The sequence below is a fragment of the Rhizobium sp. C4 genome, assembly GCF_021026315.1.
Classification (GTDB): Bacteria; Pseudomonadota; Alphaproteobacteria; order Rhizobiales; family Rhizobiaceae; genus Ensifer_A.
This window is the reverse complement of record NZ_JAJNCX010000001.1, coordinates 621,794-720,630: the sequence shown is the minus strand read 5'-3', so window position 1 is coordinate 720,630 and position 98,837 is coordinate 621,794. Positions and strand designations below refer to the sequence as shown.

Genomic DNA, 98,837 nt, shown 5'->3' with positions numbered 1-98,837 from the left:
CGCCACCCTGCGGCATCAGAGCATCTACAAAACTGAACTGACCTTCCCGACGAACTGACATCCCACCGCCTCCAGCCGCTGCAGAACCAGTGAATCATATCAGTGGAATTTTGCAACGGTCCCCTTGTGGGGGAGATGGCGGCAGCCAGAGGGGGACTTTTCTCCCCTGCAGAACACCCCGAAAGGACCCCTGATGCGCATCCCCTTCCTCACGCCCCGCGCCACGCCCGCCGAGACCAAATCCTCCCCGCTCACGACCCTCTTCGCGCTCGCCACATCCGGCCCGGCGCATTGGTCGCAGCGCTCCTACCCGTCGCTCGCCCGCGAGGGCTTCATGCGCAATCCGGTCGCCTATCGCGCGGTGCGGATGATTGCGGAAGCGGCGGCCTCGGTGCCGTGGATCGTCTCGGATGGCGGGGCGGAGGATCATGCGCTGAAGGGCCTGCTGGTCCGGCCCAATCCCCGCCAGGGCGGGGCGGAGTTCATGGAGGCGCTTTACGGGCATCTGCTGCTCTCCGGCAATGCCTTCATCGAGCCGGTCGAGATCGGCGGGACCCTGCGCGAACTGCATCTGCTTCGCCCCGACCGCATCCGCGTCATCGAGGGATCGGATGGCTGGCCGAGCTCCTATGAATATCGCGTCGGCGGTGCGGTCCGGCGCTTCTCGGTCGAGGCCGACCCGGGGCTGTTGCATCTCAGGCTCTTTCATCCGCTCGACGATCACATGGGCTTTGCCCCGCTGGAGGCCGCGGCCAAGGCGCTCGACCTTTCCAATGCGGCCGCAAGCTGGAACAAGGCGCTGCTCGACAATTCGGCCCGCCCCTCCGGCGCGCTCGTCTATCAGCCGAAGGACGGCGGCAATCTCTCCTCTGCGCAATATGAGCGGCTGAAGGCGGAGCTGGCGGAAGGCTATTCCGGCCCGGCGCGGGCCGGCCGACCCATGCTGCTCGAAGGCGGGCTCGATTGGAAGTCGATGGGGCTGAGCCCCCGCGAGATGGATTTCGCCGAGGCGAAGAATGGGGCGGCGCGCGACATCGCACTCGCCTTCGGCGTGCCGCCCATGCTGATCGGCATTCCCGGCGACAACACCTATGCCAACTATGCCGAAGCGAACCGCGCCTTCTGGCGCCTCACCATCCTGCCGCTGATCTTCCGCACGGCGGAGGCGATGACCGGCTGGCTTTCGGGCCTCTATCCGGCGCTCAAGCTGGGCTTCGATCTTGACCAGGTGGCGGGACTGTCCGCCGAACGGGGGGAACTTTGGGCGCGGGTGGGGGCGGCGGATTTCCTGAGCGACACGGAAAAGCGGCAGGCGGTGGGCTGGGAAGGGTAGGTCGACCGGGTGGCAGAGCCTGTTTCGTGCGGTGCTCCACCGTCAGAATTGGCCGAAGCGCCGAATATTGGTGGCTATTGCAGGCCATGTCTGCGCAAGGTGAGCCTTAAGGAGAAAAACCATGCGTTTCACCATGCTCACTCTGCTGGCTTTTGCCGCGGCGCAGGCCGCCAACGCGCAGGCCTCGCAGGCTCCGGACGGCGCCACCGAAATCGTCCTCTCCCCGTCAACGCTTTCCGGAGAAGTCTCGGGCGTGACCCTGCCGGACAAGCGCCTGACCTATTTCGTCCGGGCGCCGTCGCATCGCGAAATGACGATCAAGGTCGCCGCGGACAATGGTCCCTGCGGCTTCGAGATGCAGCGCAGTTCCTCCTCCGGCTTCCAGTCCGACATGGGCCGGTTTCCAGATACGCGGATCTTCACCGCGCAGGAGAATGAAACCTTCACCTTCTCCTTCTTCCAGACACGCACGGGCTACATGGAGCAGAAGGGCTGCACCTTCACGCTCTCGGTGAACTGAAGCCGCCCTCACATCACCGTCTTCTTGAACTTCCCCATCAGATAGGGGCCGGATAGAACCGGCTCGTACTTGCTCGCTTCGCCCGCCGCCAGGCAGGACGGCAGCGTTGCGATCTCGGCATGCCAGTCCGGCTGGTGGAAGAAGGCGATCGACTGACGACGCTTCAGGCCGCCCTGTTCCGCCGGAATATTCACGACGCGATGCAGGGTGGAGACCCAGCGGTCGTTCGTCCAGCGCGCCATGAGGTCACCGATATTGATGACGAAGGCACCGTCGACCGGCGGGATTTCGCGCCATGCGCCCTCCGGCGTCATGATTTCGAGCCCGCGCGAGCCGGCATCGGGCAAGAGGATCGTCAGGCTCCCATAATCGGTATGGGCGCCGGCGCGCAGCTGCCCGTCCGGCGGCGCACGGTCGAGCTCGGGATAGTTCAGCGCGCGCATGGCGCTGATAGGGTTCTTGAGGCACGGATCGAAGAAATGCGTGTCGAGCTTCAGCGCCTCGGCAAAGGCGCGCATGATGCGCTTCGCCAGATCCGTCATCGCGGTGAAATAGGCCTCCCAGGCGGCGCGGAATTCATCCTGTCCCGCCGGCCAGATATTGTCGGCAAAGCAGAAGGAAAGAGCATCCTTGTCCACCATGCCCTCCGGCGTGGAGAGCGGCCCGGCATTGAAGCTCTCCTTCAGGTCGGGCGGTGAATCGACGCCGCGCGACTTCGCCAGCGCCTCGACGCCGGGGCCGAGATAGCCATAGGGATAGCCCGCATAGGGCGGGGCGGCTTGATGTTTGGTGTCCGGCGCGAGATCGAAAAAGGCGCGGGCCCGGGCGCTGAGATTGGCAATCACCTGCGGCGCAACGCCATGACCGGAAATTGCCAGAAAGCCGGTCTCGCGGCAGATGCGGTCGAGCTCGCGGGCAAGGGCCGCGCGGGTCTCGCCAGAGGCTGCCTCAAAGGCGGCAAGGTCGAAAATGGCGAAATCGGATGCGGATGAACTGGGCACGGCTGCTGCTCCTTCTGGACCGGGTGAATGTTTCGCCTTTTCCGTTTCGTGTCCAGAGCGCATTGCGTGTCATGCCGCAGAAAATCGCATCATGTCTTGCGAATTCGCAAAGTCTTATCAAGGACTTGTTGCGTCGCGCGGACTCAATCCATGCACAGAAGGCGACAAGGCGGATTCTCTCTCTGAAGAGAGTTCTCCAAGCGATTCAGATGGCTGAGGGATTTGCGAGCGCCTGACTCAACGTCAAGGCGTTGCCGGTCGGCCCGGTGCAGGCTTTCACGCACCGGCGATGGTGGGGCGCGTCGTTTCGCGCCTGTCCGAAAGCCGAACCGTTTCGCAGGATCGGCCTGGACATAGTCTAGCAGCGAGGACTTAACGATGACTTATATCGCGGGCGACCCGCAGATCATGGCGGCACGCATCGCCGGATCGGTGGCGGGCGTCGCCATCTCGCTGATCTACATGCTGCCGAAGGGCAGGCAGGAGGCGGCAACGCGACTGGCCACCGGCCTCGTCGCCGGCCTTGTCTTCGGACCTGCCACCGGCCTCTACGGCGCCGAAAAACTCGGCCTCGTCGCCACGCTCTCCGCCCCCGAAATCGTCCTCTCCGGCTCCGCCGCCATCAGCCTCACGGCCTGGTGGGTGCTGGGCGCGCTGAGGCGGGTGGCGGAGCGGTGGGGAAGGTGATGCTCCTTCTTCCGTCATCCCGGCCTTGAGCCGGGATCCAGCCGCGCGATGTCCATCGCGCGAAAGGACTGCGCCTTTGAGAGTCTTCTCAGCCCGCCGACGCGGGCTGGCTGGATGCCGGGTCAAGCCCGGCATGACGGAGATCAACTGATGCCATATCACGAGGGAACCCAGATCATGCTGACCATCGACTGCGAGCGGAAATTCCTGAACCTCGAACTCAAGGGCCTCACCGCCGAAGGGCGGTTTTCGGGTTATGCGAGCCTGTTCGGCGAGCCGGATCTCGGCAAGGACGTGATCGAGCGCGGGGCGTTTTCGCGCTCGCTTTCGAGCCGGGGCGTCGCCGGCATCCGCATGCTTTTCCAGCACGATCCGGCAAGCCCGCTGGGCCGCTGGGTGACGCTGAAGGAGGATGCGCGGGGGCTCTATGTCGAGGGCCAGTTCGCGCCGGGGGTCGCGAAGGCGGACGAGGTGCGCCGGCTGATGAAATCGGGTGCGCTGGACGGGCTGTCCATCGGCTTCCAGACGGTGCGCGCCAAACGCGACGCCAGGACCGGCATCCGCCACATCCTCGAAGCCGACCTCTGGGAAATCTCCGTCGTCACCTTCCCCATGCTGCCGTCCGCCCGCGTGAGCGAGGTGAAGGAGATGAGCGACGGCGCGCTGCTGGCCGCCAAGCTGAGGCACGCGGCGGGGGTGATGCGGGGTTGATATTCAGACTATGACACTATAAACTATAGTTTATGGAGCGATAGGAGAAAGGCTTGCGCATCTTCCTCACCCGCTGGACGGCCCGTTTCATTCGTCGGGAAGGCATGGATGCAGCAAGCATCGTCGATGCGGTTGCGCGTGCGGAACGCGGGCTTGTCGATGCCGATCTCGGCGGCGGCCTGATCAAGATGCGGGTGGCGCGCAGTGGCCAAGGGCGTTCGGGCGGGTTTCGCACGATGCTCGCATTCAAAAGCGGTGATCGCGCGGTCTTTCTCTATGCCTTTGCGAAGAATGAGCGCGAGAATGTCGGCCCGGACGAATTGCAGACTTTGAGGGAACTGGCGCGGGCGTGGCTGCGCGCCGGCGATGAGGAGCTGGAGGTTGCCACGCGTGGCGGCCAACTTGAGGAATTAGACGATGGAAAGCGGACATAAGAACAGCAGGCTTGCGGAAGCCCTTGTCGAGGCCGCCGACGACATGGCGGAACTGGGCCTGCTGAGCCCGGACGAGCATCGCAAGATCACCCTGCGGCATGGCGGCGCCAAGCCCGCAGACGACGTGATCGAGCTTTCCGGCGAGGATATCCGCGCGATGCGCGAGAAGGCGAATATGAGCCAGGCCGTCTTCGCGCGTCATCTGCATCTGACGACCGGCTATGTGTCGCAGCTGGAGCGCGGCGCGAAGAAGCCGAAGGGGCCGGCGCTGGTTCTGCTCAACCTGATCCGCAGACGCGGGATCGACGCCATCACCTGACATCTCCACCCACCACCATCCCCGGCCCGCCGCCCGCGTGCCGGTTTCGCCTGAGGGGTCGCGTTTTGCGGCCCCTTTTTTGTTGCCTCAGAAAAGGGAATGCTTATGACCCACGAGACACTGACTGCCGCGCCGGAAATCAAGGCGGCGCCGGATGATGTGAATGCCGCCTTCGATACCTTCATGGAAGGTTTCGAGGCGTTCAAGGAGACGAACGACCGGCGGCTGGCCGAAATGGAGCGCAAACAGGTCGCGGATGCGCTGACCGTCGAAAAGCTCGGCCGCATCGACAAGGCGATGGACGAGCAGAAGAAGCTGCTCGACCATCTGGCGCTGAAGGGCGCGCGGCCGCCGCTCGGCCGGCCGGGTGTCTCGGCGGCGGAAGCGCTGGAGCACAAGGCGGCCTTCGAGGCCTATATCCGCCGTGGCGACGAGACCAACCTTCGCCAGATCGAGGCCAAGGCTCTCTCGACCGGTTCGAGCACCGATGGCGGCTACACGGTGCGGCCGGAACTGGATGCGGAGATCGGTCGCCGCCTGTCCATCGTCTCGCCGATCCGCGCGCTGGCGACGGTGCGGCAGGTTTCGACGGCGGTGCTGAAGAAGCCCTTCGCCACCTCCGGCATGGCGACCGGCTGGGCCGGTGAAACGGCGGCGCGTCCGCAGACGGGCAGCGCCCAGCTTGCCGAACTCGCCTTCCCGGTGATGGAGCTTTATGCCATGCCGGCGGCCACGCAATCGCTGCTGGATGACAGCGCCGTCGATATCGAGGCCTGGATCTCCTCCGAGGTCGAGATCGCCTTTGCCGAACAGGAAGGCACGGCCTTCGTCAATGGCGATGGCGTCACCCAGCCGTCGGGCTTCCTCACCGCGACCAAGGTGGCGGATGCGAGCTGGATCTGGGGCAAGCTCGGCTATGTGGCAACGGGTGTTGCGGGCGGCTTTGCCTCGTCCGGCCCGTCGGATGTGCTGATCGACACGATCTATGCGCTGAAGGCCGGCTATCGCCAGAATGCGACGGTCGTCATGAACCGCAAGACGCAGAACCAGATCCGCCGCTTCAAGGATGCCAATGGCAACTATCTCTGGCTGCCGCCGACCGGCCCCGGCCAGCCGGCCAGCCTCATGGGCTATCCGGTGGTGGAAGCCGAAGACATGCCGAATATCGGCACCGACAGCTACGCGATCGCCATCGGCGACTTCCGCGCCGGCTACCTCGTCGTCGACCGCCTGGGCGTCCGCGTGCTGCGCGATCCCTATTCCGCCAAGCCCTATGTGCTCTTCTACACGACGAAACGCGTCGGCGGCGGGGTGCAAAACTACGAGGCGATCAAGCTGGTGAAGTTCGGCACGGCGTGATTTCGGCTTGTCCTCTCCCCTTGTGGGAGAGGAAGCGATTTCAACATCTTAGCTTCAGCTAAGTGTTAGAAATCGCAGGTGAGGGGTCAGTCTCAGGCGCGACCGTTCAACACCCCTCACCAAGCTCGCCACGCCAATCGGCTTCGCCTCTCGGGTAGCGAGCTATCCTCTCCCACAGGGGGAGAGGACCGGGCTCCTTCGCCGCAAGGCAAGACCCCCTCTGGCTGCCGCCATCTCCCCCACAAGAGGGGAGACGGATGCGGCACCCGCTCCGGCCCAGTCTTGAGCAGACCCGGTGCGGCGCGGTCTCCCTCCCCCGTTTGGGGAGGGTGGGGAGGGTGGGGAGGGGGCTTTGCCCCACATTTCAACGATCCCAGTTTTTCAAGCTGACGAGGCCCACATGACCCATACCATCATCGCGCCGCCTGCGGCCGAGCCGTTGACGCTCGCGCAGGTGAAAGCACATCTGCGCCTCGATGGCAGCACCGAGGATGCGCTGCTGGCCGGCCTGATCGCCACCGCCCGTCACTATCTGGAAGCGACGACGGGGCTGGCGCTGATCACCCAGACGCTCCGCTTCTATCGCGACGACTGGCCGGAGGATGGCTTGATTCAACTTGCCATCGCTCCGCTGCAAACCGTTGAAAGCGTGACGGTTTACGATGCGTCCGGCAATCCACAGGCGGTCTCGCTCGCCGGCCACGTGCTCGACGCGGCGTCTACCCCCGCCCGCCTGTTCCTTGCCACCCAGCCGCCGACATCGCGCCCGCTCAACGGCATCGAGATCGATGTCGTGGCGGGCTTCGGCAATACGGGCGCGGAGATGCCGGATACGCTGACGCGGGCCATGCTGATGCATGTCGCGCTGATGTTCGAGCTGCGCGGCGCCGTCCCGGCCGAGATGCAGCCCGCCGCCATTCCCGCCGGCTATGACCGGCTGGTCTCGCCTTATCGCCCTGTGAGGCTCTGAACCATGAACATGACCTTTCTCGACCCCGGCCAGTTCACCGCCCGGCTCGATCTGGAGGCTGCCAGTCCGGCACCGGACGGGCAGGGCGGCGCGGTTATCGCCTGGACGGTCGCCGCCTCGCTCTGGGCCCGCATCGAGCCGACGAGCTTCGGCTTCACCGAGACGGCGGGGCAGATGCGGGGCCAGCTCACGCATCGCATCTGGATCCGCGCCCGCGAGGGCGTCACGGAAGGCATGCGCTTCCGAAAAGGTGCGCGGGTCTTCACCATCCGCGCCATCCGCGACCCGGACGAAACCGGCCGCTATCTCGTCTGTCTGTGCGAGGAGGGCGCATTATGACCGACGCGCAATCGGCCCTGTCCGCCGCAATCGTCTCGGCGCTCAACGCCAATGCCGCACTGACGGCCATCATCGGCGCCAACGCCATCCACGACCGCCTGCTCACCAAGGCCGCGATGCCCTATGTCGTGCTGCGCGAGATCACTTCCTCAGAATGGGGCGCCGACAATGACGGCGGGCTGGAACACCAGATCGCGCTCGACGCCTGGTCGTCACGGCCCGGCCACCGCGAGGCCGAGACCATGGCCGGCCTGATCCGCCAGAGCCTCGACAACGCCCAGCTGACGCTCACCGGCGGCGTGACGCTGGTCAGCCTGCTGCATGTGAAGACGCGGACGCGGCGCGAGGCGAAGACGGATGCCCATGTGGCCGAAATGGTGTTTCGGGCGGTGACGGTGGGCGGGTGATGTATTGACGTTGTTATGACGTGGCTGTATTTTTGGGATGCATGAATTCCCGATCAATGGAGCCCGCCATGGCGATTGCCCGCAAGAACGAGACGGTGACATTCCGCATGGAGCCTGCCACGCTGGAGACGATCCAGCGCGCGGCGGGGGCTGCCGGCAAATCGCTGACGGCATTCGTGACGGATGCGGCCTATGCGGCGGCGCGCAAGGAACTGCTCGATCAGCGTTTCGTGGCGCTTGAGCCTGAGGCTTTCGATGCCGTGGAGGCGCTTCTGGCCGAGCCCGCCAAGGCCAATGCGGCGCTGGAAAAGCTGTTGCAGACCAAGCGCGACTGGATCGACTGAGCCATGGTTCGCCGGCCGGCCCCGCTCGGCATTCAGCACCGGCTTGACGGTTTTGACAGCGGCAAGCCCGACCTTGATCACTATCTACGCGACATCGCCCGCGCCAACCACGAAAACGGCCTTGCCCGCAGCTTCGTCATCGCCGATGCCGACTTTACCGTGGTCGGCTATTATTCGCTGGCCGCGGCCATGATATCCCGCAATGAAGCGCCGCGTAACATCGGCGGTCATGGCAGCCCGCGCGATATCCCGGTGGCGCTTCTGGCGCGGCTTGCGGTCGATCGCCGGCATCAGGGGCGGGGGCTTGGCGCGCAACTGCTGAGAGCGGCGCTGCTGTCCGTCCTCGCCGGCGCGGAACATGTCGCCTTCCGCGCCGTCATGGTGCATGCGCTTGATGACGAGGCCACGCGCTTTTATGCCAAATATGGCTTCCGCGCCGCGAAGGGCAGCGAACGGACACTGCTTCTGCCCTTGCAGGATGTCACTTTCAATCTGAAATCATGAGAGCGCCGGCCCACTCGCTTCCGCCCGCGCCTTCAGCAGTCCCAACCCGGCCATGCTCAGGCATGTCAGGAAGGTGAGCGTCAGCGCGAGCGCGATGACGCCCTTCAGGCCGAAATTCTCCATCATGGCGGCGAAGATGACCGGGGAGAGGGCCGAGGCGATGTTTTGCGGTAGCGCCACATTGCTCGACATCGTGGCGAAGTCTTCGCGGGTGAAGAAGGATAGCGGCAGCAGCGCGCGGGCAACGGCGGCAACGCCCGACCCAGCGCCATAAAGCAGCACGAACAGCAGCGGCACGACAAAGGACGAGGCCGGGAAGGCGGCGAGCATCAGGAAGGCCCCGAACATGGCGAGGCTGGCCGCAAGGCCGGAGACGACGGGCGAGGTTCGCTCGCCGGCGATCAGATCGGCAAGCCGCGCCGAAATGCCGATGACACCGCGCAGCGATGCGAGCGTCAGCGCGAGAGCGGGTGCTGCCCCCGCCAGTTTCAGGAGTTCGATCAGCGAGGCCGAAATGCCGAAGGAGGTCAGGCTGTTGAGGCTGGAGGTGGAGGCAATCAGCAGGAAGGCATGCAATCTGCCGCGCGCATCGAGCCGGGGCAGCGGTTTCGCGCCCTCCCGCGCCGATGCGCTGAGCGCCAGGACATCGCCGCGCGCCGGCAGGGCGAAGCAATGCAGCGGCACAAGCAGGATGAGATGCGCGGCGGCGGCGATCTGCAGGCTGGCGCGCCAGCCGATGGCGCTTTCGGCATGGCTCAGGATCGGCCAGAACAGGGCCGATGACAGACCGGTGAAGATCATCAGCGTGCCGATCGTGCGCTTGGCCGCCGCCCCCTGCCGCTCGACGACGGCGGTATTGGCCGAGACCGATAACGCGCATGTGCCGCCAAGCCCGATGATGAGCCAGGCAGCGAAATAGCTCACCAGCCCTTGCGACAGCGACAGCACCGTCAGCCCCGCCGCCATCAGAACCGAACCCATGGCCATGACCCGCGACGCACCCAGGCGCACGAGAAGCCGCCCGGCACGGGGGCTTGCGAGCGCCATCACGATCATCATCGCCGTCAGCCCGCCGAAGATCGTCTCGAAGGGCAGGCCGAGATCCCGCTCCATCGCCCGCCCGAGCACCGAGGGCATGTCGAAGGTCGTGCCCCAGCCGACAAGCTGGGAGACGGCGAGAACCGCGATGAGGCGAAGCTTCGACAGCGAAGCGGGCGAGGAGGAATGGGACAAGGGAATTCCGGGAGGAAGGGACGTGTTCGAAACAACCACACTCGGCCCGGCTTGTGAACAGAATTTGACACTGAGCGAAAGGATTATCCCATGACCGCGCAAAAGGGCCGCGATCTTCTCCTGAAAGTCTTCAACACGACCTCGTCGAGCTATGTCACGGTGGCGGGCCTGCGCAGCCGCAAGCTTGCCTTCAACGCGAGCCAGGTGGACGTGACGGATGCCGAAAGCGCCGGGCGCTGGCGCGAATTGCTCGCCGGCGCCGGCGTCAACCGGGCGTCGCTTTCGGGCTCCGGTCTCTTCAAGGATGCCGCCTCCGACGAACTGGTGCGCAGCGCCTTTTTCTCGGGTGCGATCCTCAACTGGCAGGTCGTCATCCCGGATTTCGGCACGGTGACGGGACCGTTCCAGATCGCCGCACTCGAATATTCCGGCCAGTATAATGGCGAGGTCCTGTTCGATCTCTCGCTGGAATCCGCCGGCCAGCTGACCTTCGGGGCGCTGTGATGGAGCGCCTGACGAAAGGCCGCGCCAACCGCCGGCGCGGCGAGATCGAGGCCATGATCGGCGGGGAGCGCCGCGTGCTGTGTCTGACGCTCGGCGGGCTTGCCGAACTGGAAACGGCCTTCGGCGCGGAAAGCCTGCACGATCTTGCCGCCCGCTTCTCGACCGGCCGGCTGAAGGCCGCCGACATGATCCGCATCATTGGCGCGGGGCTCCGCGGCGGCGGCAATCTCCTGTCGGACGAGGATGTGGCGGAACTGGAGATCGAGGGTGGATTGGCGGGGGCGGCGCGCATCGTCGCCGAATTGCTGCTCTCGGCTTTCGGTTCGGAGGGTGAGGCGCCGTCATCGCCGGGCGCCTCACGCGGGGGCGAACGGGGTTTGGGCGAAAGCCTCACGCCCCGCCCTTGAGGGCCGCAGCGGAAGGGCCGTTGCTGCCGCCCGCCTTTCCCTGGCGCGAGGCGATCCATGCCGGCCTCTTCCTGCTGCGGCTTTCCCCGCGCGACTTCTGGGCGCTGACGCCCCTCGAATTCCACGCCATCACCGGCGGTCTGGCGCCCCGCTTCGAACTGCCGCTGAAGGACCTGATGGCGCGCTATCCCGACAGCCGAGAGGATGAACCATGACCGATCCAGCACATCCCGGCAGTCTCGACACGGCCGCCCTCGATCAGGCGATGACGCAACTGGAAGCCCGCTCGAAATCCTTTGGAGCAGCACTCTCCTCGGCGCTGAAATCGGCGAGCGTCGATGGCAAGAGCCTGGAGGATGTGCTGAAAAGCCTCGGCAATCGGCTGACCGATATTGCGCTGTCCGCCGGCATGAAGCCGCTCGAAAACCTCGTCAACAGCGCTGCCGGCAGCCTCACCTCCAGTCTGTCCACGGGCCTCTCCAGCCTGCTCGGCTTCGCCAAAGGCGGCGTGCCGGGCGCGATCCAGCCTTTCGCCGCAGGCGGCGTCGTTTCCGCGCCCACCTATTTCCCCATGGGCGGCGGCCTCGGCCTGATGGGCGAAGCCGGCTCCGAAGCCATCCTCCCCCTGAAACGCGGCCCGGATGGACGGCTTGGCGTTGCGGCGGGCGCTGGCACCGCCCCCAGCCAGACCATCGTCTTCAACGTCTCCACCCCCGACGCCGGCAGCTTCCGCAAATCGGAAGCGCAGGTTTCCGCCATGCTGACCCGGGCGACGGCAAGGGGAAGGCGAGGGGTGTGAGGCCGCGTGGAGGTGTCGGGGCGCACACATCCGCATCCTCCGTCATGCCGGACTTGATCTGGCATCCAGCGCGCGATGTCCATCGCGCGGGAGACTCATCTTACTCCCCGCGAGTCTTTTCAGCCCGCCGACGCGGGCTGGCTGGATGCCGGATCAAGTCCGGCATGACGGAAGGTAAGAATGCAGACGCTGTAAACCGAGCGTGTTGCCTTCTGCTCCACAACGCATCCTCTGTTTTGGCACTCTCCGAGAAAGGAACCCCACCCATGACCTCCTTCCATGAGGTCCGCTTTCCGCTGCGGCTGGCGCTTGGCGTCAGTGGCGGGCCGGAGCGGATGACGGATATTGTCAATCTTTCCAACGGGCGCGAGGCGCGCAATGCGCGGTGGCGCAACTCCAGACGCGCATACGATGCCGGCTCAGGCATTCGCTCGGTCGCCGATCTCTATGCCGTTCTGGCCTTCTTCGAGGCGCGGTCGGGGGAGCTTTATGGTTTTCGCTTTCGCGATCCCGTGGATCATCAGTCGAGCCCGCCGGGGCAGGTGATCGGGGCGACGGATCAGGTGATCGGCACCGGCGATGGCGTCACGGCGAGCTTCCAGCTTGTGAAAACCTATGCGGATGCCGGCGCGTCGGTCACGCGGGGGATTGCCAAGCCGGTGGCGGGTTCAGTGCGCGTGGCGGTCAATGGCGCGGAGCAGGCCGCGAGCCGCTTCACGGTCGATGCGACGACCGGGCGCGTCACCTTTGCGGCCGGCTTCATTCCGCCGTTGGGGGCCATCGTGCAGGCGGGGTTCGAATTCGACGTGCCGGTGCGCTTTGCGGTCAGCCGCATCGATATCGACCTTTCCGCCTTCAATGCCGGGCGCATCCCCACCATTCCGCTGATCGAGGTCCTGCCATGAGAGAACTTGCCCCCGCGCTGAAGGCGCATATCGAGACGGGCGCGACGACGCTCTGCCGCTGCTGGCGGGTGACGCGGCGCGATGGAACCGTGCTGGGCTTTACCGAGCATGACGCCGACCTGACGGTGGACGGCACGCGCTTCCTCGCAGCGAGCGGCTTTTCGGCGAGCGAGGCGGAGACGGCACTGGGGCTTGCCGCGCCCAATGGCGAGGTGGCCGGGGCGTTTTCGTCGGAGGCGATTTCGGATGGGGATCTGGAGCGCGGCCTTTACGATGGTGCGCGGGTCGAGGTTCTGCTGGTCAATTGGGCCGAGCCGGCGCAATTCCTGCTGGAGCATGTCCGCGAGATCGGCGAGGTGACGCGCACGGAAAACAGCTTCCGCGCCGAACTCCGTGGCCTTGCCGCTCGGCTCGACCAGCCCATGGGCCGCGTCTATGGCCGGCGCTGCGATGCGCGGCTGGGCGATGCCCGCTGCGGCCTCAGTCTCTCGGCCTTCAAGGCGATGGGCGCGATTGTCGCGGCCGATAGCTTGCAGGCGAGTGTGTCCGGGATTGCGAGCTTTGCCAGCGGCTGGTTCGGCTTCGGCGTGCTGACATTCACCAGCGGGGCACTTGCCGGCCGCGCCGTCGATATTGCCGGCCACCAAGCCGGCAATCCTGCGCGGCTCACCTTCTGGCTGCCGCTGCCGGAAGCGCCGGCGATTGGCGACACATTCGAGATCTTTGCCGGCTGCGACAAGAGTTTCGCGGCCTGCAAGGCAAAATTCGGGAATGGGCTGAATTTTCAAGGCTTTCCGCACATGCCCGGGTCTGATTTCGCCTATAGCTATGTGAGCGGCGCGACGGCGCATGACGGGTCGGTGCTGATGGGGTGATTTGTCCTCTCCCCTTGTGGGAGAGGAAGAAAAATCAGCATCTTAGCTGAAAGCTAAGTGCTAGATTTTTCAGGTGAGGGGTCTTGGTGTGACGCGGCTGTCAGTTACCCCTCACCAAGCTCGCCACGCCAATCGGCTTCGCCTCTTGGGGCGAGCTATCCTCTCCCACAAGGGGAGAGGAAAATCACCGCCCCGTCTTCTGGCGGAAGCCGAGCATGTGAAGAAGCGAAGCGCGCTCGGGCGCGGAGATCAGGAAGAAGCCGGTAAAGACCAGGCTGACAATAAGCAGTGTCTGCAACGACATGTGCGTTCCCCAAAATACAGACTCGATACTCGCTGTAACCGCGATGAAGATCTTAAGTTCCCTCTCCACTTCATCCGTTAAGATTTTTTTTACACTATTCCACCTGAACCGGACATGAACCCGATGAAAATTTCAGCGCGTGTGCTTAACGGCGCCGCCGGATGGGTCGGCACGCCCTATCGGCATCAGGCCTCGCTGAAGGGCGTCGGCTGCGATTGTCTCGGGCTCGTTCGTGGCATCTGGCGCGAGCTTTATGGCGAGGAGCCGGAAGAGCCGGGGCCTTATGCGCCTGACTGGGCCGAGCGCAGCGGCGTCGAGCGGCTGGCCGAGGCGGCGCTCAAGCATTTCGGTCCGCCGATTGCGCGCGACGACATGCAGCCGGGCGATGTCCTTCTCTTCCGCTTCCGGCCCGAGGCTGCGGCCAAGCATCTTGGCATTCTGGCCGGCGAGGGCCGCTTCATCCACGCTTACGAACAGGCCGGCGTCATCTCATCGCCGCTCGTTCCCTCCTGGGCGCGGCGCATCGCGGCCGTCCATCGTTTCCCAGATATTTGAGGTCATTGTCATGGCAACATTGCTGCTGCAGGCGGCCGGCGCTGCCCTTGGCTCCGTCTTCGGCCCGGTCGGCTCGGCCATCGGGCAGGCGGTCGGGGCGCTCGCCGGCGCCTCCATTGACCGCGCGCTGATCGGCTCCGGCTCGACCGTCACCGGCGCGCGGCTGGCCACGGCGCGCATTCCGGGCGCTGACGAGGGAACGCCGATCACCCGACTCTATGGCACGGCGCGCATCGGCGGCACGCTCTTCTGGGCGACGCGCTTCGAGGAAGAGGTGACGAGCGAACGTTCCGGCGGCAAGGCCTTTGGCGGCGGTGGCGGCGTGACGACGACGAGCTATCGCTATTTCGCCAATTTCGCCGTTGGCCTCTGCGAGGGCGAGGCGACGGCGATCCGCCGCGTCTGGGCGGACGGGCAGGCGCTCGACCTCTCGGCCGTCGAGATGCGGCTTTATCGGGGGACGGCAGACCAGCTGCCCGATCCGCTGATCGAGGCGAAGCAGGGTACCGGAAATGCGCCCGCCTATCGCAACATGGCCTATGTCGTCTTCGAGCGGCTGCCGCTCGGCGATTTCGGCAATCGCATTCCCGTTCTTCAGTTCGAGGTTGTGCGCGCGATCGGTGCTCTGGAAAAGCAGATCGAAGCCGTCACCATCATTCCGGGCGCGAGCGAGCATGGCTATGCGCCGGGACAGGTGACGGAGACGACAGGGCCGGGGGCCTCGCGCATCCTCAATCGCAATGTCAGCTATGCCACGACCGACTGGCAGGCCTCGCTCGATGAGCTGCAGGCGCTCTGCCCGAACCTGAAGCGCGTGTCGCTTGTCGTCTCCTGGTTCGGCACGGATCTGCGCGCTGACCAGTGCCGCGTCGTGCCGGGCGTCGAGGTGGCAAGCCGGACGGATGAAAGCGCGCCATGGCAGGTCTCCGGCGTTTCGCGCGGGGCCGCGCATCTGGTGACTGAGGTCAATGGTGGTCCGGCCTTTGGCGGCACGCCCAATGATGCAGCCGTGATGGCGGCGATTGCGGATCTCAAGGCGCGGGGGCTCGCGGTCACGCTCTATCCGCTGATGCTAATGGATATTCCGGCCGGCAATGCGCTTGCCGATCCCTATGGCGGAAGCCAACAGGCGGCCTATCCGTGGCGTGGGCGCATCACAGCCATGGCGGACAGGGCCGCCGCAACGCGCGCGGCGGTCAACGCCTTTTGTGGTACTGCCATGCCGGGCGATTTCGCCGTGGCGGGCGGGGCGGTGAGCTATACCGGCGCAGGCGAGGGCTATCGCCGCATGATCCTGCATTATGCGCATCTGGCAGCGCTGGCCGGTGGCGTCCATTCCTTCATTATCGGCTCGGAAATGCGCGGGCTGACGCGGCTGCGTGATCAGGCGGGTGCCTTTCCCTTTGTCGAGGCGCTGACGGCGCTGGCCGCTGATGTGCGCGGCATTGTCGGCGGCGGCGTCAAGCTCACCTATGCGGCCGACTGGAGCGAATATTCCGGCTTCCATCCTGACGATGGTTCGGGCGACCAGTTCTTCAACCTCGATCCGCTCTGGGCGAGCGCGAATATCGATGCGGTTGGCATCGACAATTATCTGCCGCTGGCAGACTGGCGCGATGATGATCTGCTCTCCGCCAATCCGGATGGCGCCAGAACCGCCGATGACCGCGACGCCATGGCCCGCGCCATCACCGGCGGCGAATATTTCGACTGGTTTTATGTAAGCGACGCCGCGCGGGCGAGCCGCACCCGCACCGCCATCACTGACGGCGTGGCCGGCAAGCCCTGGGTCTTCCGCGCCAAGGACATTGCCGGCTGGTGGTCGAACCGCCATTATGAGCGGCGCGGCGGGGCGGAGCTTTCAAGCCCGACCGGCTGGCTGCCGGGCATGAAGCCGATCTGGTTCACAGAACTCGGCTGCCCGGCGGTCGAGCGCGGCGCAAACCAGCCCAATGTCTTTCCCGATCCGAAATCGGCCGAAAGCGCGCTGCCGTATTTCTCCTCCGGTCAGCGCAGCGACGCCATGCAGCGGCGCTTTCTCGAGGCGCATTATGCGCATTGGAAGAGCGGGGCAGCACCTTCGGGCATGCTCGCCGCCAGCAATATCGCGGTCTGGACCTGGGATGCGCGTCCGATCCCCGCCTTTCCATATGACACCGCGCTCTTTGCCGATGGCGGCAACTGGCAGACGGGTCACTGGCTGAACGGGCGGCTGGGGGCAGGCACGCTCGCCGATGTTATCGCCGCGATCCTGACCGATCACGGCTTTGCCGATTTCGACGTCTCGGCGGTCTCTGGCGACCTCACCGGCTATGTGCAGGGCGATGTCGCCTCGGCCCGCACCATGATCGAGCCGTTGATGGCCGCCTTCCAGATCGATTGTCGCGAGAGCGGCGGGCGGCTCGTCTTTTCCTCCCGCGCCAAGGTCTCGAACCCGCCGCGCGTGCTCGACGTGCTGGCGGACCGCGAGGACAGGCCGCTCTGGAGCGAGACGCGGGCGCAAGAAAGCGATGTCGCGGCACAGGCGACGCTCGACTATTATGACGAGGCTGGCGACTACGAAAGCGCGGTCGCCCGCTCGCGCCGCATGGCGGCTGGCAATGATCGCGTCGCTTCCGGTGCGATCGCCGGCGTGCTGCCGGAGGTGACGGCGGCTGCGGCGGCAGAGGAAATCCTGCGCGATGCGCGGCTTGCCCGCCGGTCGTTGAAGCTCGGTGTCGCACCCTATTTGCTGGAATTGGAACCGGGCGATGCCGTGACCCTGCCGGGTCTTGCCGGCCGCTTCCGGGTTGCCCGCATCGAGGATGGCGCGGCGCGGACGATCGAAGCGGTGGAATATGCCCCGCCTGTCGGCGCGCATGCCTATCGGGAGAGCGTGACGCGGCCGGGCAGGGGCGAGAGCGCCCAGCTCTTCGCCCCGGTGCTCGCCTTCCTCGACCTGCCGAGGCTGGGGTCGAAACCGGCGGAAAGCCATGCCAGCGCCGCCGTTCTGGCGCGACCCTGGCGGATCGTGACGCTTTCTGCCGCGACCGGCACGGAAGGCTACCGCCCGCGCGCCGTTGCGACACGGCCGGCGACGATCGGAACGCTTGCCAGCGCATTGCCGCCCGGCGTTTCCGGCCGGGTCGACCGGGCCAATATCGTGGACGTGTCGCTCGCCTTCGGCAGCTTCGCCTCGGTGACGGAAGCGGAATTGCTGGCGGGTGCCAATCGCCTTGCGGTGCGGGCCGCGAACGGCGTCTTTGAAATCATCAGCTTCGAAACGGCGGAAGAGGTGGCAGCAAACCGCTGGCATCTTTCCTATCTGCTGCGCGGCCAGTTCGGCACCGTGGACGCCATGGCGGCGGGGGCGGGCGTTGGGGCCGATGTTGTCCTGCTCAATGAGGCCATCGTCTCGCTCGGGCTGGATCCCAGCGAGGCTGGTCTTTCACTGAACTGGCGGGCGGAGGCGGGTGTTTCCACCGTTGGCCCCATCGCCTTTGCCGGCGGGCGCCGGGCCGCAACGCCGCTGGCGCCGGTCCATCTGCGGGCGCAGCGCCTGGGATCTGGCGATATCCGCCTCGCCTGGACACGCTCGGGCCGGGTCGATGGCGCCAACTGGGATGCCTATGACATCCCGCTCGACGAGCCGGAAGAGCGCTATCTGCTCGACATTCTCGACGGCGGCGGAAACCGTCTGCGCAGCGCCGAGGTGACCGCACCCGCCTTCACCTATTCTGCCGCGGATGCGCTTGCCGATTTCGGCGCGCCACCCGCATCGATCCGCTACCGCGTTCGCCAGATCGGCTGGACCGTGGCATCCGGCCTCCCTGCCGAGGCCGCGCTCCCGCTGTGAGTGCGGGATCCGCGGCAACGATCCCACGCTCTGTTGTGACGCCATCCCGGACGCGAAACCGGGTCCTGTTTTCGCGAAAATTGCCCAGCCAACCGAAGGAGAAGAGCATGGAAGACATGAAGACCTGGTACCAGTCCCGCACCATCTGGGGTGCGGTCATCGCCATTTCGGCCTCGCTCGCGCATGCCGGCGGCTACAGCCTGTCTGCCACCGATCAGGGGCAGCTTGCCGACGCGGCGCTGTCGCTCGCCGGGACCGTCGGCGGGCTGATCTCGATCTGGGGGCGCATGAAGGCGACGGCCAAGGTTGCGTGAGGCTTTCGCCATATCCGATTTCGCCGCATCCCCCGCATTTCGGGGATGCGGCTCATAGTGGTTGCGCTATCTTTCAGTGATTCGGATCTCGATTTATGGGACACTCAAATGACTTTCAGCATCTTTGCCTGGACCGTATTTCCGGTCATCGTCGCCCTCGGCTGCTTTGCCTTCGTGGCCTATGATCACCAGGGGCGCAGCTCCCGGTCCGGCAAATGACAGGGCTTGCCGGTCGGTCCGTTTCCTCCTGATCACGGCCTTCCCGAAAGAGCGGGGACCGACCATCGCCTCCCGCCGTTCCTGCTTGCACGGAGCCGGTTTTTCCGCTCATGTTCATTTGTCATTCAGATGCGCATCTGTATGAATAGGCTCGATTTGAGACATCCAAGCTCATGAAAGCAATGCAATGGGATCGCATCTGATTTTGGCCGTGGCGGCCCTCGGACTTGGCATGGTGGGCGAGCCCGCCAACAAGGACCTTATCGCCGTTCGTGGCGATTGTTCGGCAGCCGCCCGCGAGGCACTGTCGGAGCATGGCGGGACGCTTCTCTCCGTCGAACCCGTTGGCAACGAATGCGTCATCACGATATTGGTGCAGAACAACGGCGAGCGGCCGAAGAAGAAGGTCGTTCACAAGCCTATGTAAGCCGGGCCATTCAACCTCGGCCGATGAAGACGATACGTAAGACGGGATTTGACGCATGCGCATATTGGTCGTGGAAGACGACGAGAACCTGAACCGGCAGCTGAGCGAATCGCTGAAAGAGGCCGGCTATGTCGTCGATCAGGCCTTTGACGGCGAGGAGGGACATTTTCTCGGTGATACCGAACCCTATGACGCCGTCGTGCTCGATATCGGCCTGCCGGAAATGGACGGCATCACGGTGCTCGAAAAATGGCGCGCTGCCGGCCGCGTCATGCCCGTTCTACTGCTCACGGCGCGCGACCGCTGGTCCGACAAGGTTGCCGGCATCGATGCGGGCGCGGACGACTATGTCGCCAAGCCTTTCCATATCGAGGAAGTGCTGGCCCGCCTTCGCGCGCTCATCCGCCGCGCCGCAGGTCATGCCTCGTCCGATCTCATCTGCGGCCCCGTCCGCCTCGACACCAAGAGCTCCAAGGCGACCGTCGATGGCGTGACGCTGAAGCTGACGAGCCACGAGTTCCGGCTTCTCTCCTATCTCATGCACCACATGGGCGAGGTCGTCTCCCGCACCGAGCTCACCGAACATCTCTACGACCAGGATTTCGACCGCGACTCGAATACGATCGAGGTCTTTGTCGGCCGCCTTCGCAAGAAGATGGGCGTCGACATGATCGAGACCGTGCGCGGCCTTGGCTACCGCATGCAGGCACCCGCCAAATGAGGCCCCGCCAATGAGGCCCAGCGCATGAGATCGGCAGCATGAGAATAGGGTTTGGCGCGCAATCACTGACGCTCCGCGTTGTCCTGTCGGTTTCGATCTGGGCAATTGCGGGTCTCGTGGTGATTGCGATTGCCATCTCGACGCTCTACCGGCGTGATGCGGAAAAGAGCTTCCGCGACCTCTTGCGCGCCCATCTCTTCAACGTCGTCAACTCCGTTTCCATCAACGAGAACAAACAGCTGGCCGGTCGTCCGGAACTGGGCGACCTGCAATTCTCGCAGCCGGGAACCGGCTGGTACTGGATTGCCGAAGGGGTCGGCCAGTACAAGACGACTCCGCTCGTCTCGCCTTCGCTGGGGGCCTCGCCGCTGCCGGAAAAATCGGTGAGCGATGCGCCCTTCGATATCCGCTTCCAGCGTTTCTACGACATCAAGGACGCGCTCGGAAACAGCCTTTCCGTGGCTGAAACGGAAGTCGAACTTGACGATCAGGGCGATATCGTCCGCTTCCGCGTCACCGGCAACAAGGCCGTGGTGGAGGCCAGCGTCGCCGCCTTCAACCGCAGCCTCTATCTGGCGCTGACCATATTCGGCGCAGGCAGCCTTCTCGCCAATGCGCTCGCCATTCTTATCGGCCTGCGCCCGCTCGACCGCGTGCGCAATGCGCTCGAAAATATCCGCGGCGGCCGGGCGGAACGGCTGGAAGGGCGCTTTCCGAACGAAATCCGGCCGCTTGCCAACGAGGTCAACGCGCTGATCGACAACAACCGCCGCATCATCGAGCGCGCGCGCATGCAGGTCGGCAATCTCGCCCATTCGCTGAAGACGCCGATTGCGGTGCTGATCAACGAAGCACAGGCGATGACCCCGTCGCATGGCGCGCTGGTGCGGCAGCAGGCCGAGGCCATGCAGTCGCAGGTGCAGTCCTATCTCAACCGCGCCCGCATCGCCGCCCAGCGCGAGACGGTTCTGGCCCGCACGGAGGCGCGCCCGGTTCTCGACCGCATCGTCCGCGTCATGCAGAAGCTCAATCGCGAGATCGAGTTCGAGATGGATGACCGGGCGCCCGGCACGGTTCTCGCCATGGAGCAGCAGGACATCGAGGAAATTCTCGGCAATCTTCTCGAAAACGCGGCCCGCTATGCCCAGTCATCAATCCGTGTCTCGCTGACCGAGCTGGATCTTCAGGACGGGCGCGACATGGCGGAACTGACCATCGAGGACGATGGTCCCGGGCTGGAACCGGACCAGATCAAGGAAGCGCTGAAGCGGGGCAGGCGGCTGGACGAAAGTCGCCCGGGCTCCGGCCTCGGGTTGTCCATCGTCAGCGAGATCGTTTCCGAGTATTCGGGACGCTTCGATTTGTCGCGCGGACCGTCCGGCGGCCTGCGCGCCTCGCTGATTCTGCCTATAGTCGCGCAGGAAAAGCCGAAACGTGGTTGATTCTGAGGCGCTTGTTCCCCATAATTAATGTGGAGGAACGACGCGGGCGAGATTTGCAAGGACGAAAGACGGGGAAATGGTGATCGGGGGTACAGCGCAGACAATGAAGCTCATGGTGACATGCGCCATGCTGGCGGCTGTCGCCATCACGTCCGGCTGCGCCACATCATCCAAGCGCTCGTCGACGCCGCTTGCCTTCGCGACCCCTCAGACCTCCTTCTCCTCCGGCGATGCCTTCGTGCGCGCTCTGGACGGTGGACTTGTCTCGCAAATTCAAGGCGCTAACCTTGGTGCCGAGGATCGCAAGCTCGCTCTGCAGGCCGAATACAAGGCGCTGGAAGACGCGCCCGGTGGCCAGCCCGTTCCGTGGTCCGGCGCAACCGGCGTCAGCGGCACGGTCGTTGCCGCAACCCCCTATCAGGTCGGCACGCAGAACTGCCGGCAATATACACAGACCGTCAGTGTCGACGGCCGTTCGCTGATTGCGCGCGGCGCTGCCTGCCGCAATCAGAACGGCACCTGGACGCCGCTCAGCTAACGGGTGACCCCGAAAACCGGGGCCGATTGTCGCAAAGCGCGATGCGCAGGCCTGAACATCACAATGAATTGATCCGGAAACCGTTTGAGCGAGGTCAAACGCCCGCGTCAAATTGCCGTGTATTGCCTTTTGTCAGTTGGAAACCCTTGGGGCTTGGGGTAATTGAGCGGCATGCTTTTCTGGATCATTGTCTCCTGCGTCACCGCGCTTCTGGCGGTCGCACTTCTCGCGCCGCTCCTGCGCCGCTCTGCAACAGCCGGCGGCGAGCACAGCCATGACGTGGAGGTCTATCGGGACCAGATGGCGGAGGTCGATCGCGACGCCGCCGCGGGCCTGATTTCCGCCGAAGAGGCCGAAAATGCCCGCGCCGAAATCGGTCGCCGCCTGCTTGTCTCCGCCGACAAGGCCAGCAAGGAAACGGGCGAAGTCGCAAGGACGGGCCGCCATCCGCTGGCCCAGGCCTTCATCATCCTTCTCCTTCCCGCCATTGGCATCGGCCTCTATCTCTATGCCGGCAGCCCCGGCGTGCCTGATGCGCCGCTTGCAGCGCGTCTCGCCAATCCCGGCAACGATGTCGCGCTGCTGCTCGCCAAGGCGGAAAATCACCTGATCCAGAACCCGGACGACGGCGCCGGCTGGGATCTCGTGGCACCCATCTATCTGCGCAACCGCCGCCCCGACGACGCGGCGAACGCCTATCGCCAGGCCATCCGCATTCGCGGCGAGAGCGCCGAACGCTTGTCCGGCCTCGGCGAATCCATCGTCGCCTCCAATCAGGGGCTGATCAGTTCCGAGGCCACGGATGCGTTCCGCAAGGCTCTGAAGCTTGACAGCAACGATGCCCGCTCCGAATTCTATCTGGCCTTCGCGCTGGAGCAGGAGGGGCGCAGCATGGAGGCGCTCGCAGCCTTCCAGGCGCTTGCCAAGTCATCGCCGCCCGATGCGCCGTGGCAGCCGGTCGTTGCCCAGCACATCGCCACGCTGCAGAAGGGGCCTGCCGAAGCCAAGCCGAACCCGGATGCGCCCGGCAATCCGACGGCTGCCGATGTGGCCGCCGCAAAGGACATGAATGCCGGCGACCGCCAGCAGATGATCGAGAACATGGTGGCGGGCCTTGATGAAAAGCTCAAAGCCAATCCGAACAATTTCGAAGGCTGGATGCGGCTCGTGCGCTCCTATGCCATGCTGAAACAGGCCGACAAGGCAGGCGATGCTCTGGCGCGCGCGCTGAAGGCGTTTCCCGCCGATGGCGAGCAGGGCAAGCAGCTTGTCGCCCTTGCCGGCGAGCTCGGCATCAAGGCCCCGGAGGCAAAGCCATGACCCGCAAACAGAAACGCCTTGCCATCATTTCCGGCGGTGTCGGCTTTATAGTGCTGGCCGTCCTGCTGATCATGTTCGCCTTCAGCCAGTCGGTCTCCTATTTCTACGTGCCGGGCGATCTGCAGAAGGCCGATGTGAAACCCGGAACCCGCATCCGCCTGGGCGGTCTCGTCAAGACCGGGTCCTGGGTGCGCGGCGAGGGGACGACCTCGACATTCGAGGTGACGGATACGCTCTCGACCGTGAAGGTGACCTATACCGGCATCCTGCCGGACCTCTTCCGCGAGGGGCAGGGCGTGGTGGCCGAAGGGGCGTTCGTTGCCGGCAATCCGGTCTTCGTGGCCGATACGGTGCTCGCCAAGCATGACGAAACCTACATGCCCAAGGATGTGGCGGACCGGCTGAAGGCGCAAGGCGTCCAGCTCAGCGGCAAGGAGACGGTCAAGTGATCATCGAATTCGGCCTTTATGCGCTCGTCCTGTCGCTTGCGACCGCGATCGTCCTGTCCGTCCTGCCGATCATCGGCGCCCGGCGCGGCGATGCCAACCTCATGGCCGTGGCGCCGGTCGCGGCGCTCGGCCAGTTCGTGCTGGTCACGATCGCCTTCGGCGTCCTCATGCACGCCCATCTGGTCTCGGATTTCTCCGTCGCCAATGTCTGGCAGAATTCGCATTCGCTGATCCCGACGCTCTACAAGGTCTCCGGCGTCTGGGGCAATCACGAAGGCTCGATGATGCTCTGGCTTCTCATCCTGTCGCTGTTCAGTGCACTCGTCGCCATCTTCGGCGGCAATCTGCCGGCGACGCTGAGGGCCAATGTGCTTGCCGTGCAGGGCTGGATTTCCGCCGCCTTCATTCTCTTCATCGTGCTGACCTCCAATCCGTTCCTGCGCATCATGCCGCCGCCGCCGGAAGGCCGCGACCTCAATCCGGTGCTGCAGGATGTCGGTCTCGCCATCCATCCGCCGCTGCTCTATCTGGGCTATGTCGGCTTCTCCGTCTGTTTCTCCTTTGCCGTTGCGGCGCTCATGGAAGGCCGCATCGATGCCGCCTGGGCGCGCTGGGTGCGGCCCTGGGCGCTCGCCGCCTGGACCTTCCTCACCGCCGGCATCGCCATGGGCTCCTACTGGGCGTATTACGAACTCGGCTGGGGCGGCTGGTGGTTCTGGGACCCGGTCGAAAACGCCTCCTTCATGCCCTGGCTTGCCGGCACGGCGCTGCTGCACTCGGCACTCGTCATGGAAAAGCGCGAAGCGCTGAAGATCTGGACCGTGCTTCTGGCGATCCTGACCTTCTCGCTCTCGCTGCTCGGCACCTTCCTCGTCCGTTCGGGCGTGCTGACCTCCGTCCACGCCTTTGCGAGCGATCCGTCGCGCGGCGTCTTCATTCTCGCCATTCTGGTGATCTTCATTGGCGGTGCCCTGACGCTGTTTGCGCTGCGCGCCGGTTCGCTGACGGCGGGCGGCCTGTTCGCGCCGGTGTCGCGGGAGGGGGCGCTCGTCCTCAACAACCTGATCCTCACCGTCTCGACCGCCACCGTGCTGATCGGCACGCTCTACCCGATGGCGCTGGAATCGCTGACGGGGGAGAAGATTTCCGTCGGCGCGCCCTTCTTCAACCTGACCTTCGGCCTGCTCATGCTGCCGCTGCTTCTGGCCGTTCCGTTCGGGCCGCTGCTCGCCTGGAAACGCGCCGATCTCCTGGGCGCGGCGCAGCGGCTCTTCTTCGCCGTCGCGGCGGGCTTCGTCATTGCAATTGCGATCTGGTATCTTGAAAATGGCGGGCCTGTCCTTGCCGTTCTCGGCATGGCGCTCGCCTTCTATCTCATGGTCGGTGCGCTCACCGATCTTTGGCTGCGTGGCGGTTTCGGCAAGGTTCCCTTCGCAACGGCGCTGCGCCGGCTTGCCGGCCTGCCGCGATCGGCCATCGGCACGGCGTTTGCCCATTTCGGTCTCGGCGTCAGCGTGCTCGGCATCATCGCCGTCAGCGCCTTCCAGACGGAAAACGTGCTGGAAATGAAGCCCGGCCAGACGGTCGAGGCCGGCGGCTATGTGCTGAAATTCGAAGGCATGCAGCGCGGCCAGGGACCGAACTTCACCGAGGATCGCGGAACGTTCAGCCTGTCGAAGGGCGGCACGTCGCTGGGCCCGATTTCCTCCTCCAAACGCGTCTACATGGCCCGCCAGATGCCGACGACCGAAGCCGGCATCCGCACCTTCGGCGCCAGCCAGTTCTACGTGGCGCTAGGCGACGTGATGCCGGATGGCGGGATCGTCGTGCGCGTCTGGTGGAAGCCCTTCATTGTCTGCATCTGGTTCGGCGCGCTGATCATGATGTTTGGTGGGTTCATCTCGCTGTCTGATCGGCGCCTGCGCGTCGGCGCGCCGTCGCGTCGCGCGAAGAAGGCCGCAGCACCCGCGCTGGAGGCCGCCGAATGATCCGCAGGCTCGCCTTCGCGCTCTTCCTCTTCCTCTCGGCGCTGCCCGCGCATGCCGTCAACCCGGACGAGGTTCTGGCCGATCCCAAGCTGGAGGCGCGGGCGCGCGAAATCTCGTCGCATCTGCGCTGCCTGGTCTGCCAGAACCAGTCGATCGATGATTCCAACGCCGAGCTCGCTCGTGACCTGCGGCTTCTGGTCCGCGAAAGGCTGAAAAGCGGCGCGTCCGACCAGCAGGTCTATGATTATCTCGTCTCCCGCTACGGCGAATTCGTGCTGCTCAAGCCGCGCCTGTCCGAACATACGCTGTTTCTGTGGGGGGCGCCGGCACTCCTCGCGCTCATCGGCGTGATGGGCCTCGGCTTCTTCGCCGCCTCCCGCAACGGCCGGCGAAAGGCCGTCGCGTTGACCGAGGAAGAAAAGGCGCGGCTGCAAGCAATTCTCAAAGAATAACTTTGCTTCACTTCTAATTTTTCTGGAACATTACCAAAAATTCATTCCTTAGCCACTTCACAGTAAGGTCTTCTGGTCTATCTCTTGTCCATCAACTGATCGGGTTCGCGACATACGAGCCCGGCAACTGAAAAGGGTGGTAGATCCAATGTCTTCTTCGAATTCCAATCGCGGCCTGTCCTACAAGACGATCCTCAAGTCGACAGCTGTTGCCGGCCTTGCCGCCGTCCTCCTTTCTTCCGGCCTGCCAGCGCGCGTGACGGGCGCCTTTGCCGAGCCGGTGCATATCGACGCGCCGCAGATGACGGGCTTCTCGACCATCGTCAAGGCCGTCTCTCCGGCCGTCGTTTCCGTCCGGGTCGAGTCGCGCGTACAGCAGGTTTCCGACGATACCAGCGGCTTCAACTTCGACTTCGGTCCCGGCCTCGACCAGCTTCCCGACAACAGCCCGCTGAAGCGCTTCTTCAAGCAGTTCGGCCAGGATGGCCAGGACGGCAAGAAGGCCCCCGGCCCGCATGCCGACAAGAAGCCCGGCGACAAGGGACCGCTTCGCCCGGTCGCACAGGGTTCCGGCTTCTTCATCTCTGAAGACGGCTACATCGTCACCAACAATCACGTCGTCTCCGACGGCAGCGCCTATGTCGTTGTCATGAACGACGGCACGGAGCTCCCCGCCAAGCTCGTCGGCACCGATCCGCGCACCGACCTTGCCGTCCTGAAGGTGGAGGGCAAGGATCGCAAGTTCACCTACGTCAAGTGGGCTGACGACGCCAAGGCGAATGTCGGCGACTGGGTCGTGGCCGTCGGCAACCCGTTCGGTCTCGGCGGCACGGTCACCGCCGGCATCATCTCGGCCATGGGCCGCGACATCAATTCCGGCCCCTATGACGACTTCATCCAGATCGATGCAGCCGTCAACCGCGGCAACTCGGGCGGCCCGACCTTCAACCTGAACGGCGAAGTGGTGGGCATCAACACCGCGATCTTCTCGCCCTCGGGCGGCAGCGTCGGCATCGCCTTCGACATCCCGGCCTCGACGGCCCAGACGGTCGTCGCCGAACTCATCAAGTCCGGCAAGATCGAACGTGGCTGGCTCGGCGTTCAGATCCAGCCTGTCTCGAAGGACATCGCCGAGTCGCTGGGCCTAGCGCAGGCCCAGGGCGCGCTGGTCATCCAGCCGCAGGAAGACAGCCCCGGCCTCAAGGCCGGCATCAAGAAGGGTGACGTCGTGACCGCGGTCAATGGCGAGCCGGTGAAGGATGCACGCGATCTGGCCAAGCGCATCGGCGCTCTCCGTCCGGGCACCAAGACCGACATCACCATCTGGCGCGACGGCAAGTCCCAGCAGCTTCAGCTGACGGTCGGCACCCTGCCGCCGGAACAGAAGATGGCCGCCAAGGAGGACAAGGGTCAGCAGGATCAGGGCGAGCAGAAGCAGACCTCGCTGGACTCGCTCGGCATCACCGTCGGCCCGACCGATGACGGCAAGGGCGTTGCAGTCCTCTCCGTCGATCCGAACTCGGCTGCAGCCGATGCCGGCATCAAGCAGGGCGACCGCATTGCCGCCGTCAACAACAAGGACGTGGCTTCCGGCAAGGAAATCACGAGCCAGCTCGACGCCGCCAAGAAGGAAGGCCGCTCCAAGGCGCTCTTCCAGGTCGAGACCGACAACGGCAGCCGCTTCGTGGCCCTGCCGACTGACAAGGGTTGATCCCGTCAGGCCTCATGAACGTGCGGCGCCGGAGAAGTCCGGCGCCGCATCGCCTCATGTCGCCATTTTCTGCTGGAGAGGCTATCATCATGCGTATGAAGATTCTGATTGTTGAAGATGACCTGGAGGCTGCGGCCTACCTCTCGAAAGCCTTCCGTGAGACGGGCATTGTTGCAGACCATGCAAGCGACGGCGAAAGCGGTCTCTTCATGGCCTCGGAGAATGCCTATGACGTGCTGGTGGTCGATCGCATGCTGCCGCGCCGCGACGGCATTTCATTGATCACCGAGCTGCGCACGCGCGGCAAGGATACACCGGTGCTGATCCTGTCCGCACTCGGTCAGGTCGACGACCGCGTCGAGGGCCTGCGCGCCGGCGGTGACGACTACCTGCCGAAGCCCTACGCCTTTTCCGAACTGCTCGCCCGTGTCGAAGTGCTCGGCCGCCGCAAGGGCGCGCCGGACAAGGACATGGTCTATCGCGTCGGTGATCTCGAGCTCGACCGGCTGGCCCACGAGGTCAGGCGCGGCGGCAAGGAAATCCTGCTGCAGCCGCGCGAATTTCGCCTGCTCGAATACCTGATGAAGAATGCCGGCCAGGTCGTCACCCGCACCATGCTGCTGGAACACGTCTGGGACTATCACTTCGATCCGCAGACCAATGTGATCGACGTTCACGTCTCGCGCCTGCGCTCGAAGATCGAGCGCGACACCGAGCGTCCGCTTCTGAAGACGGTGCGCGGCGCAGGGTATATGATCAAGGATGAAGCCTAAGCATTTCCAGGAAAAGTGCGAAGCGGTTTTCCGTCCGGAAATGCGACGACAAAGTCATGATTTCCAGGAAAAGTGCGAAGCGGTTTTCTGCCCGGAAATGCGACGACAAAGTCATGATTTCCAGGAAAAGTGAGAAGCGGTTTTCCGTCCGGAAATGCGAAAAAACAAAGAGTTCCGATGCTTCACCAGCTCCGCATCCTGATGAAGAGCACGGCAGTCCGTCTGTCGGCTCTCTACATCCTCCTCTTCGCCTTCTGCGCGGCATTCCTCGTGATCTATGTCGCGGGCATGTCGGCGAACTTCCTGCGCGAGCAGACGCAGAACGCGATTGCGCAGGAAGTGGAAGAGATCAGCCACATCTATGAAGTGGCCGGGATGAACGGCTTGGTGAAGACGCTGGAGCGTCGCTCGCGCCAGCCGGGCGCCAATCTCTATGTCATTGCTGGTCCCTCCGGCGACTTCCTTGCCGGCAATGTCGCCGCGATCCAGCCGGGCATCATGGGCGACCCGGGCTGGACGGACACGCCGTTCCGCTACGAACGCTTTGGCGACGAGAACAGGGACAAGACGAAGCTTCAGCCGCATATGGCGCTCGCCAATGTCTTCGTTCTGCCCAATGGCCTGCGCGTGCTCGTCGGCCGTGACCTTGGCGAGCCGGAGCATTTCAAGGTTCTGGTCCGTCAGGCGCTGGTCGTCGCACTCGGCGTCATGGGCATCGGTGCGCTGGTCATCTGGTTCTTCATCGGTCGCAACGCGCTCAACCGCATCGCCCGCATGTCGGATGCCAGCGCCAAGATCATGGCAGGTGACCTTTCGCAGCGCCTGCCGGTCGTCGGCTCCGGCGACGAGTTCGACCGCATGTCGGTTTCGCTGAACAGCATGCTCGGCCGCATCGAAAAGCTGAACGAGGGGCTGAAGCAGGTTTCCGACAATATCGCCCATGACCTGAAGACGCCGCTGACGCGCATCCGCAACAAGGCGACCGACGGTCTTTCACATTCGAGCAACGAGGACGAATATCGCCAGTCGCTTGAGGGCATCATCGCCGAATCCGACCAGCTGATCCGCACCTTCAACGCGCTCCTGATGATCTCCCGCGTCGAGGCCGGTTCCTCGACCGCCGAGATGAATGATATCGATCTCAGCGCGATTGCCGCCGACAGCGCCGAACTTTACGAGCCGGTGGTCGAGGAGGCCGGTCTTGCACTCAAGATGGAGATCGCGCCGGGCATCCATGTTCACGGCAATCGCGAGCTCGTGGGGCAGGCGCTTTTCAACCTGCTCGACAATGCCGTGAAATACGCCGGCGACGTCGAGGGAAGCGCGATCACCGTTTCGCTGGTCAGGCAGGGCGACAAGGCGCTGCTGACCGTTGCTGACGAAGGGCCGGGCATTCCGGCCGATCGCTATGATGATGCCGTGCAGCGCTTCGTGCGCATCGACGAGAGTCGGACAAAGCCCGGAACTGGGCTTGGCCTCTCCATGGTCGAGGCCGTGGCAGCACTCCATGGCGGCTCGCTTGAATTGGCCGCGACAAAAGACGAGACTGCGGAAAACAAGGGACTCACCGTCAGGATGCTGTTCCCGCTGAGTGCCGCCTGATCCGCCGCCCCGGCCTTCGGGCGGGGGAGGATGCGCATGACGAGGCCCGCAACGCTTGCCGATTTCCTGACGGCAAGCCCGATCGAACCACCCAGCAAGACGGCCGCCAAGGAGGCGCTGCAGGCGCTGCGCGAGGCTGCCCGCGATCAGGATCGGCTGAAGGTGCTGGCTGCATCGGAGAGCCCGCTCCGCGATTTCGCGGTCGCCGCCCTGTCGCTGTCGCCCTATCTCAGCGAAATTGCCCGCATCGATCCGTCGCTTCTGGATGCGGCACTGTTCGGCAATCTCGAGGAAACGGTGGAGGCGGAAATCCGTACCGCCCGCGACTGCTGGTCTGCCGGAGACGTGGCGGGCACCAGCGCAGAGACTGTTCTGATGAACCGCCTGCGGCTCGCCAAGCGCAAGGTCGCCTTCCTTCTCGCCTTCGCCGATCTCGCCCGCTATTTCGAGGCGCCGGAAACGACGCGCTGGCTGAGCCGCCTCGCCGAAGCAAGCCTGTCATCGGCCGTCGATTTTCTGCTGCTGTCGCTCGACGAGCAGGGCAAGCTCAAGCTCCCCCATCCGCAAAATCCCTCGCAAGGCTCGGGCCTGATCGTGCTCGGCATGGGCAAGCTCGGGGCCTCGGAGCTGAACTATTCCTCCGACATCGACGTTGTCGTGTTCTTCGAACCCGATCGCGGCATTGTCGTGGATCCGGACGAGGCGTCGGAGACCTTCGCGCGTCTTTGCCGCCGGCTTGTCCGCATCATGCAGGAGCGCACGGCCTATGGTTATGTCTTCCGCATCGACCTGCGGCTTCGCCCCGATCCGGGCTCGACGCCGCTGGCAATCCCGGTCGAGGCGGCCCTGATCTACTACGAGGGCAGGGGGCAGAACTGGGAGCGCGCCGCCTTCATCAAGGCGCGGCCCATTGCCGGCGATATCCCGGCGGGGGAAAGCTTCCTGAAGGAACTCATCCCCTTCATCTTCCGCAAATATCTCGACTATGCGGCGATTGCCGACATCCACTCGATCAAGCGGCAGATCCACCTGCACAAGGGTTTCGACGAGATCGCCGTCAAGGGCCACAACGTCAAGCTCGGGCGCGGCGGCATCCGCGAGATCGAGTTCTTCGCCCAGACCCAGCAATTGATCGCCGGCGGCCGCATGCCGGAACTGCGGTCGCGCCGGACGGACGATGCGCTGGCGGGCCTTGCCCGCGCCAACTGGATCGGCGCCGAGACGGCCGAGACGCTGACCTCGGCCTACTGGTTCCTGCGCGATGTCGAGCATCGCATCCAGATGGTGCATGACGAGCAGACGCACATCCTCCCAGACAAGGAAGCCGAGTTGAAGCGCATCGCGCTGATGATGGGGTTCCGGGACGTGAAGTCCTTTTCAACCCGTCTCGTTGCGGTTCTCCGCACCGTCGAGGACCGCTATGCCAAGCTCTTCGAGCAGGCGGCTGAGCTTTCCGGCGGTTCGGGCAATCTCGTCTTCACCGGCACGAAGGACGATCCTGATACGCTGAAGACCCTGGAAGGCCTCGGCTTCCAGCGCCCCGCCGACATCTCCCGCGTCATCCGTACCTGGCATTCCGGCCGTTATCGCGCCACCCATTCGGTCGAGGCCCGCGAGCGGCTGACCGAGATGATGCCCAAGCTGCTGGCGGCCTTTGGCGCAAGCTCGCGCGCCGACGATGCGCTGATGCATTTCGACCGCTTCATGGCGGGCCTGCCGGCCGGCATCCAGCTGTTTTCGCTCCTTGGCAACAATCCTCCGCTTCTCGATCTTCTCGTGACGATCATGGCCGCCGCTCCCCGGCTTGCCGGGATCATTGCGGCCCGTCCGCATGTCTTCGACGGCATGCTCGACCCGACGCTTCTGACGCGCATCCCCGAACGCGTCTATCTCGCCGAACGGCTGGCGCAGGGACTGTCCTCTGCCCGCCATTTCGAGGATGTGCTGGACAGCCTGCGCATCTTCGCCGCCGAGCAGCGCTTTCTGATCGGCATCCGCCTGTTGACCGGCGCCATCACCGGCGCTCGTGCCGCCCGCGCGTTTTCCGATCTCGCCGATCTCACGCTGGAGCGGGCGCTTCAGGCTGTCGAAACGGAGATTGCCGCCTCGCATGGGCGTTTCCCCGGCGGCAGTGTCGCGATTGTCGGCATGGGCAAGCTCGGCAGCCGCGAACTCACGGCTGGCTCCGATGTCGATCTGATCCTGCTCTATGACTACGACGATGCGGGTCTCGAATCGGATGGCGACAAGCCCCTCGACGCCAACCGCTATTTCGGCCGGCTGACACAAAGGCTGATTGCAGCACTCTCGGCCCCCACGGCGGAAGGCGTTCTCTACGAGGTCGACATGCGTCTGCGCCCCTCCGGCAACAAGGGGCCGGTGGCCACCCGCATCAACGCGTTTGCGCGCTACCAGCGCGAAGAGGCCTGGACCTGGGAGCACATGGCGCTGACGCGCGCGCGGCCGATTGCCGGCGACAAGAGCCTGATGCAGGAAGCCGAGGCGATCATCGCCGAAATCGTCTCCATGAAAAGAGACCGGGCAAGGATCGCCGCCGACGTTGCCGAAATGCGTGCGCTGATCGATCAGGAAAAGCCACCCTCGGGTCCCTTCGATTTCAAGCTCATCCCGGGCGGTCTGATCGACATGGAGTTCATCGCCCAGTTTCTGGCGATGATGTCAGGCGGCGGCATCGAGGCGGGAACGCCGACGGGGCAGGGTCTGGCCCGGCTTGGACGCGAAGCGATGTCCGAGGACGAGATGGACATGATCTCCTCGACGTTTGCGCTTCTCAGCGACCTCTCGCAGGTCATCCGCCTCTGCATCGATGGCGGTTTTGACCCGAAAGAGGCGCCTGGCGGACTGATCGACCTCGTCTGCCGCGTGGCGAATGCGCCCGATATCAAATTCCTGGAGGCCGACCTGAAGGCGCGCACGCGTGCCGTGCGCAAGACCTTTCACGGCTTGATGAAAGCCTCAGGCTGAGAGCTTCACCGGTTCGGCCGCATGATGGTCAGCGGCGGCGTGTGCGGTTGGCGTCGGAATGCGCAGCGAGATCGTCGTGCCGCGGCCTTCGCGCGAAAAGACGCGGATGCGGCCGCCATGGAGGGTGACGAGGGACTTGGAGATCGCAAGGCCAAGCCCCGAGCCGCCCTGGCTCTTGGCATACTGGCTCTGCACCTGCTCGAACGGCTGGCCGATCTTCTTCAAGGCGTCGCGTGGGATGCCGATGCCGGTATCGCTGATCGACAGTGTCACGGCGCCGTCGTGCCTGCGGGCCCGCAGCGATACCCTGCCGCCATGGCCGGTGAATTTAACGGCATTCGACAGGAGATTGAGCAGGACCTGCTTGATGGCGCGGCGGTCGGCCGAGAGCATCAGCCCGTCGCTCACCTCGCGATCGATATGGATCTCCTTGCATTCGGCGGTGATCGCCATGCAGCGCACGGTCTCCTCGATCAGTGGCGCCAGATCGACCGGCTCGCGCTCGATCTTGATATGGCCGGCTTCGATCTTCGACATGTCGAGAATGTCGTTGATGACGTTGAGCAGATGCCTGCCGCTGTCGAAAATGTCTTGGGCATATTCGTCGTATTTCTCCGAGCCGAGCGGGCCGAACATGTGGTTCAGCAGCATTTCGGAGAAACCCAGAATGGCGTTGAGCGGCGTGCGAAGCTCATGCGACATGTTGGCGAGGAATTCCGACTTCGCCCGGTTGGCGGCCTCGGCGCGTTCCTTTTCCGAGACATAGTTCTCGTTGGCGAGCGAAAGCTCGGCCTTCTGCTTTTCGAGGATCTTGCGCGAGGCATAGAGGTCGCCGATCGTGACCATCTGCCGGCGTTCGGACTCGCGCAGGCGCTCCTGGTGGCGCTTGAGGACGGTGATGTCCGTGCCGACCGAAACAAGGCCGCCGTCGCGGGTGCGGCGTTCGTTGATCTGCAGCCAGCGGCCGTCTGCCAGCTGGACTTCCGATGTCTGCGAACAGACGCCGCCCTGATCGGGATCGGCGACGCGGCGAACGATGACCGGCCGCGCGGCAGCGGCATTGACGGTCGCGCGCTCGGTGCCGGGCACCAGCACCTTGTCCGGCAGACCGTAGGCCTGCTGGTAGTGGCTGTTGCACATGACGAGGCGGTCGTTCTTGTCCCAGAGCACGAAGGCTTCCGAGGTCGATTCGATCGCATCGGCCAGACGCTGGTCTGCCTCGGCATAGCGCTCCGCCAGCCGATGCTGCTCGCTCACATCCATGGCGATGCCGATGAGGCGGTCGCGGCCGGCGGCTGTGCGGATCATCTGGGCGCGGGCCCGCATCCAGACATAGTGGCCGTCGGCATGGCGCATCCGGAAGACGCGGTCGACCTGCTTCGATTCACCCCGGATGATCGAGCGGGCGAGCGAATAGACGCTGCCGTCATCCGGATGCATCAGCCGCGCCGCGTCGCCGAAGCTCAGCACGGCAGCAGCGGGCGGCAGGCCCAGCATTTCATACATCGAGCGCGACCAGAACAGCGTGCGGTTCTGCATGTCGAAATCCCAAAGTCCGCAGCGACCGCGCGACAGGGCGGTTTCGACGCGCATGTTGGATTCAACGAAGACCTGGTCGGCATCGCGCGTCCGCTTCACCTGCGTGTAATAGGCAATGAGAATGACGAGAAGGATCGAGGTAATGCCGGCAAAGAGCGTGACGTTCAGCGACACCTCGTCCCGCCAGCGCTCGTCCACATCCGCCATGGAATTGGCCACCAGAATGTAGCCGGCGTCCTCGGGCAGGGCGGCAATCGCCATATAGTGATCCTGCCCGTCGAGCTCCGCATGGAACGTGCCGGCGCGATCACCGACGGCACTGGTCATGCGCGCATCCGGCGCGATCGACGAGAGCGAGCGGCCGACATAGGACGTGCCGCCCGGGGAGGCCGCAAAGATCTGGCCGGACCGCTGCACGAGGAGCACGAACCCGGCCACCGGCAGGCGCTCCTGCGGCAGGTAGCGCTTGAGGAGGGCTTCGGCCTCCGGGCGATTGGCGGAGATGAAATAGTCGGCATGCTCGGCAAGGGCGGCAGAGGCGGCGGCGACCGAGAGAATGGTCGTCTGGCGCACGGCACCTTCCAGCCGGTCTCGTTCGAGATAGATGCCCATGACACGCGAGGCGGCGACCACGATCAGGAAGGCGACGATGAGGACCGGGATCGAACGCTTCAGGATCGGCTCAAGGCGACCGCTTGTCCGGCCGGACGCGAATGGGCTCCGCCCTGTCGATCGAGCGGAGTCCCGGGACGCGAACTGTCCTGGAAGATGGAACGAATGCCGCATTGCACCCCTTCCCGGAAACTTTAAACGCAGCCGACCATCGGCCACGCTTCCCCGTTGCGCTTCCGCCATAATTCCCCGTTCCTGTGCTTGAACATCCGCCTCATGCCCGCATCGCATGAGACCGCCGGATGTCACTCGTCCCTGCCTGTTGCCGGAGCCAATTTCCGGTCTTTGATCGCAGGTGATTCGGGCCGCCGTGCCCGAAGTGATTCTAGTGAATCAAAGCTGATTCCCCTTGTCCAGAGAAAATCGTAACTCTTTTTTAACCATATGAAATCGCCCGGAATTTCGCGGCGTTCGCAGGCCTGTTTGCGGGTTGAAACTTGCGCGAATGTTGCAACGCACGCGCAAGATTCAAAACGCCCGCAAATCACTTTTTGCGGGCGTCTGATTTATGCACCGGTTTTTGTCCGTCTCACGCGTCCTGCAGCATGCGCTCCGCGATATCGCGCACATCCACCGAAAGGCTTGCAGACTGGTCGATCTTCGCCAGTGCGCGCTTGGCATGTTCGGCGCGCTGCGGCTCCAGCATGCGCCAGGAGCGCAACGAGGTCAGAAGGCGCGCCGCAAGCTGCGGATTGCGGGCATCGATGTCGAGCACCTGATCGGCAAGGAAGGCGAAACCGGCGCCATCCGCCCGGGCAAAGCCCGAAAGGTTGGAGAAGGCGTAGGTTCCAATCAGCGCGCGCACGCGGTTCGGATTGCCCGCGTTGAAGCGGGGGCTTTCCATCAGAGCCTTGACGCGATCAAGCGCATCCGGTCCCGGCGTGGTGGCCTGGATCGCGAACCACTTGTCGAGCACGAGCGGGTTGCCCTCGAAGCGGCTGGCAAAGGTCTCCAGCGCTTCGGCCGTCTCGGCGCTGTCGGGATAGTGATGCGCCAGCACCGTCAGCGCATGGCTGAGATCGGTCATGTTGTCGGCCTTGTCGAAGGCCTCGCGCGCCAGCGTCGGGTCGTTGTCGGCAAAGGACAGATAGGTCAGCGCGGTGTTGCGCAATGCGCGCTTGCCGGCGCTTGCCGCATCCGGCGTGAACGGTGCCTTCGACGACATCGTTTCAAACAGGTTTGCGAAGATCTTCCGCCCCGTCAGGCCGATCGCATTGAGGAGGCTCAGACGTGCGACGAGATTGGCGTCGGGATCGTTGTTCGAACCGATCTCGCGGGCGAGGTCGCTTTCGCTCGGCAGTGCCAGCGCCTGCGCGCGGAAGGCGGGTTCCAGGTCTTCGTCAGCCGCGGCGGCCAGCAGCGCCGCAATGAAGGCGGGATTGAAGGTCGGTGCGTCGCCGCGGCGCAGGGATTTCACCGCGCCGGTCAGTTCCGGCAGCGCCAGACTGTTCAGCGCCTGCCAGCGGGCGAAGAGATCACGATCATGCACCGCGATCTGGGCGAGGTCTTCCGAGGTCAGAGCATAGTCGACATTGATCGGCGCCGAGAAGCCGCGATTGAGCGAGAGGACCGGCCGGGCGGGAATGTTGGTAAAGGTGAAGGTCTGGCTGCGCTCTGTCAGATGCAGCACATCTTCGGTCACGTCGCCGCCGGTGACGCCATCCAGTTCCGCCTCGTTGCCGTTCGGCAGGATCAGGCCGAACTTCAGCGGGATATGCATCGGCTCCTTGCGCGCCTGGCCGGGTGTCGGCGGCACCATCTGTTCGAGCGAGACGGTGAATTCCTGGCGTTCCGCATCGAACTCGGTCGAGACGCTGACGAGCGGCGTGCCGGCCTGATGATACCACCGCGAAAACTGCGTCAGGTCGCGATCCGAAACATCCTCGAAGCATTTCACGAAATCTTCGATCGTGACGGCCTGGCCGTCGTGACGCTCGAAATAGAGGTCCATGCCCTGCTTGAACGTCTCGCGGCCAAGGATGGTCGCGATCATGCGGGTGACTTCCGAGCCCTTCTCGTAGACGGTGGACGTGTAGAAGTTGTTGATTTCCTTGTAGCGCGTCGGGCGCACGGGATGGGCAAGCGGACCTGCATCCTCCGGAAACTGCTCCGACTTCAGATGCCGCACTTCGGCAATGCGCTTGACGGCGCGCGAACGCTGGTCGGCGGAGAATTCGTGGTCGCGATAGACCGTGAGGCCTTCCTTGAGGCAGAGCTGGAACCAGTCGCGGCAGGTGATGCGGTTGCCGGTCCAGTTGTGGAAATATTCATGCGCGATGATCGCCTCGATATTGGCGAAATCGGCATCCGTTGCCGTTTCCGGATCGGCCAGAACATACTTGTCGTTGAAGATGTTGAGGCCCTTGTTCTCCATCGCCCCCATGTTGAAGTCGGAGACGGCGACGATCATGAAGATATCCAGATCGTATTCGCGGCCGAATACCTCTTCATCCCAGCGCATGGAACGCTTCAGCGCATCCATCGCATAGGCCGCGCGCGGCTCCTTGCCGTGCTCGACATAGATCTTCAGCGCCACTTCGCGGCCTGACATGGTCGTGAACGTATCCTCGACCACGCCAAGATCGCCGGCGACCAGCGCGAAGAGGTAGGACGGCTTCGGGTGCGGGTCGAACCACGAGGCGAAATGCTTGCCTTCGCCATAGCCCGCCTTGCCGATGCAATTGCCGTTCGACAGCATGACCGGGCAGGAGGCCTTGTCGGCGATAATATGAACCGTATAGACGCCGAGTGCGTCGGGGCGGTCATAGGCATAGGTGATGCGGCGGAAGCCTTCGGCCTCGCACTGCGTGCAATAGACGCCGTTGGACCGATAGAGGCCCATCAGCTGGGTGTTGTTGGCCGGGGCCAGAAACGTTTCCACGGTGATCTCGAAGGCGATTTCTTCCGGCAGGCCCTCAATCACCAGATGCTTGCCGGTCTCGTCATAGCGGTCACGCGGCAGATCAATGCCGTCCAGCAACAGCGACGTCATGATCAGCTCGTCGCCGTCCAGCACCAGCGGAGCGTCAAGCGCAGCACCAGGGCGGCGATGGAAAAGCGACCGCGCGGTGACCTTCGTCTCCAGTGGGTGCAATTCGAATGTCAGGTCGATGCGCTCAAGGATGAAGTCTGTGGGCTGGTAGTCCGCCAGGCTGAAAACCTGGCCCGTTTCAGTGCGCATGAAGTGTCCCGGGTGCTGCGGATGTTTCGGTCCCCATACATGCGTGGAAATCCGCTGATCCACGCCTGCAACGTGTCTTTCCGGCAATCGGCAAAGACGTTCCTCAGCGTATTTTTGACAGCCAATTCTGAATGATTGCTAAAGTTTGCTGCGAATTGACCAAACTGAAATGCGTTTCTTGCGCCAGAACCGCATACTCGCCGTGTTTATTGAGCGTCTTCATGGCCGGCTCCAGCTTCGCGGCATCGATGACTTCATCGTCGCTGCCGACGACAGCGAGATAGGGCGCACGAATCCGCGCGAATTCCGCGCCGTTGTTGGACGGAAGCTGCATCGATTGGACGAAGCGCCAAGTATAGTCGCTGGTGACGGAATAGCCGAGCGGTCCCTCCCAGACGGCCTCCGGAATGGCATACTGGACGGCGATTTCCCGGTCGGACCAGTGAAACCCGAGCGCATTCTGCAATTCGAGCGCCGCCACTCTTGCCTTGAGGGGGAGGGCCCAGCCGCCGAGAGCGGGCCTGTTGGCTGAAAAATCCGGCGACAGGATCGGTGCGAGCAGCAGCAGGCCATTGAGCTTGATCCGGCCCGGTGCGACCGCAAGGCGCGCCGCCACGGCAGCCCCGGCCGAATGCCCGCCGATCACGATCACGTCTCCAGGTGCAGAGGTCGCCCGGATCAGGTCGGCCAGATCATCCGTCGGCTGACCCACGTAATCGACATCGCCGCGGTGAAGCGGATTTTGGCCGTGGCCGCGCAGGTCGAAGGTGAAGACATCGGCGGTGCCGGCGCGGTAGGCGAGGCCGGTTGCGAGCGCAGTGAACTGCAGATCGTCCCAGGTTTCAGCATGGACAAGGTAGAGCTTGAGGCGGGTCTGTTCCTTGCTGCGGTAATGCCGGAAGCCGAGCAGCGACCGGTCGCGCGCCTCGAAGTTTTCGACCCGCGGGATTGCAGCACTTTCTGCGGCGGTCGGCACCGGCATGCCGATGGTTGCTGCGGCGCGCAATTCGGCGCGGTCACGGGGTCTGTTCATGGCAACAAGGCTCTGAACCACGAAGAGCGCGAAGAACGCCACCGCAATCAGTGCCAAACTGAACCAGCCGAGCGCCTTCATCAATGATTCCTCCCGAGGACTGTGGTGGCGCTTATTTTCAGTGTTCAAAATACAAGCATATTCTTTCGATTTACCCCGCGTTTTTGGCATTGCAGCCTGCCAAAACCTGCTACATTCGGGCAATCGTCATTATTCTTGTGCCAATATGGCACGTTGCCGGCCCGCTGGCTGAAAATTCCCGGAATTGAAATGCAAAGCACCGCCGCCAACCCCGTCAGGGGGATTGTGCTCAAAATCCTGTCCGTGATCGTCTTTCTTGCAATGTCGACCTGCATCAAGCTAGCAGGCGATGGTATGGCGACCGGCGAGATCACCTTCTACCGGTCGTTTTTCGCGATCTTCCCGATTCTCGGCTATCTGGCCTGGCGCGGCGAGCTGAAGACGGCGTTCAAGACCAAAAGCATCCTGGGGCAGATCACCCGCGGCTTTGTCGGCGTCGTCTCGATGACCTTCAGCTTCTACGGGCTGGTGCGCCTGCCGCTGCCCGATGCGATTGCCATCAACTATGCAATGCCGCTGTTCTCGGTGATCTTCGCGGCGATCTTCCTCAAGGAAGTGCTGCGCATCTACCGCATCACGGCAGTCATCATCGGCCTGACGGGCGTGCTGATCATCTCCTGGCCGAAACTGTCGCTGATCGAACACGCAGGCTCCTCGCAGGCAGCGCTCGGGGCCATGGCGCTGATTGGTTCGGCGATCCTTGGCGCAATCGCCATGCTGCTCGTCCGCCGCCTGGTGCAGACGGAGAAGAGCTCGACGATCGTGCTTTATTTCTCGCTGACGGCCTCGGTGTTCTCGCTCTTCTCCATCCCGCTCGGCTGGCCACCGATGACCATGGAACAGCAATTGTCGCTGGTGGTCGCCGGCTTCTGCGGCGGTCTCGCACAGATCCTGATGACGGAAAGCTATCGGTATGCCGAGGTTTCGACGATCGCGCCCTTCGAATACACGTCGATCGTGTTCGGGCTGATCGTGTCCTATTTCCTGTTCGGAGATGTGCCGGAGCCGATGATGCTGCTGGGAACCGCCATCGTGATTTCGGCTGGCGTCTTCATCATCTACCGGGAAAGCAAGCTCGGCCTCGAGCGCAAGGCCATGCGCAAGCACGTCACGCCGCAGGGCTGACGTGCGACAGTCTCAGAGGCTGCGGCCGGAAACCCGGATGCGGCGGCGCTCGGCGCGCTCGCGATAGTCGTTGGCAGCCGAAACGGCAAGCTTCACCGACTTGATCGTGCCGGCAAGGTTCTGAAGGGGATTGTAGCGCATCGTGTGCTCCTTACTTCTGGATGAAGTCGCTGAACAGCGCCATCGGCTTCGCCGGGATCGCATAGCCGCGTGCGGTCAACTGTTCGTTGGTGGCGATCTGAAAACGGCGATAGGCAGACTGGCCCGGTGTGCGGGACATCTTGCGGAGCGTTTCAAACCCTGAATGGGTGGAGCGGAAAGTAGCGTGCATGGCCTTGGTTCCTAAAGTTCGATTCCTCCCAAGACACGTCGGTAATATCGCAATGCAGCATAAATTTTGCAATGCGAAGAAACGGGAAACTGCCATGCGCGAGCCGCATGGCTTGCGACACATTGCTGTCAAATAAGGCAGGGGTTGCCCAAAATCTTAATGGAGATCAGGCGTTTGCCTGTTTCATGCGCTGCTCGAGCGCAAGCAGGTCCATCCAGGCGAGGCGCTTGCTGAGCGGCGCGGTCATCAGATCCTGTGGATGCAGCATGGCAATCGCCTCCGTCGGCGGCGATCCGATCTCGAACCACTGACCGCGCAAGGCATGGATCGCCTCGGCCGAGCCGGTGAAATAGCGTGTCGCGAAATTGCCGAGCATCACGATGAAACGCGGCTTCGTCAGTGCAATCAGCCGCATCGCAAATGGCCTGCAGATCTCGGCTTCCGCCGGTGTCGGCGGTCGCCCGCCCGGCGGGCGCCAGGGAACGGTGTGCGCCAGAGTCGTCTCGGCGATGTCGATGCCGATCGCGCCGAACATCTTCGCCAGCAGTTCCCCATGAGCACCGGAGAAGGCGACGCCTTCGCGGTCGTCCTCCGCGGATGGTGTTGCGCCAAAGATCAGGATCGGCAGCGTGCCGACCTCCGTCGGGAAGACGCTGTTGCGGGCACTGGCCTTGAGGTTGCAGCCTTCGAACGCGTCGATCGCCTGCTTCAGCTCGGCAAGGCTTGTCGCGGCTTCGGCCGCACGACGCGCCATCTCGACGGCTTCCTCGCCGGGGATTGCCACGGCCGTTGCCGAGACAGGGCGGGGGGCCGGCTTTGCCGCAGCCGGGCTCGGGCGTTGCGCCCGTTCCTGTGCAGGGGCTGCTGGTGCCGGGGCACGCATTGCCACACTCGCCGCAAATTCCGCGAAGCGATCGACCCCCTCATCTTCCAGCAGGAACTCCACCCCCGCATCCGCATGAAAATGCAGAAGCGCGGCCAGTTCTCCGGCGTTGAGGTTCGAAGCTTCGATCATGCCTCTACTTTAAAGGAAGCGTGCCGGGCAGGGAACCGCCAAACGCTCATCCACAGGCCGAACGTCACGACACCCAGTCGGCAATGTCGTCGCGTTCGCCGATCAGCGCCAGACCATGGGCAATCGACAGCAGTTCTCCACCGCCCTCGATGCGTTCGGTGCCGAAGCGGCGGCCGAACATGTTGCGCACGGCCGGCACGAAGGAGGTGCCGCCGGTGAGGAACACCGCGCCGATCTCGCTTTCCGGCATGTTCGCTTCCGCCAGCGTCTCGTCCAGCGCCTTTTCCATCAGCGCGATATCCGGCGCGATCCAGGTCTCGAAATCGGCGCGCTTCACCACGCGGTCGCCCGAGCGTCCCAGCGGTTCGAAATGGAACTCCGCCTCGTCCTGCGACGACAGCGCAAACTTCGTCTTCGAAATCGCCTGATAAAGCGGATAGCCCTCGTCATGCTCGATCAGATCGACGAAGAGTTCGAGCTGATCCGGGTCTTCCGCCTGCCGAACCAGCGACTTCAGGTCCTGGAAATCGCGCAGTGTCTTGAAGATTGACAGCTGGTTCCAGCGGCCGAAATTGGCGTAATAGTTCGACGGGATTTCCAGCCGCTTGCCGAAATTGCGAAAATATCCGCCCTTGCCGATTTGCGGGCTCACCACATTGTCGATGATGCGGAAATCGAACATGTCGCCGGCAATGCCGACGCCGCCATGGGCAATCGGCTGTGCCTTGACCTTGCCCGCCACCTTCTCGAAGCGGATGATCGAATAGTCGGTCGTGCCACCACCGAAATCGGCGACGAGGACATTGGTGTCGCGTTCGAGATTCTGGGCGAAGTAGAAGGCGGCCGCCACCGGCTCCATGACGAACTGCACATCCGGAAAGCCGAAGCGGGCAAGCGCAGTGCGGTAGCGCTCCATGGCCAGTTCCGCGTTGGCATTCATGCCGGCAAAGCGCACCGGGCGGCCGGCCACGATCCGCGTGACATCCGACGGCCAGCCGTCGCCCGAATAGGCCATCATGCGGCGGGTGAAGATTTCGAGGAGATCCTCGAAGCTGTGCCGGCGCGCGTGAACGATGGTGGACTGGAAGAGCGGGCTTGCCGCAAAGGTCTTGATCGACTGCAGGAAGCGGCATTCGCCCGGATTGTCGATGAAGCTGCGGATGGCCGCCGCTCCGGCTTCCACCTTGAGTGCGAGCCCGCCCAGATCCTTGTCCTTCATGAAGGACAGGCAGGTGCGCAGGCTTTCCGTCACCTCTGCATTGCTGGTGAAGCTCAGCGATTGGGTCGTATCGCCGGCCCTGGCGGCCAGCACGGTATTGGTCGTGCCGAAGTCGAAGCCGAGGGCGGTCATGGCAAATCCTTGTCCGGCCGCGGGGAGGGCGCAGCCTGTCGTTCAAAAGGGTGTGAAAAAGGCAGGGCGCGCCTGATCGCATGGCGACCGAGCGAAATCAAGGCGGCTGTCGTGAAGTTTTTTCGAAATTACATCCGGCGCCCGGCGACGACCGCGCCGAGACCGAGAAGGGCAACGATCGCGCCATAGAGCATCCATTGCGGCTGCGCGATCATGAAGCTGGAGGCAGGATAAGGGAAGTAACCGCTCCCCTGACCGATCCAGACAAGGCCGAAAAGAACGGCGAGAATGCCGACGCCAACAACTGCAATGCGCTTCATGACAGGTCTCCGTTCAAGGGGGCGTAAAGGTCAGATCGATTTCGCCGCGCCGCCGTCGCAGCGCACCAGCGTGCCGGTGACATAGCTGGCGGGCGCGGAGCACAGGAAGGCGCCGACGCTTGCAAATTCTTCCACCGTTCCAAGCCGCCCGGCAGGGATCGACTTGACCGAAGCCTCGCGCACCTCCTCCAGCGTCTTGCCCGTCCGCTTGGCATTCGCGCCATCCAGTTCGTCGATCCGGTCGGTATGGATGCGGCCCGGCAGCAGCAGGTTTGCCGTCACGCCGGCACCCGCAATCTCTGCCGAAAGCGTCTTGTTCCAGCCGACGAGGGCCGAGCGCAGCGTGTTGGAAAGCGCCAGATTGGCAATCGGCTCGAACACACCGGAAGAGGCGACGGTCAGCACACGCCCCCAGCCACGCGCTCTCATCTGCGGCACGATGAGGTTGGTGAGCGTAATCACGCTGACCACCATCGACTGGAAATAGGTGTTGAGATTGTCAGCCGTCAGCACCTGTTCCGCCGTTCCCGGAACCGGCCCGCCCGTGTTGTTGACGAGAATGTCGACGCCGCCAAGCAGCCGCTCTGCCTCTCCCGCAATGAAGGCCGGAAATCCGGCATCGGCAATGTCGGCGGCCACAAATTGCGCCTTGCCCTTGCCTTCCGCATTGATCGCCACGCAATTGGCCGCAAGCCTGTCGGCGCTGCGCCCGCACAGCAGGACATCCGCACCCTCGCGCGCCAGCGCAACGGCAATCCCCAGCCCAAGCCCACGCGAAGACGCCAGCACCAGAGCGCGCTTGCCGGAAATTCCCAGATCCATGATGTCTCTCCTGTTGTTGGTTCGACATATAACCCCATCGAATCGATCCGCAAAGCCGCCTTTGTGTCTCTTGCATCCCAGGACAAACCGTCTTTTTTCTTGCCAACTAATTGACGTTCACGTAAACGTAATAGGATAAATCGTTTGTAATTTCGCACATGCAAGAAATGCAAAGGATTTGGCGCATCCACGCTCGACAAGGCTCAAAGCCTTTGTCAAAAAGCCTGACCAAATTTGAACGTCAGGCCGCGCGTGGGGCGAACCAGGGCATCTGCGGCTTGCTAGAGGAGAGAGCGATGAGCGGAGAGACAGAACTTCCGGAACGCGAGTCGATGGAATTCGACGTCGTGATCGTTGGCGCAGGTCCGGCCGGTCTTTCCGCCGCGATCCGCCTGAAACAGGTCAATCCGGAGCTTTCCGTCGTTGTGCTGGAAAAGGGCGCTGAAGTCGGCGCGCATATCCTGTCCGGCGCGGTCGTCGATCCGATCGGCATCGACGCGCTGCTTCCCGGCTGGCGCGAAGAGGAGGGGCATCCCTTCAAGACCGAGGTCAAGGACGACCACTTCCTGCTGCTCGGCCCTGCCGGGTCGCTGCGCCTGCCCAACATTCTCATGCCGCCGCTGATGAACAATCACGGCAACTACATCGTCTCGCTCGGCAATGTCTGCCGCTGGCTGGCGACGAAGGCTGAAGAGCTGGGCGTCGAAATCTATCCGGGCTTTGCCGCTGCCGAAGTACTCTATAACGATGCCGGCGCCGTCATCGGCGTCGCCACCGGCGACATGGGCATCGAGAAGAATGGCGAGCCGGGGCCGAATTTCGCCCGTGGCATGGCACTGCTCGGCAAGTATGTCCTGATTTCGGAAGGCGTGCGCGGCTCCATCGCCAAGCAGCTGATCGCGAAGTTCGATCTCTCCAAGGATCGCGAGCCGCAAAAATTCGGCATCGGCATCAAGGAACTCTGGGAGGTCAAGCTCGAGAACCACAAGCAGGGCCTCGTGCAGCACTCCTTCGGCTGGCCGCTCGGCATGAAGACCGGCGGCGGTTCGTTTCTCTATCATCTCGAAGACAACCTCGTCGCCGTCGGCTTCGTGGTGCATCTCAATTACAAGAACCCGTATCTCTTCCCGTTCGAAGAGTTCCAGCGCTTCAAGACGCATCCGGCGATCCGCGGCACGTTCGAAGGCGGCAAGCGCATCTCCTATGGCGCGCGCGCGATTACCGAAGGCGGCTATCAGTCCGTGCCGAAGCTCTCCTTCCCCGGCGGCGCGCTGATCGGCTGCTCGGCGGGCTTCGTCAACGTCCCGCGCATCAAGGGCAGCCATAACGCGGTGCTGTCAGGCATCCTGGCCGGCGACAAGATCGCCGCAGCCATTGCGGCAGGCCGCGCCAATGACGAGCCGGTCGAGATCGAGAACGAATGGCGCGACACAGCGATCGGCAAGGACTTGAAGCGCGTGCGCAACGTCAAGCCGCTCTGGTCCAAGTTCGGCACCGCCATCGGCGTCGCGCTGGGTGGTTTTGACATGTGGGTCAATCAGCTCACTGGCGGCTTCTCCTTCTTCGGCACGCTGAAGCATGGCAAGACGGACGCGGCCTCGCTCGAACCCGCCTCGCAGCACAAGCCGATCGACTATCCGAAGCCGGACGGCGTGCTGACCTTCGACCGCCTGTCCTCGGTGTTCCTGTCCAACACCAACCATGAGGAAGACCAGCCGGTCCATCTCAAGGTCAAGGACATGGCGCTGCAGAAGTCATCGGAACTCGGCATCTACGCCGGCCCGTCCTCGCGCTACTGTCCGGCGGGCGTCTATGAATGGGTGGAGAAGGATGGCGAGCAGACCTACGTCATCAACGCCCAGAACTGCGTCCACTGCAAGACCTGCGATATCAAGGACCCCAACCAGAACATCAACTGGGTGCCGCCGCAGGGTGGTGAGGGGCCGGTTTATCCGAATATGTGATGAGGCTCTCCTCTCCCCTTGTGGGAGAGGAGGGTGCGTTATCTACGCGTGGTCATCATCCGCGCGGTCTTTTCCATCCGCCACGACACCGCAAAGATCCCCAGACCAATCAGCCCCAGGAACATGCCGACATAGCCGGTTGCGGGATAACCGAAGCCGAGCGTGACGACGAGGCCGCCGAGCCAGGCGCCGAGCGCATTGGCGACGTTGAAGGCGGAATGCATGGAGGCGGCGGCGAGCGCCTGGCCTTCGGCTGCGACGTCCATCAGGCGCGTCTGCACGGCCGGGCCGGGCGCGAACGTGCAGCCGGTGAGGAAGACGCAGAGGCAGAGCATGTACGGGTTGGCCGCTGTCAGGCTGAACAGCAGCATGATCGCCATGTTGAAGATCAGCATGCCGCCGATCGTGCCCATGATCGAGATGTCGGCGAGCCGCGAGCCGACGATGTTTCCGACATTCATCCCCACGCCGAAGATGCCCATGATGACGGGAATCCAGGCCGGCGACATCATCGCGACTTCCAGCGCGGTCGGCGCGACATAGCTGAACACGGCAAACATGCCGCCAAAGCCGGTCGAGGCGATCAGCAGCGTCAGCCACACCTGCGGGCGCGTGAAGGCGACGAGTTCGCGCTTCATGCTGGCGCCTTCCGCCACGGTGTCGCGTGGCAGATAGATGGCGCAGAGCACAACGGTCACCAGCCCGATCACGCCGACGCCACCGAAGACGACGCGCCAGTTGAGCAGCTGGCCGAAGAAGGACATGATCGGCGTTCCGGCCAGTGTCGCAACCGTCAGACCGAGCATCATCCAGCCGACGGCGCGCGCCCGCATGTTGACGGGCACGAGCGAGGCGGAGACGAGTGCCGCAACGCCGAAATAGGCGCCATGCGGAAGGCCGGTGAGAAAGCGCAGAACGGCAAAGCTGCCGAAGGTCGGGGCAAGGGCGCTCAGGATATTGCCGAGTGCAAAGACGCCCATCAGCCCGAGAAGCAGGTTCCGCCGCGAAACCTTCGCCGCCAGCATGGCAATGATCGGGGCGCCGACGACAACGCCGAGCGCATAGGCGCTGATCACATAGCCGGCCTGCGGCGCGGTCACGTTGAAGGTCGTGGCGATATCCGGAAGCACGCCCATGACGGCAAACTCGCCCGTCCCGATACCGAACCCGCCGACGGCGAGTGCTAAAATGACGAGGGCCACTTCAAACGGGGTATAGACGCGGGGTGCGGCCTCTTCGGTCACAGGCATGCAATCGTTGCAGACGGAATCGCTCAAGTTCAAAACTCTCGGAACAACAGGGACGCGGCACGCAGCAGCGCGGCGTCAAACACGGGGGATGTGAGGTGTCGGCAATCGGACAAATTGGTTCGATTGCCTTATGGGTAACAGATGCCCGCTAGCCGGTAAAGCAATTATTGCGTCGCAACAAATTCCCGGGGCGCTCAGATCGAGCGCATGATCCCGCCATCGACGCGGAGATTCTGCCCGGTGATATAGCCGCCGCCGGACGAGGCGAGGAAGGCGACGGTCGCGGCAATTTCCTCCATCGAGCCGTAGCGGCCCATGGGGATCTTCTCGCGCCGTTCGTCCTTCTCCGGCAGGCTGTCGATATAGCCGGGCAGGATATTGTTCATGCGGATATTGTCGCCCGCGTATTTGTCGGCAAAGAGCTTGGTGAAGGCGGCGAGCCCTGCGCGGAAGACGCCGGAGGTCGGGAATTGTGCATCTGGTTCGAAGGCCCAGGCGGTGGAAATGTTGATGATCGCGCCGCGACCCTGCTTCTGCATATGCGGCGTGACGAGCCGCGTCGGACGGATCACGTTCAGCAGGTAGTAGTCCATGCCGAGATGCCAGTCCTCGTCCGAAATATCGAGAACCGGCCCCTTCGGCCCGTGGCCGGCGCTGTTGACGAGCACATCGACGCGCCCGAAGCGCTCGAGCGACAGATCGACGAAACGCTTGATGTCATCGGTGGACAGGTTGGAGCCGGTGACGCCGAGCCCGCCCAGTTCGGCGGCCAGCGCCTCGCCCTTGCCGGAGGAGGAGAGGATCGCGACCTTGTAGCCGTCGGCCGCCAGCTTGCGGGCTGCCGCAGCACCCATGCCGCTTCCGCCTGCCGTAATCAGCGCCACTTTCAGATCGGTCATCGTTCCACTCCTGCTTAAAAGTCTCCCAAATCTATAGTGGTCGCGCGCTGACTTGGGAACCTTTGCGGCGTTCGGACGTTAAAAAACCGGCCCCCTTGCGGAAGCCGGTTTTGGAGTACCGAGTTTTGGTTTGCCTCAGCCGCCGAAGAGGGAGGCGAGGAAGTTCTTCTTGCCGCCGGTCGGGGCGTCGTTGCCGAGGCTTTCGACGACCACGATCGTGTGGAGGTCGCCGCGCTTGTAGTACTTCAGGAAGCTGTAATAGTCCTTGAAGGCGATGCAGCCGGCGGAGTCGCCCGGGCGGCGGCGCAGATAAGAGTGTGTCAGGATGCCGTCGCGGCCATACATGCGCGTACGGTCCTGCGGCGTCATGCGCAGTGCCGGAACGCCATGGAACGGCGTTTCGCGCATCGAGAGCTTGTACGTATTGGGCGGGGTCGGACCCTTGCCCCTCATCGTCTTGTATTTCGGATTGTCGCGGAACTGGCCGAGACCGGAATGCGCTTCGAACTTCGTGCCGTCCGGCATGTAGACCGTCTTGGCCGTGATATCGTAGATGGCAACGCCAGCCTGCATCTTCGGCGCAACCGCCTTGCGCGGCAGGCCGATGTCTTCGTTGTCGGTCTTCGTGTTGGCGTAGGCGAGAACCTGCTTGGGCGCTTCGTTCTTGGCAGCAACCGGCGGCGCCGGCGGCTTCGGCCAGCCTTCGGGGCGGGCCATCGGCAGCGGCGCGTCGAAGTCGGGTTCCTGCATCACCACCTTGAAGCGGCTTTCGGCGCTGTCGGGCGTAACCAGGCTTGCCACCTGCTGGTCGGCTTGCGGCTTCTGCGGAATGGAAGCGGTGGCGACGGCCGGCTCGGCCTCGATCTGCGGTGCGGCTGTTGGCGTCGGAACGCTGGCAAGACGCAGCATGTTCTGCATGTCGGCCTGTGCAAAGACTTCCGCCTTCTTCGGCAGAACCGGCACATCGACCGAGGCCACGGCTTCGCGCGGCGGAACGGTAAAGGACTTGGCAGCGTGGGTCACGACCGCATCGGCAACAAACGGATAGAGTCGCGAAGACTTCTCGGCACGGATATTGCGCGCTTCGTACTGCTCCTTGGTCGGAGGCAGCGGATCGGTCAGCGTGAGCCTGATCTTGCTCGTTTCAGCAGGCGCATGGTGCGTAGATGTAACGGTGGCGAGTGCGATCAACAGCGCTGTCGCGCCCGTTGCTGCAATAGCCGCTCCCTGGGACATGCTCAATCCGGTAGCCTTCGTCGCTTTCGCCTTGTGCGGACGGGCTTGCGCCCCGAACCTGCCGGCGATATCTGCCACATTTGCCATTAAACTCGGCTCCACTCGTTACGCAGACCCGCATTGAGGCGCAAAAAGCCTCGCGGGGAACTGATGAGCCCAGTGTGACAAACTATGGTAACCAAATGGTTTACGAGGCCTTCTGAATTGTAACTACGCCTTAAAGCAACGCCTAAAGATAGGACGTTATTGGCCTTTTTACGGCATGAGTCAACAGAAGTGGCCGTTCGGGATCCTGTGTGGTTACCTGCTCCGGGTCGAATTACCAAAATGCAAAAACCGCGCCGGGGTGTCCGACGCGGTCAGGAATATGCGAGAGCTTGCTTGCGCGAAGCATTCTGTCCCTTTTCGGGCTTCTTCTTCTTGTCATAAACTGCAGAGGCGATCACGCCGCGATCCGATCTACTTCGGATTAATGCATGGTCATCCATTCGCGGGCTTCGCGGAGCGCCTGGGCGAGCTGCATCTTCGTCATGGCGTTCGACAGATCGGCGCGCAGCGAAGCGGCGCGGTCGGAGCCCTTGATGGCGGCAATGTTCAGCCACTTGTGGGCGGCGACGAGGTCGACGGCGCAACCGCGGCCGGCCGCATACATCAGACCCATTTCGCAGAAGACGTCCGCGCGGGTTTCGCCACCCATTGAGGAAGTCTCGTTCATTTCAAATCGTGCCATTGTCTTAATCCCTGTGCCTGGTTTCTTTTTGTTTTATGCGATCCCTGTTTTCCCTTTCGGGCCACCTTGCTGGCCCCGCCCATCTTGTTGCGGACTGGGGCCTGCCTGGTGCATCTGGCCGGGTTGTTTCCCGTGCTCGTCTTGTGGCTTCACTATCCCACGAGCCCTTCAACAGGCGCTTAAAAGGCATCCTTAATTGGACGAAAACAAAGTTCAAATGATTGGTAAACTTGGCTTTTTGTTAAACATCAGAAGCCTTGCGATGCCGGGCTTTTGGCGCAAATTTTACGAATTATTCAATCGGCGATTTCAACGAAACGCTAACCAAGCGAAACGAAGGCCTTTTCAGAGTTCCCGGCAAGGACCGCGAAAACGCCGCAAAAATCCCATTTACCTTTACGTGCGCGGAAGATATTGTTCGTCTGTCGCCACGGCCTGAGGGGCTTGGCAGGCAGTGGTTTTCATAGGAGCATGGCGGATGCCAGCCTGTCAGAGGATGCAGGCATGGCGATGGCGCCCTGGAGGAGGTCTCTGAATGATGAAGTTGGTTTCTGCAGCGATTGTAATTTCGGCTTTTGCCGCGCCGGTCTTTGCGGCCGAGGCGATCGAAGGCACCTGGAAGCGTCCGAACGGCACGCTGATCCAGTATTCCGGTACCGGCGACAAATATTGCGGCACCGTGCTGAACAACGAATACAAGGGCAAGTCCATCGGCTGCATGTCCGGCAAGGGCGGCGACTACAAGGGCACCGTCAACAAGCTGGACGAAGGCAAGACCTATTCGGGCAAGGCCCATGTCGAGGGCGGCACGCTGACGCTTTCCGGCTGCGCGCTCGGCGGACTGATCTGCAAGAGCGAGAAGCTCACCAAGCAGTAAGCATCCCTCCCTTGGTGGTCATGACCGGGCCCGGCAGCAATGCCGGGCCTTTCCTTTGTCCTCGAGGACCCGTTCATCATTCTGAATGCCGGCTGAATGCGGGCCTCAGGACCCGTTCAGTCCCGATGCGCTAGAACCGTTTCACACGATGAGAGTGGATCGGGGAGTTGCGTAACATGGACAAGCAGGTTCGGCGGATGATGATCATAGCATTGGTCGGAGTGGTCTTTGGCCTGTCGACCTCGGCGGTCGTCACCTCGACGTCCGGCTCCAACCTTCGCTTCTATCATGGCCCGGAAGTCGCCTGCGTCCTGACAAACGATCCGATCTGCGGGTCGCCGCGGTAAACGTCGATGCGAGCCGCAATCTCTGTCGATTGCTTGTTACACTGTTCAGTCTATAATGGGACATGGACAAGCGAATCTTCCCCACCCGACCCCTTCCGTTCATTTCCCCAGACCCGTACGAGCCGCAGGTTTTCGATGACGCCACGGCAGCCGTCGATGCCCTGAAAGTGCTCTACGAGCGCAACACGGCATTCCTCAGCGACGCCTTCAAGGCGATCGCCACCGGCGTGACGCCCGGGGCGCGCTTCCGGGCCTACTATCCGCAGGTCTCCATCGAGACCTCCAGCTTCGGCCATGTCGACTCGCGCCTTTCCTATGGCCATGTCACGGCACCCGGCGTCTATACGACGACCATCACCCACCCGGAACTCTTCCGCCATTATCTGAAGACACAGCTCGAACTTCTGATGAAGAACCACGGCGTGCCCGTCGTTGTGTCGGAATCGGCGACGCCCATCCCGCTGCACTTTGCCTTCGGCGAGGGCGCGCATGTCGAGGCGAATTTTGTCGATGGCGCGGAAGTGCAGCTGCGCGACCTGTTCGACACGCCGGACCTCAACACGACAGACGACGAGATCGCCAATGGCGAATACGAGCCGGCGCCCGGCGAGCCGAGCCCGCTGGCACCCTTTACCGCCCAGCGCATCGACTATTCGCTTGCCCGCCTGAGCCACTACACCGCGACCAGCGCGACGCATTTTCAGAACTTCGTCCTCTTCACGAACTACCAGTTCTATATCGACGAATTCTGCAAATGGGCGCGCGAGCAGATGGCCGCCGGCGGCAATGGCTACAGCGCTTTTGTCGAACCGGGCAACATGATCACCTATCCGGGCGAGACCGAGCCCAGCGAAGGCGGCGCGCCGCGTCTGCCGCAAATGCCGGCCTATCACCTGAAGAAGAAGGGCCATGCCGGCATCACCATGGTGAACATTGGCGTCGGCCCGTCCAACGCCAAGACGATCACCGACCATATCGCCGTCCTGCGCCCGCATGCCTGGCTGATGCTGGGCCACTGCGCCGGCCTGCGCAATTCGCAGCGCCTCGGCGACTATGTTCTGGCGCATGCCTATATGCGCGAAGACCATGTGCTGGACGACGACCTGCCGGTCTGGGTTCCGATCCCGGCGCTCTCCGAAGTGCAGGTTGCTCTCGAAGAGGCGGTCGAGGAAGTCACCGGCTACAATGGCTATGAGCTGAAGCGCATCATGCGCACCGGCACCGTCGCCACCATCGACAACCGCAACTGGGAACTGCGCGACCAGCGCGGCCCGGTGAAGCGGCTGAGCCAGGCGCGCGCCATCGCGCTCGACATGGAATCGGCCACCATCGCCGCCAACGGCTTCCGCTTCCGCGTACCGTATGGGACGCTGCTCTGCATCTCCGACAAGCCGCTGCATGGCGAGCTGAAACTGCCCGGCATGGCGACGGCCTTCTATCGCACGCAGGTCAACCAGCATCTCCAGATCGGCATCCGCGCCGTCCAGAAGATGGCCGAAATGCCATCGGAAAAGCTTCATTCGCGCAAGCTCAGAAGCTTCTTCGAAACGGCGTTCCAGTGAGTTGAGCGACGGGCAGGGGATGTCACGATGGAGCTTGCCGCCCTTGGCAACCGCATCTGCATCCTCGGTCCGTCCAACAGCGGCAAGTCGACGCTTGCCGATGCGATTGCCCGAAAACGCGGCCTGACGCCAATCCATCTCGATCAGCTCTATCATCTGCCCGGCACCGACTGGGTGCCGCGCCCGCGCGAGGACTTCGTCGCGCTCCACGATCAGGCGCTCACCGGCGAGCGTTGGGTGATCGATGGCAATTATTCGGTCTGCATGCCGCAGCGCTTCGCACGGGTCACCGGCGTCATCCTCCTCGAGATCCCCACCGCACTCAGCCTGTTTCGCTATGTCCGCCGCACGCTCTTCCAGAAGAACCGCATCGGAAGCCTGCACGGCGGGGAGGACAGCATCAAATGGATGATGATCCGTCACATCACGGTGGTGACGCCGAGGAATCGCGAGCGAAACCACAAGACCTTCGCCGATATCGCCCTGCCGAAGATCTGTCTGCAGTCGGCCGCGGCAATCGACGCGGCGTATGAGGCCTGGGGCCTTGAGCGATAGGCGGTAGCAAGAAAGCCGGCGCTCCTTTTCCTGCAATGATTTTCGATTTGAGCCGAATATCCCGGGCCGCCTGTCCGTCTTGATAGCAGATGTCCCGTTCGCGAGGTTACTTTCGGGAGCAAAGACATCGGCCTCCAGAGGTTGCAGTGCCGGTCGCTTGTTCTACGGCTTGTGCTGAAACCGATGTTGGTCAATTCTGACACTGCTCTTGAAACAGCATGCCCGCATCGTGCCCTGGCCTGACAGGGAAGGGCGCCTGCATGCGAACAAAGATGGGAACCCCGGCATGTATCGCTCAATGGTGACAGGCAGATATTCTTCCATGCTCCTCGCCCTGGGCGTCTTCTGGGCTGCCCATTCCACCGCGCAAGCCGCCGCCGACTGCCAGCCGGTCTTCGATGCCTATGAAGCGCAGTTTAAGGCGCCCGCCATGAAGAAGACGATAAAGACGCAGGGCATGAAGGATCTGGTCGAGTTCATCCTGACCCAGGACGCGATGTATAGCCGCGTCGGCGCAGCGGATCCATGGTCCAAAATGCCCGTGAGTGCCCAGGTTCGCGCGTTGATGAAACAGAAGATGCCATCGCCCAAGACGGTCACCGATTGCCGCAAGATCGGGGCTCAACAGCTCGATGGCGTCGCGGTGACGGCTTACGAAATCTCGCCCAACGCGGCGTCCGGCAATGTTCCCGGAGAGAAGAAGACCGTTTTCATCGACGACAAGAGCGGTCTGCCGATCGCCGAGACCATGCTGAAGGCGGGCACGGAAATGAAGATCGTCTACGAGGGCGTCGCCGCTCCGATCCCGTGAGTGGGGCTGACCGGAATTCAGGCCAGCCGGATCTCCCGGGCGCGAAGGCGCTGATGCCGTTTCATGCGCTGACGTTGGCGCTGGTGATGCCGCCGCTCGCGGGGCTGCTTCTCCTGGTGTCCTTCGGTGCCTGGCCGATTGGCGCGCCGCTGGTCTTCAGCATTCTGGCGCCTGCCTATGTGATCGGTGCCGCACCGGCGTTTGTCGCGGGGCGGCTTGATGTCAGGCTCGCCTCTCGCGGGTGGCGGGCAGGCAGCCGGCTGGCGAGCCTTGCAGCCCTGGCCTTCGTGTTCGGCGCGATGCTCCTCGTGCCATTCTATGTGTCCGGCCGGATACACGGTGCGGAGCCGCTACTCATGCCGTTTGCTCTCGGCCTGTCTGCAGGTCTCGCGCTCGGGTTCAACATGGTCCTCACGCGCCTCTTTTTCCCGCAGGGCAAGTTGCCGTCTGAAAGGAACGAAATGCCATGAAACTTGAAACGAAGCATAGTCTGTCCGCCTGCCTCATCGCCGCGCTGTCCGCCCTGATGATGGTAGAGCCGGCAAAGGCCGCCATGCACGGAACCGGGATCTCGCAATCCCGCCGTGAGTATCAATCGCATCCGCTTGCGACGCCTGTTGCGGAACGGTCCCGTGCGCACAATGTCTCCAAGGGCGACCCCGAGCGTAAGGCCATTCTCGACGCCGTGCGCGAGGCCAATGCCGATCTCAATGATCGTGTGCCCATTGTCTTCGTCGTCGAGGTCCTGCGCAGTGACGGTCACATGGCCTATTTTCGCGGCAAGGTCCGCAACAAATCCGATGGCCGTCCGGTCGCCGCCGAAATTTGGGGCCAGTGCGAGCAGGACCCGGATACGGCTCTGCTGGAGGCGCTGCTTGAAAAACGGAACGGCCGCTGGAAAGCGGTCCAGGCCAACCGCTGCGCCGATGATGTCTTCATGACCGAAGAGGACCGTTCGCGATATCGCGCGCTTTTGACGGATCAATAGATGATGGCGCGGCCCCTCAGTCGTCGCCCGATGCGAGTCGGCTGAGAAAGCGCGAAAGAAGCGCATCCAGAGCCACGCGCTCGTCCGGGGACAGCGGACCGACGATCCGGTGCTGGTTCTCCACATGCGCCGCAACCGCTTCATCGATCACCTTGAGCCCCGCCGGCGTCAACGCCACCAGCATGCTGCGGCGGTCGTCGGGATTGGGCTCGCGCGAGACGAGGCCGGCCTTTTCCAGCTGGTCGATCCGGTTCGTCACCGTGCCGGAGGTGATCATCATGCTGTCCATCAGGGCGCCGGGCGAAAGCGTGTAGGGCGCACCGTGCCGCCGCAAGGTCGCCAGCACATCGAAGCCGGAATAGTTCAGGCCGAAGCGGGCGAAGACCTTTTCCTGTTCGCGGAAAAGCGTCTCGCGCAAGCGTCCGATCCTGCCGATCAGCCCCATGGGCCCGACATCCAGATCCGGTCGCTCCCGGTTCCATTGCTTGACGATCCTGTCGACATCGTCGGGCGTGTTTTCATGCGCATCGCTCATGGCAAAACGTCACCATGAATTTATCTTGACGTCAAGATTTATCCATTTATCTTGAGGTCAAGATAAATGGAGGCTCCCATGCCCGCCGTCGCCCTTTCCGATATCCTGCTGACCGCGCTAGCACCTCTCATCTGGGGCAGCACCTATATCGTCACGACAACCTTCCTGCCGGGGCTCGATCCGCTCCTCGTCTCGGCGCTGCGGGCACTGCCGGCCGGCATCCTGCTGCTGGCGCTGACGCGGCAATTGCCGACAGGCATCTGGTGGCTCCGGGCCTTCATCCTCGGCGCGCTCAACTTCTCATTCTTCTGGTGGATGCTCTTCGTGACGGCCTATCGCCTGCCGGGCGGCGTGGCGGCGACCGTCGGGGCGGTCCAGCCCTTCATCATCGTCTTCCTCGCCCGCGCGCTGGTCGGCACGCCGATCCGCACCGTCTCCGTGCTCGCAGCCCTGGGCGGCGCTCTCGGCGTGGCGATCCTGATTCTCAAGCCGGGAGCCGCACTCGATCCGGTCGGTGTCGCGGCTGGCCTCTTCGGCGCTCTCTCCATGGCCTTCGGCACCGTGCTGACGCGCCGCTGGCAGCCGCCGGTTCCGCTGCTCACCTTCACCGCATGGCAATTGAGCGCCGGCGGCATTCTTCTGCTGCCAGTCGTCTTCCTGCATGTCCATGATCTGCTGGCGCTGAATGCGACCAATCTCGCGGCGGTCGCCTATCTGAGCTTCATCGGCGCGGGGCTGACCTATGCGCTCTGGTTCCGCGGGATCGCGAAGCTCGATCCCAACCGCGTCTCGCAACTGGCCTTCCTGAGCCCCGTTGCCGCCGTCACGCTCGGCCTGATCTTCCGCAACGAAATGCTGACGCCCTACCAATGGGCCGGCATGGCGCTGATCTTTGCCAGCATCCTGCTCGGTCAGCGGGGAGGGCGCGCCCCGGTCAAGACTGCGCCCTCAGCCTGAAACGGTGGTTAGCCTTCCTGCAAAACGATGACCTTCGTGCCGGTCGGCACGCTTATTAGTCTTTTTTCTCGAGCGTTGTGCGACGACCGAACGGAACGACATTGCGGTGGACTGAGCTTGGTTTTTGTCTTGTGGGCTCGTGGTTGCTTGAGGAACGGGCTTCCAGCTTTCCGTCATTTCGAGTCAAGCTCTTTTCCGGCTTCACCTGCGTTGCTGGAAATTCTTCCTTTTCTGCCTGACTTCTATCTGTCCGATCTACCGCATCCCCCAACGTGGCGGCGGCAATATCAACGTTTTTGTTACGCGGGTTCACATATCCATATTTTTTGTGGAAGATGAGTTCAAGACTGTAAACCGGCGCAACGGTTGGCGCTGCGGAGACGCCTCCGTCGAGGTGCTGAACGAGATAAGAAAATTCTCCATCCGCTATCGAAAACATGCTTTCGTGTGGAATAATGTAGCCGTTCTGCAGGTTCGCAACGTCAACGAAGGCAAGAGCAGCAAAGTAGCGTTCTAACCAAGGAATCGGCGCGGGCGGAACAAAGATTTCTCGTCCAACGTAATCTGCGGCACCTCTTGTCAGCACCGCAATTGAGTCATCGCGGTGTTTGGGCGTACCCGTCGCGCGACAAATAAGTGGTTGCACGGTAAGGGGAAGAAGCTGTCCATCGGCCAATATCGTTGAAAATTTTCCAGCCTCGTGAAGTGAATCACTCTGCGTCCAGTGGATGGCGCTTCCGGGATGAAGATGTTGGAAATGTGTGGCAATTTGAGCGAGAAGCCCTGCGCGTTGTTGGAAGTCGCGCAGCGAATGACCGGGCTTCCCCACATTTATCTTGGTCAGAAATTCAGCTATCTCGGGTTTGTCGGATACGATGCCGTGCAAACCGTGGAAAACATCGATCACCATGTGGCTACGATGTCGCTGCACGCGCGCTTCCAATTGGTGGGATAGCTCAAAGTTCCACACGGACTTCAAAGCATTTCCAAACTTGGACATATCGGCCTGATGTGGTGAGTAACTCACCAATACGGACAGATCATTCGGCCCCATCATCATTGATGGATTTGCAATCCGGAATGGCTGGCCCATTTTCTGTGCTGTATCGCAATATGAGCGCAACATCGCTGAAGCGGATATGTCATTCCCTCCGTCATAGAGAATGACAGCCTGCAGTCTGTTCGTAAATTTGCCCGTCATGCCTAGCGCCACAGATACACTCATTAATTGTGTTTTGACTGTGGCACCTAAACATAACGTTAAGCGGTGCAGTTCTGGAGCGGCATCGACGCAAGAGGGTTAATTCAAGCCTGCAAAACGATGACCTTCGTACCGGTCGGGACGCGGTCGTAAAGGTCGATGACGTCATAGTTCAGCATGCGGATGCAGCCGGACGACATGGCGTAACCGATCGATTCCGGCTGGTTCGTGCCGTGGATGCGGAAATGCAGGTCGTTGCCGCCGCGATAGAGATAGAGCGCGCGGGCGCCGAGCGGATTGTTCGGGCCGCCCGTCATGCCGCCCGCAAGCTTGGCATATTTGCCCGGATCGCGCTTGATCATGTTGGCGGTCGGTGTCCAGCTCGGCCATTCGGCCTTGCGGCCCACATAGGCGTTGCCGCGCAGCTGCAGGCCTTCGCGGCCGACGCTGACGGCGTAGCGGATCGCCTTGTTGTTGCCGAGGATGTAGTAGAGCCGGCGGGCCGGCGTATCGACGATCACCGTGCCGGGCTTCTCGCTCGAGGGATAGTCGACTTCCGTGCGGCGCAGTTCCGGCTTGATCTTGTCGAGCGGCATGCCCGGCAGCGGATGCTCTTCCTGCGGCTTCGGACCATAATTCGCAGCCTGCTGCGAATATTGCGTGGTGCAGCCGGCAAGAGCTGCAGAAAGGCCGAGGAGAAGGCTGCGACGGGTAATCGGCATGAAGGTTCCTTCGGGGGGAAGTGAGGGGATTCGATGCCGCAGAATTACCTTAATTATGGTAAACCGAAGGTTAACGGCGGGCCTTTTGAGCCCGCCATGAAGCCCTTAGCCGAGCCGCCTCAACACCTTCGGCAGCGCCTCCTCGAAGAGGGCGAGATCGGCTTCCGGCCCGACGCTGACGCGGATGCAGCGGTTGAGCGGCGCCACGCCCGGCAGGCGGATGAACACGCCTTCTTCCATCAGTCCATCGACGATGGCGCGGGAATACGGCCCGTCGCGGCCGGTGTCGATGGCGACGAAATTCGTGGCCGACGGCAGCGGCGACAGCTGGTTGGCGCGGGCAATGTCGGCGATGCGTTCACGGGCCGCCTTGATGCGGGCGAGCGTCTCTTCGAGATAGGCGTGATCGTCCAGAGCCGCGAGCGCCGCCGCAATGGCAATCCGGTTCATGCCGAAATGGTTGCGGATCTTGTCGAACGCGTTGGCATTCTCCGGCGTCGAGATCGCATAGCCGACGCGCGAGCCCGCCATGCCATAGGCCTTGGAGAATGTGCGGGTGCGGATGACGTTCGGCAGGTCGATGAGGCTTGCGATCGACGGGATCACGCCGGCGGGGGCCGTTTCGCCATAGGCCTCGTCCAGGATGAGAAGCGTGGTTTCCGGCAGCGCCTTGGCGAATGCGACGATGTCCTCCGCCTTGTGCCAGCTGCCCATCGGATTGTCGGGATTGGCCACATAGACGAGCGGCGCGTTCTCGCGCTTGACGGCATCGAGCAGCCCGCCCAGATCCTCCTGGTCGTCCTTGTAGGGCACCGTCACCAGCCGCCCGCCGAAGCCGGCGACCTGGAAATTGAAGGTCGGATAGCCGCCGAGCGAAGTGACGACCGGCGTATCCGGCAGAACGATCATGCGGACGATGAGGCCCAGCAGTTCGTCGATCCCGCCGCCGACATTGATGTTGTTGGCCGTGATGCCGAGATGCGCGGCCAGCGCAACGCGCAGATCGTAGTTTTCCGGATCGGCATATTGCCACGTCTCGCGCGCGGCCTGTTCCATCGCGATGATCGCTTTGGGCGAGGGGCCGAAGCCGTTTTCGTTCGCGCCGATGCGTGCCTTCACCTTCAGTCCGCGGCTGCGTTCGATCGCCTCGGGACCGATGAAGGGAATGGTGGTGGGCAGTGACTGGATGAGTGGCGTGAAGCGGCCGAAACTGGACATGCGATAAAGAAGCTCCCTGAAGGCGTCGCGCTACAATAGGGAGAAAAGCCATGTCGGCAAGGGCTACTTGCCCTTGAAATAATCGGCGCGGATCATCTTGTGAATAAGGTGTTCGTCGATCTGGGCGATGAACTTGACGCCCACCTTACGGTCCTTGCGATAGATCTCCGCACAGCCGATGCGGTTGGGAAAGCCCTCGATCATCAGGTAGTAGTGCTTGGGCAGGCCGATGCAATGGCTGAGTTCCAGACCGGCCCCGGCGATCGAAATGTCCACCACCTTTGCCTGCCGCTCATAGAGCCCGGTCAGCCCGCGACCGATCGTGATGATCCGGGCGTTCTGCCTGACCTTGTAATGCTCGAATGCCCGATCATAGACGCCGGATTGGACGTCGGACATGTAGGTGGATTTGTCGAGCATCGTGGGGGCCTGTCTTTCGGTTGCCCCCACTCTGGCGCAGATCCCTTCCATTCGATTGAAGGAAATCGTTAAGACTTGAGCGATCGCCCAAACATTTGACGGCTCAGTTGCTGGCCTCGAACTCGGCGCTGCGGCGCAGGATCAGATCGATGAAATCATCCGCCAGCAGCATGTTGAACTTCAGCGACACGGTCTCCAGCGTCCGCTTGACCAGCGTGCAGCCGATCTCGTCGTGAAGGCCGTTGATGATGATGAAGAAATGGCTCGGCACCATCAGGTCGGGTTCGACCTTCAGCTTGGCGCCGCTCACCGACACATCCATCATCAGGCACAGCGCTTCGCTGGACTTGAAGTGATGGCCGATCATAATGAGCCGCGTCGGCAGGTTGACCGGAAATCGTTCGTAGTCGAACTCGGCTCCCGGCCGGTGCGGTTCAGTCCCGATAAAATGCAGGCCCATGTCTGGCCTCCATGACGACTGTTTAACCTGGTTCTCACAATAGCTGAACACCTGTCGCCGGAAGCTTAATGCGTTCCGTCAAGTTTTAGACGTTTCCAGATTTGGGAGCGCCCTGTAGTCGCAAAGTCAGCCGAACTGCCGCCTGTAGGCTGCAGGGCTGACGCCGAGCCGGGTGCGGAAGTGATGGCGGAGATTGGCAGCGCTGCCATAGCCCGCAAGCCGGGCAACCTCTTCCAGATCGCTCCGCGCCTCCGTTTCCAGCAGCCGTTGTGCTTCACGCAGCCGCGTCATGGCGATCCACTCGCCGGGCGAAACGCCGGTTGCCTCCTCGAAGCGGCGCTGGAAGCTTCGCAGGCTCATGCCCGCGCGCTCGGCCAGCATCGTCAGCGGCAGGTCGTTCGCGATGTTCTTTCGCATCCAGTCGAAGAGGGGGCTCAAGCGTTCCTTCTCGTGGTCGCGTGCCACGGGCCCTGGAATGAACTGCGCCTGCCCGCCCTCGCGATGTGGCGGCACGACCAGCCGCCGCGCCACGCTGTTGGCCGCCTCCGTGCCGAAGTCGCGGCGCACGACATGCAGGCAGAGATCGATCCCCGCCGCACTGCCGGCCGCCGTCAGAACCGTGCCATTGTCGACATAAAGCACCGACGGATCGAGCGCGATGTCCGGAAAGCGCGCCGCAATCGAGTCAGCATAACGCCAATGCGTCGTCGCCTTCAGTCCGCTGAGAAGTCCCGCCTGCGCCAGCACGGTGATTCCCGAGCAGAGCGACATGACGCGCGCCCCGCGCCGGTTTGCCGCCTGCAGGGCCTGTATCAGGGGCTCGGGAACACCCGCATCGATAGCCCGCCAGCCGGGAACCACAATGATATCCGCAGCCTCAAGATGACCGAGCCCACCATCGGCCGTCACCGTCAATCCGCCTGCAGCGCGCAAGGGACCGTCTTCGACCCCAACGACCTGATAGCGATACCATCCCGGCCCCATTTCGGGACGCGGCAGACCGAATACCTCGTAGGCCACGCCGAATTCGAAGGTGCAGAGCCCGTCATAGGCGAGCACGGCGACGAGGGGTCCATGGGGCGGTGAAACACGATCTGGCATGATTTTGACGGTAGTTGTCATTCACGCCAATTTCAAGCGGCACCTCTCCCCGGTAGTCTGGCGATGAACATGCAAGCAGATGAGGAAACCCAGCCATGCCGAGCCCAGTCGCCGAAATCCCCGCCGCCGCAAGCGCCGACGCCGAGCGGCATTTCGCTGCCAAGTTCACGTTCGAAGCCGATTGCTGGGACGTCCATGCCTCGCTGCAGGCTGGCGCGCTCGACTTCGTGCTCCTCGATGTCCGTTCGCCAGATCTCTATCGCAAGTCCCATGTGCCGGGCGCATTGAGCCTGCCGCACGGCAAGATGACCGCGAACCGCATGGGAGAATGGCCGGAAGGCACGCTCTTCGTCGTCTATTGCGCCGGCCCGCATTGCAACGGAGCAGATCGTGCAGCACTTCGTCTCGCGCGGCTCGGCCGTCCGGTCAAGATCATGATCGGCGGCATGACCGGCTGGGCGGACGAGGGCTTTGAATTTGCCACGGAATCGGACTGAAACGGCTTTTCAACGCCGCGCACTGCCGCTAGTTTCGCCCGCAACAGGGTGAAGCGTGGAGTATTGGACGTGTCCGAACGGCTGGTGATTGTTGGTGGTGGGCAGGCGGCATTCGCCTGCGCCGCGAAGCTCAGGGCACTGAATGACATGCGCCCGGTCACGATCATTTCCCGTGAAGATGCCTATCCCTATCAGCGGCCGCCGCTGTCGAAGAAATATCTGCTGGGCGAGATGTCGCTCGATCGGCTGATGTTCCGTCCGGTCGAATGGTATGCGGAGAACGCCGTCGACGTCCTGACCGGTGTGACGGCCCTTTCTCTGGATCGCGCGGCCAAGACGCTTGCGCTCTCGAATGGCGAAAGTCTCGACTATGGCCAGCTGGTCTTTGCGACCGGCTCCACCCCGCGCAACCTGCCTGATTCCCTGACGCAGGGCCTCGCCGGTATCTTCACCATCCGCTGCTTCGCCGATGCCGACCGGCTGCGGCCCTACATGGAAGCCGGCAAGCGGCTGCTCGTCGTGGGCGGCGGCTATATCGGTCTGGAGGCGGCCTCCGTTGCCCGCCATCTCGGCCTTGAGGTGACGGTCATCGAGGCGGCCGAGCGGATTCTCGCCCGCGTCGCGTCGCCGGCCACCGCTGACATTTTCCGCAACATCCATCAGGCCCATGGCGTCGACCTGCTGGAGGGCGTCGGCCTGACGGCGCTTTCGGGTGTAGCGGGCAGGGTGACCGGCGCGGAGTTGTCCGACGGTCGCCACCTGGATGTCGACCTCGTCATTGCGGGGATCGGCGCCTATGCCGAAGACGGCCTTGCCCGCGCGGCCGGCATCGCCTGCGGCAACGGCATTGCCGTCGATGAATTTGGCCGCACGTCCGATCCGGATGTCTATGCGATGGGCGACTGCGCCGAGCAGGACTGGAAGGGGCTGCGCATCCGGCTCGAGTCGGTGCAGAACGCCGTGGACCAGGCGGAAAACGTCGCCCTCAACCTCACCGGCGCACATCAACCCTACCGCCCGAAGCCCTGGTTCTGGTCGGATCAGTATGACGTCAAGCTGCAGATCGCCGGCTTCAATGTCGGTTACGACGAGACGCTCTCGCGCCCCGGCGCACGGGAAGGCGCGTCCTCGGTCTGGTATTTCGCCGCTCGCGAACTGATCGCCGTGGACGCCGTCAACGACGCCAAGGCCTATGTGGTCGGCAAGAAGCTTCTCGACAGCGGCAACCCTGCGCATGTGCGCGACGCCATCGCCGATCCGGCGACGGATCTCAAGTCTCTGACGTGACGAGGCGCTGAGGGGCATTGCGGCTGTTGCCCGCGGCCCCTCCCGCCTACATGCGGCAAGGCGATAAGGCCGGACGGGCCAGAGGCCGCTGCGAAGAAAGCTGAATTTTCGGGATTTGATAGTGGCGGAGAGGAAGGGATTCGAACCCTCGATACCCTTATGAGGTATACTCCCTTAGCAGGGGAGCGCCTTCGACCACTCGGCCACCTCTCCAACCACGACCGGGCTGATAAAGAAAAGCCTGCGTTGAATCAACAGCAAACTTCATCAAAAACTCTCGGCCGGGTTCCTGTGCACAGAAGATGACATCGGGAAACGATTCCATGGGCAAGGGAATCGTTCGCCTGCGAGTCGCGATCTGCCCCGTTGTCTGCGTCACCCAGGATTGCATCGGCTCAAAAATGTGCACCCAAAGGCGAGGCCGGTACGATGGCCGCGCAGCCCGCAAACCTGTGTCAAAACGGGAGCTGAGCGCAATTCCCGCCGGTCGCAAAGATTGATAAAACCTTAATTTTCGCCCTCCAAGCCTTTGTTCGAAAAGCGTTTTCATTAATTCAACGGTAACGAATTGCCGTTGCGTCTGCTCAATTCGTGTCTTTTCCGCAACATCGACTGATGAAGCGCGGGGAAACGATGCCCCGGAAAGCAGATGATGATTGCGCCGAGTAAACCGTTTTGTATTTTCAAATCCGGAAGCGAGGCGAAAGTCGCCGCTCTTCTTTGGTTTGGGATCGGGCAGGGAAACTGCTTGCAGTTAACTCGGTCCCAATTTGAACAATTGACTGGAGGTCAACAATGAACATCAAGAGCCTTCTTCTCGGCTCCGCAACTGCCTTCGCAGTTGTATCCGGCGCACAGGCCGCTGACGCAATCGTCGCCGCCGCTCCGGAACCCATGGAATACGTCAAGGTTTGCGACGCTTTCGGCACGGGCTACTTCTACATCCCCGGCACCGAAACCTGCCTGAAGATCTCGGGCGGCGTTCGTTACCAGCTGCAGTACAGCTCGATCGGTGGCGTATCGACCGCAAACCCGGCTTATCGTTGGTCGTCCTACAACGGTGACACGCGTCTCTTCCTCGATGCTGAAGCTAGGAACAGCACCGAAATCGGCACTGTCTATTCGTGGCTCGAAATCCGCGGCTCGGCTAACGGCACCTACTCGGCTCTCTTTAAGGCTGGTATCGATGCTGGTGCAGCTGGCTTTGAAGTCGGCTACGGCGATAGCTACTGGTCGCAGTGGACTGGCTTCGGCGGCTACGGCAACAACAACGGCGACTACGGTTATGTTGGCAGCTCCTACGCCGCATTCTACGGCAAGGCAGGCAATGTATCCTACTTTGCAAGCGTTGACGACTTCACCAACACGGCTGGCAAGACGGCTGGCCTGAACGGTGGTGTGAAGGCTACGTTCGGTACCGTTGGTGTCGGCGCTGCGATCAACTACGACATCGCTGCCAAGTCGTTTGGCGCCAAGGGTTTTGTTGAAGCTAAGTTTGACCCGATCACCCTCAAGGTTCAGGGCATCTATGCTTCCAACGCAAGCAACGCTTATGCTCCGGCCAAGGGCTTTACGCTCTACACGGCAGCTAAGGCTCAGCTGACTTCGAATCTGGCTGCCTATGCCCGCTACAGCTACGAATTCACGCCGAAGACCTACCAGGTTGCAGGTGGCGTTGAATGGAACGTTGCTAACGGCTTCATGGTCCGTCCTGAAGTTGGCTACACCAGCTCCAACAAGGCTGTGTTCGGCAACGTTCGCTTCCAGCGCAGCTTCTAATCCGCAAGGGTTTTTCTGTGGAGGTCTGGCTTGCCAGGCCTCCATTTCATATCCGGGATGGCGCAAAGCTGGCCGGCAAAAAGACGATCGCAGCACTTTGTATGCGTGCGGCACACTCTCCAGAACATTGACGAAGGCCGCCTAGCTGCGGATCGTTGATGTTACCTAACACTCTTTTGAATAGGGTCATTCAGATGAATATCAAGGGTCTCCTCCTCGGGACGGCTGCTGCTTTTGCGGTTGTTTCCGGCGCACAAGCTGCTGACGCGATTGTAGCGGCTGCTCCTGAGCCAATGGAATATGTCAAGGTCTGCGACGCATTCGGTACCGGCTATTTCTACATTCCCGGCACTGAAACTTGCCTTAAGATCGGCGGTCTCGTTCGTGGACAGCTGAACTACTCCAACGCTCCGCTCTTCGGCGCAGCAAGCGGCAATCCGGGCTACAAGTGGTCGTCCTACTCGAGCTCTCAGTACCGCCTGAACGTCAACGCAAAGAACGATTCTGAAGTTGGTACCGTCTACTCGTTCCTTCAGATTCGCGGTTATGCTGGCGTGCCTGCGGGCACCGGTATCAATGCTGGCAATGTTGCCTACTTCAATGCCGGTATCGATGGCGGCGCCTATGGCTTCGAAGTTGGTTACTACGACAACTACTGGACCCGCTTCTTCGGCTTCGGCGGCTTCACCGACAACGGTGGCTCCTATGCTGAAAACATCAATTCCTACGCGGCGTTCTACGGCAAGGTTGGCAACATCTCCTATACCGCCGGCGTTGACGATTTCACGAACGTTGCAGGCAAGACTGCTGGTCTGAACGCCGCCGTCAAGGGCACGTTTGACAACATTGAAGCGGCTCTCGGCGCTGATTACGACATCGCTGCCAAGTCCTACGGCATGAAGGGCTATGTCTCCGGCAAGTTCGATATCGTCAGCCTGAAGCTGATGGGCATCTATGCTGCCAAGGCTGGAAACGTTTATGCACCGGCGGCTGGCTTCACGCTGATCGCTGGCGGCAAGGTTGACATCACGCCGAAGCTCTTCGCGGCAGTTGACTACTCCTACTCCTTCAAGCCGAAGACCTGGAACGTCGTAGGCGATCTGGGCTGGAACGTTGCCAATGGCTTCGCGGTCCTGGTTGAAGGTGGCTACACCAGCACGAAGGTGTCTTCGGGCTTCCTTCGCTTCGAGCGTTCGTTCTAATCGAACGAGACTACCTAGGGGTCGCGCAAGCGGCCCCTAGTTGCATAAATGTTGCACCTGCTTCGTTTATTTTGTGACAGTTTTGCGTTGGAAGTTGGACAAGGTTGCAACGCCTATTCGAATAAGTTAATTCAATAACCATCAACCAACCTTAAGAGGGGATATCATGAAAATTAAGGGCCTTCTTCTCGGCTCCGCTGCGGCTCTCGCAGCTGTATCTGGCGCAAACGCAGCTGACGCAATCGTTGCCGCTGCTCCGGAACCGATGGAATACGTCAAAGTTTGCGACGCATTCGGCACCGGCTATTTTTATATCCCCGGCACCGAGACCTGCCTTAAGGTCGGTGGAATGGTCCGCTGGGATCTGACGTACGGTAATAATCCGGCGATTGGCACCACCAGCAATGCAGCATATAAGTGGACGAGCTCTGCCGCAGCTGGCAGCCAGTTCCGCTTGACTGTGGATGCGAAGAACAATTCCGAAATCGGTACCGTATATTCTTGGCTTCAGGTGCGTGGATTTGCTGCGACCCAGGCTACTGGCGGTAATCAGTACACTGCGTTCTTTTATGCCGGCATTGACGCTGGGTCGGTTGGTTTCGAGGTCGGTAACTACGAAACAGCTTGGGTTCGTTTCTTCAACTACGGCGGTCTGACGGATTGGGGCGGTCTCTATGACTACCGTGCTGCATCCTATGCTGCAGTTCAGGGCAAGGTTGGAAGCTTCTCATACCTGGCATCCGTCGATGACATGACCAACACCGCAGGCAAGACGGCTGGCCTGAATGCGGGCGTCAAGGGCACGTTTGGCAACTACGAAGGCGCACTCGGCTTCAACTACGACATCGCTGACAAGTCGTGGGGCGCTAAGGGTTATGTTTCTGCAACAATCGACCCGGTCCAGCTGAAGTTGCTCGGCATCTACACCAGCAAGACGACGAGCGCCTATGCTCCGACGACGCTTGCCGGCGCTGGCCTCGACGGCTTCGTTCTGACGGCTGCCGGCCGCGTCAACATCACGCCGAAGTTCTTCGCCGCTGTTGACTACTCCTATGCCTTCAAGCCGAAGTACTGGCTCGTTGTTGGCAACGTTGGTTACAACGTCGCAACGGGCTTCGACGTGCTTCTCGAAGCACGTTACGACAAGAACAAGTCTTCCGGCGGTTTCCTCCGCTTTGAGCGCAATTTCTAATCATAGAGACATGCGCGGGGCCTCCGTCGTCCCGCGCTGCCATCATCGGGCCGGGCGCTTTGCGCTTCGGCCCTTTGTTTTTTTCCGGGCCCCCGGAACGGTATGGGCGTCAGGAGAAGCCGGTCGGTTCGTGGATCGCCTCCTGCCAAGATGCTTGCCTTTGCGGCTGGCGGCCATTATCTCCAGATGCAGGCATCAGCGGGATCGGCTCATGAACAGCGGCTTCTTCAATCTTCATCGCCATGGCTTCGTCCGCGTCGCGGTGGCAACGCCGCCGGTAGCGCTGGCTGATCCTGCGGCCAATGCCCAGTCCGTGATCGCGATGGCCCGCGAAGCGGATGAACGTGGCGCCTCGCTTGTTCTTTTCCCCGAGCTTGGAATTTCGGCCTATTCGATCGATGACCTGCTGCAGCAGTCGGCCCTCCAGCGCGCTGTGCACGAGGCACTGGCTGCGATCGCCGAGGCGAGTCGCAGTTTCGGCTGTGTCGTCTTCGTCGGCGCGCCGCTCAATGCCGGCGGCAGGCTCTACAATACGGCTGTCGCCATCCAGGGCGGGCGCTTCCTCGCCGCCTATCCAAAGTCCTACCTTCCAAACTACCGGGAGTTCTACGAGAAGCGCCACTTTGCCTCCGGCAGCGGCGCAGTGCCGGCGGACATCCGTATTGCCGGAGAATCCGTGCCTTTCGGGACGGACATCCTCATCGAGGCGGAAGACGTGGCTGGCTTTGTCCTTCACGCCGAGATCTGCGAGGATGTCTGGACGCCGGTGCCGCCCAGCACCTATGCCGCCATGGCCGGCGCCACGGTGCTCGTCAATCTGTCAGCCAGCAACATCACGATCGGCAAGGCGGAGGAGCGTCATGCGCTCTGCCGCGTTCAGTCGTCACGCTGTCTTGCTGCCTATCTCTATTCCGCCGCCGGTGCCGGCGAGTCGACTACCGACCTCGCTTGGGACGGGCAGGGCGCGATCTATGAATGCGGCCGCCTGCTTGCCGAGGCCGAGCGCTTCGCGCCCAACGCGCAGACGATCTTCGCCGATATCGATCTCGGCCTCATCGAAACGGAGCGGCAGCGGCAGGTGACGTTCGGTGACTGCACGGACCAGACGATGAAGGCGCGTTCCTTCCGCAAGGTGACCTTCCGGCAGCAGCCCGATACGAAAAGCGATCTGGGGCTCATGCGCGCCGTGCCACGCTTCCCTTACGTACCCGACGATGCCGCGCGTCTGGCCGAGCATTGCTACGAGGCCTACAACATTCAGTCCCATGGTCTCGTCCAGCGGCTGAAGGCTTCGGGGGTCAAGAAGGTCGTCATCGGGGTCTCCGGCGGGCTCGATTCGACCCAGGCTCTGTTGGTCGCCGCCCATGCCTTCGACAGGCTCGGCCTGCCGCGCACCAACATCCTCGCCTACACGCTGCCCTCCTTCGCCACGAGCGCGAAGACGAAGGAAAGTGCCTGGGCGCTGATGCGGGCACTTGGGGTGACGGCGGAGGAGATCGATCTCACCGATGCCAGCATGGCGATGCTGCTCGATATCGGCCACCCCTATGCCAAGGGCGAGAAGGTCTATGACATCACGTTCGAGAACGTGCAGGCCGGCGCGCGCACCTCGGTGCTCTTCCGCCTTGCCAACATGCATGGCGGCATCGTGCTCGGCACCGGCGATCTCTCCGAGCTTGGCCTTGGCTGGTGCACCTATGGCGTTGGCGATCACATGTCGCATTACAACGTGAATGCCTCGGTGTCGAAGACGCTCATCCAGCATCTGATTCGCTGGGTCGCCGATACCGGCACATTCGGGGAAGAGGCGAGGGCGGTTCTGCACGCGATCCTTGCTACCGAGATCTCGCCGGAACTGGTTCCGGGCGACGACAACAAGGGCGAGCCGGCGCAGAAGACCGAGGATTTCGTCGGTCCCTATGCGCTTCAGGACTTCAACCTCTATTTCACCACGCGCTACGGCTTCGCGCCGTCCAAGATCGCGTTCATGGCGCATCACGCCTGGTGCGATGTGTCGAAGGGCGTCTGGCCGCCGATGACGCCGGACAACAAGCGTGTCGGCTACGATCTTGAGACGATTGCGAAATGGCTGCGTGTCTTCCTGCGCCGCTTTTTTGCGACCAGCCAGTTCAAGCGCTCGGCCGTGCCGAACGGGCCGAAGGTGTCGTCCGGCGGGTCGCTCTCGCCGCGCGGCGACTGGCGTGCGCCGTCTGACGGCAACGCCAATGCCTGGCTGGCGGAGCTCGAAGCAAATCTGCCGCCCGCCGTGTCTCAGACGCGGGCGTAGATATCCTCGATGCGCTGGATGTCGTCTTCGGCGATATAGCTGCCGGTGCGCACCTCGATGAGCTCCAGCGGCACCTTGCCTTCGTTGGCGATGCGGTGGACCACGCCGACCGGCACATAGACCGACTCGTTTTCCGTCACCAGCCGCGTGTGATCGCCGATGGTGATCGTCGCGGTACCACTGACGACAACCCAGTGCTCGGCGCGATGCATGTGCTTCTGCAGCGACAGCACCCCGCCGCAATCCACGGTGATATGCTTGACCGCATAGCGCGCGCCATCCACGACGCTGTCGACCGTGCCCCAGGGGCGATGGCTGAGACGATGCCCATCGGCCTGCGGGATCGAGCGGCTCTTCATCTCGTCGACCAGCTTCTTGACGTCCTGTACCTTGTTTTTCGGCACGACCATGACCGCGTCGCGCGTCGACACCGCGATCAGGTCCTCGACACCCACCAGCGTCGTGTAGATGCCTTCCGAATGGATAAGGCAGCCCGAGGAGTTCAGTGCCAGACCCTCGCCATAGACGACGTTGCCGCTCTCGTCGTGGTCGAGCACTTCCCAGATCGCATCCCAGGAGCCGACATCCGACCAGCGGAAATGCCCGGTGACAACCGCCATTTCCCTGGTCTTCTCGATCACTGCATAGTCGATCGAGTTCTTCGGTGAACGCTCGAAGCTTTCCTGGTCGAGCCGCACGAAGCCGAGGTCGTGGCTGGCCTTCTCGACCGAGGCTTCCGCGGCATCCAGGATCTCGGGCGCATATTTGCGGAACTCGGCGATCATCACGTCGGAGCGGAAAAGGAAGTTGCCGGAATTCCAGAGATAGCCCTTGCGCAGGTAGTCGAGCGCGGTTTCGGCATTCGGCTTTTCGACAAAGGCGTCGACCAGCGCGAGATCCGCATTTCCATTGATGGCCACACCGGGTCGAATATAGCCGTAGCTTGTGCGCGGCTCGGTCGGCTTCAGGCCGAAGACGACGATCTTGCCGTCGCGGGCAGCGGTCGCACCCAGCGTCACCGATTGTGTGAAGAGGTCTTCGTCCAGCACCATGTGGTCGGCGGCAAGCGCCAGCACCAGCGAACCGGCGGCGCGGCGTTCGGCCATGACGGCCGCTACGGCGACCGCTGCGGCACTGTCGCGGCGTGCGGGCTCCAGGACGACTGTTGCGGGATGGCCCGCGGCTTCCGCCTGACGACGCGAGAAGAAGCGGAAGGCGTCATTGGTGATGACGATCGGCGCATCATAGACCTTCGGGTCACCGACGCGGCGCAGGGTTTCCTGATAGCTGGAGAATTCCCCGGTCAGCGGCTGGAACTGCTTCGGCAGATCATCGCGCGATACCGGCCAGAGCCGCGAGCCCGCGCCACCGGCAAGAAGGATGGGGATGATCTTCTGCGAATTCATCAAACTCTGTCTCCACTTTGTCGTCGGGCTTGCGCAGGCATCGTGCCGGCATCGACAGGACTTCGCCTGCCATATCACCAACGCAACCGCGTCCGCCCCATATCGCAGTGCAACGTACAGGACAGGCCGCGTCCAGAAAACCCGATGCTGTGAGAAACCTTGCCGCTTGGTTTATGGCGCCCGATCAAGGAACGCCTTGATCGCGGCCGGTGTTCCGTCGAGATGAAGCAAAGGTGCATGGCCCTGATCGTGGACCAGAAGCACGTCCATCTCGGGGTTGCGCTCTTTCATCCGGTTCAGGATTTCAGGCGTCAGAAGAACCGAATTTTCGCCCCGGATCGTCATCAGCGGATGGGCGCGGAAAAGATCGAACTGTTCCCAGAGCTCGGGCAGCGGCTGGCTGAGATCGACGGCCGCCATGCCCGCGGCAATCGCCGGATCATGGTCGGGTTCATATCGCCCCTCCGTCTCCCGGAGCGTCGCATCGGCAAATTCCAGCCAATCGGTATCCGTGAGTTTCGGAAAGGCGGGGCCATGCACGCGTTTCAGCGCGTCCGCCGCCTCCGCAAGGCTGGCATAGCTCGGCCGGCGCCCGAGGTAGGACTGGATATGCCGCAAGCCCTCCATGCCGATCGCCGGGCCGACATCGTTGAGGATGGCCGGTCCGAGAAGCTGCGGCTGAACGGCGACCAGCACATGCAGGATCAGACCGCCGCGCGAAGTGCCGATGAAGGCGGCGCGACTGATCCCGAGTGCTGTCAGCACGGCGATCACATCGCCGGCCTCATGCGGCACGGTGTAACGCGACGGGTCGCCATCCCTGTCCGAACCGCCGCGTCCGCGCGTGTCGATGGTGATCACCCGGCGCGGCGCATCCGTGTCGGTGGAAAGCGCGACCGCCAGGGGATGAAAGTCCCGGCTGTTGCGCGTCAGCCCTGCAAGGCAGACCACTGGCAGCCGCCCGCCTGCACCGGGTGCGTTGCTGCCATAGTCCCGCGCATAAAGCGTCAGCCCGTCGGGTGAGGGGATATGGTGCTCGAGATATGGCGCGGTCATGGTTGGTTTCCTCCCTGCAGGCCTTTTTCGGCACGTTAGATCATCTCAAGACGTAAGGGAACCAAGCGCCCAATAACGGTGAACATTGCAAAACTGTAGCTTATGAGATACAAATTGTTATGGTCGAGATCAGGGAAACCAAGGAATATGCGGATTGGTTTGCCCGGTTGAAAGATGATCGGGCGAAGGCCCGGATCGATATCCGGCTGCGGCGGGTGTCCTTGGGCAATTTTGGAGACGTCAAATCCGTGGGCGGCGGTGTCAGTGAGATCCGCGTCGACTATGGCCCCGGATACCGGGTGTATTTCACCCAGAGGGGCCGCGTTCTCGTGGTTCTGCTGTGCGGCGGTGACAAGGGCAGCCAGCGGGCCGATATCGCTAGGGCCCAGGAGATGGCAAGCCAAATCGACTGAGCATCATCGGTGAGCAGTGACCCAAGCCGTTTGGCGTAGGTTTGAAAGCAAGAAGTTCGGAGCCCGGATCCGTTTCAGGTGGATCGAACGGTGTTCTGGTTGCGGAGACATTCATGACGGTGATCGAAACAAAAATCTGGGATCCGGCAGAGCATCTGGATAGCGAGGAGAAGATCGCGCTCTATCTCGATGCGGCCTTCGAGGATGGCGATGCGGCCGTCATTGCCGCAGCGCTGGGCGACGTCTCGCGGGCCAAGGGAATGAGCCAGGTCGCCCGTGATGCTGGTGTTTCGCGCGAAAATCTCTATCGCGCGCTGTCTGCGGAGGGCCACCCGGAATTCGCGACGGTGATGAAGGTCATCAAGGCGCTGGGTTACGATCTGGCCATCCGCCAGCGTCCCGCGGAAGTCTAGCGCCTCACCCGCCCGCCGTCAGGTCCGCCTTGATGTTTGCGCCGAGCCCCAGCTGCAGCTGGTAGGCCTCGAAGTTTTCCATGACGCGCATCACATAGTCGCGTGTTTCAGGGTAGGGGATGGATTCGATCCAGTTGAGGACGAATTCGAGGTCCTTGCCGCGCGGGTCGCCGAAGCGGGCGAGCCATTCGCGCACCTTGCCCGGCCCGGCATTGTAGGCCGCGAAGGTCAGCACGTAGGATCCTGCCTGCCGCTTGATCTGGTTGTCCAGATATTGCGTGCCGAGAATGGCATTGTAGGCCGTATCCGCGGTCAGCTTCTCCGGCGCGTAGGCCAGCCCCAGCTGCGAGGCCATGTCCTTGGCCGTGCCGGGCAGGATCTGCATCAGGCCGACCGCGCGCGCCGCAGAAACCGCCTTCGCATTGAACCCGCTCTCCTGCCGGGCGATCGCATAGGCCAGCGCCAGCTGTCTTCCCGAAAGGCCAGCCGTGTCGGGGATGGCGCCCAGCGGATAGGCAAGCGCTGCATCGTCACCGCCCTTGGCATAGGCCTTCTTGCCGATGTCGAGCGCCAGCGCGCTGTCTTGGTCGCGCTTCGCCTTCTCAGCCAGGATCGTCAGCACGTCCGGATCGTCGATCTGGTCGGCAAGGCCGCGATAGAGCCGCTTGGCCGCCACCGGATAGTTTTCCTTCTGCAGGAGGTCGATTGCCCGCACGCTCTCCTGACCGGCAAAGAGAAGCCGGTCCGACGGCGTCGGCTGGCTCTTGGCGCTCTCTGTCACCGCTCCCGGTCCGGAAAGTTCGGTGGCGGCGACCAGCCCATAGAACGAGTGGTCATAGTCGGCGGCGTCCGCGAAATAGGTCTTGCCATCGCCGCCGGCCGCCTTCTCGGCGCGGCCGAGCCAGTAGAGGGCGCGCGACGCGGTCTGTGGCGTGGTTGCGCCCTCGAGCAGCTTCTCGAAATGCACCTTGGCGAGCTTGCCGTCCTTCAGCCCGACAAGTGCATACCAGCCGGCATGAAACTCGGCGTCGGCCACGGCGGCAGGCGAGGCGGCGACATGCCCGGCGGCAAGATCGAAGGCCGCCTTGAACTTGCTCTCCTCGAACAGGCCACGGCTGACGATGCGCTGCTCATGCCACCATTCGTCCGAATTGACGCGATCGGACGCCGCCGCGGGCAGGTTCTGCAGAAGCGCTGCCGCGCCGTCGAAGTCGTTCTTCTGTTCTTTCTGCAGGATATTGGCAAAGAGCAGCGCGCTGTCGCCCTTGAAGCCCGTCTCGGCCGCCTTCAGGAGCTGCGGCGCCTTCGGGCTCTGCTTCATGACGGCGGTCCAGGCGTCGTAAAGCGGCTGCGCGTTGCCAAGCTTGGCAAAGCGGGCGGCCTGTTTCACGCGGTCGCGATACAGCAGATAGTCCATGCGCGCCCGGTGATCGGCCGGGGTCAGCATGTCGGGGAAGCGGTTCAGAACCTCGCCTTCCAGCCAGGTGTTCAGCGCGTTCGTGGCCCAGAGCCCGGCAATGATCCCCTTTGCCCGGTCGGCCTCGCCGACAGTCTTCAGCGCCCGGGCATAGAGCAGGCTTCCCTCCGGCGTCTGCGGTGCACGCAGCCGGAAGGCGGCAAAGATCGCGTCGTCGCTGGGCCGCTCGCGATAGAGCGCGCGCTCGTAGTGACGGTCGAGGTCGGCCAGGCCCGGCCAGCCGTTCAGCTCTTCGCGCGCCGAGAGATATTCCGCGCTCGAAATGCCGGAAAGGCCCGAGGTGACGATCGCATAGGTCAGCGCCTTGCGCTCGATCCCGTCGCGCGGCACGAGATCGTCGCGGGCGTTGAGGGCTGCCTGCACGTCGTTGCGCTTCAGCGCCTCGATTCCGGTGGCGAAGGCGCCCTGCGATGCGGCAATGATCGCCTTCTGCGGCGTCTTGTCGGAGAGCGTGCCCGCATCCTTGCCCGCGCCGACCAGCGCCGGCGTCGCCACGCTGTAGAGCAGCACGGGACCCATCGCCTCCCACCCGGCAATGGGTGCGAGGACGGCCAGGACTATGGCGATGGGTGCGGTCACTTTCGTCATGGGTCTCGATGGGTGTTCCATCATTATATAGGGATGGCACGTTGCATAAAGCTTGTCCCGGTTACGATTTTCGTTCTTCCAAGGCGTCACAAACTCCTCTAAGAAACGCGATCGGGAACAAGGTCTGAAGCTCGAAGCAGAAGGCGCCTGACCAAGAAGAATAATCAGGAATGCGGCTAAAGCTTGTGTGGCCGCTCAGTGAGGTAAGCATCACATGTTCAAGGGATCAATGCCCGCGCTCGTCACCCCGTTCACGCCCGACGGGAAGATCGACGAAAAAGCCTTTGCTGAACATGTGGACTGGCAGATCAAGGAAGGCTCCAGCGCGCTCGTGCCCGTCGGCACGACCGGCGAGTCGCCGACCCTTTCCCATGCCGAACACAAGCGCGTCGTCGAGCTCTGCATCGAGGTGGCCGCCAAGCGCGTGCCGATCATTGCCGGTGCCGGCTCCAACAACACGGTCGAGGCGATCGATCTCGCGCGTCATGCCGAAAAGGCCGGCGCCGACGCCGTGCTTGTCGTAACACCCTATTACAACAAGCCGACGCAGAAGGGCCTGATCGCGCATTATTCGGCGATTGCCGAAGCGATCACCCTGCCGATCATCATCTACAACATTCCCGGCCGCTCGGTCATCGACATGAGCGTGGACACCATGGCGGCACTCGCCAGGGCCCACAAGAACATTGTCGGCGTCAAGGATGCCACCGGCAAGATCGAGCGCGTCTCCGAACAGCGCATGGCCTGCGGCAGGGATTTCATCCAGCTGTCGGGTGAAGACGCGACCGCACTCGGCTTCAACGCACATGGCGGCGTTGGCTGCATTTCGGTGACGGCCAACGTTGCGCCGCGCCTCTGCGCCGAGTTCCAGGCCCTGACGCTGAAGGGCGATTATGCCGCAGCGCTCGAATATCAGGACCGTCTCATGCCGCTTCACAAGGCCATCTTCCTTGAACCCGGCGTCGCAGGCTCTAAATATGCACTGTCGCGTCTCGGTCGCATGGGTGAAACGGTTCGCTCTCCGCTGGTCGGGATCGAACCGTCAACCAAGGCAGCGCTGGACGCCGCCCTGAAACATGCAGGATTGTTGAACTGATGGCACCCAAGGGTAGCGAACGCGTAGTGAAGAAGGTCGTTGCGGAAAACCGCAAGGCCCGCTTCAACTATGAGATTCTCGATACCTATGAAGCCGGCCTCGTGCTCACGGGGACGGAGGTCAAGTCGTTGCGTGATGGCAAGGCCAACATCGCCGAATCCTACGCCTCCGACGAGGACGGCGAAATCTGGCTCATCAATTCCTATCTGCCGGAATATCTGCAGGGCAACCGCTTCAACCACGACACCCGCCGCCGTCGCAAGCTGCTGCTGTCAAAGCGCGAAATCCATCGCCTGCGCATCGGCGTCAACCGCGAAGGCATGACGCTCGTTCCGTTGAAGATCTACTTCAACGAAAAGGGCAGGGCGAAGATGGAGCTGGCGCTGGCCAAGGGCAAGAAGCTGCACGACAAGCGCGAGACCGAGAAAGAGCGCGACTGGAACCGCCAGAAGGGCCGCCTGCTCAAGGATCGCGGCTGATCCGCGCCGGCCGCAAGCCCGGTCAGTGGCGGCATTGCCAGCCTCAGGGCTGCTCTTTTCAGAACTGCTTGTAGAATTGCGAGTGAACCGGCGCGTTGTCATGCTCGGGCGCCTGGTCCGGGAGACCCGTGTGCGATTTCATGACATCGCGCAGCGCCCGAAGGCGCCGGATTTCGGCGTCTTCCCTGCGGCGGTTGCGCGGTTCGGGGAAATGACGCGATGCTTCGCCCGCAAGCAGCATGTCAACATTCGTCACGTCCGTGGAAATGTCGAACTGTTCCACCGTCTGCTTCAGCAGCTCGGGGAGGGGCGGGTGATAGGATTTGGCGTCTGACATGGGCTTAACCGGAGCGATCTTGATCACCTGAGCTTGGCAGATCGATCTTGCGAAACTGCCAAGTCTCAAGGTTAAGAAACCGTAGCCTTAGGTTTCGATCTCTTCGGCTACCGGCTCGTGAACACGGGCCTGCCGTTCGGAGGGATCACGTCCGACTTCAGCCTTCAGGGAGTTAAGATCGATGAAATGGTCTGCCTGGCGGCGCAGGTCGTCGGCAATCATCGGCGGCTGCGTGGCCATCGTGGAGACGACCGAGACCTTGCGGCCGCGGCGCTGCAGCGCTTCAACCAGTGTCGTGAAGTCGCCGTCGCCGGAGAAGATGACGAGATGGTCGACGGTTTCGCACTGTTCCATCGCGTCGATGGCCAGCTCGATATCCATGTTGCCCTTGATCTTCCGGCGGCCGAGCGAATCAGTGAATTCCTTCGCCGGCTTCGTCACCACGCGGTAGCCGTTGTAATCGAGCCAGTCGATCAAAGGCCGGATCGAGGAATATTCCTGATCCTCGATCAGCGCGGTGTAGTAATAGGCGCGCAGCAGATAACCGCGCTTCTGGAAGGCCTTTAATAGCTTGCGATAGTCGACATCGAACCCCAGCGATTTCGACGCGGCGTAAAGGTTTGCGCCGTCAATGAAAAGTGCAATTTTTTCTCTGGGGTCGAACATTGATCCATCCCTGCTAGATGTCATTTTTTTAGTAACGGCTAAAGTTGTACCGGCTCTCCGTCAACAGGCCATTTCGGTTTCTCACCCTTATTATCTGGTGGTGTATCAGGGAACAAGCAACCGCATATCCATAGATTTACCAATGAATTGCAACCAAAATAGGCTATAATTGAACCAATGCCTTCTCAAGGCGCCAGACCGGGAGGCGGGTCGCCGTCAGGAAAAACTTGAATTAGACCGGCTTTGCCTGTATCGAGGCCGCAATCCCGTACGGAAACGAATTCACGAAGGACAGGCAATGGCCCGCGTCACAGTAGAAGATTGCATTGATAAAGTCGACAACCGGTTCGAGCTTGTTCTGCTCGCCAGCCATCGCGCTCGCCAGATCTCCCAGGGCGCCGGCATCACGATCGACCGCGACAACGACAAGAACCCGGTGGTAGCGCTGCGCGAAATCGCTGACGAAACGCTGTCTCCGGAAGACCTCAAGGAAGACCTCATCCATTCGCTGCAGAAGCATGTCGAAGTGGACGAGCCCGAGCCCGATCCGGCTTCGCTGGCTGGTGCTTCGGCTGCCGGCAACGATCTGGAAGAGGAAGACCTGCCGGATACGCTGACCTTCGACCGCATGTCGGAAGAAGAACTGCTGGCCGGCATCGAAGGTCTTGTGCCGCCGGAAAAAAGCGACGATTATTGATTTTGCCACATTTTCGTCGCTGACAGGTCTATGACTGCCATGCGACATTTGGATGCGCCGGGCCTTGGGCACGGCGCATTTGCGATTCCGGGGAGACGTGCTTCATGATGCGACAATACGAGCTTGTTGAGCGCGTTCAGCAATACAAGCCCGATGTCAACGAAGCGCTCCTGAACAAGGCTTACGTTTACGCCATGCAGAAGCATGGCATGCAGAAACGTGCCAGCGGCGATCCCTATTTCTCGCATCCGCTCGAAGTCGCCGCCATCCTCACCGACATGCATCTGGACGAGTCGACCATCGCGGTTGCGCTCCTGCATGACACGATCGAGGACACGACGGCGACGCGCGCCGAGATCGACGAACTCTTCGGCAAGGATATCGGCCGTCTCGTCGAGGGCCTGACCAAGATCAAGAAGCTCGAACTCGTCTCCCAGAAGGCCAAGCAGGCGGAAAACCTGCGCAAGCTGCTGCTGGCGATTTCCGACGACCTGCGCGTTCTCCTCGTCAAGCTCGCCGACCGCCTGCACAACATGCGCACGCTCGACGTCATGCGCGACGAAAAGCGCCGCCGCATCTCCGAAGAGACGATGGAAATCTATGCGCCGCTCGCCGGCCGCATGGGTATGCAGGGCGTGCGCGACGAGCTGGAAGAGCTGGCCTTCCGCCATCTCAACCCGGAAGCCTGGGATACCGTCACGAAGCGTCTGGCCGGACTGTCTGCCAGCAACGAAGGCCTGATCGAGAACATCGAGCGGGAACTGACCGAACTGCTCAACCAGAACGGCCTCACCAAGGCGATCGTCAAGGGTCGCCAGAAGAAGCCCTATTCGGTCTTCCGCAAGATGCAGTCGAAGTCGCTCTCCTTCGAGCAGCTCTCCGACGTCTACGGCTTCCGTATCCTCGTCGAGGACATCCCGTCCTGCTACCGCGCGCTCGGCATCGTCCACACGCGCTGGCGCGTCGTGCCCGGCCGCTTCAAGGACTATATCTCGACGCCGAAGCAGAACGACTATCGTTCCATCCACACGACCATCGTCGGCCCGTCCCGCCAGCGTATCGAGCTGCAGATCCGCACGCTGCGCATGAACGAGATCGCCGAATACGGCATCGCCGCCCATTCGATCTACAAGGACGGCCAGAGCGCGCAGGCAGAAGACACGCTGGCGCGCGAATCCAACGCCTATTCGTGGCTGCGCCAGACCATCGAGGCGCTGTCGGAAGGCGACAATCCGGAAGAGTTTCTGGAGCACACCAAGCTCGAACTCTTCCAGGACCAGGTCTTCTGCTTCACGCCCAAGGGCAAGCTGATCGCGCTGCCGCGCGGCGCGACGCCCATCGACTTCGCCTATGCCGTCCACACCAATGTCGGCGATACCTGCGTCGGCGCCAAGATCAATGGCCGCATCATGCCGGTCGTCACCCGTCTCGCCAATGGCGACGAGGTCGAGATCATCCGCTCCGGCGTGCAGGTGCCGCCGGCCGCCTGGGAAGAGATCGTCGTCACCGGCAAGGCCCGTTCGGCCATCCGCCGCGCCACGAGGCTTGCCATCCGCAAGCAATATGCCGGCCTCGGCTACCGCATTCTCGAACGCACCTTCGATCGCGCCGGCAAGGTCTTCTCCCGCGATGTGCTGAAGGCTTCGCTTTTCCGCCTCGGCCACAAGGAAGCGGAAGATGCGATCGCCGCCGTCGGGCGAGGGGAGCTGTCGTCGCTCGACGTGCTGCGCGCCGTCTATCCGGATTACCAGGACGAACGCGTCACCGTGAAGCAGAATGTCGATGACGGCTGGTTCGCCATGAACTCGGCCTCGGGCATGATCTTCAAGGTGCCGGGCCAGCAGAAATCGCCGAGCGGCGAAATCCTGCCGTTCCGCGGCCTCTCCAACGACATCCAGGTGCATTTCGCCACCGGCGGCGCCGTTCCGGGCGACCGCATCGTCGGCATTCTCGACGGCGAGAAGAGCCTCGCCATCTATCCGATCCAGTCGCCGGGCCTGCAGCAGTTCGAAGACGAGCCGGAGCGCTGGATCGACGTGCGCTGGGATCTCGACCTCGCCAACAAGTCGCGCTTCAACGCCCGTGTCATGATCAGCGCCATCAACGAGCCGGGAACGCTGGCGACGATCGCGCAGAACATCGCCACGACCGACGTGAATATCGCCACGCTCACCATGACGCGCGTGGCGGCCGATTTCACAGAGATGCAGGTGGAGCTCGAGGTCTGGGACCTGCGCCAGCTCAACCAGCTGATTACGCAGCTGAAAGAGCTGAGTTGCGTTGCAACAGTGAAGCGGTTGTTCGAATAACCGCCTCCAACAATTTGAAAACAAAAGGTTAAAATCACGGCATGCATTCAGCGCATGGCAGCTAGGGCAAGCTTGCGCTTGTTGATGTTGCGATGCAGCATTATCTTCAGCCTCGTAAACAGAAGTTGATCAAGAAGGACTTGGAAAAATGTTCGGTTCGCTGAAGAAAGTGGCTCGTGCGCTCCGCATTCCCACGGAGCAGGAACGCGAAATGGCATATCTCAATGGCGCGAAGGATCGTTATGATCTCGAGTTTCGCATGCGCCAGATCGATCGTGGCGACTTCCGCCGTGGTCAGTTCTGAGGCCTGAGACACGCCTTGAAGGCAGGCCTCCGGCGCATGTCTTGCGCGTGAGGCTCACCATTCGGGAAAGATTGAAGATGCAGGGTGCGGGTTCCGCGCCCTTTTTTGTTGGTCCGGGGTGCGACATCTTCGAGTTCGTCTGAAAGACCCGTTGCGAATGCGCGCCTGTTGCGCAAGATTGCGGCGGCTCCTCCGGGCAGGGCGCCTCGGCCATGCATCCGGCTCAGCCGTGAGGCATGCGGCGCAGTCTCTTCCCGGTGTCGATTGCCTTTGCCATTGTGCTTGAAATCACCAAGTCATATATCCGGTGCCATGAAACATAAGATTTCCGAACTGACGCTTGAACCGAGCGAAAGCCATCCGCGCAAGCGCATGACTTTCAGTCGCTCGATGCGCTATCAGCTTCTGAAGTTCGTGCGTATTCGCGCAACGCCGCATGCCATCGGAATCGGTGTCGCGGTGGGCATCTTCTCGGCCTTCCTGCCGCTGGTCGGTGTTCACATGGCGCTGGCTGCAGCGCTCGCCTGGGCATTGGGCGGCAACATGATTGCAGGCGTTGCCAGCACGATTCTCGTCGGCAACCCGTTCACCTATCCGTTCATCTGGGCGGCTGCCTGGGAGACCGGGCAGATGATCCTCGGCTCCAAGGCCAAGTCGATGGGAACGATCCATCTGCACGAACTGATTCACAAGCTGTCCTTGAGCGAGCTTTGGGCGCCGATCCTCAAGCCGCTGCTGCTCGGTTCCATTCCGCTGGGCATCGCTGGTGGTCTTGTCGGCTATTTCGTCATGGTCCAGGCCGTGACCATCATCCGGGCGCGGCGACAGTCGCGGCTCATGGCACGTTGATACGTAGGACAGGCGCATGATCATCGGCATTGGCAGCGACCTCATCGACATACGCCGCGTCGAGAAATCCATCGAGCGCTTCGGCGACCGCTTCACCCATCGCTGCTTCACCGAGGTGGAGCGCGCCAAATCAGACCGCCGCAAGGAGCGCGCTGCGTCTTACGCCAAGCGCTTCGCCGCCAAGGAGGCCTGTTCCAAGGCGCTCGGCACGGGGCTTGCGCAGGGCGTCTTCTGGCGCGACATGGGCGTCGTCAACCTGCCGAGCGGCAAGCCCACCATGGCACTGACCAATGGAGCCGCCGAAAGGCTGGCGGCGATGACGCCGGCGGGGCATTATGCGGTCGTTCATCTCACCATCACGGACGATTTTCCGCTGGCTCAGGCATTTGTAATCCTGGAAGCCCTGCCTTTGCCGCAATCCTCGGAAATCTGACAGGCTTGAACCCCGCAAACACGCGACTTTGAAGACGCTTGCCGCCCGGATCAGAAGCGGTTAGACAATCCGACACGCCGAATGGCCGGATCAATCCGGCCTCAGTGGCTGCACGGCATCGCCAGAGAGAGGCGCTATAAGGAAATGAGCAACGTGTCTGAGAAAGTCAAACCCGAGAACTCCTTCTGGGAAACGGTCAAGGTCGTCATCCAGGCGTTGATCCTTGCCGGCCTCATCCGCACTGTTCTCGTCCAGCCTTTCACCATTCCCTCAGGCTCGATGATGCCGACCCTGCTCGTGGGCGACTATATCTTCGTCAACAAGTTCTCGTATGGCTATTCGAAATATTCGCTGCCCTTCTCTCCGGATCTCTTCAACGGCCGCATCTTCGGCTCCGATCCCAAGCGCGGCGACATCGTCGTCTTCCGCTTCCCGCCGAACCCCTCCATCGACTACATCAAGCGCTGCGTCGGCCTGCCGGGCGACCGCATCCAGATGAAGGGCGGCGTGCTTTACGTCAACGGCCAGCCGGTGCCGAAGGTGGCCGACGGTTCGTTCGATTCCGACTACTCGAAGGACCCGGGCCAGAACATCCCCGTCTTCCGCGAAACGCTGCCCAATGGCGTGACCTATGACACGCTGGACGAAAGCCCCGATACGCTCGGCGACAACACGCGCGAATTCATCGTGCCGGCCGGCCACTATTTCATGATGGGCGACAACCGCGACAACTCCGCCGACAGCCGCTTCGACGTCGGCTATGTGCCGGCCGAGAACCTTGTCGGCAAGGCCTCGCTGATCTTCTTCTCGCTCGGCAATGACACCGCCTTCTCCGAAGTCTGGAAATGGCCGACGAACATGCGCTGGAACCGCCTGTTCAAGGGCGTCGATTGATGTCGCTGAGGCCGGACGAACGCGCCGCGCTTGAAAAGTTGATCGGCCACGAATTCCGCGCCAAGGAACGGCTGGAACGCGCTGTCACGCATTCCAGCTCCCGCACCTCCAAGGGCACGAATTACGAGCGGCTGGAATTCCTGGGCGACCGCGTTCTCGGCCTCTGCGTTGCCGAACTCCTGTTCACCAGCTTTACCGATGCGGACGAGGGCGAGCTCTCCGTCCGCTTGAACCAGCTGGTTTCGGCCGCCACCTGCGCCGAGGTTGCTGACAGTCTCGAACTGCACAAATATATCCGCACCGGCGCCGACGTGAAGAAGGTGACGGGTAGCCGCATGCTGAATGTGCGCGCCGATGTCGTGGAAAGCCTCATTGCCGCGCTCTATCTCGATGGCGGGCTGGAAGCCGCGCGCCGCTTCGTGCTCGCCAACTGGACCGAGCGCGCCACCAAGGCTGGAGCCGCCAAGCGCGACGCCAAGACCGAGCTGCAGGAATGGGCGCATGCCCGTTTCCAGGTGACGCCTGTCTACAAGGTGGTCGACCGCTCCGGTCCCGACCACGATCCGCGCTTCACCGTCGTCGTCGAAGTGAAGGGCATTGCGCCCGAAACCGGCGTCGAACGCTCCAAACGCACGGCCGAACAGGTCGCCGCGACGAAACTTCTGGAACGCGAAGGCATCTGGAAGTAGAACTCTTTTGAATTTCTCTGAATTGGAACAAATCTGATGACTGACCTTGAGGCGGCCGCACCCGCCGAAACCCATTCCGGCTTCGTGGCGTTGATCGGCGCGACCAATGCGGGCAAGTCTACCCTGGTGAACCGCCTTGTCGGGGCCAAGGTGTCGATCGTCAGCCACAAGGTGCAGACGACGCGCGCCATCGTGCGCGGCATCGCCATCCATGACAATGCGCAGATCGTCTTCATGGACACGCCCGGCATCTTCAAGCCGCGCCGCCGGCTCGACCGAGCCATGGTCACAACCGCCTGGGGCGGCGCCAAGGATGCCGACTATATTCTCCTCATCATCGACAGCGAACGCGGCCTCAAGGGCGATGTCGAAACCATTCTGGAAGGCCTGAAAGAGGTCCACCAGCCGAAGCTTCTGGCGCTCAACAAGATCGACCGCGTCAAGCACGAAGACCTCTTGAAGCTCGCCGCCGACGCCAACGAAAAGATCGGCTTCGAGCGCACCTTCATGATCTCGGCCACGACCGGCTCCGGCTGTGACGACCTGCTGGACTATCTCGCCAAGGAACTGCCGGCAGGCCCCTGGTACTATCCGGAAGACCAGATTTCCGATCTCCCGATGCGCCAGCTCGCCGCCGAAATCACCCGCGAAAAGCTCTTCCTGCGCCTGCATCAGGAACTTCCCTATTCGTCTCACGTCGAGACCGAGAAGTGGGAAGAGCGCAAGGACGGCTCCGTGCGCATCGAACAGGTCATCTATGTCGAGCGCGACAGCCAGAAGAAGATCACGCTCGGCAAGGGCGGGGACGCGATCAAGGCTATCTCCACCGCCGCCCGCAAGGAAATCTCCGCCATCCTCGAACAGCCCGTCCACCTCTTCCTCTTCGTGAAGGTGCGCGAAAACTGGTCGGATGATCCGGAGCGTTACCGCGAAATGGGGCTGGATTTCTCGAAATAGGGCAGGGTGTCAGCCGGCGGAGAGCGCCGCCAACACCGTATCGATTTCCAGGTATAATATCCGGCTATCTGCCGGATATTCGATGAAGCTGGCTTGCTTCAGGTAAAAGCGGCGCGCTGCGTCGCTTTTGGCGTGAATCATGACGGCGGCTATCCCGATCGCCTTCGATGCAAGGGTGCAGCGACGAAGCGCATCCATTAGCAGATCCGAGCCAAGCCCTTGACCGGCATGGCGCTGATCGATCGCCAGCCGCGCAATGATGGCGACCGGGATCGTGTCCGGCGCATTCCGGCGCAGCTTCCCCGGCGCCAGCGCTCTTGCCACGCCACCTGACGAAAGGCTGTAGTAGCCGACAACGATATCGCCATCGAGGACGACGTAAGTGCGCGAGAAACGACTTTCATTTTTCAGCGCACGATAACGAAGCCAGTCATCGAGAGCCGGTTCGCCGCACACGAAATCATCGCAATCATGTTCAGGTCGAATAGGCTGAGGCGCTGAGAGACGCCGCATTCAGCGGTCCCACGCGGGCCGTCGGTTCATCAGCGCACGAAGCTTCGGGTCAGGCTCCCGAGGCTGGTTGAGCGCTTCAGAAAACACTTCGAAATCTGCGTCATTCAGAATGAAAAGGCGCTGATCAAGAAGAACATCTATCGCTTCCCGACGTGCGCTATCGACCATGAACTCGGTGCGCGTCTTGCCGAGCGCCGCTGCCGCTTCATCGATAAGATCGCGGGTCTGTTTTTCGATGCGCAGATTGATTGTCCCCTTGTTGCTGGAAAGGGGAGTGTTCTCGTCGGCATCAGGGGTCAGAGAGAGCGTCTTCATGCGCGAAATATAGATCTTCGTATACACATCGTCAATACGATCGGCTTGTTCAAGCCCCGTGGCACGCCTTGAACTTCTTCCCCGAACCGCACGGACACGGGTCGTTCCGCCCCACGCGACCGGGCTTTGCCTTGTCTTCCCGATCCCAATAGAGCCAGCGCCCGCTGATCTTGCGGAAGAGGGAGACTTCGCTGGCCGAACCGTCCTGAACGTTCTGGCGGACGCGGAAGGTGAAGCTGACCTTGCCGGTCTCGTCGCTTTCCAGTCCCGCCTCGCGCCCGGTGATCGTCAGGCCGAGCCATTCGGTGCCGAGCCCGGAGCGTTCTGCTTCCTGGCGGTCGAAGGCCTTGGCCGCAGGCCCCGCACATGTCGCCTCGATATAGTCGAGCCGCCCGGTCGCATAGGCCGTGTAGCGCGAGCGCATCAGCGCCTCGGCCGTCGGTGCCGGCTTGCCGGCCAGGATGGGGCCGCAGCAGGCGGGGGTGAGTTTGCCGGAGCCGCAGGGGCAGGGGATCATGATGTTGGCCTTGTCTGGATCGAAGGCCAACTCATAGTTCAGGACGCCGGCCCTTCCAAGCGCTCATCCTGGCTCGCCCTCTCAGTTCATCAGAAACGCCAGCCGCGCATCGGTGCGGGCAGGGGAGATCTCGAGAATATCCGCGCTGACGACCTTCTCGGCGACAAACGGGTCTTCCGCAATCCGTGCCTCAAGCGCGTCGCGCGCCACGCCGTGGGCGATCACCGCGCCGCCAAGGCCGGGTTGCAGGCTACCCACGGTGAGGAAGACGCCGTCCTCGAAACCGCGCCTGATCCAGTCATTATGCGCCTGCATGAGACCTGCGGCAGCGGCGCGGTTTTCGGCGAATTTCAGCGTGACGACGAACATCAATGAACTCCAGTTTCAAGGGTAGGGAGGGTTTCGAGCCAGTCGCGCATGCGGCTGACTTCCTGTCGGATGAAGGCTTCGTCGCGAAACGCAGTGGCAAGCGACGCCACGCCCTGGCTCATGGCCAGAAGATACATCGCATGGCTGTCTGCCTCGACGGCGTGGCCGAGTGCGGTGAATTGCCGGGCCAGCCATTCGCGGAAGAGGGTGAAGAGCTTCGCCGCATCCGCCTTCGCTGCGTGGTCGAGTTTGGCCAGCTCAGCGCAGAGCGTGCCGACCGGGCAGCCATGCGCCATGATGTCGGCGCGGTTGCGGATGAGGATTTCGATGAAGCTGATAATGCGCGCCTTCGGGTCCGCGCCATCGTCTTCCCAGGCGGCGAGCATGGCGCGCGTCTTGCCGAGGCGGCGATGAATCACCGCATCGAGAATCTCGTCTTTCGTCTTGAAATGATAATAGAAATTGCCGCGCGAGATAGAGACGGCAGCGGCAATGTCGGCAAAGGACGTCGCGTCGAAACCCCGGCGATAAAAGAGGTCATCGGCGGCGGCCACGATGTGGTCATGGGTTGAGGCTTCAGGCATGGCGGCGTCCAGATGTTTTTGAATATCAGTAGGACAGTCGTCCTAAATCGACAATTAGGACGACTGTCCTATGGTGTCAAGCCCAGCCGTGGACCGGCTTGACTTGGCGCGCACCACGAACGACCCTTCGGGCTTGGAGGAGGAATTCGGGATGGCAACGGACAAGGATTTCGAACGCATTGCATTGTCTCTGCCCGGAACGGAGGCGCGGCCGCATGTCGATCGCACGGCTTATCGCGTTCGCCGGATCTACGCGACGCTGGCGCCCGATCGGCTGACGGCGAACCTCATGTATGGACCGAGCGACCAGACGCGGTTTTGCGCGGCGCGGCCGGATGCCTTCATTCCGCTGCCCAACAAGTGGGGCGACAAGGGCGCGACGACGGTGGTTCTGGCTGCGGTGACGGAAGAGGAGCTGCGCGAGGCGCTGGAGCGCGCCTGGGAACTGCATCAATAGCAGTAATAGTTGATAATCGGATGATCAGACTATTGAAGAAAGCGACGGCGTTGCTCCTCGCCCGCCGTCGCCGGAACGCGAGCCACTAGTTGACGACGCCTACTACGACGTAGGTCTCGGGGTCAACGATCACGCGTTCCTTGTTCACCACCGCATAGGCATATTCCGGGCGGTCCGGGATGGGGGCGAGAACCACTTCACGCGGCAGCCTGCTGCCCACGCGGACCTCCTCGCGGATGATCACCGGCGTTGCACGCACCGGCTGCTCGCGGACATAGGTCACGACTTCGCGCGGCGGCGGATTGAGGGCCGTGCCGGCAATGGCGCCGACCACGCCACCCACGGCGGCACCCACCGGGCCGCCGACGATGGCGCCCGTCACGGCACCACCGGCAGCGCCGGTAACGGTGCTCTCATTGGCAAGAGCGGGCACGGCTGCAAGCGGCGCCACGATGGTGCAGAAGATCAGCAGAGACTTTTTCATCGGTTCATCCTTTCGGGTTTTCCAAGACAGCCTCCCAACGTCGGGACGCGGCCACTTGTTCCGCCCGTGGCCGGTGCTCGCCTGTGAATTGGCCCATTCCGGATTGGCATTTCGGCGCGGCAACGCCTAAATCAGGGCCTCGTATTGCATGCCGAAGGAAGTGCCCCCATGTCGCAAGTCGAAGCTCAGGTTGCCGCCCGTATCGCCCTCGTCATCGCTGCCGAGATCAATGCCCGGCCGGATCAGGTGAAGGCCGCCGTCGGTCTGCTGGATGAGGGTGCAACGGTTCCCTTCATCGCCCGCTACCGCAAGGAAGTGACCGGCGGCCTCGATGACACCCAGCTGCGCAATCTTGCCGAACGGCTGACTTACTTGCGCGAGATGGAAGCCCGCCGCGCCTCGATTGCCGACTCGATCACCTCGCAGGGCAAGATGACGGATGCTCTGGCCGCCTCGCTCGCCAAGGCGACGACGAAGGCCGAGCTGGAAGACATCTATCTCCCCTACAAGCCCAAGCGCCGCACCAAGGCCGAGATCGCCCGCGAACGCGGTCTCCAGCCGCTGGCCGATGCCATCTGGGCCGACCGCCGCGCCGACCCGCAGGCGCTCGCCGCCAGCTACATCAAGGATGACGTGCCGGATGCGAAGGCGGCGCTCGAAGGCGCACGTGATATCGTCGCCGAGACGATGAGCGAGAATGCCGCCCTTGTCGGGCGTTTGCGCAATCACATGAAGGAGAAGTCCTTCCTGCGGGCCCGTGTCGTCACCGGCAAGGAAGAGGCGGGCGCCAAGTTCTCCGACTATTTCACCCATGATGAGCGCTGGACCAATGTCCCCTCGCACCGGGCGCTTGCCATGCTGCGCGGCTGGAACGAGGAAGTGCTGACGCTTTCCATCGATGTCGATGCTGACGACACGTCGCCGGTGAAGCCCGCCCACCGCATGATCGCCAACGAATTCGGCATCGGTTCGAGCGGCCCCGCCGATCAATGGCTGATGGAGGTTGCCGGCTGGTGCTGGCGCGTCAAGCTCTCCTCGTCGCTCTCGCTCGACCTGATGCGGGACCTGCGCGAACGCGCCGAGGAAGAGGCGATCCGCGTCTTCGCCCGCAATCTCAAGGATCTGCTGCTCGCAGCCCCCGCCGGCGGCAAGGCAACGCTCGGCCTCGATCCCGGCATCCGCACCGGCGTCAAGGTCGCCGCAGTCGACGCCACCGGCAAGCTCCTGGAGACCGCGACCGTCTATCCGTTCCAGCCGAGGAACGACATTACCGGCGCGATGGCGACGCTGGCCAGCCTCATCCGCAAGCACAAGATCGAGCTCATCGCCATCGGCAACGGCACGGCCAGCCGCGAGACCGAGAAGCTCGCCGCCGAAGTCATCAATACGTTGCAAGGCGCCAAGCCCCAGAAGGTCGTTGTCTCGGAGGCCGGCGCCTCCGTCTATTCGGCCTCCGAGACGGCGGCGAAGGAATTCCCGGAACTCGACGTGTCGCTGCGCGGCGCCGTCTCCATCGCCCGCCGCCTGCAGGACCCGCTCGCCGAACTCGTCAAGATCGAGCCCAAGTCCATCGGCGTCGGGCAGTATCAGCACGATGTCGACCAGTCGCGGCTTGCCCGCTCGCTGGATGCTGTCGTTGAAGACGCCGTGAATGCCGTCGGCGTTGACTTGAACACCGCCTCCGTGCCGCTGCTTGCCCGCGTGTCGGGCCTCGGGCCGTCGATTGCCGAAGCCATCGTGCTTCATCGCAACGAGGTCGGCGCGTTCAGAAGCCGCAAGGAGCTGCTGAAGGTCTCCCGTCTCGGCCAGCGCACCTTCGAGCAATGCGCCGGCTTCCTGCGCATCCCCGGTGCCGACGAGCCGTTGGATGCCTCGTCCGTTCACCCTGAAGCCTATGGCGTCGCCAAGAAGATTGTTGCCGCCTGCGGCCGTGACCTGCGCGCCCTGATGGGCGACAGTGCCGCGCTGAAGAAGCTCGATCCGAAGCTCTTCGTCGACGAGCGTTTCGGCCTGCCCACCGTCAAGGACATCCTTGCTGAGCTTGAGAAGCCCGGCCGCGACCCGCGCCCGGAATTCAAGACCGCGACCTTCGCCGATGGCGTCGAGGAGATGAGCGACCTCAAGGTCGGCATGCTGCTCGAAGGCACGGTGACGAATGTCGCCGCCTTCGGCGCCTTCGTCGATATCGGCGTGCATCAGGACGGCCTCGTCCATGTCTCGCAGCTCGCCGACCGTTTCGTGAAGGACCCGAACGAGGTCGTGAAGGTCGGCGATGTCGTCAAGGTGCGGGTGACGGAAGTGGATGTGAAGCGCAAGCGCATCGGGCTGACCATGCGCAAGGATGGCGGCGGCGAGCGTGACGCCAGGCCCGCCCCGCGCGACGACCGCAATGCCCGCCCCGGCAACCGCCCGATGAGTGCCGCGCCGAAGCAGGAAGCGCAAGGGCAGGGCGCGCTGGCCGCCAAACTCGCGGAGGCCATGCGCCGCAAGTAGTCATGAATCAGAAGCGCGCCGCAGTCCCCCAGGTCTGCGGCGCGCTCCCAAAGTCATTTTGAAATTGCACGGATTTTCATCCGTGACGTTACGTTCTGAAAATGTCTTCGCGCAATGGGTTGGGATCAATCCCAGCTGAAACCCTTGTTTTCCATGTAGATATTCTTCGGGTGCTGGCACCAGTCGACCTTGAAGTCGTCTGCGCCGTAATTGTCCCAGCTGACGCGGAACGGCACGACGCAGTCACCCTTGTTGCTGAACCAGTCCATCTCGACGATATCGCCAGGACGGATGCGCGCGCCGTCCTTCAGCCAATTGTCGCTCCACTGCCCTTCCTGATAGGTGTAGAACCCGTTGATCGTGTAATTCTGAGCCCGGTTGTGCAGGCGAAATGCATAATTGCTGGCATGCGCCAGGGTAGTGGCAGCCGCCAGTGCGGCGACCGCAACGCATAGGATCGTCCTCATCGTCTCAGCTCCGCTAGCGGCCCAGTTGTCCAGACTCCAGCCGCCCACGGCCAACTTTCTGCCACAAGATGGGCAGGCCATGTTGGATCATTTTTGGGATAATCCACGAAATTCTCAGGCGGGAACGGCGACCGTCAGCGAGGCATAGGCCTCTTCGACCCGGCCGAGCTTGTCAGCCTGATATGCCACATATTCCTCGAGGAAGCCCGGAGAGAGCCAGAGCAAGGATGTGCCGCGCTTGCCGGTCCATCCAAGGCTGCCCTCGCGTTCCGCCACCGCCATCTTGCGCGACAGGTGGGTTTTGGTGACGCGCAGCGCCGAGGCGATCTCGTCGAGCGAGCCGATGCCGGTGACGATGCGACCGTCCTGCGGCGAGAAATCGGTGATCGTGGCGATCATCTTGTCCATCACCAGGCCCCCGTCGTTCATCCAGGTGAACAGAGAGAATGTCCCGTCCGGGCTGGTCGAGCGCTGCGATTGCAGGATGCGCTCGACGATGGCGGGGTGCAGCTGCGCCAGCATTCCGGGCGTTTCGGCGAAGGTCGCCGCCCGCGAGCCGTTGTCGAAGGCATCCAGCGTTCTCAGATGGATGGCGACCCAGACGCCGAGCAGGCCGACGGTTTCCTCCACGAGCTTCAGCGGTCGCGACCGCTTGTCGTCCCGGGCGAGATTGGGCCGAATGACGCCGTATTTCTCCATTTCGCGGATGAAGTCATGCGCCGTGTTGCGGCTGGCGATGCGGTGGGCAACAACGGCTTCGAGGAAGCGGCTGAGATGCAGCGTCCCGTCCTTGCTGCGAAATAGCATGGCAGAGGCCAGCTGCGCCAGAAGATAGCGCTGCTGCGTGCCGAAAATGCCCGCCACACGGGGCGAGCTTCTCTCGACGGTCAGGAAGGACACGGCTTGCTGCCGCAGGATTGGCAGACGATCGGGATGTGCTGAGATAATTTCCGTAGTCAGCATGAGGCGCGACCCGGACGTATGGGCTGAAAACTGTTGCAATTCATAGCGCTGCGAGAGCCTGTAGACTGGAGCTGGACGCCTTAATCTCTGCATCATCGCGGCGTTTTGTTCAAGAGGAGAGAAATTTGACATTTCCATCTGTCACACTGTTGAAACTTCGGTTCTCTTCATGTTGCATTGCACCATCGAATGCGAGTCCCGAGCATCAGGGGAAAATGCATGTTTCAGTATGATCTCGTCGTCGTCGGCAGCGGGCCTGCGGGCCGCCGCGCCGCCATCCAGGCTGCCAAGCTCGAGAAGAGGGTTCTCGTCATCGAGAAGGGCACCCGCGTCGGCGGCGTATCCGTCCACACGGGCACCATCCCCTCCAAGACCATGCGCGAGACGGCGCTGAACCTCAGCGGCTGGCGCGAGCGCGGCTTCTATGGCCGCTCCTACCGCGTCAAGCAGGAGATCAGCGCGGACGACCTGCGCCGCCGCCTGCTGATCACGCTCGATCATGAAGTTGACGTGCTCGAACACCAGTTCGCCCGCAACCGCGTCCAGCAGATGCGCGGCAAGGCGAGCTTCATCGACCGCAACACGCTGGAAGTCGTCAAGGAAGATGGCGAGCAGTTGCGCGTCACCACGGCCTCGGTTCTGCTGGCCGTCGGCACGCGCCCCTTCCGGCCGGATTACATCCCCTTCGACCACGACAGCATCATCGACAGCGACGAAATCCTCGAGATCAAGCATGTGCCGCGTTCCATGATCGTCATCGGTGCGGGCGTCATCGGCGTCGAATATGCGACGATCTTTTCGGCGCTCGACACCAATGTCACGCTGATCGAGCCGCGCGACACCATGCTCGATTTCATCGACAAGGAGATCCTGCAGGACTTCACCTATCAGCTGCGTGACCGCAACATGAAGCTGCTCTTCGGCCAGCCGGTCGACAGGATCGAGAAGGACGACAGCGGCAAGTGTCGCGTGACGCTCAAGACCGGCCGCACGCTGACCGCCGACATGGTCCTCTTCGCCGCCGGCCGCATGGGCGCGACCGATACGCTGAACCTCGCCGCCATCGGCATCGAGCCGGACAATCGCGGCCGCATCAAGGTCGATCAGGAGACGTTCCAGACCTCGGTGCCCGGCATCTATGCCGCCGGCGACGTCGTCGGCTTCCCCTCGCTTGCCTCGACCTCGATGGAACAGGGCCGCATCGCCGCCCGCCACGCCGTCGGCGCCCCCGCCAACGACCCGCCGCACTATTTCCCCTATGGCATCTATGCCGTGCCGGAAATCTCCACCTGCGGCCTGACGGAAGAGGAAGTCCAGCAACGCGGCATCCCTTACGAATGCGGCATCGCCCATTTCCGCGAGACCTCGCGCGGCCACATCATGGGCCTCGACACCGGCATGCTGAAGATGATCTTCTCCCTCAAGACCCGCCGCCTGCTCGGCGCCCATATCGTCGGCGAGGGCGCCACCGAACTCATCCATATCGGCCAGGCCGTGCTGAACCTCAAAGGCACGGTCGAATATTTCGTCGAGAACACGTTCAATTATCCGACGCTGGCAGAGGCCTACAAGATCGCCGGCCTCGACGCCTGGAACCGCATGGGTGAGTTGAAGAAGGACGCAGACGTCGTTCCGCAGCCGGTGGGGTGAGGGTGCCGCTTGCCAATCTCCCCCCTTGCGGGGGAGATGCCCGGCAGGGCAGAGGGGGGTATGGTGCGTCATATTCTGCTTCCATCTACGTTCTCGCCTGTGGCACCCACCTCTGTCAGCTTCGCTGGCATCTCCCCCGCAAGGGGGGAGATTGGCCTCGTGCCGCTTGCTCCACCCTCATCCTGAGGTGCCGCCCACAGGGCGGCCTCGAAGGATCGAGCGTCCTGCCTCGCCACACCCCCCTCTGTCACTTCGTGACATCTCCCCCGCAAGGGGGGAGATTGGTGGCGTGCCGCTTGCTCCACCCTCATCCTGAGGTGCCGCCCGCCGGGCGGCCTCGAAGGATGCGATTGTGGCAGGTGCCCCCTGAGTGTGTGGCACGGACCCTTCGAGGCCTGCGCGTTGCGCAGGCACCTCAGGGTGAGGTCTCATTGTTAGGCGCGCCAAAAGCCCCGGAAAAAACCTTCCCCGAGTTATCCTCCGGTTTTGTCGCCTCCGCCCTTGTCTCTGGACATCGGCTTCCGGAGAGCCACGCCGACGCGCCGCCCTGATGGGTAGTTTAAAAATACGGCGGAGCGCCAGCGCGACCCGTCGAGATCTGCAAGGCAGGACCTCATCCGATCCTGATCCTCAAACGCGGGCCGCCTCGCTAAGCCGTCTGCGGAGGCAGACGGGTTCTTTGGCGCAGCCAAGCCGCCGAGCCATTCGCGGCCCATCGGGGGAAACGTTTCGTCAGGTGTTGTTTCACCTGCCGCCGCCCGCGTCCCCTCATGACATTCACCGCACGTTACGGAGAACATCATCAAGCTCTCCTCCCGCCTGGGCCAGTCGTCGCTGGTCCATCCGGTGGCGGGAGAACTGTAGGATAACGGAAATGTAGGAGAGCGGGGAAAACAGAAAAGCCGGGTTATCCTCGCCCCTTGTGGGAGAGGAAGGAAAATCAGCATCTTAGCCAAAGGCTAAGTGCTAGATTTTCCAGGCGAGGGGGCGTTTTTGTCCCCGCCGTCGACCCCCTCACTTGCGATTTTTAACACTTAGCTGCGCTAAATGTTGAAATCGCTTTCTCCCCCACCAAGGGGGAGATGGGAGTGCGTCGCGCTCATCCAGCACTTCCCCACCCCACCGCGCCCCGCTATAACCACCCCATGCAATGGACCGACGAAGCAGTCATCTTGGGAACCCGCAAGCATGGAGAGAGCTCCGTGATTGCGGAGGTGATGACACGCGCGCGGGGGCGGCATATGGGGATCGTGCGTTCCGGGCGGTCGAAGATGATGCAGCCGGTGCTGCAGCCAGGGAACCTCGTCGAGGTGACGTGGCGGGCGCGGCTTGAAGAGCATCTCGGCGAATTCAGGCTGGAGCCGGTCCGCAGTCGCGCGGCGGCGCTGATGGAAAGTGCTGTCTCCATCTATGGCGTGCAGGCGATGGCGGCGCTGCTTCGCCTGTTGCCCGAGCGCGATCCGCATCCGCATCTCTTCGAGGCGCTGAACGTCATTCTCGATCATTTCGACGAACCGCTGGACGCCTGCGAACTCTACATCCGCTTCGAGCTGGCCGTGCTCAACGATCTCGGCTTCGGCATCGATCTGACGGAATGCGCGGCGACCGGCGCGCGGCACGATCTCGCCTATGTCTCGCCGAAATCGGGCCGGGCGGTGAGCCGGGTGGCGGGCGAGCCCTATGCCGACCGGATGTTGCGGCTGCCGACCTTTCTCGGGGAAGAGAGCCGCAAGGCGGCGACGGCGGACAGTCTGGTCGATGCCTTCAGCCTCACGGCCTACTTCCTCGAACGCCATGTCTACGAACCCCGTGGCCTGAAGATGACCGAGGCGCGCGATGGCCTGCGCGAGGCGGCGCTGAAGGCGCTGAGACGCGCGCACGAAAGGGAAGTTTCCGCATGACCGAGCCTGAACGCGCCTTCGCGCCCATGCTCATGGCCGAAGTGGCAAAGCTGAGCGGACTGGAGACGCTGCAGAAAATTCTCTCCGGAGAGTTTCCGGCAGCCCCCATAGCCCGGGTGCTGAATTTCAGACTGTCGGCGGTGGAGGAAGGGCAGATCGAGTTTCGCGGCGTGCCCACCGCCGATCACCTCAACCCGATGGGCGCGGTGCATGGCGGCTGGACGGCGACGATCCTTGATTCGGCGCTCGGCTGCGTCGTCATGTCGATGCTGAAGCCCGGCGAGGGCTACACGACCGCCGAATTCAAGGTGAATATCGTCCGCCCGCTGACGGCCGGCATGGGCGAGGTGGCCTGCGAGGCGCGCATTCTCCACCGTGGCCGGACGCTGGCGACGGCGGAAGGCTATCTCCGCGACGGCAATGGCAGATTGCTTGCGCATGGGACGGAGACCTGCGCCATCTTCCCAATCGCAAACCTGATGCGCTAAGAAGGCAACAGGCCCATCCCCAAAGGATGGCGGCAACGGGCATGACGCCCGGAGGATACCGATGTTCGAATTTTTGTCGCTCGTTCTGGCGCTTGGCGCCATCGTCCTGCTCCGGCGCGCGGAGACGCGGATTTCCAAGCTGGAAAATCGGGTGCGGGATCTTGAGGCTCGTCCGCTGGCGGCCGTTGCAACTCCGGTCGTCGCCGAGCCAGAGATGCCGCGGCCCCTGGAAACGCTGGACATGCCCGCCGAGCCCTACACGGTCGATGCCCCTCCGGTGCATGTGGAAAAGCCCTTCGAGCCGGTCGAAATGGCCGTTCATGCGCCGCAGGATGCCGTCTCCGAAGAGCCGGCCGTTATCGCTGCCGCTGCCGCAGCCGCCAAAGCAATCCCCGCCGCGCCCAAGCCGCAGCAGAGCCTCGAAAGCATGATCGGCGCGCGCTGGCCCGTCTGGGTCGGTGGTCTGGCGCTGGCGCTCGGCGGCATTTTCATGGTCAAATATTCGATCGAGCAGGGGCTGATCAGCCCCGCCGTGCGCCTCACCATGGCAGCCCTTTTCGGCCTCGTTCTGATGACGCTTGGCGAATGGGTGCGCCGTCGCGAGAGCCCGCTCGACCTGCCGGCGCTGAAGCACGCTCTCGTGCCCGGTGCCCTGACGGCGGCCGGCTCGGTCACGCTCTTCGGCGCGATCTACGCGGCCTATGGGTTCTATGACTATCTCGGCCCGACGACGGCCTTCATTCTGCTGGCCATCGTGGCACTGGTGACGGTCGGACTTTCGCTCCTGCATGGTCAGGCGCTGGCGGGCCTTGGCCTGCTTGCTGCCATGATCACGCCGGCCCTGATCGGCAGCGATGACCCCAATGCCTGGAGCCTCTTCGCCTACCTGACGATCGCCTGGTTCGCGACGATTGCGACCGCGCGAATCCGCCGCTGGAACGCCGTGCCGGCGCTCGCGAATACGGCAATGCTATTCTGGTACGTCCTCTTCATGGCGCATGTCCCGCCCTTCGGCGTCTGGGCCATGGTGCTTTCCGTTGCCGCGATGATGGCGGGTCTGGCGCTGCTCTGGCCCGCAGGCGATGGCGAGACGCAAGTGACGGAAGAAGACCTTGCCGAGCAGGCACCCGCCGATCCGGCTGGCGCCCCGCAGGCAAGGCCCTCGACCTTCCGCGTCTGGCGGGAGGAAGCGCTGCCGCGCGTCCCGCATCGCTGGGTGCGCTTCACCGGCGTTTTGGCCGCGCTTGCCGCAGCAGCGGGGCTCATGGTCTTTGGCGGTCTCGACGGCATTTCGACCATGGAGATGATCGAATTTGGCGTGCTGTGCGTGTCGATCGCGGCTGTCGGCGCATGGCGCTCCTCCGGCCTTCTCTTTGCCCTGGGCGGGCTTGTCGCTGCCCTCATCGGCAGCCTCAATGCCGCAACGGGCGATGCCTTCAGCGGCATGGGCCTGCTGGCAAGCGGCGAGATGCCGCCGGTTGCGATTCTCGGCGACAGCCTTGTCGGCCCGCTTCTCGGGCTGGGCCTCGCGTTTGCCGCGCTTGGCGTGCTGGCGCTTCACCGCCATGGTCGTAGCCAGCCTGCCTATGCGGTCATGTGGTCGCATCTCATGTGGTTCGTGCCGTTGACGCTCGCCATGCTGAGCTTCCTCGAATTCGGCAATTTCACATTCGACCTGAAACATGGCGGCACCGGCATCGGCTATGCGGCTCTGTTCCTCGCGCTCGCCGTCTGGGTGGA

General features: G+C 62.7%; 102 protein-coding genes and 1 tRNA gene (1 of these 103 cut by a window edge). 67 read left to right on the top strand and 36 right to left on the bottom strand.

The genetic code is table 11. From position 1 onward, the window contains the following. Positions 1-193: 193 nt before the first annotated feature. Positions 194-1,333 (top strand): phage portal protein, encoded by a 1,140-nt coding sequence (locus LQK84_RS03620; RefSeq protein ID WP_230827250.1) that lies wholly within the window; start codon positions 194-196, stop codon positions 1,331-1,333. A 121-nt stretch (positions 1,334-1,454) separates the two neighbouring features. Then, entirely contained in the window at positions 1,455-1,853 is a 399-nt protein-coding gene (locus LQK84_RS03615; RefSeq protein ID WP_230827249.1) for a hypothetical protein, read from the top strand. An 8-nt stretch (positions 1,854-1,861) separates the two neighbouring features. On the opposite strand, the gene LQK84_RS03610 is transcribed toward LQK84_RS03615, so the two are convergent. After that, positions 1,862-2,854, bottom strand: a complete 993-nt coding sequence (locus LQK84_RS03610; protein WP_230827248.1) for an isopenicillin N synthase family dioxygenase — start codon at positions 2,852-2,854, stop codon at positions 1,862-1,864. 378 nt (positions 2,855-3,232) lie between these two features. Here LQK84_RS03610 and LQK84_RS03605 point away from each other — a divergent pair, with 378 nt between their 5' ends. The 10 genes from LQK84_RS03605 to LQK84_RS03560 all read left to right on the top strand — a co-directional run bounded on the left by LQK84_RS03605 (position 3,233) and on the right by LQK84_RS03560 (position 8,928). Next, the gene (locus LQK84_RS03605) at positions 3,233-3,541 is read left to right on the top strand and encodes a DUF6107 family protein (RefSeq protein WP_230827247.1); all 309 of its coding nucleotides are present in this window, start codon (positions 3,233-3,235) and stop codon (positions 3,539-3,541) included. 150 nt (positions 3,542-3,691) lie between these two features. Beyond that, on the top strand, positions 3,692-4,252 hold the full coding sequence (locus LQK84_RS03600; RefSeq protein ID WP_230827246.1) for an HK97 family phage prohead protease: 561 nt from the start codon (positions 3,692-3,694) through the stop codon (positions 4,250-4,252). Positions 4,253-4,305: 53 nt separating this feature from the next. Beyond that, the gene (locus LQK84_RS03595) at positions 4,306-4,686 is read left to right on the top strand and encodes a type II toxin-antitoxin system RelE/ParE family toxin (RefSeq protein WP_230827245.1); all 381 of its coding nucleotides are present in this window, start codon (positions 4,306-4,308) and stop codon (positions 4,684-4,686) included. Next, positions 4,670-5,005, top strand: coding sequence for a helix-turn-helix domain-containing protein (locus LQK84_RS03590; RefSeq protein WP_230827244.1), 336 nt, complete (start codon positions 4,670-4,672; stop codon positions 5,003-5,005). Before LQK84_RS03595 ends, LQK84_RS03590 begins: the two co-directional genes overlap by 17 nt. 99 nt (positions 5,006-5,104) lie before the next feature. Beyond that, positions 5,105-6,364: a phage major capsid protein gene (locus LQK84_RS03585; RefSeq protein WP_442966869.1), complete on the top strand. Its 1,260-nt coding sequence runs from the start codon at positions 5,105-5,107 to the stop codon at positions 6,362-6,364. 400 nt (positions 6,365-6,764) lie between these two features. After that, on the top strand, positions 6,765-7,334 hold the full coding sequence (locus LQK84_RS03580) for a head-tail connector protein (protein ID WP_230827242.1): 570 nt from the start codon (positions 6,765-6,767) through the stop codon (positions 7,332-7,334). A gap of 3 nt (positions 7,335-7,337) precedes the next feature. Then, the gene (locus LQK84_RS03575; RefSeq protein WP_230827241.1) at positions 7,338-7,673 is read left to right on the top strand and encodes a phage head closure protein; all 336 of its coding nucleotides are present in this window, start codon (positions 7,338-7,340) and stop codon (positions 7,671-7,673) included. Next, complete coding sequence (locus LQK84_RS03570) at positions 7,670-8,080, top strand: DUF3168 domain-containing protein (protein WP_230827240.1); 411 nt, start codon at positions 7,670-7,672, stop codon at positions 8,078-8,080. Before LQK84_RS03575 ends, LQK84_RS03570 begins: the two co-directional genes overlap by 4 nt. Positions 8,081-8,121: 41 nt before the next feature. Beyond that, the gene (locus LQK84_RS03565) at positions 8,122-8,424 is read left to right on the top strand and encodes a type II toxin-antitoxin system TacA family antitoxin (protein ID WP_230827239.1); all 303 of its coding nucleotides are present in this window, start codon (positions 8,122-8,124) and stop codon (positions 8,422-8,424) included. 3 nt (positions 8,425-8,427) lie between these two features. After that, positions 8,428-8,928 carry a GNAT family N-acetyltransferase gene (locus LQK84_RS03560; protein ID WP_230827238.1) on the top strand — a complete coding sequence of 167 codons (501 nt, stop codon included), beginning with the start codon at positions 8,428-8,430 and terminating at the stop codon, positions 8,926-8,928. Here the strand turns inward: LQK84_RS03560 and LQK84_RS03555 are convergent. Beyond that, entirely contained in the window at positions 8,923-10,161 is a 1,239-nt protein-coding gene (locus LQK84_RS03555) for an MFS transporter (protein WP_230827237.1), read from the bottom strand. The two genes, LQK84_RS03560 and LQK84_RS03555, sit on opposite strands and share 6 nt — an antisense overlap. Positions 10,162-10,251: 90 nt before the next feature. On the opposite strand from LQK84_RS03555, the gene LQK84_RS03550 reads away from it, so the two are divergent. The 21 genes from LQK84_RS03550 to LQK84_RS03450 all read left to right on the top strand — a co-directional run bounded on the left by LQK84_RS03550 (position 10,252) and on the right by LQK84_RS03450 (position 33,286). After that, positions 10,252-10,665, top strand: a complete 414-nt coding sequence (locus LQK84_RS03550; protein ID WP_230827236.1) for a phage major tail protein, TP901-1 family — start codon at positions 10,252-10,254, stop codon at positions 10,663-10,665. Then, positions 10,665-11,072, top strand: a complete 408-nt coding sequence (locus LQK84_RS03545) for a gene transfer agent family protein (RefSeq protein WP_230827235.1) — start codon at positions 10,665-10,667, stop codon at positions 11,070-11,072. Before LQK84_RS03550 ends, LQK84_RS03545 begins: the two co-directional genes overlap by 1 nt. A gap of 20 nt (positions 11,073-11,092) precedes the next feature. Further along, entirely contained in the window at positions 11,093-11,287 is a 195-nt protein-coding gene (locus tag LQK84_RS03540; protein ID WP_230827234.1) for a rcc01693 family protein, read from the top strand. Further along, the gene (locus LQK84_RS03535; protein ID WP_442966868.1) at positions 11,284-11,871 is read left to right on the top strand and encodes a phage tail tape measure protein; all 588 of its coding nucleotides are present in this window, start codon (positions 11,284-11,286) and stop codon (positions 11,869-11,871) included. Before LQK84_RS03540 ends, LQK84_RS03535 begins: the two co-directional genes overlap by 4 nt. A 266-nt stretch (positions 11,872-12,137) precedes the next feature. Continuing rightward, a complete protein-coding gene (locus LQK84_RS03530) occupies positions 12,138-12,776 on the top strand; it encodes a DUF2460 domain-containing protein (protein WP_230827233.1) in 639 nt (212 codons plus the stop codon). Beyond that, on the top strand, positions 12,773-13,651 hold the full coding sequence (locus tag LQK84_RS03525) for a DUF2163 domain-containing protein (RefSeq protein WP_230827232.1): 879 nt from the start codon (positions 12,773-12,775) through the stop codon (positions 13,649-13,651). Before LQK84_RS03530 ends, LQK84_RS03525 begins: the two co-directional genes overlap by 4 nt. 427 nt (positions 13,652-14,078) lie before the next feature. Further along, positions 14,079-14,510, top strand: a complete 432-nt coding sequence (locus LQK84_RS03520) for an NlpC/P60 family protein (RefSeq protein WP_230827231.1) — start codon at positions 14,079-14,081, stop codon at positions 14,508-14,510. 10 nt (positions 14,511-14,520) lie between these two features. Then, entirely contained in the window at positions 14,521-18,345 is a 3,825-nt protein-coding gene (locus LQK84_RS03515; RefSeq protein WP_230827230.1) for a baseplate multidomain protein megatron, read from the top strand. Positions 18,346-18,452: 107 nt separating this feature from the next. Further along, on the top strand, positions 18,453-18,659 hold the full coding sequence (locus LQK84_RS03510) for a hypothetical protein (RefSeq protein WP_230827229.1): 207 nt from the start codon (positions 18,453-18,455) through the stop codon (positions 18,657-18,659). Between the two features lie 406 nt (positions 18,660-19,065). Next, a complete protein-coding gene (locus tag LQK84_RS03505) occupies positions 19,066-19,305 on the top strand; it encodes a hypothetical protein (RefSeq protein WP_230827228.1) in 240 nt (79 codons plus the stop codon). Positions 19,306-19,360: 55 nt separating this feature from the next. After that, entirely contained in the window at positions 19,361-20,026 is a 666-nt protein-coding gene (locus LQK84_RS03500) for a response regulator transcription factor (protein WP_230827227.1), read from the top strand. A gap of 38 nt (positions 20,027-20,064) precedes the next feature. Beyond that, positions 20,065-21,468 carry a sensor histidine kinase gene (locus tag LQK84_RS03495; protein ID WP_230827226.1) on the top strand — a complete coding sequence of 468 codons (1,404 nt, stop codon included), beginning with the start codon at positions 20,065-20,067 and terminating at the stop codon, positions 21,466-21,468. Between the two features lie 76 nt (positions 21,469-21,544). Continuing rightward, entirely contained in the window at positions 21,545-22,006 is a 462-nt protein-coding gene (locus LQK84_RS03490; protein ID WP_230827225.1) for an RT0821/Lpp0805 family surface protein, read from the top strand. A 171-nt stretch (positions 22,007-22,177) separates the two neighbouring features. Beyond that, on the top strand, positions 22,178-23,326 hold the full coding sequence (gene ccmI / locus LQK84_RS03485; protein ID WP_230827224.1) for a c-type cytochrome biogenesis protein CcmI: 1,149 nt from the start codon (positions 22,178-22,180) through the stop codon (positions 23,324-23,326). Next, complete coding sequence (gene ccmE, locus LQK84_RS03480) at positions 23,323-23,775, top strand: cytochrome c maturation protein CcmE (RefSeq protein WP_230827223.1); 453 nt, start codon at positions 23,323-23,325, stop codon at positions 23,773-23,775. Before ccmI ends, ccmE begins: the two co-directional genes overlap by 4 nt. Then, entirely contained in the window at positions 23,772-25,763 is a 1,992-nt protein-coding gene (locus LQK84_RS03475; RefSeq protein WP_230827222.1) for a heme lyase CcmF/NrfE family subunit, read from the top strand. The genes ccmE and LQK84_RS03475 overlap by 4 nt, the downstream gene beginning before the upstream one ends. Beyond that, positions 25,760-26,215, top strand: coding sequence for a cytochrome c-type biogenesis protein (locus tag LQK84_RS03470; RefSeq protein ID WP_230827221.1), 456 nt, complete (start codon positions 25,760-25,762; stop codon positions 26,213-26,215). The genes LQK84_RS03475 and LQK84_RS03470 overlap by 4 nt, the downstream gene beginning before the upstream one ends. A gap of 148 nt (positions 26,216-26,363) precedes the next feature. Next, the gene (locus tag LQK84_RS03465; RefSeq protein WP_230827220.1) at positions 26,364-27,926 is read left to right on the top strand and encodes a Do family serine endopeptidase; all 1,563 of its coding nucleotides are present in this window, start codon (positions 26,364-26,366) and stop codon (positions 27,924-27,926) included. A 56-nt stretch (positions 27,927-27,982) separates the two neighbouring features. After that, a complete protein-coding gene (locus tag LQK84_RS03460; RefSeq protein ID WP_330166393.1) occupies positions 27,983-28,699 on the top strand; it encodes a response regulator transcription factor in 717 nt (238 codons plus the stop codon). 177 nt (positions 28,700-28,876) lie between these two features. Then, positions 28,877-30,301 carry a sensor histidine kinase gene (locus tag LQK84_RS03455; protein ID WP_230827219.1) on the top strand — a complete coding sequence of 475 codons (1,425 nt, stop codon included), beginning with the start codon at positions 28,877-28,879 and terminating at the stop codon, positions 30,299-30,301. A 36-nt stretch (positions 30,302-30,337) separates the two neighbouring features. Then, complete coding sequence (locus tag LQK84_RS03450; protein ID WP_230827218.1) at positions 30,338-33,286, top strand: bifunctional [glutamine synthetase] adenylyltransferase/[glutamine synthetase]-adenylyl-L-tyrosine phosphorylase; 2,949 nt, start codon at positions 30,338-30,340, stop codon at positions 33,284-33,286. Here the strand turns inward: LQK84_RS03450 and LQK84_RS03445 are convergent. From LQK84_RS03445 to LQK84_RS03435, 3 genes are all read right to left on the bottom strand, one after another. Continuing rightward, positions 33,278-35,680, bottom strand: a complete 2,403-nt coding sequence (locus LQK84_RS03445) for a PAS domain-containing sensor histidine kinase (RefSeq protein ID WP_230827217.1) — start codon at positions 35,678-35,680, stop codon at positions 33,278-33,280. The two genes, LQK84_RS03450 and LQK84_RS03445, sit on opposite strands and share 9 nt — an antisense overlap. 346 nt (positions 35,681-36,026) lie before the next feature. Then, positions 36,027-38,678: an aminopeptidase N gene (gene pepN / locus LQK84_RS03440; protein WP_230827216.1), complete on the bottom strand. Its 2,652-nt coding sequence runs from the start codon at positions 38,676-38,678 to the stop codon at positions 36,027-36,029. Between the two features lie 103 nt (positions 38,679-38,781). Further along, positions 38,782-39,792 (bottom strand): alpha/beta hydrolase, encoded by a 1,011-nt coding sequence (locus LQK84_RS03435; protein ID WP_230827215.1) that lies wholly within the window; start codon positions 39,790-39,792, stop codon positions 38,782-38,784. 189 nt (positions 39,793-39,981) lie between these two features. Here LQK84_RS03435 and LQK84_RS03430 point away from each other — a divergent pair, with 189 nt between their 5' ends. After that, positions 39,982-40,917, top strand: a complete 936-nt coding sequence (locus LQK84_RS03430) for a DMT family transporter (protein ID WP_230827214.1) — start codon at positions 39,982-39,984, stop codon at positions 40,915-40,917. A 12-nt stretch (positions 40,918-40,929) separates the two neighbouring features. Here the strand turns inward: LQK84_RS03430 and LQK84_RS25060 are convergent, their stop codons facing one another. The 6 genes from LQK84_RS25060 to LQK84_RS03405 form a co-directional block, all read right to left on the bottom strand. After that, positions 40,930-41,058, bottom strand: coding sequence for a hypothetical protein (locus tag LQK84_RS25060; protein WP_269071741.1), 129 nt, complete (start codon positions 41,056-41,058; stop codon positions 40,930-40,932). A gap of 10 nt (positions 41,059-41,068) precedes the next feature. Next, positions 41,069-41,248 (bottom strand): hypothetical protein, encoded by a 180-nt coding sequence (locus LQK84_RS03425; protein WP_230827213.1) that lies wholly within the window; start codon positions 41,246-41,248, stop codon positions 41,069-41,071. Between the two features lie 166 nt (positions 41,249-41,414). After that, positions 41,415-42,263: a uracil-DNA glycosylase gene (locus tag LQK84_RS03420; protein WP_230827212.1), complete on the bottom strand. Its 849-nt coding sequence runs from the start codon at positions 42,261-42,263 to the stop codon at positions 41,415-41,417. 64 nt (positions 42,264-42,327) lie between these two features. Continuing rightward, positions 42,328-43,614: an Hsp70 family protein gene (locus LQK84_RS03415; protein ID WP_230827211.1), complete on the bottom strand. Its 1,287-nt coding sequence runs from the start codon at positions 43,612-43,614 to the stop codon at positions 42,328-42,330. Between the two features lie 128 nt (positions 43,615-43,742). Next, positions 43,743-43,934 (bottom strand): hypothetical protein, encoded by a 192-nt coding sequence (locus tag LQK84_RS03410; protein ID WP_230827210.1) that lies wholly within the window; start codon positions 43,932-43,934, stop codon positions 43,743-43,745. 30 nt (positions 43,935-43,964) lie between these two features. Continuing rightward, complete coding sequence (locus LQK84_RS03405) at positions 43,965-44,756, bottom strand: SDR family oxidoreductase (RefSeq protein WP_230827209.1); 792 nt, start codon at positions 44,754-44,756, stop codon at positions 43,965-43,967. Between the two features lie 296 nt (positions 44,757-45,052). Between LQK84_RS03405 and LQK84_RS03400 the strand changes: the two genes are divergently transcribed. Continuing rightward, complete coding sequence (locus tag LQK84_RS03400) at positions 45,053-46,720, top strand: electron transfer flavoprotein-ubiquinone oxidoreductase (RefSeq protein ID WP_230827208.1); 1,668 nt, start codon at positions 45,053-45,055, stop codon at positions 46,718-46,720. Between the two features lie 38 nt (positions 46,721-46,758). Here the strand turns inward: LQK84_RS03400 and LQK84_RS03395 are convergent, their stop codons facing one another. The 4 genes from LQK84_RS03395 to LQK84_RS03380 all read right to left on the bottom strand — a co-directional run bounded on the left by LQK84_RS03395 (position 46,759) and on the right by LQK84_RS03380 (position 50,835). Then, positions 46,759-47,970, bottom strand: a complete 1,212-nt coding sequence (locus LQK84_RS03395; protein ID WP_230827288.1) for an MFS transporter — start codon at positions 47,968-47,970, stop codon at positions 46,759-46,761. A 194-nt stretch (positions 47,971-48,164) separates the two neighbouring features. Then, positions 48,165-48,869: an SDR family oxidoreductase gene (locus LQK84_RS03390; protein WP_230827207.1), complete on the bottom strand. Its 705-nt coding sequence runs from the start codon at positions 48,867-48,869 to the stop codon at positions 48,165-48,167. 135 nt (positions 48,870-49,004) lie between these two features. Further along, a complete protein-coding gene (locus tag LQK84_RS03385) occupies positions 49,005-50,192 on the bottom strand; it encodes a DUF2778 domain-containing protein (RefSeq protein ID WP_230827206.1) in 1,188 nt (395 codons plus the stop codon). A gap of 382 nt (positions 50,193-50,574) precedes the next feature. After that, positions 50,575-50,835 carry a sel1 repeat family protein gene (locus LQK84_RS03380; protein WP_230827205.1) on the bottom strand — a complete coding sequence of 87 codons (261 nt, stop codon included), beginning with the start codon at positions 50,833-50,835 and terminating at the stop codon, positions 50,575-50,577. 535 nt (positions 50,836-51,370) lie between these two features. On the opposite strand from LQK84_RS03380, the gene LQK84_RS03375 reads away from it, so the two are divergent. From LQK84_RS03375 to LQK84_RS03345, 7 genes are all read left to right on the top strand, one after another. Continuing rightward, the gene (locus LQK84_RS03375; RefSeq protein ID WP_230827204.1) at positions 51,371-51,712 is read left to right on the top strand and encodes a DUF2147 domain-containing protein; all 342 of its coding nucleotides are present in this window, start codon (positions 51,371-51,373) and stop codon (positions 51,710-51,712) included. A 176-nt stretch (positions 51,713-51,888) separates the two neighbouring features. Further along, positions 51,889-52,059: a hypothetical protein gene (locus LQK84_RS03370; RefSeq protein ID WP_230827203.1), complete on the top strand. Its 171-nt coding sequence runs from the start codon at positions 51,889-51,891 to the stop codon at positions 52,057-52,059. Positions 52,060-52,121: 62 nt separating this feature from the next. Further along, positions 52,122-53,621, top strand: coding sequence for an AMP nucleosidase (locus tag LQK84_RS03365; protein ID WP_230827202.1), 1,500 nt, complete (start codon positions 52,122-52,124; stop codon positions 53,619-53,621). Positions 53,622-53,648: 27 nt separating this feature from the next. Next, positions 53,649-54,176 (top strand): AAA family ATPase, encoded by a 528-nt coding sequence (locus tag LQK84_RS03360; protein ID WP_230827201.1) that lies wholly within the window; start codon positions 53,649-53,651, stop codon positions 54,174-54,176. Between the two features lie 322 nt (positions 54,177-54,498). After that, positions 54,499-54,987, top strand: coding sequence for a hypothetical protein (locus tag LQK84_RS03355; protein ID WP_230827200.1), 489 nt, complete (start codon positions 54,499-54,501; stop codon positions 54,985-54,987). A 53-nt stretch (positions 54,988-55,040) separates the two neighbouring features. Beyond that, positions 55,041-55,457 (top strand): hypothetical protein, encoded by a 417-nt coding sequence (locus LQK84_RS03350; RefSeq protein ID WP_230827199.1) that lies wholly within the window; start codon positions 55,041-55,043, stop codon positions 55,455-55,457. After that, positions 55,454-55,975, top strand: coding sequence for a hypothetical protein (locus tag LQK84_RS03345; protein WP_230827198.1), 522 nt, complete (start codon positions 55,454-55,456; stop codon positions 55,973-55,975). Before LQK84_RS03350 ends, LQK84_RS03345 begins: the two co-directional genes overlap by 4 nt. Positions 55,976-55,991: 16 nt before the next feature. On the opposite strand, the gene LQK84_RS03340 is transcribed toward LQK84_RS03345, so the two are convergent. Next, on the bottom strand, positions 55,992-56,510 hold the full coding sequence (locus tag LQK84_RS03340) for a MarR family winged helix-turn-helix transcriptional regulator (protein WP_230827197.1): 519 nt from the start codon (positions 56,508-56,510) through the stop codon (positions 55,992-55,994). A 78-nt stretch (positions 56,511-56,588) separates the two neighbouring features. Here LQK84_RS03340 and LQK84_RS03335 point away from each other — a divergent pair, with 78 nt between their 5' ends. Beyond that, positions 56,589-57,467 (top strand): EamA family transporter, encoded by an 879-nt coding sequence (locus tag LQK84_RS03335; protein ID WP_230827196.1) that lies wholly within the window; start codon positions 56,589-56,591, stop codon positions 57,465-57,467. Positions 57,468-57,522: 55 nt separating this feature from the next. On the opposite strand, the gene LQK84_RS03330 is transcribed toward LQK84_RS03335, so the two are convergent. The 6 genes from LQK84_RS03330 to ftrA form a co-directional block, all read right to left on the bottom strand. Next, a complete protein-coding gene (locus tag LQK84_RS03330; RefSeq protein WP_230827195.1) occupies positions 57,523-58,668 on the bottom strand; it encodes a hypothetical protein in 1,146 nt (381 codons plus the stop codon). A gap of 104 nt (positions 58,669-58,772) precedes the next feature. After that, entirely contained in the window at positions 58,773-59,390 is a 618-nt protein-coding gene (locus LQK84_RS03325; protein ID WP_230827194.1) for a L,D-transpeptidase, read from the bottom strand. Between the two features lie 105 nt (positions 59,391-59,495). Beyond that, positions 59,496-60,608, bottom strand: a complete 1,113-nt coding sequence (locus tag LQK84_RS03320) for a pyridoxal phosphate-dependent aminotransferase (protein ID WP_230827193.1) — start codon at positions 60,606-60,608, stop codon at positions 59,496-59,498. Positions 60,609-60,671: 63 nt separating this feature from the next. Then, on the bottom strand, positions 60,672-61,028 hold the full coding sequence (locus tag LQK84_RS03315) for a PilZ domain-containing protein (RefSeq protein WP_230827192.1): 357 nt from the start codon (positions 61,026-61,028) through the stop codon (positions 60,672-60,674). A gap of 103 nt (positions 61,029-61,131) precedes the next feature. Next, on the bottom strand, positions 61,132-61,488 hold the full coding sequence (locus LQK84_RS03310; protein ID WP_230827191.1) for a PilZ domain-containing protein: 357 nt from the start codon (positions 61,486-61,488) through the stop codon (positions 61,132-61,134). A 126-nt stretch (positions 61,489-61,614) separates the two neighbouring features. Further along, entirely contained in the window at positions 61,615-62,610 is a 996-nt protein-coding gene (gene ftrA / locus LQK84_RS03305) for a transcriptional regulator FtrA (RefSeq protein ID WP_230827190.1), read from the bottom strand. A gap of 74 nt (positions 62,611-62,684) precedes the next feature. Between ftrA and LQK84_RS03300 the strand changes: the two genes are divergently transcribed. Both LQK84_RS03300 and LQK84_RS03295 read left to right on the top strand, forming a co-directional pair. Beyond that, positions 62,685-63,086, top strand: a complete 402-nt coding sequence (locus tag LQK84_RS03300; protein WP_230827189.1) for a rhodanese-like domain-containing protein — start codon at positions 62,685-62,687, stop codon at positions 63,084-63,086. A gap of 69 nt (positions 63,087-63,155) precedes the next feature. Continuing rightward, positions 63,156-64,373, top strand: coding sequence for an NAD(P)/FAD-dependent oxidoreductase (locus LQK84_RS03295; RefSeq protein ID WP_230827188.1), 1,218 nt, complete (start codon positions 63,156-63,158; stop codon positions 64,371-64,373). 122 nt (positions 64,374-64,495) lie between these two features. Here LQK84_RS03295 and LQK84_RS03290 read toward each other — a convergent pair. Beyond that, a tRNA-Ser gene (locus LQK84_RS03290) sits at positions 64,496-64,586 on the bottom strand. Positions 64,587-65,168: 582 nt separating this feature from the next. Here LQK84_RS03290 and LQK84_RS03285 point away from each other — a divergent pair. From LQK84_RS03285 to LQK84_RS03270, 4 genes are all read left to right on the top strand, one after another. Then, positions 65,169-66,152 carry a porin gene (locus LQK84_RS03285; protein WP_230827187.1) on the top strand — a complete coding sequence of 328 codons (984 nt, stop codon included), beginning with the start codon at positions 65,169-65,171 and terminating at the stop codon, positions 66,150-66,152. A 194-nt stretch (positions 66,153-66,346) separates the two neighbouring features. After that, a complete protein-coding gene (locus LQK84_RS03280; protein ID WP_230827186.1) occupies positions 66,347-67,354 on the top strand; it encodes a porin in 1,008 nt (335 codons plus the stop codon). A 166-nt stretch (positions 67,355-67,520) separates the two neighbouring features. Next, complete coding sequence (locus tag LQK84_RS03275; RefSeq protein WP_230827185.1) at positions 67,521-68,546, top strand: porin; 1,026 nt, start codon at positions 67,521-67,523, stop codon at positions 68,544-68,546. A 211-nt stretch (positions 68,547-68,757) separates the two neighbouring features. After that, positions 68,758-70,833 (top strand): NAD(+) synthase, encoded by a 2,076-nt coding sequence (locus tag LQK84_RS03270; RefSeq protein WP_230827184.1) that lies wholly within the window; start codon positions 68,758-68,760, stop codon positions 70,831-70,833. Here LQK84_RS03270 and LQK84_RS03265 read toward each other — a convergent pair. After that, positions 70,818-72,239 (bottom strand): mannose-1-phosphate guanylyltransferase/mannose-6-phosphate isomerase, encoded by a 1,422-nt coding sequence (locus LQK84_RS03265; protein WP_230827183.1) that lies wholly within the window; start codon positions 72,237-72,239, stop codon positions 70,818-70,820. The two genes, LQK84_RS03270 and LQK84_RS03265, sit on opposite strands and share 16 nt — an antisense overlap. A 171-nt stretch (positions 72,240-72,410) precedes the next feature. After that, complete coding sequence (locus LQK84_RS03260) at positions 72,411-73,295, bottom strand: alpha/beta fold hydrolase (RefSeq protein WP_230827182.1); 885 nt, start codon at positions 73,293-73,295, stop codon at positions 72,411-72,413. A gap of 119 nt (positions 73,296-73,414) precedes the next feature. Between LQK84_RS03260 and LQK84_RS03255 the strand changes: the two genes are divergently transcribed. Together LQK84_RS03255 and LQK84_RS03250 are read left to right on the top strand one after the other, a co-directional pair. After that, positions 73,415-73,708, top strand: a complete 294-nt coding sequence (locus LQK84_RS03255; RefSeq protein ID WP_230827181.1) for a type II toxin-antitoxin system RelE/ParE family toxin — start codon at positions 73,415-73,417, stop codon at positions 73,706-73,708. Positions 73,709-73,821: 113 nt separating this feature from the next. After that, positions 73,822-74,121: an addiction module antidote protein gene (locus LQK84_RS03250; RefSeq protein WP_230827180.1), complete on the top strand. Its 300-nt coding sequence runs from the start codon at positions 73,822-73,824 to the stop codon at positions 74,119-74,121. A 4-nt stretch (positions 74,122-74,125) separates the two neighbouring features. Here the strand turns inward: LQK84_RS03250 and LQK84_RS03245 are convergent, their stop codons facing one another. After that, complete coding sequence (locus LQK84_RS03245) at positions 74,126-76,186, bottom strand: lytic transglycosylase domain-containing protein (protein ID WP_230827179.1); 2,061 nt, start codon at positions 76,184-76,186, stop codon at positions 74,126-74,128. 214 nt (positions 76,187-76,400) lie between these two features. Here LQK84_RS03245 and dapA point away from each other — a divergent pair, with 214 nt between their 5' ends. Together dapA and smpB are read left to right on the top strand one after the other, a co-directional pair. Further along, the gene (dapA, locus tag LQK84_RS03240) at positions 76,401-77,282 is read left to right on the top strand and encodes a 4-hydroxy-tetrahydrodipicolinate synthase (protein ID WP_230827178.1); all 882 of its coding nucleotides are present in this window, start codon (positions 76,401-76,403) and stop codon (positions 77,280-77,282) included. Then, positions 77,282-77,761, top strand: coding sequence for an SsrA-binding protein SmpB (gene smpB / locus LQK84_RS03235; RefSeq protein WP_230827177.1), 480 nt, complete (start codon positions 77,282-77,284; stop codon positions 77,759-77,761). Before dapA ends, smpB begins: the two co-directional genes overlap by 1 nt. Positions 77,762-77,819: 58 nt before the next feature. Here smpB and LQK84_RS03230 read toward each other — a convergent pair whose 3' ends face one another. Together LQK84_RS03230 and LQK84_RS03225 are read right to left on the bottom strand one after the other, a co-directional pair. Next, positions 77,820-78,098 carry a hypothetical protein gene (locus tag LQK84_RS03230; RefSeq protein ID WP_230827176.1) on the bottom strand — a complete coding sequence of 93 codons (279 nt, stop codon included), beginning with the start codon at positions 78,096-78,098 and terminating at the stop codon, positions 77,820-77,822. Positions 78,099-78,185: 87 nt separating this feature from the next. Beyond that, positions 78,186-78,764: a LabA-like NYN domain-containing protein gene (locus LQK84_RS03225; RefSeq protein WP_230827175.1), complete on the bottom strand. Its 579-nt coding sequence runs from the start codon at positions 78,762-78,764 to the stop codon at positions 78,186-78,188. 298 nt (positions 78,765-79,062) lie between these two features. On the opposite strand from LQK84_RS03225, the gene rpoZ reads away from it, so the two are divergent. The 8 genes from rpoZ (at position 79,063) to era (ending at position 85,896) form a co-directional block, all read left to right on the top strand. Beyond that, positions 79,063-79,461: a DNA-directed RNA polymerase subunit omega gene (gene rpoZ, locus LQK84_RS03220; protein WP_230827174.1), complete on the top strand. Its 399-nt coding sequence runs from the start codon at positions 79,063-79,065 to the stop codon at positions 79,459-79,461. 104 nt (positions 79,462-79,565) lie between these two features. Continuing rightward, the gene (locus tag LQK84_RS03215) at positions 79,566-81,770 is read left to right on the top strand and encodes a RelA/SpoT family protein (RefSeq protein ID WP_230827173.1); all 2,205 of its coding nucleotides are present in this window, start codon (positions 79,566-79,568) and stop codon (positions 81,768-81,770) included. A gap of 148 nt (positions 81,771-81,918) precedes the next feature. Continuing rightward, positions 81,919-82,074 carry a DUF3563 family protein gene (locus tag LQK84_RS03210; RefSeq protein WP_109858159.1) on the top strand — a complete coding sequence of 52 codons (156 nt, stop codon included), beginning with the start codon at positions 81,919-81,921 and terminating at the stop codon, positions 82,072-82,074. Positions 82,075-82,386: 312 nt separating this feature from the next. Continuing rightward, the gene (locus LQK84_RS03205) at positions 82,387-82,923 is read left to right on the top strand and encodes a DUF2062 domain-containing protein (protein WP_230827172.1); all 537 of its coding nucleotides are present in this window, start codon (positions 82,387-82,389) and stop codon (positions 82,921-82,923) included. 16 nt (positions 82,924-82,939) lie between these two features. Then, the gene (gene acpS / locus LQK84_RS03200; protein ID WP_230827170.1) at positions 82,940-83,356 is read left to right on the top strand and encodes a holo-ACP synthase; all 417 of its coding nucleotides are present in this window, start codon (positions 82,940-82,942) and stop codon (positions 83,354-83,356) included. A gap of 153 nt (positions 83,357-83,509) precedes the next feature. Continuing rightward, complete coding sequence (lepB, locus tag LQK84_RS03195) at positions 83,510-84,250, top strand: signal peptidase I (RefSeq protein WP_230827168.1); 741 nt, start codon at positions 83,510-83,512, stop codon at positions 84,248-84,250. After that, positions 84,250-84,939: a ribonuclease III gene (rnc, locus tag LQK84_RS03190; RefSeq protein ID WP_230827165.1), complete on the top strand. Its 690-nt coding sequence runs from the start codon at positions 84,250-84,252 to the stop codon at positions 84,937-84,939. Before lepB ends, rnc begins: the two co-directional genes overlap by 1 nt. Before the next feature lie 36 nt (positions 84,940-84,975). Beyond that, a complete protein-coding gene (gene era / locus LQK84_RS03185) occupies positions 84,976-85,896 on the top strand; it encodes a GTPase Era (protein ID WP_230827163.1) in 921 nt (306 codons plus the stop codon). Positions 85,897-85,905: 9 nt separating this feature from the next. Here the strand turns inward: era and LQK84_RS03180 are convergent, their stop codons facing one another. From LQK84_RS03180 to LQK84_RS03160, 5 genes are read right to left on the bottom strand one after another with little or no spacing between them, the layout of a single operon-like run. After that, positions 85,906-86,352 carry a GNAT family N-acetyltransferase gene (locus tag LQK84_RS03180; protein ID WP_330166392.1) on the bottom strand — a complete coding sequence of 149 codons (447 nt, stop codon included), beginning with the start codon at positions 86,350-86,352 and terminating at the stop codon, positions 85,906-85,908. A gap of 57 nt (positions 86,353-86,409) precedes the next feature. Next, positions 86,410-86,724, bottom strand: coding sequence for a type II toxin-antitoxin system TacA family antitoxin (locus tag LQK84_RS03175; RefSeq protein ID WP_230827160.1), 315 nt, complete (start codon positions 86,722-86,724; stop codon positions 86,410-86,412). Between the two features lie 49 nt (positions 86,725-86,773). Continuing rightward, complete coding sequence (locus LQK84_RS03170) at positions 86,774-87,271, bottom strand: YchJ family protein (RefSeq protein WP_230827158.1); 498 nt, start codon at positions 87,269-87,271, stop codon at positions 86,774-86,776. A gap of 51 nt (positions 87,272-87,322) precedes the next feature. After that, complete coding sequence (locus LQK84_RS03165; RefSeq protein WP_230827156.1) at positions 87,323-87,610, bottom strand: YciI family protein; 288 nt, start codon at positions 87,608-87,610, stop codon at positions 87,323-87,325. Next, a complete protein-coding gene (locus tag LQK84_RS03160; RefSeq protein ID WP_230827154.1) occupies positions 87,610-88,194 on the bottom strand; it encodes a TetR/AcrR family transcriptional regulator in 585 nt (194 codons plus the stop codon). The genes LQK84_RS03165 and LQK84_RS03160 overlap by 1 nt, the downstream gene beginning before the upstream one ends. A gap of 151 nt (positions 88,195-88,345) precedes the next feature. On the opposite strand from LQK84_RS03160, the gene LQK84_RS03155 reads away from it, so the two are divergent. Continuing rightward, a complete protein-coding gene (locus LQK84_RS03155) occupies positions 88,346-88,651 on the top strand; it encodes an MmcQ/YjbR family DNA-binding protein (RefSeq protein ID WP_230827152.1) in 306 nt (101 codons plus the stop codon). A gap of 85 nt (positions 88,652-88,736) precedes the next feature. Here the strand turns inward: LQK84_RS03155 and LQK84_RS03150 are convergent, their stop codons facing one another. Beyond that, positions 88,737-89,135, bottom strand: a complete 399-nt coding sequence (locus LQK84_RS03150) for a DUF1236 domain-containing protein (RefSeq protein ID WP_230827150.1) — start codon at positions 89,133-89,135, stop codon at positions 88,737-88,739. A gap of 168 nt (positions 89,136-89,303) precedes the next feature. Between LQK84_RS03150 and LQK84_RS03145 the strand changes: the two genes are divergently transcribed. Next, positions 89,304-91,628, top strand: coding sequence for a Tex family protein (locus tag LQK84_RS03145; protein ID WP_230827148.1), 2,325 nt, complete (start codon positions 89,304-89,306; stop codon positions 91,626-91,628). Positions 91,629-91,753: 125 nt separating this feature from the next. On the opposite strand, the gene LQK84_RS03140 is transcribed toward LQK84_RS03145, so the two are convergent. Together LQK84_RS03140 and LQK84_RS03135 are read right to left on the bottom strand one after the other, a co-directional pair. Next, on the bottom strand, positions 91,754-92,095 hold the full coding sequence (locus tag LQK84_RS03140) for a hypothetical protein (RefSeq protein WP_230827146.1): 342 nt from the start codon (positions 92,093-92,095) through the stop codon (positions 91,754-91,756). 114 nt (positions 92,096-92,209) lie between these two features. Next, complete coding sequence (locus LQK84_RS03135; protein WP_230827145.1) at positions 92,210-92,995, bottom strand: hypothetical protein; 786 nt, start codon at positions 92,993-92,995, stop codon at positions 92,210-92,212. 282 nt (positions 92,996-93,277) lie between these two features. Here LQK84_RS03135 and sthA point away from each other — a divergent pair, with 282 nt between their 5' ends. The 4 genes from sthA to LQK84_RS03115 all read left to right on the top strand — a co-directional run. Further along, on the top strand, positions 93,278-94,708 hold the full coding sequence (gene sthA / locus LQK84_RS03130; RefSeq protein WP_230827143.1) for a Si-specific NAD(P)(+) transhydrogenase: 1,431 nt from the start codon (positions 93,278-93,280) through the stop codon (positions 94,706-94,708). A gap of 1,145 nt (positions 94,709-95,853) precedes the next feature. Then, entirely contained in the window at positions 95,854-96,609 is a 756-nt protein-coding gene (recO, locus tag LQK84_RS03125; RefSeq protein ID WP_230827287.1) for a DNA repair protein RecO, read from the top strand. After that, on the top strand, positions 96,606-97,097 hold the full coding sequence (locus tag LQK84_RS03120) for a PaaI family thioesterase (protein ID WP_230827141.1): 492 nt from the start codon (positions 96,606-96,608) through the stop codon (positions 97,095-97,097). The genes recO and LQK84_RS03120 overlap by 4 nt, the downstream gene beginning before the upstream one ends. Positions 97,098-97,158: 61 nt before the next feature. Then, positions 97,159-98,837, top strand: the 5' portion of a protein-coding gene (locus LQK84_RS03115) for a DUF2339 domain-containing protein (protein ID WP_230827140.1). The gene runs 1,228 nt beyond the window's last position; the window shows 1,679 of its 2,907 coding nt (coding positions 1-1,679); it begins with the start codon at positions 97,159-97,161; its stop codon lies off the right edge, out of view.

Coding starts and splice junctions, on each gene's coding strand:
- LQK84_RS03620 (WP_230827250.1), top strand. CDS start 194: ATGCGCATCCCCTTCCTCACGCCCCGCGCCACGCCCGCCGAGACCAAA.
- LQK84_RS03615 (WP_230827249.1), top strand. CDS start 1,455: ATGCGTTTCACCATGCTCACTCTGCTGGCTTTTGCCGCGGCGCAGGCC.
- LQK84_RS03605 (WP_230827247.1), top strand. CDS start 3,233: ATGACTTATATCGCGGGCGACCCGCAGATCATGGCGGCACGCATCGCC.
- LQK84_RS03600 (WP_230827246.1), top strand. CDS start 3,692: ATGCCATATCACGAGGGAACCCAGATCATGCTGACCATCGACTGCGAG.
- LQK84_RS03590 (WP_230827244.1), top strand. CDS start 4,670: ATGGAAAGCGGACATAAGAACAGCAGGCTTGCGGAAGCCCTTGTCGAG.
- LQK84_RS03585 (WP_442966869.1), top strand. CDS start 5,105: ATGCTTATGACCCACGAGACACTGACTGCCGCGCCGGAAATCAAGGCG.
- LQK84_RS03580 (WP_230827242.1), top strand. CDS start 6,765: ATGACCCATACCATCATCGCGCCGCCTGCGGCCGAGCCGTTGACGCTC.
- LQK84_RS03575 (WP_230827241.1), top strand. CDS start 7,338: ATGAACATGACCTTTCTCGACCCCGGCCAGTTCACCGCCCGGCTCGAT.
- LQK84_RS03570 (WP_230827240.1), top strand. CDS start 7,670: ATGACCGACGCGCAATCGGCCCTGTCCGCCGCAATCGTCTCGGCGCTC.
- LQK84_RS03565 (WP_230827239.1), top strand. CDS start 8,122: ATGAATTCCCGATCAATGGAGCCCGCCATGGCGATTGCCCGCAAGAAC.
- LQK84_RS03560 (WP_230827238.1), top strand. CDS start 8,428: ATGGTTCGCCGGCCGGCCCCGCTCGGCATTCAGCACCGGCTTGACGGT.
- LQK84_RS03550 (WP_230827236.1), top strand. CDS start 10,252: ATGACCGCGCAAAAGGGCCGCGATCTTCTCCTGAAAGTCTTCAACACG.
- LQK84_RS03545 (WP_230827235.1), top strand. CDS start 10,665: ATGGAGCGCCTGACGAAAGGCCGCGCCAACCGCCGGCGCGGCGAGATC.
- LQK84_RS03535 (WP_442966868.1), top strand. CDS start 11,284: ATGACCGATCCAGCACATCCCGGCAGTCTCGACACGGCCGCCCTCGAT.
- LQK84_RS03530 (WP_230827233.1), top strand. CDS start 12,138: ATGACCTCCTTCCATGAGGTCCGCTTTCCGCTGCGGCTGGCGCTTGGC.
- LQK84_RS03525 (WP_230827232.1), top strand. CDS start 12,773: ATGAGAGAACTTGCCCCCGCGCTGAAGGCGCATATCGAGACGGGCGCG.
- LQK84_RS03520 (WP_230827231.1), top strand. CDS start 14,079: ATGAAAATTTCAGCGCGTGTGCTTAACGGCGCCGCCGGATGGGTCGGC.
- LQK84_RS03515 (WP_230827230.1), top strand. CDS start 14,521: ATGGCAACATTGCTGCTGCAGGCGGCCGGCGCTGCCCTTGGCTCCGTC.
- LQK84_RS03510 (WP_230827229.1), top strand. CDS start 18,453: ATGGAAGACATGAAGACCTGGTACCAGTCCCGCACCATCTGGGGTGCG.
- LQK84_RS03505 (WP_230827228.1), top strand. CDS start 19,066: ATGGGATCGCATCTGATTTTGGCCGTGGCGGCCCTCGGACTTGGCATG.
- LQK84_RS03500 (WP_230827227.1), top strand. CDS start 19,361: ATGCGCATATTGGTCGTGGAAGACGACGAGAACCTGAACCGGCAGCTG.
- LQK84_RS03495 (WP_230827226.1), top strand. CDS start 20,065: ATGAGAATAGGGTTTGGCGCGCAATCACTGACGCTCCGCGTTGTCCTG.
- LQK84_RS03490 (WP_230827225.1), top strand. CDS start 21,545: ATGGTGATCGGGGGTACAGCGCAGACAATGAAGCTCATGGTGACATGC.
- ccmI (WP_230827224.1), top strand. CDS start 22,178: ATGCTTTTCTGGATCATTGTCTCCTGCGTCACCGCGCTTCTGGCGGTC.
- ccmE (WP_230827223.1), top strand. CDS start 23,323: ATGACCCGCAAACAGAAACGCCTTGCCATCATTTCCGGCGGTGTCGGC.
- LQK84_RS03470 (WP_230827221.1), top strand. CDS start 25,760: ATGATCCGCAGGCTCGCCTTCGCGCTCTTCCTCTTCCTCTCGGCGCTG.
- LQK84_RS03465 (WP_230827220.1), top strand. CDS start 26,364: ATGTCTTCTTCGAATTCCAATCGCGGCCTGTCCTACAAGACGATCCTC.
- LQK84_RS03460 (WP_330166393.1), top strand. CDS start 27,983: ATGTCGCCATTTTCTGCTGGAGAGGCTATCATCATGCGTATGAAGATT.
- LQK84_RS03455 (WP_230827219.1), top strand. CDS start 28,877: ATGCTTCACCAGCTCCGCATCCTGATGAAGAGCACGGCAGTCCGTCTG.
- LQK84_RS03450 (WP_230827218.1), top strand. CDS start 30,338: ATGACGAGGCCCGCAACGCTTGCCGATTTCCTGACGGCAAGCCCGATC.
- LQK84_RS03445 (WP_230827217.1), bottom strand. CDS start 35,680: ATGGCGGAAGCGCAACGGGGAAGCGTGGCCGATGGTCGGCTGCGTTTA.
- pepN (WP_230827216.1), bottom strand. CDS start 38,678: ATGCGCACTGAAACGGGCCAGGTTTTCAGCCTGGCGGACTACCAGCCC.
- LQK84_RS03435 (WP_230827215.1), bottom strand. CDS start 39,792: ATGAAGGCGCTCGGCTGGTTCAGTTTGGCACTGATTGCGGTGGCGTTC.
- LQK84_RS03430 (WP_230827214.1), top strand. CDS start 39,982: ATGCAAAGCACCGCCGCCAACCCCGTCAGGGGGATTGTGCTCAAAATC.
- LQK84_RS25060 (WP_269071741.1), bottom strand. CDS start 41,058: ATGCGCTACAATCCCCTTCAGAACCTTGCCGGCACGATCAAGTCGGTG.
- LQK84_RS03425 (WP_230827213.1), bottom strand. CDS start 41,248: ATGCACGCTACTTTCCGCTCCACCCATTCAGGGTTTGAAACGCTCCGC.
- LQK84_RS03420 (WP_230827212.1), bottom strand. CDS start 42,263: ATGATCGAAGCTTCGAACCTCAACGCCGGAGAACTGGCCGCGCTTCTG.
- LQK84_RS03415 (WP_230827211.1), bottom strand. CDS start 43,614: ATGACCGCCCTCGGCTTCGACTTCGGCACGACCAATACCGTGCTGGCC.
- LQK84_RS03410 (WP_230827210.1), bottom strand. CDS start 43,934: ATGAAGCGCATTGCAGTTGTTGGCGTCGGCATTCTCGCCGTTCTTTTC.
- LQK84_RS03405 (WP_230827209.1), bottom strand. CDS start 44,756: ATGGATCTGGGAATTTCCGGCAAGCGCGCTCTGGTGCTGGCGTCTTCG.
- LQK84_RS03400 (WP_230827208.1), top strand. CDS start 45,053: ATGAGCGGAGAGACAGAACTTCCGGAACGCGAGTCGATGGAATTCGAC.
- LQK84_RS03395 (WP_230827288.1), bottom strand. CDS start 47,970: ATGCCTGTGACCGAAGAGGCCGCACCCCGCGTCTATACCCCGTTTGAA.
- LQK84_RS03390 (WP_230827207.1), bottom strand. CDS start 48,869: ATGACCGATCTGAAAGTGGCGCTGATTACGGCAGGCGGAAGCGGCATG.
- LQK84_RS03385 (WP_230827206.1), bottom strand. CDS start 50,192: ATGGCAAATGTGGCAGATATCGCCGGCAGGTTCGGGGCGCAAGCCCGT.
- LQK84_RS03380 (WP_230827205.1), bottom strand. CDS start 50,835: ATGGCACGATTTGAAATGAACGAGACTTCCTCAATGGGTGGCGAAACC.
- LQK84_RS03375 (WP_230827204.1), top strand. CDS start 51,371: ATGATGAAGTTGGTTTCTGCAGCGATTGTAATTTCGGCTTTTGCCGCG.
- LQK84_RS03370 (WP_230827203.1), top strand. CDS start 51,889: ATGGACAAGCAGGTTCGGCGGATGATGATCATAGCATTGGTCGGAGTG.
- LQK84_RS03365 (WP_230827202.1), top strand. CDS start 52,122: ATGGACAAGCGAATCTTCCCCACCCGACCCCTTCCGTTCATTTCCCCA.
- LQK84_RS03360 (WP_230827201.1), top strand. CDS start 53,649: ATGGAGCTTGCCGCCCTTGGCAACCGCATCTGCATCCTCGGTCCGTCC.
- LQK84_RS03355 (WP_230827200.1), top strand. CDS start 54,499: ATGCTCCTCGCCCTGGGCGTCTTCTGGGCTGCCCATTCCACCGCGCAA.
- LQK84_RS03350 (WP_230827199.1), top strand. CDS start 55,041: ATGCCGTTTCATGCGCTGACGTTGGCGCTGGTGATGCCGCCGCTCGCG.
- LQK84_RS03345 (WP_230827198.1), top strand. CDS start 55,454: ATGAAACTTGAAACGAAGCATAGTCTGTCCGCCTGCCTCATCGCCGCG.
- LQK84_RS03340 (WP_230827197.1), bottom strand. CDS start 56,510: ATGAGCGATGCGCATGAAAACACGCCCGACGATGTCGACAGGATCGTC.
- LQK84_RS03335 (WP_230827196.1), top strand. CDS start 56,589: ATGCCCGCCGTCGCCCTTTCCGATATCCTGCTGACCGCGCTAGCACCT.
- LQK84_RS03330 (WP_230827195.1), bottom strand. CDS start 58,668: ATGACGGGCAAATTTACGAACAGACTGCAGGCTGTCATTCTCTATGAC.
- LQK84_RS03325 (WP_230827194.1), bottom strand. CDS start 59,390: ATGCCGATTACCCGTCGCAGCCTTCTCCTCGGCCTTTCTGCAGCTCTT.
- LQK84_RS03320 (WP_230827193.1), bottom strand. CDS start 60,608: ATGTCCAGTTTCGGCCGCTTCACGCCACTCATCCAGTCACTGCCCACC.
- LQK84_RS03315 (WP_230827192.1), bottom strand. CDS start 61,028: ATGCTCGACAAATCCACCTACATGTCCGACGTCCAATCCGGCGTCTAT.
- LQK84_RS03310 (WP_230827191.1), bottom strand. CDS start 61,488: ATGGGCCTGCATTTTATCGGGACTGAACCGCACCGGCCGGGAGCCGAG.
- ftrA (WP_230827190.1), bottom strand. CDS start 62,610: ATGACAACTACCGTCAAAATCATGCCAGATCGTGTTTCACCGCCCCAT.
- LQK84_RS03300 (WP_230827189.1), top strand. CDS start 62,685: ATGCCGAGCCCAGTCGCCGAAATCCCCGCCGCCGCAAGCGCCGACGCC.
- LQK84_RS03285 (WP_230827187.1), top strand. CDS start 65,169: ATGAACATCAAGAGCCTTCTTCTCGGCTCCGCAACTGCCTTCGCAGTT.
- LQK84_RS03280 (WP_230827186.1), top strand. CDS start 66,347: ATGAATATCAAGGGTCTCCTCCTCGGGACGGCTGCTGCTTTTGCGGTT.
- LQK84_RS03275 (WP_230827185.1), top strand. CDS start 67,521: ATGAAAATTAAGGGCCTTCTTCTCGGCTCCGCTGCGGCTCTCGCAGCT.
- LQK84_RS03270 (WP_230827184.1), top strand. CDS start 68,758: ATGAACAGCGGCTTCTTCAATCTTCATCGCCATGGCTTCGTCCGCGTC.
- LQK84_RS03265 (WP_230827183.1), bottom strand. CDS start 72,239: ATGAATTCGCAGAAGATCATCCCCATCCTTCTTGCCGGTGGCGCGGGC.
- LQK84_RS03260 (WP_230827182.1), bottom strand. CDS start 73,295: ATGACCGCGCCATATCTCGAGCACCATATCCCCTCACCCGACGGGCTG.
- LQK84_RS03255 (WP_230827181.1), top strand. CDS start 73,415: ATGGTCGAGATCAGGGAAACCAAGGAATATGCGGATTGGTTTGCCCGG.
- LQK84_RS03250 (WP_230827180.1), top strand. CDS start 73,822: ATGACGGTGATCGAAACAAAAATCTGGGATCCGGCAGAGCATCTGGAT.
- LQK84_RS03245 (WP_230827179.1), bottom strand. CDS start 76,186: ATGACGAAAGTGACCGCACCCATCGCCATAGTCCTGGCCGTCCTCGCA.
- dapA (WP_230827178.1), top strand. CDS start 76,401: ATGTTCAAGGGATCAATGCCCGCGCTCGTCACCCCGTTCACGCCCGAC.
- smpB (WP_230827177.1), top strand. CDS start 77,282: ATGGCACCCAAGGGTAGCGAACGCGTAGTGAAGAAGGTCGTTGCGGAA.
- LQK84_RS03230 (WP_230827176.1), bottom strand. CDS start 78,098: ATGTCAGACGCCAAATCCTATCACCCGCCCCTCCCCGAGCTGCTGAAG.
- LQK84_RS03225 (WP_230827175.1), bottom strand. CDS start 78,764: ATGTTCGACCCCAGAGAAAAAATTGCACTTTTCATTGACGGCGCAAAC.
- rpoZ (WP_230827174.1), top strand. CDS start 79,063: ATGGCCCGCGTCACAGTAGAAGATTGCATTGATAAAGTCGACAACCGG.
- LQK84_RS03215 (WP_230827173.1), top strand. CDS start 79,566: ATGATGCGACAATACGAGCTTGTTGAGCGCGTTCAGCAATACAAGCCC.
- LQK84_RS03210 (WP_109858159.1), top strand. CDS start 81,919: ATGTTCGGTTCGCTGAAGAAAGTGGCTCGTGCGCTCCGCATTCCCACG.
- LQK84_RS03205 (WP_230827172.1), top strand. CDS start 82,387: ATGAAACATAAGATTTCCGAACTGACGCTTGAACCGAGCGAAAGCCAT.
- acpS (WP_230827170.1), top strand. CDS start 82,940: ATGATCATCGGCATTGGCAGCGACCTCATCGACATACGCCGCGTCGAG.
- rnc (WP_230827165.1), top strand. CDS start 84,250: ATGTCGCTGAGGCCGGACGAACGCGCCGCGCTTGAAAAGTTGATCGGC.
- era (WP_230827163.1), top strand. CDS start 84,976: ATGACTGACCTTGAGGCGGCCGCACCCGCCGAAACCCATTCCGGCTTC.
- LQK84_RS03175 (WP_230827160.1), bottom strand. CDS start 86,724: ATGAAGACGCTCTCTCTGACCCCTGATGCCGACGAGAACACTCCCCTT.
- LQK84_RS03165 (WP_230827156.1), bottom strand. CDS start 87,610: ATGTTCGTCGTCACGCTGAAATTCGCCGAAAACCGCGCCGCTGCCGCA.
- LQK84_RS03160 (WP_230827154.1), bottom strand. CDS start 88,194: ATGCCTGAAGCCTCAACCCATGACCACATCGTGGCCGCCGCCGATGAC.
- LQK84_RS03155 (WP_230827152.1), top strand. CDS start 88,346: ATGGCAACGGACAAGGATTTCGAACGCATTGCATTGTCTCTGCCCGGA.
- LQK84_RS03150 (WP_230827150.1), bottom strand. CDS start 89,135: ATGAAAAAGTCTCTGCTGATCTTCTGCACCATCGTGGCGCCGCTTGCA.
- LQK84_RS03145 (WP_230827148.1), top strand. CDS start 89,304: ATGTCGCAAGTCGAAGCTCAGGTTGCCGCCCGTATCGCCCTCGTCATC.
- LQK84_RS03140 (WP_230827146.1), bottom strand. CDS start 92,095: ATGAGGACGATCCTATGCGTTGCGGTCGCCGCACTGGCGGCTGCCACT.
- sthA (WP_230827143.1), top strand. CDS start 93,278: ATGTTTCAGTATGATCTCGTCGTCGTCGGCAGCGGGCCTGCGGGCCGC.
- recO (WP_230827287.1), top strand. CDS start 95,854: ATGCAATGGACCGACGAAGCAGTCATCTTGGGAACCCGCAAGCATGGA.
- LQK84_RS03120 (WP_230827141.1), top strand. CDS start 96,606: ATGACCGAGCCTGAACGCGCCTTCGCGCCCATGCTCATGGCCGAAGTG.